Consider the following 115,343-nt stretch of genomic DNA (forward strand, 5'->3'; position numbering starts at 1 on the left):
AAATTCTTAACCAATCTAGGATACAAACCGGTAATCAGCCTTGAAACCGCTGATAAAAATGAAGATCATCTTGACAAATCTTTATTAGTAAAATTTGCCATTGCTGCCTTTGCTTTTGGTAACGGAATGTTCCTTGCCTTTCCGGAATATATTGGAGGGGAAGATTATTGGATGGAACATTACAGAGGTTTATTCAGAACTTTGATATTCCTGCTGGCAACACCTGTTGTATTTTATTCAGCTTCAGACTATTATAAATCCGCATGGTACGGTTTAAAAAATAAGATTGTCAATATAGACGTTCCGATTGTCTTAGGAATTTTTGTTCTGTACGGAAGAAGTATCTATGAAGTGGTAACAGATTATGGTCCAGGATATTTTGACACTCTTTGTGGACTTTTATTCTTTATGCTTCTCGGGAAAATTTTCCAGAAAAGGACGTACAGTGCACTATCCTATGACAGAGATTACAAATCCTTCTACCCGATTGCTGTAACCAAGGTAGATTTCGAAGGTAAACAGGATAATATTTTACTATCTGAAATAAAAGTGGGTGATAGAATTCTGGTTAGGAATCAGGAAATCATTCCGGTAGATGCTATTCTGATCAACGGAGAAGGTAATATCGACAACAGTTTCATTACCGGAGAAAGTGAAAGTATCAGCAAACAGCCTGGGGATAAGATTTTTGCCGGAGGTAAGCAGATAGGATCATCTTTAGAGCTCGAAGTGATTAAAAACGTAGATCAAAGTTATTTAACTCAGCTTTGGAATAAAGAGGCATTTAAAAAACACGAAACAGGTCTCGATACTCTTACGAATAACGTCAGCAAATATTTCACATTCATTATTTTAGGTATCGCTTTAGTCGCAGGAACTTATTGGTATTTTATTGATTTAAAAATTATGTTTCAGGTTATTTCTGCGATTCTGATTATTGCATGTCCTTGTGCACTTGCCTTGTCTGCTCCGTTCACTTTCGGTCACATTATGAGAATTTTAGGCCGAAATAAGTTTTACGTAAAAGATACTTTAACGATTGAAAAAATCGCGAAACTTGATACGATTGTTTTGGACAAAACAGGAACCATTACACACAGAAAGAAATCAAACATCAAATACGAAGGATCTGAGATCAACGAATTTGATTCACTGAACATTAAAACGTTATTAAAGAACTCCAATCACCCACTTTCAAAATCATTGTACGAATTCATTGAGGTGAACGATGAGTATTTCCCGGTAGAAAATTTCGTTGAAATCTCTGGAAAAGGATATGAAGCCTGTGTAAGAGGAAATCTGTATAAAATTGGTTCTGCCCGCTACAACAACCAGGAGCCTAAAAACCTTGAAACAGCAGTTTACATCAGCAAAAATGGAGAATATTTAGGTAAATTCATCTTCAAAAATGAATATCGTCCGAAGCTGAAAGAACTTTTCACAAAACTTACCAATTACAAAATATTCATCCTGAGTGGAGACAACTCCTCAGAAGAAAACCAGCTTAAAGAGCTTATTCCGAATTACAAAGGAATGGCCTTTAATCAAAGCCCGGAAGACAAACTAAATTACATCAAATCCCTTCAGGATCAGCACTTAAAAGTGGCAATGCTTGGAGACGGGCTTAATGATGCAGGAGCCTTAAAACAAAGTAATGTAGGAATCGCCATTGCTGATGATACGAACAGTTTTACCCCGTCTTCCGATGTCATTATGAATGGAGATAAAGTAGTTACTCTGGACAATTACCTGAACGTTTGTAAGGGTTCTATCACCATTGTGAAAATGACATTTATAATCAGTTTTCTATACAATATTGTTGGTTTAAGTTACGCTGTTACAGGGCATATGCATCCGCTTTTCGCTGCAATCATCATGCCAATCAGTTCGATTACAGTGGTTACCTTTACTACACTTTCAACCTGGATTTTAGGTCGTAAATATTTCAAAAAGCAGGCGTAAAAGCCCTTATTTAGACTGATTTTAAATTAGCTGAAATCGGCATTTCGTGATGAATGTCATTATTTTTCACTAAATTTGAACCCCGAAAATAGGTTAATTTTGTTGTCCAATGGATATTCTATATTTAATGATCCTCTGCAGTGTTTCTTTGGCTGCGATTTTCTTGGTCGTATTTATAGTGTATGCCCGAAAAGGACAGTTTGAAGATGATGAATCTCCGGCTGTCAGAATCCTTTTTGATGACGAAAAAGTCGAAGAAAAAGATGAAACCGGCAACAAAAATAAAGACGATAAAGAAATAGGAGAAAATAATAAAAATTGAGAAAAATAGTGAATAGTTGATATGGAAACACAGAAGTTTAGTTATGACAATAGTATTGTCCGTGCGTTCCTTTATGCGACCTTAGTTTTCGGTCTCATTGGATTTACGTTCGGGCTTACGGCGGCATTAATGCTTTTCTACCCTGAATTACCTGAATTCTTTTTCGGGACGGATGACACAACCATTAAAAGTTTGGCATCTGGTAATATTGAAGGGTTAATAAACACTCATGGTGCATTTGGTTTTGGTAGAATCAGAATGCTGCACACCAATACCGTAATCTTTGCATTCGTTTGTAACATTGTTTACACGGGTATTTATTACTCATTACAGAGATTATTAAAAACAAGAATGTACAGTGACACATTGTCTTGGTTACATTTCTGGACCTGGCAGTTTATGATCGTTGCTACGTTCGTTACATTCTTTATGGGGATTAATACCTCTAAAGAATATGCTGAACACGAGTGGCCGATCGACATATTGATCGCATTCTCATGGATCATTTTTGGTATCAATATGTTCCTGACTATTTCTAAGAGAAGAGTGAGACACCTTTATGTAGCCATCTGGTTCTACATCGGTACCTGGATTGCAGTAGCAATGCTTCACATCTTCAACAACCTTGAAGTACCTTTATCTTTCACAGGCTGGAAATCTTATTCAGCATATGCGGGGGTAAAAGATGCTATTGTACAGTGGTGGTATGGACACAATGCGGTTGCATTCGTATTGACGACTCCGGTTCTTGGTTTAATGTATTACTTCCTTCCGAAGGCTGCAGACAGACCGGTATTCTCTTATAAACTGTCTATTATTCACTTCTGGTCATTAATTTTCGTATATATCTGGGCTGGTCCTCACCACCTTCAGTATACAGCTCTTCCGGCTTGGGCTCAGGCGGTAGGAACAGGTTTCTCTATCATGCTTATTGCACCATCCTGGGGAGGTATGTTAAATGGTCTTCTTACGCTGAGAGGAGCTTGGGATAAAGTAAGAGAAAATCCTATCCTTAAGTTCTTCGTAGTAGCTGTTACCTGTTATGGTATGGCAACGTTTGAAGGACCGCTTTTGGCAACTAAAAACATCAACAAAATTGGTCACTTTACAGACTGGGTTATCGGTCACGTTCACTTAGGAGCTCTTGGATGGAATGGTTTCATGGCATTCGGGGTTATCTATTACCTGGTACCAATCATGTGGAGAACAAAACTTTGGTCTGTAAAATTAGCTAACTGGCATTTCTGGTTAGGTACTTTAGGAATTATCTTCTATGCAGTTCCAATGTATATTTCAGGATTTACACAAGGATTAATGTGGAAGCAGTTCAACCCGGATGGAACCTTATTATGGAAAAACTGGCTGGATACGGTAACGGCAATTATTCCTTACTTCAAAATGAGATTTGTAGGAGGTCTATTCTATATCTCAGGATCTATCCTGATGATTGTAAACGTAATTGCTACAGTAAGAAAAGGATCATTCCAAAAAGAAGTTCCTGCTGAAGCTCCAGCGTTGGCAAACATCAGCAAAAACAGAAAAGAAGGAGAAGGTACTCACCTTTGGCTGGAAAGAACTCCGGTATTATTAGGTATCCTGTCTTTCATCACGATATCAATCGGTAGTTCAATTGAAATTATTCCAACACTATCTCTTAAGAAAAGTGTACCTACGATTTCTGCGGTAAAACCTTATTCACCGCTGGAACTTGAAGGTAGAGATATTTATATCCGTGAAGGATGTAACGCTTGTCACTCTCAGATGATCAGACCGTTCAGAGATGAGATTACAAGATTCAACGGTAAAAACGGACAGTACTCCAAAGCTGGAGAATTCGTATACGACAGACCATTCCTATGGGGTTCTAAGAGAACAGGACCGGATTTACATAGAGAAGGTGGTAAAAACCCAAGTTCTTGGCACTACAAGCACATGTATAACCCAAGATCTACTTCTGCTGGTTCTATCATGCCTCGTTACCCTTGGTTAATTGCTACTGACTTAGACAGAACTAAGATGGTAGACAAGATGAAGCTGATGAAGAATGTATTCGATGTACCTTATACTAAGGCTGAAATTGATTCTGCAGACACATGGGCAAACAACCAATCAGCAAAAATTGTGAAAGATATCTTCTCTGAAGCTAATGACCTTAAGCAGGCTTATGCTAAGAGACCTCAGGGAGAACTAGAGAAAAAAGAAATTGTAGCTCTTATTTCTTATCTTCAGAGATTAGGTACAGATATCAAAACAACTGAAATCAAAACAGCAAGTAATAACTAAAAAACATTAAAAAGTTCATACTATGATTCCTCAGAACTTTAAAGATATATTATCCAATACTGAAAATGCTGGCTTCTACCAGACACTGGCTCTGATTTTCTTTATGCTGTTCTTCATAGCTTTAGTAATCTATGTTTTTAGCAGACCTAAAAAATATTACAAAGAAGAAGAAGAGGCACCTCTTGGGGATGATGAAGATGACGATTTTAATTTAAAAAATTAAACTATTTTTTATGAAACAAAGAACACCTGTTGTTATAAACATCTTAATAATAATCGGACTTTTAATAGTTTTTTATTATTTATTTGTACAGAGCTACGCGTTCCTTTCTTCACCTTACTTCTGGGGAACTGTTGTGATCGCTGGTATCCTGGCTTACATTCATGGAGCTATCGGAGACCTAATTGAGAACAACAAATTCAAGAAATTATCTCCTGAGGAAAAGGCTGCTTATTTAGCTGAAAAGAAAGTTCCTTATTTCAAAAGATTGTACCAAAGTGCTTTCAAAAAGCAATCGGCTTCTGAAGAAAAGGATATCCTTATCGACCACGGTTTCGACGGAATCATGGAGCTGGATAACCAATTACCGAAATGGTGGGTAGGTTTATTCTATTTTGGGACCGCTTTTTGTATTGTATATATTGCAGCTTACTCTTTCACAGACTTCGCTCACCCGTTAAGCGAATATGAAAAAGAATATAAAGAGCAGTTGGCAAGTATTGAAGAATATCAGAAATCTCAGCCTCCTGTAACCATTGAAACAGCTAAGTATTCAGCTGATAACATTGCAGAAGGTAAAGAATTATTCAAAACAAACTGTGCATCTTGTCACAAAGAAGACGGTAGTGGAGGTATCGGACCTAACCTTACTGATAACTACTGGATCAACCAGCCTGAGAAAACGTTATTCAAAAACGTATTCCACATGGACTGGAATGGTTCTCCTACTAACCCTGCCATGAGAGCCTTCGGTAAAAACGGAGAAGTTTCAGGAGCAGAAATTGAGAAGATTGCAGCGTATGTATATCACATCAACCAGGAACAACCACCAGTGACTCCGGCTCAGGGAGGAGCAGCTCCTCAGGGAACCGAAGCACATTGGGAAAAAGAATAATTTAAAAAATTAGAAAACATATGAAAAAAACATAATTTGTTATTAGATTAAAATAGTAACGAATTATGTTTTTTCTTTTTTAAAACCTATTACATATGTCAGACATAGAAGATATAGAAGTACGCGGCGGACAGGGACAGGTTCTGGACCCTGAGACTTACAGAGATTCTATAGGGACAATGGAGCAATCCGGAAAAAGAAAATGGGTCTTTCCAAGAAAACCTAAAGGAAAGTACACCAACTATAGAAACATTGTAAGCTATTTACTATTAATTATTTATTTTACATTACCATTCATCAAAATCAATGGAAACCCATTGCTGATGTTTAATGTAATAGACAGGGAGTTTTTCATTTTTGGACAGCCTTTCTATCCACAGGACTTTTTTATCCTTACTTTAGGTGCTATTGCCTCTTTAATCTTTATTATTGTTTTTACGATTGCGTTCGGAAGAATTTTCTGCGGGTGGATCTGCCCTCAGACAATTTTTATGGAATCGATATTCCGTAAAATCGAATATCTGATTGAAGGTGACCGAAATAAGCAGATGAAGCTGGACAGACAGGAGTGGAACAGCGAGAAGATCTGGAAAAGAAGTTTGAAATGGAGTATTTATGTCATCATTTCACTCATTATCACCCACTTTATGTTCATGTATATCGTAGGATATGAGGAAGTATTTAAAATTGTTGGAGAAGGGCCATTTGCACATCCTACTAATTTTATTGTAATGATTCTTCTTACCGCAGCATTTTACTTTGTATTTGCGTGGTTCAGAGAGCAGGTTTGTACATTGGTTTGTCCTTACGGAAGACTTCAGGGCGTATTGATCGATAAAGATACTATCAATGTTTTCTATGACTTCAAAAGAGGAGAAAACAGAGCAAAATGGAGAAAGGGCGAAGATCGTAAAGCTGCAGGAAAAGGAGATTGTATCGACTGCCACCAGTGTGTAGTGGTATGCCCTACCGGAATTGACATCAGAGACGGACAACAGTTAGAATGTATCAACTGTACCGCATGTATTGATGCCTGTGATGAAGTAATGGAAAAAGTAGGACTTCCAAAAGGATTGATCCGATATGCTTCTGAAAACGAAATTGAAAAAGAAACTCAGTTCAAGTTTACAGGAAGAATGAAAGGGTTTTCTATATTCCTGTTATTTCTTGTAGGATTCCTGGGATATCTTTTGTACAGCCGTGGCGAGATGGAGGCTAAATTCATCAAACCTGCGGGAAGTACATTCTTTGTGAGAGACGGTAAAATTACCAACACTTATAATTATACCTTCCTTAATAAAACGAATGAGAAAAAAATCGTTACCATCAAAGTAATAGATCCTGCACATGGTGAAATTACGTATAGTGCATCAAGTAAGATTCAGGTAGACAGAGATAAAATTTCCAAAGGAACGATCAACATCAGCTTCCCGGAAAATGATATGAAACTCTCTAAACAAAATATTACTATCGGTGTTTACGATATGAAAGGTAAATTGATAGACTCTTATCAGACTTATTTTGAAGGACCATTTAAACTGCAATTTTAATTAGAAAAAGATGAAGAACTTTAGTTGGGGACATGGTGTTGTAATTGCACTATTAGCATTCATAGTTTTTATATTATCCATGATGTTTCTTTTCCCGAACGGGCAGAAGAATTCTGAAATGGTAACCGATAATTATTACGAAGAAGAGTTGAAGTACCAGGATGTGATTGATGCTAAGAAAAAGGCAGATGATCTTCAGGAAAAACCTGTATACAGCCAGGATACTCAAGGAATTAAAATTACTTTTCCTAAAGAATATAATAACTCAAATACTACGGTAAAATTTGTTTTAAACAGAACCGACGACCAGAATTTAGACATTAAAAAATCTGTACAGCTTGATGCCAGCCAGTCTTTCACAATTCCTGCACAGGTATTGAAAGTAGGAAACTACACATTAAGATTAAGTTGGACAAAAGATAAAACAGACTACCGAATGGATTATGATGTGATATGGAAATAGGACTTATTGTATCGGCTATTGCTTTAGGCTTTGCTTCCGGTTTTCACTGTATCGGAATGTGCGGACCTATTGCTTTATCGATGGGATTAACCAAAAAACAATCAGCTAATTTCTATCTTCAGAACCTTACTTATCAATTCGGAAGAATTTTCACCTACTCCTTATTGGGTGCACTTCTCGGAATTATCGGTCAAGGATTTGAAATGGCTGGCTTTCAGAAATACCTCACTATTACGGCAGGAGTTCTTCTGATCATTATGGCTGTATTTTCATTTGGTGGAAAAGATTTTGCTTCAAAAATTCCTTTCCTATCCAAGTTTCTGTACAGCGTAAAAATGAATTTGGGAAAATTACTTCAGAAAGCAGATTACCGTTCAAGATTTACGACTGGTGTACTAAATGGCTTCTTACCGTGTGGAATGGTGTATATGGCACTTACCGCCAGCCTCGCAGGAGGAGGGATATGGCAGGGAGCTTTTTATATGGCTTTATTTGGTTTGGGAACCCTTCCGTTCATGTTCGCTATAGTTCTGGCTGGAAATCTCATGAATCAGGCCTTCAGAGTAAAAGTTTTAAAAGCAGTTCCTGTGATTATGATTATTTTGGGAGGATTATTCATTCTGAGAGGTCTTGAACTCGGAATTCCCTATGTTTCTCCGAAAGCAGAAGCCATGACAATTATTAAAGATCCGAACGGAGCCGTTAACTGCCATTAATTTGTATTTAAATCTACCATGAAGAAAAACATCATCTTATTTCTGATCAGTCTTTTTATATTGCAATCCTGCAGTATCAATTCTGAAATTGTCTATCATAAAGATGCTGCCTCCTCTTCTGTCACCGATATTGATACAAGGGAGTTTATGGCTGAAATGATGGCGATGACACCGGATTCATTAAAGCAGAAGGAATTTGGGGAAATGGACAGACTTCCGACTACCTGGACAAGTATGTATGATCTTGCCAAAAAGGAAGGAAAATTAAAAACTGAAAATCCGGACTCTATCAGAATCATGAAAAAAGTTTTCATGAAATCCACAAAGGAGGACAACAAGCTGGCAGGATTTTCTTTTAAAATGGAACATTTTACTCCAGAAGATTATTTGGTTTTAAAAAGTTTTACAAAGACCGAAAAAATCCCTTTAGATCAAAATATATACAATAGCTGGGATGGAAAAACCCTCACCATCGATACAGAAAATTTTAATCTTAGAAGTATTGAAGAGGCTGTCAAAACCAAAAGCTCAAAGGAAGAAGCTGAGAAAGTAGCCGGGATGATGGTAATGTTTTTCAAAAAGATCGGTACAACCTTAAAATTTGAAAATAAAATACAATCAATCTCAGGTAAACATGATTGGGTAAAACAGATTGATGATCATTCCATAAGAATAGATTATGATCTGAAAGCTATTTACGATAATGTTACAAAACTAAAAAACGCTGATAAGAAGATTATCATCGTTACTGAATAAAACAAAGACCACCGGATTATGGTGGTCTTTTTATTGTTACTAAAAATAGATTAATTTAGTTGATCATATCAAATCTTGCATATTCCGCAACTTTCTTAGGAAGCTTGATTCCTTCCGGTGTCTGGTTATTCTCCAGCAATGCAGCCATAATTCTAGGTAAAGCCATTGCAGATCCATTCAGGGTGTGAACCAGCTGAGATTTACCATCTCCTTTGTAACGGCATTTCAGTCTGTTTGCCTGGAATGTTTCAAAATTCGAAACAGAGCTTACTTCCAGCCACATTTCCTGAGCAGCACTCCAAACTTCAAAGTCATAGGTCATGGCAGATGCAAAACCTGTATCACCACCGCAAAGTCTTAATACTCTGAACGGAAGCTCAAGATCGGTAAGAATTTCTTTGATATGCTCTACCATTTCTTCCAAAACAGCATAAGAATTTTCCGGTTTTTCAATTCTTACGATTTCTACTTTTTCAAACTGGTGGAGACGGTTCAATCCTCTTACGTGAGCTCCGTAGCTTCCTGCTTCTCTTCTGTAGCACTGAGAGAATGCCGTATTTTTGATCGGAAGATCTTTTTCCTCAAGCAATACATCACGGTAAAGGTTTGTTACAGGAACTTCTGCAGTAGGAATAAGATATAATCTATCTTCGTTGATATAATACATCTGTCCTTCTTTATCCGGCAGCTGTCCGGTACCGAAACCTGAGGCTTCATTGACAACATGAGGAGGGTTCACTTCCGTATATCCCTTTTCCACGTTTTTATCTAAGAAATACTGAACCAGAGCTCTCTGCAATCTCGCTCCTTTTCCTAAATAAACCGGAAAACCTGCTCCGGCAATTTTTACCCCTAATTCAAAATCAATCAGGTTGTATTTTTTTGCCAGCTCCCAATGAGGGATTGCTCCTTCACCAAGACCTTCTACAGGATGAGACTGGAAAATGATTTCGTTATCATCCGCAGAAGCACCACTCTTTACCAGTTCATTGGGAATGTTGGGTAGTTGATAAAGAATATTCAGTAAATCGTTTTCTTTAACTTCTAGCTGGGATTTCAATTCTGAGCTCGACTCTTTGTATTGTGCTGTTTTAGACTTTGCAGATTCCGCTTCTTCTTTTTTCCCTTCTTTCATCAAAAGTCCGATTTCTTTCGAAATTTTATTGATTTCGGAAAGCTGGGAATCTAGCTCAAACTGGATTCTTTTTCTTTCTTCGTCGGCAGCGATAGCCTCGTCTACCAACTCAAGATTTTTGAATTGTCTTTTCTTAAGACCTTCTAAAACGCGTTCTTTGTTGTCGCGCAAAAAATTGACTTGTAACATTTTATTTAGATGTTAAATATTAGATGTTAAGCTCATAATAAGCTAACAATTGTACAAATTTAAAAATTATTTTGTGATCGTAACGGTATTTATTGAAGTAGGTGCATCAGCCTCTTTTGAAAACACTTCTTTTCCGTCATACAATACCTTTGAAACCTGAAATACAGTAGGTGTATTACGATATTGAATTTCCAATGTCCCGGTAACATTATCATTGACATTGGTACTTTTTGTAAAGGTAATTAACATTTTGGAATGGTAAGAAGTTCCTGTTCCCGGATTATCAGGACTGATAGAATCCAATCTTCTTCTTTTAGCACCCGCCAGATAATCCATGTAAAATAAGGAATCCGTTGTCATTTTCAATGGAATACTTACCGGGGCAATATCTTTGGTTCCAAAAATATCATTTATCGAAAATCCAGTATAAGATCCGGCTTTTTTACTGTTCAGAAGGTCCTGACCGGCACTGTTTTTCATATAAATATTCAGCGCCTGATCTATTCTCTGCAAAGAATCATCATCATTTTTACAACTGATGAGTGCAAAAACCGCTATAAAAATGCTCCAAAAATATTTCATCATAAATACAAAGGTAAAATATTAATCTTTAGACTCCTTCTTTATTTTTCAAAATATTTCTGATACCACAGTTCAAAGGTAACCAGCTGCCATATTTTTACCCAATCATATTCATGTTCCTGATAATTCCACCATTCATCAATCACTGTAGCATTGAAGAAATTTCGCTTTTTTAAGCTTTCCAGATTTTCGGTAATAAAGTCTCTTACTTTTTGCTCATTTTTAATGAAATAATTCACCGGAAATGAAAACCCTTTCTTGGGCATATTCAGAACTTCCTGAGGAAGATATTTTTTAGCTGCATTACGTAATAAAGGTTTATTCTGAATTCCATTAAATCTGATATTTTCCGGAAGTGATGATACATAATCTATCAGGTTATTGCTCAGATAAGGATAACGGAATTCTACGCTATACTTCATCGCACTCAGATCATCCCGGAAAACATGGTGGGAAGAGAGTGAATATTTCATGTCGTATTCAAAATACCCGGCATAATTTTTTCCTTCTGAAAGATGATATTCTGAAAGGTGTAAATCTATTTTACTATAAATAGCTGGGGTTATAAGACTTTTAACTTCCATCGGTCTCATACTGATCTGGCTTTGTCTGAAAAAATCAAACATATGATCCTGGGAAAAGTAGTTTTTCACCCGTTGTGAAAATTTATCCTTTGTAAAGATCAAAGGGCCTATAAAATTAAAATTCCTCATCAGAAGCCATCTGTTCAGTTTCAGCGTATGAGAATAGCCTGCAAAGAGCTCATCCGCTCCATTTCCACTTAATACGACTTTAAAATTCTGATTATGTGCATATTTTGCAGCATTAATCAAGACTTCAAAACTGCTGTAAGGTTCTTCAAAATGCTGAATATTTTCTTTAAGGTCTTCCAGTGCCTCTTCATCATTTACTTTTTTTATCTCATGCGAAATTCCAAAATGTCTGGCGGCCAGAGATGCATTATGTACTTCTTCTTCCGAAAACGGATAACTTATTGTGTATGTATTAACATGAGCGCTGAAAGATTTTGATTTTGAAGCAATTAACGTTGAATCAATTCCACCACTCATCATCACTGCTACAGGAACATCCGCATATAATTGTTCTGAAATACTTTCAGAAAGAAGTTCGTCAATCCTTTTTACCGCTTCTTCATCGGAAATATTTTTTTCAGAGTGAGAAGGCAGCCTCCAGAATTTTTCTGTAGTGATTTTCTGATTTTTTAAATCAATAGTCATAAAAGATGCAGGTTCCAGAGAGAAAATATTCTGAAAACAGGTTTGTGGAGCCAATGTTGTTTGAAAAAGAAAATTGGTGTAGACTCCGTTCCAGTTGATTTCAGCCTTTACCAGTTGGTTTTTCAACAATGCTTTTATTTCTGATCCCCAAACCATTCCTTCCTTACTGTGATGATAAAAAAGAGGCTTCATTCCTACTCGGTCTCTTGCCAGAATAAGTTTTTGAGAGATAAGGTCCACAATACAAACCGCAAACATCCCATCCAGCTTTGCAAAGGTGGAACTTCCCCACTCCTGGTAAGCTTTGAGAATAACTTCAGTGTCTGAAGTACTGCAGAAAGAATGACCTAAAGACTCAAGTTCTTTCCTTAATTTTTTAAAATTATAAATCTCTCCGTTAAATGTAATAATAATCTGCTCATTCTTTGAAAGCATAGGCTGATGCCCTTTTTCAGACAGATCAATAATGGATAATCTACGGAAACCTAACGCAATATTAGAATTTTTCTCTTTTAGAACCGGAAACTGTTCTTTAATTTTTTGCGTGGAATCGTTTCCCGAAAAAGAGGCTCCCTCTCCGTTACTATACATCCAGAACCCTTCATCATCCGGCCCGCGGTGTCTGATCGCCTGATTCATTTCCAGAATATTTGTAGAGGAAATACTTTTATGAAATGAATAATAACCGGTGATTCCGCACATAGAAAAGGAATAATAGATATGTAAAAATAGGAAAAATGACTTTATTTAAGGGGAGCTATCAAGTAATTATTTCTTTAAAAATTTTTGCTTTAAAAGCTGTACTTCTTCTTTTGAAACCATATAGTCTCTAAAAATAAAGGGAGTAGAAGCATAAAATTTCCTGAACAACAGAAAAGCTGAAACAAAATAGGACGATGTTGTAGCAACACAAGCGCCTATAATTCCCCATTTTGGTATCGCAATGAAAGAAAATACGACGGTAACCACAAGACCTACAATTGATTTGACATTAAGAATTTTCAGTTCTCTCATTCCTGAAAAGTAATGTCCCACCATATCACTTACTGCAATGGCAAAAATTCCCGGCGATAAAAGAAGCATTATTTCCTTGGTATCTTTAAATTCTTTCCCGAAAATCAACTCGTAAACCTGAGAGGGTATGATCATGATTCCCAGCACAAAACCAATCATCAGAAAAAAAGTCAGCTTTAAAGATTCTTTGGTTTTCTTTATAGATTCTTCCCTACTTTTACTGTTCACTACATCTGAATATAAAATAACAGCAATACTGCGGGTAATGGTCCAGATCGCTTCTGAAAAAGTAACCCCGATGGAAAATATCCCTACACTCGCTAGACCTTCAAAATATTCTAAGAAATAAAACGAAAGCCTGTAATTCAAAAACTGAACAAACGCACTCAATTGAGTTTTCCAGCCATATTCAAACATATTTCTACCCACCTCTTTACAGAATGATATTTCAGAAATATTGCATTTTTTGATAATCTGAAAAAAACTAGTGAGGAAAAGAAGCGCCAGGCAGCCAATCTGTGCAAGAAAATACACAGTAACATCTTTCTTTCCAAACCCATATACCAATATTCCTATAAAGATAATATGGACCAACTGTTGTAAAACAGTATACACATTAAACTTTCTAATATTTTGCGTTCCAATAAACAAGCTGATATTGGTAGATAAGAGTGAAGAAAAAACAGATATTCCGATCAGATACAATAGATATTCGCCCTGAATAGAAGCTACACTGAATAAAAAAGGGATTAAAAGTCCAGTCAGGAGAGACCACAGATAGGCATACAATAAAACCTTTTCTATTCTGAATCTTGATGCGAAATAAGAAGCACTGCTTCCGGAAAAAATGCTGCTGAAAAAGCTTACTGCCGCTGCATTGGCCACCACAATAGAAATGGTCCCCTTACCCTCACTTCCCCACATATTCGTAGAATAGATCACCAGACCGAAACTGAGGATCAGAATCAGAAAACGTGAGACAAAGGTTTTAATGATAGTAAGCTGCATGATGATTATTGATCAATAGATTTTTTTACAAAATCAACGAAGGAATCTTTTATGAGTTCCCAATTATATTTTTCTTTAAATTCTTTTCGTGCATTGAGAGTATGTGATCGATACAGCTCCGGATTCCTGATATAATTGATGATAATATCCGAGATTGCTTCTGCATCATGAGGATCAACAAGACTTCCAAACGAAAGCTCTCCCATATGCTCCCTGATCCCTTTCAAATCTGAATAAATCACAGGCTTTCCTGCTCCCATAAAGTAAAACAGCTTTATCGGCAGAGAATGATTATTTTCAAAGTTAATTTCCCGAAGATCAAAACATAGATCCGCATCTTCAAATGCTTCTGTAAATGTTTCAAATCTTGTTGGTTTTCTGATCTCAATATCATCAAAAGAATATATCTTTAATAATGATGAAAAGTAGAGCTCATCGCTTTCCTGTACAGTTGAACCAATAATAAGAATCCTGATATGAAGTGCAGGCATTTTCTGACGAAGTCTATCTATTGCCTTGAAGAAATTTTCAATTCCTTTATCTTTAGAAATCTGTCCGGTATAGCAAAGTTTGATGACGTTCGGATTGAGTTGCTTTATGCTTTCCTTGATATAAAGAGAATCCGGATAATAAGGAACAATGATCTGTTTTTTAAATCCAAAAAAATAAACTAAAGGAAATTTTTTAGTGGTTTCACCAAAAATGAAATGAGTACTTAAAAATCCGGCATACAGCTGAATGAGTGAAAACTTTATGGCCTGAAAAATGGTAACCGGAAACCTGTACTTTTGAAGCATTGACATGGAAGGATACCATTCTGTAATATCATAGATACAGCTTATCCTGTGTTCTTTTACAAACTTCTTTACTGCCACAACAGCCAATGGTTCAGAACAGATGATACACTCAGGATGAAAAGAATTGCAAACTTTCCGGAAAGTTTCCATTTTCGTTTCTATACTTTCTTCCAGAATGGCAAAAGATTCTATTTCAATCCCATCAATACAACCTTTATACTCTGCATATAAACTGCATATTTTCACTTCATACCCATTATCTCTAAGAGCTTTTGCCTGATGATAAAAAATGCGGTCATCATTATAGCTGTGGGAAGTCGTTAAAAAAAGTACTTTAGGCATTAGTCACTGCTCGAATATATACAAATATACATTAAAACAAAAAAGTGGAAATATATTTTCCACTTTATGATTATTCTTTTGTATCAGCTTAACAGCTATTATTTTATAGAAGCCGCCCAGCTCTTCTCCAAAGGAAGAAGGAAGTGGCTTAAAAAGTCCAGATACGTATTTTTAGAGAAGTCAAAAACCTGAATATCTTCTGCAAGTTCTCCGTTTCTCAGCTTCGTTTTAAAGTCCATTAATTTTAACGTTTTCACTTCACCATTCTCCACAAAACTTGCTTTCATCCTATCGAAAAGGCCTAGCTGATATTCTTCGTCAATTTCTCTCATTACCTTTCCTAATGCATCAATGCTGCATCCTGAAGCCATTTCTTTTTCTTCATCCACACATACGATGATAAACTGATTCTTTTCAATTTTAAAAGAAGAAGAAAGTGGTTTTCCATGAGCAGCCCACGTTGCAAGGAAATCAAATAGTTTTTCAGTAATAGCTTTTGCTTCTTTTGTTTCAAAAGGTCTTGAAGCCGGGTATATAATGACTCTGTAGTCGTTGGTTTCTACAATATTAGATTCTTCGATTTTCATAATGTAAATATTTATTTTTCAAGAACATATCAAAAAAATAAATTCTGATCACTAACCAGAATATTAATTTAACGCTGATTGAATATCCTTATCATCTTAAATACAAAATTACGCAATTTTCTCGAGTTTAAGATCATTGTATTTTTTGCTCAGCACATAGAGCATCGTTAGGAAAAGTGGGAAGATAAAAGGGAAGAAGAACCTTAAAGCAGCCGACTGCGGAAAGAAAAAGAATTTGATATAGACATTCACCACAAAAAGAACTGCAATCGTTCTCACCCAGGAGTCTTTGGAACGCCAGAAGATCACTCCGATCATAATAGCCAACGATAAAGTTACTTTTTTAAAATAAATGATTTTAATATAAATAATACTCAGATAGTCTTTTAAACTGACATCAATAGGATGTGTAGAAATAATAGGTCTTCTGTCAATAAAAGTATCATAAAACAGATCTTTCCATCCGGGATAATGATAAAACTTAATGATGGCGAGATACATGGCAAGAAGTACGATTCCCTGTGCAATAAAAGAAATATCAATTTTCTTTTCCCGGAAATAATGGAAAAAGAAAACAGCCATAATATAAGTCAGGGTGAATGTAATATAATCTGGCCGAATAAAAGTAATACCGAATAAAAGTACAAACATTGCCCATTTGTTCCATTTTTTGAGTAACCCGATCATAAAAATCAGCATAAACTGAAAAATAAACATATCCGGTGTAGAAACCCTCGACATGTAAGTCATTGGTGGCAAAAGCATGGCGGCAATCGTTAATAGTATCGCAAGCCAGTATTTCTTTGGAAACAGGAGTTTCAGAATATAAAATAATAATATTCCTGAAAAAAAGTAAGAAATAAGACTGGTAAACAATACGGCCATTGGCGACGATAATCCAAGCTTATAAAAAAGGGTGATCATAAGAATATACCCTACTTTGATCTGAAAATAGGGTAATTGTTCTGTAAAAGATTGGGTGTTTTTTACGAAATACTGCCTGGGAATGTCCCATTGCTTTATTCCGATAATGTCTGTATAATGTTCTGCAGGAGCCTCTTTCTTGATTTCCTCATAGGTCAGGATTCGGACTTTATCCGGTGAGTCCGGAAATTCGGAAGTATACATACATCCCATATAGCCCGGCATATCCCAGTCATATACTCTGTTCTGATAATTCCAGAATGTAAGAAGAGCAAGTATCGAAATGATAAACAAAAAGGAGAGTCTCCATTTCAGCTTCATAAACCTGTATAAGATGTCAATTATAAGTCTTCTGCTTCAGCAAGAAGTTCAACGATATCTTTTACGGCAACCTCTGTATTTTTGTTAAAGTGTTTTACACCATCCGTCATCATGGTATTGCAGAAAGGGCATCCTGTAGCAATTACCTTAGGCTCAAAAGATAAAGCTTCTTCTGTTCTTTCAATATTGATGTCTTTCTTTCCTTTTTCAGGTTCTTTAAACATCTGTGCGCCTCCTGCTCCACAACAAAGACCATTGGTTTTGCAACGCTTCATTTCTACAAGTTCAGCATCCAGCTTTTCAAGAAGCATTCTTGGCGCTTCATATTCGTCGTTGGCACGTCCCAGATAACATGGATCATGGAAGGTAATTTTTTTCCCTCTGAATGCACCTCCTTCAATCTTCAGTCTTCCTTCTTCCATTAAGGTTTTAAGGAACTGGGTATGGTGTACTACTTCAAAGTGCCCGCCAAGGCTTGGATATTCATTTTTCAGAGTATTGAAACAGTGTGGACAAGCTGTTACGATTTTCTTTACTTCGTAAGCATTTAACACTTCGATATTGGTAAGCGCCATCATCTGGAAAACGAATTCGTTTCCTGCTCTTTTCGCAGGATCTCCTGTACAACTTTCTTCCTGTCCAAGAACAGCAAATTCAACTCCTATTTTATTTAATATCTTGCAAAATGCTTTTGTAATTTTTTTAGCACGGTCATCAAAACTTCCCGCACATCCAACCCAGAATAAAACTTCTGGTGCTTTTCCTTCGGCAGCATATTCTGCCATTGTTTTTATAGTGAAATCCATTCTAAATCAAATTTATCAATATACAAATGTAACAGTTTACCAATGATTGTTACATCGTTACATTATTTACATTGTTACATTAATTTTCGTTTGCCCAGTTCAGACGGTCAGCCTGATTGTACTGCCAAGGGGCAGCATTGTTTTCCACGTTTGTCATCATCAGATTCAGTTCCTGTGGAGCAGCTGACTGTTCCATCACCAGGAATCTTCTCATTTCAAAAATAATGGAAAGCGGGTCAAGCAATACCGGACAAGCTTCTGTACATGCATTACATGTGGTACAAGCCCAAAGTTCTTCTTTCGTGATATAATCGTTCAACAGTTTTTTACCGTCATCTACGAATTTTCCGTTTTTATCAATGTTTCTTCCCACTTCTTCCAATCGGTCTCTGGTCTTCATCAGGATCAATCTCGGAGAAAGTTTTTTACCGGTAATATTAGCCGGGCAAACGGAAGTACAACGTCCACATTCTGTACACGAATAGGCATTCAGCAATTGTACCTGGTTCAGATCAAAAATATCTTCTGCCCCAAATTTGGAAGGTACATCAGCTTCTGCGCCTTCAGCCGGAGCAGCATATGGATCTGCATTAGGATCCATCATTAATTTGATCTCCTTTGTTACAGACTCAAGGTTATTGAACTTTCCTTTTTTATCAAGGTTTGCATACCATGTACTTGGAAACGCCAGGATAATATGCAAATGTTTTGAGTAATAAAGATAGTTCATAAAGAAAAGAATACCTACAAAGTGGAACCACCATGCTCCTTTCTCTGTGAACATCAAAAACCCGCTGTCAAAGTTGAAGATTTCCAAGAACGGCACAAATGTCATCTCACTGATCGGGAAGCTTCCATGTACTGGTAAAACTCCTCTTGACTGCAAAATAAAATCTGAGGCATTCATTTTAAAGAAAGCCATCATCAGGGCAAATTCGATGATAAGAATCCAGTTGGCATCTTCTTTCGGCCATCCGAAAAGCTCCTTCATTGTTAATCTTTTAACCCCGTAAAAGTTTCTTCTAATGAAAAATATAACCACACCTATTACAACCAGAAGTGCAAGCACTTCTAATGTAGCTGTAAAGAAGCTATAGAATCCGTGTCCCAAAACCGAGGCCAGAAAACGGTGAGTACCAAACAGTCCATCAACAATTATTTCAATGAGTTCTATATTAATGATGATAAAACCAACATAGACAAAAATGTGTAAAATTCCTGCGATAGGACGTTTTACCATCTTACTCTGTCCCATAGCCACATTGGCCATGATACTCCAGCGTTCAGATTTTCTGTCACTTCTATTGATTTCACGACCCAGCCTGATATTTCTGTAGATCTTCTGCAGGCTTTTGGCAAACAGCCCGAACCCGGCTACTAATAAAATCAGGAAAATAATGTTATCGATGTACTGCATAAGGCGTATTAGTCTTTGTTATTTTTACCGAAAACCGAGAAGTTGATATATCTCTTCGGATTCGCTTTCATATCTTCGATTAATGTATTCAGATTGGAAGAAGCTGAATTCAGGTTGTTGTACAGTTGATCGTCCTTCATCAGTTTACCTAAACTTCCTTCTCCTTTATCAATACCTCCAATCACCTGATTCAATTTTCCTACTGTAGCATCTAAACTTGCAATGGTAGCATTCAACTGTTTAGTGTCGATACTTTCTGCAAGATGTCCGTATTTATCCAATGTAACTTTTCCACTTTGCATAGTAAGGCTTGCATCATCCAGCACCTTTTGCAGTTTTGGATCATTGTGTCCTACAAGCGTATTTACACTTCCTGCTGTGGATTGTAATGCTCCTACTGTTTTATTAAGGTTGGCTAGTAAAGCTTTAATTTCGGCTCTGTTCTGAGCATCAAAAACCTGATTGGCATTCGCCATTAAAGAGTCTACTCTATGTAAAACCACCTGTAGCTGATCTTTTACCGGACCTACCTGCGAAGAAAGACTTCCCAGCGTTCCCAGCTTGAAAGCACCTTTTAAAGTGTCACCGTCTTTTGCAGTCGGCCCACCATACATAAGGTTTACTCTCATTTCTTTACCAGACATTAATCCCGGCTCAAAGATCTCCAATGATGAGTTTTTTGAAAATTCGAATTTATTGTCGACGGTAACTTTTACGACAAAATTAATTTTTCCATCTTTTGAGGTGATAGGAATAATTTTATCTACCTGCCCTACTTTCAGACCATTAATAGAAACTGCCGCAGACTGCGCCAGACCTTCTACATTGTCATATTTTGCGTAAAATATATTGTCGGTAGTAAAAAGGCTTTTCCCTTTCATAAACTGAAACAACACCACAAAGCCTACGATAGCTAGAAGTGCAATCACACCAGCTTTTAATTCTTTACTGAACTTCACTTGCTAATTTTTTTCTAATAAGCAAATATAATACATTTTAAATAAATCTTTTCCTTTATTATTCTGCCATAAATACAAAAAAAGCGACAAAAAATTTTGCCGCTTTTTATATCATTGAAATGAATTTCTTATTGTTGCTGATTCCCCAGCTTGTTCCAGATCTCGATTCTGTAATCTTCGATATCTGCATTATCCTGAAGACTCTTCATCCAGGCCTGTCCGAACATTCCAGCACTTCTCTGAGTAAGAGATTCTGTAAATTGCTTTAGATCTCCAGGCTGCTTGTTTACAGTTTCTGATTTTTTGATCAGAACATAAACTCCTGTTCCACCTTCAACCGGGTTAGAAAGTTTACCTTTTGCAACACCGAACGCTGCACCGGCAACTTTAGGTTCCATAGCCCCTGCTACAGAAGGATTCAACAGATTCACCTGAGCTGATTGTTTTGGAGCTGCAAATAATTTGGCAATCTGATCTAAGCTTGAAGCTTTTGCTGCTGCAATTTTATCAGAGATTTGTTTTGCTGCCAGTTTATTTTTAACGATAACTTCAATCTGATCTCTTACAGATTCAGGATCTGCAAGACCTGCTTCCTGTTTTCCGTTCAGATATACTACAATTTTATCACCTGTTCCGTCTACTGTAAATAATTCAGTATCTCCTTTTTCTCTTTTCTTATCAAAAGCCCAGGTAAGGATATCAGCATCTTTTTCAGTACCTAAGCCCTGAAGCTGACCTTCAAATCTTTTTGCTGCTTTTGGATTGGAGAATTGGTAGTTTCCTTTTTTAGCAATGTTCACAAAATCGTTGAAAGATTTTCCTTGAACCTGCTGAATGAATTTTCTTGAGTTTTTATCTGTTTCAGCTTCAGTAGCATCTGAAGGTTTGATTGCTTTCACAAGGTTAGCAACTTTATACCCCATTGATCCTGATTTCTTATCTTCAATATTGATGATATGGTAACCGAATTGTGTTTCTACTACCCCTGTAGCTCCTTTAGGATTGTTTGCAAGATAAGCAAGGAATTCAGGAACGAAAGGTGTTTCCGGTGTTGTCCATCCAAGGCTACCTCCCTGAGCTGCAGAATTCGGATCGCTTGAAAGCTTAAGGAATTCTGTAAATTTAGCAGGAGTTGCTTTTACGATTGCACCAATTGAGTCTGCCAATTTCTTAGCCTGCTCTTTGGTTCTCGTTACCCCTTCACCTGCAGGGCTTCCTTTGAATGCAATTAGGATATGTCTGGATAAAGTAGAATCTGAAGGTCTTTTTCCTACCAATTTAGAGACTACGTATACATCTTGTTCTTTATAAGGACCAAAAGTCTGACCTACCGCTGCTGCTGTGATCTGATCTTTGATTGTTGGAGGCAATTGTGCAGGATTCAGATACTGAGGATTGAATGGTGCATCAGAATTTGCTGCAACAAACATAGAATCGTTTTTAGTATTCTGGAAGTTTTCAGTTCCTCCACTTGCATCCGTACCTCCTGAATATAATTTTGTAATTTCTTTCAGGGCTGCTGCATCATCTGCTGCACTAGGTTTAGATGGGAAAAATACAATACCGATATTTCTGCTTGGCTCAGCTTTGAACATTACAGGGTGCTTCTTGATGTAATCAGCAAGATCCTGTGTGGTAACATTGATCTTTGTTTTTTGAAGATAAGCTGCGTAATCTACTTTTACAAAGTCGATATCTGCAAGCTGATCTCTTTGCTTCATCAATTCTTCAGCTTCTTTCTTACCTGTAGTAATCCCTGCTGAAAGATTAGTAAACACCTGTCTTGCCATTAGTCTGTACTCGATTGTCTTTCTCGTTTTCAACCATTGTGCATATCCCTGAGGATTGGTGTTTTGTAATGTTTCAATTTCTTTTTTAAGCTCTTGAGTTTTAAAGTTACCTTTCTCATCAAAGAACTGTTGATTCTGAGCAAACATCTGATCGTACTGGATTTGATTCCAGAAATAATCATCAGTCATTTCAAAGCCCAGTTTCTCAAACTGTTGTTTGATAAGTTTAGATTGTACAAGTAACTGCCACGCCTGCTCTTCAAGACCGTTTTTCGGACGACCTTGCTGTTCAGCCTGCTGCTGCAACACGAAAAGCTGATCATTGAACTCTTCGCGGGTGATTTTCTCACCGTTTACTTTTCCTAAAACGTCAGGATTCTTACCAAAAACCTTGTCGATACTATCGGGGTTTACCAGGAACGCCAAAAGCGCTAAGGCTATTACTCCCATTAAAAGCCAAGGCTTACTCCTAATCTGTCCTAAAATTGCCATTTTATAAATTATAGTTTTTTATCAGTTTGCGAAAATACACATTTTTAAGAAATTACAGAAACAGAACTGCTTTATTTTGATTTTTAATGCAAAGTTTATCTAAAAAAGGAAATTTTGACCGTATTTTTAAGTAAAAAACAAATGGCATAAGTATTGTGCATTTTTAAAACATTATAATATGCCGCACGTTTTCAGAGTATATTATATAAAAATCCCTTTAACGATAAAAAACGAAAATGACAATTTGTCATTCGATTGACTATGACAGAATTTGAAGATATTAGTTTAGAAGAAATGATCAGTGACGGATTTGATATCGTAACTGAAGAAATCAATCTTTCCGATTTCGCAGAGACTGATAAAAATTCCGAACAGAAAATATTCCCTATACTTCCCGTAAGAAATATGGTCATGTTCCCTAATGTGGTAATTCCTATTACTGCGGGGAGAAAAACCTCTATACAGCTTCTTGAAGAGGCACAGAAAAACGGGGATTTTATTGGAATTGTAAGCCAGAAAAATTCGGATCTGGAACAACCTTCCGAAAAAGATATATATACTACCGGAACACTGGCAAAGATTATTAAGATCATTAAGCTTCCCGAAGGCAATATTACTGCTATTACCAAAGGGTTTCACAGATTTAAGATTAAAAAAATCGTTGATAATCAACCATATTTTAAAGCTGAAATATCAAAATTAAAAGATACCCAGCCTAAAGACCGGGAAGAGTATGAAGCATTGCTGGAAAACATCAAGGATCTTGCCTTAAAGATCATTGAACTGGATCCTAATATTCCTAATGCCGCCAACTTTGCGATTAAAAATATTAACAATAATGATGATCTTCTGAATTTCATCTGCACCAATGCTAATTTCTCTTCGATTGCAAAACAAAAACTGCTTGAAGAGAAAAGTCTTATGACAAGAGCCAACCAGTGCTACGAGTTGATGCATGAGGATTTCAGAAAACTGGAACTGAGAAATCAGATTCATCAGAAAACTTCAAAAGATTTAGATAAGCAACAGAGAGAATATTTCCTGAATCAGCAAATCAGAACAATCCAGGAAGAACTGGGCGGTGGACCTGAAAGTGATGTGGAAGACCTTATTGCTAAAGCTAAAACAAAAAAATGGAGTCAGGAGGTAGAAGACCATTTCCAGAAGGAAATCGGCAGACTGCAGCGTCAGAATCCTAATTCTCCGGACTATAACGTACAGAGAAACTATCTGGATTTCTTTACAGATCTACCTTGGGAAACTTATACAAAAGATATTTTTGATATTGCAAAAGCTGAAAAAGTACTTGACAAAGCGCACTTCGGACTGGAAGATATTAAGAAAAGAATCCTGGAGCACATGGCTGTTTTAAAATTAAAAAACAACATGAAGTCTCCTATCCTATTATTGGTAGGGCCTCCGGGGGTGGGTAAAACTTCTTTAGGAAAATCTATTGCGGATGCTTTAGGGAGAAAATATGTAAGACTATCATTGGGAGGACTTCATGACGAAAGTGAAATCCGCGGACATAGAAAAACGTATATCGGTGCTATGGCGGGAAGAATTTTACAGTCCATCAAAAAATCCGGTACTTCAAATCCGGTAATTGTTCTTGATGAGATTGATAAAATCGGACAGGGACTTCATGGGGACCCGAGCTCAGCACTCCTAGAAGTTCTTGACCCAGAGCAAAATAAGTCTTTCTATGATAATTTCCTGGAGATGGGTTATGACCTTTCAAAAGTAATGTTCATTGCTACTGCCAACTCACTTTCAACCATACAGACTCCTCTTTTAGACAGAACCGAAATTATTCAGATTGCCGGCTATACTTTGGAGGAAAAGATTGAGATTGCCAAAAGACATTTGATCAAAAAACAACAGGAAGAAAATGGTCTGGATGCAAAATCATTCAAACTTGGAAATGCAGAACTCAAACATATTATAGAAGCTCATACTTCAGAAAGCGGAGTGAGAACTCTGGAAAAAAGAATTGCAGCCATTGGAAGATGGGTAGCGCTACAGACTGCTTTGATAAAAGATTATGATCCAAAAATCTCAGTGGAAAAAGTAGATGAAATTCTTGGGGTTCCAAGACCTAAAAGCTTATCTGAAATCACTGGAGTTCCGGGTGTGGTAACTGGTCTTGCATGGACAAGTGTAGGTGGAGATATCCTTTATATTGAAAGTATTTTAAGCAATGGTAAAGGGGCATTAACGATGACTGGAAACCTGGGAACGGTAATGAAGGAATCTGCTACTATTGCTTTGGAATATATTAAAGCTAAGCATGATGAACTGGGTATTCCTCAGGAAGACATTGAAAAGAAAAACATCCACGTACATGTTCCTGAAGGAGCAACGCCTAAAGATGGACCGTCTGCTGGTATTGCTATGCTGACATCCATGGTTTCTTCATTTAAAAACAAGAAAGTAAAACCCCACCTGGCAATGACCGGGGAGATTACATTAAGAGGGAAAGTACTACCTGTAGGAGGAATCAAAGAAAAGCTTCTTGCAGCAACAAGAGCAGGAATCAAAGATGTTATTCTTTGTGAGGCCAACAGAAAAGATGTGGAGGAAATCAAAAAAGATTATCTGAAAAATCTGAGAGTACACTACGTCAACAGAATGGAGGAAGTCATTGACATCGCCATTGAAGAATAAAATAACTTACAACATATTAACTTCTCAATAAAGAAACACGCTCAGATATCCGGAGCGTGTTTCTTTTTATAAAAAAGCGTACAATTTTATCGGCTGGAATAAAATTTGCAACAACAGAAGAAAATCCCGGAGAGTTGAATAAAAAATTTTTCAATTCGGAAAGGTTTTCTTATTTTTATTCCACACCGCATATTTTTAGATTATGAATTTTCTTAGACTTCCTTTCCTTGTCAAGCTTACCCTCGTGGTGGTTTCCATCATTGGACTTGGCTATCTTCTGGCATTGGGACAGAGTATTTTAGCTCCGTTTTTCCTGGCATTCCTGATGGCAATGCTGTTTTTACCTGCAGCCACTTTTATGGAAAGAAAGTTAAGATTTCCAAGATCTATGTCTACCATGACTTCAGTATTTATTATGCTGATGATTTTAGGTGGTATCATTTATTTCTTTACCAATCAGCTGTCTGACTTCAGTAAGGATCTTCCACACCTCAAGGAACAGTTTACGACTGTTTTTAACAGCCTTCAGCATTGGGTTTCCAAAACATTTAATGTGAAAGTGGATGAACAGGTGGATTATATTAACCAGGGATTAACTAAACTGCTATCTTCTTCGGGAGTCATTTTAGGATTTACTTTTGGAATATTTTCAACCGGATTCGGATTTATTATATTTTTCACCCTGTTTTTCATCTTTATTTTAAATTACAGAAGACTTTTAAACAATTTTATCGTTACAGTTTTCAATGAAAGACATAAAGCAAGTGTACAGGAAGCTGTAAACGAAATTAGAATCATGACCAAGAAGTATATCTTCGGGCTTTTCCTTCAGGTGATTATTGTATCTGTTCTTACTTCCACGCTCCTTACCATTCTGGGAGTGAAATATGCTATCCTTTTAGGAGTTCTCACAGGATTATTAAACGTTATTCCGTATCTGGGAATTTTTATTTCTCTTCTCATTTCCTGTTTTATAGCGTTTGCTACTTCTACGCCTTCAACCTGTATTTATGTTGCCTTAGGGTATATTGCCATTCATGCTGTAGATGGAAATATTGTCCTACCATTTGTGGTGGGCTCTAAAGTAAAGATCAACGCTCTATTTTCTTTTATTGGAATCCTTTTAGGAGAACATCTTTGGGGAATTGCAGGAATGTTCCTGTGCATTCCAGCGATTGCGATTATAAAAATTATCTGTGAAAGAGTAGACGATCTAAAACCTTGGGGAAGATTGCTAGGAGAAGAGCCCAAACCTCATAAGAAGAAAAAAAGCTACAAAATTTCCAAGAATATCACTTTGAAGGAAATGGACTAGAATATGAGTAATGAGTAATAAGCAATGGGTACTCATTGGTATACTCGTAACTTTAAATAAAAAGACTGCCTTTTTCGAGACAGTCTTTTTTATATTATTTATGGAAGAGCGCACAAAGGGCTCATTCCATTTGGACACGTTTCCGTACAAAGAATATAAGATTGGCTGTCAGGACAATATCCATAAGAAGGTCCACTAGGATCTCCACCCGGGCCGCCTAAACAAGGATCACCTGGTGGAATTTTACAAGGACATCCTATAGGTCCTATATCACATTTTCCAACACCTCCGCCTCCTTGGATTTCTCTCAAATCCGTACGGTTTAATTTTTTAAGATTTTTCAACATAATAGTATTAGTTTAGTTTGAATATCAAATATAAACAATGAAATTGTCCAAAACACAACATTAACCTATCATTAACATTAATTATACATTTTTTATAAAAATACAATCAAAGAATCCTATTTTTATTTTACATTTGGTATAAAATCACCAAACATGAAAACAGTAAAATTCATTTTATGTTTACTTTTCGGGCTTATGTTTATTAATGCCGGATTAAACAAGTTTTTTAATTATATGCCCATGGAGAAACCTACTCCAGAACAAATGAAACTTTTCGCTGCTTTTGGAGAAATCAGCTGGCTGATGCCATTAGTGGGCATTGTAGAAGTTATTGGCGGGTTATTATTTATTTTCCCAAAAACAAGAGCATTAGGTGCCATTGTTATTTTACCTGTCATGGTAGGAATTGTCACGCATGTTTTCACAATGGATAAATCTCCTATGGGAATGGGTATTGCCGGAGTAATGTTTCTGATCAATCTTTGGGTGATTATTGACAACAAGGAAAAATATAAACATTTAGTTTCATAAGGCGGCAGATGATAGGTTGCAGGTTGCAGCACCTACAACCTATTACCTGCTACCTGTCACCTATACGAAAGCACTGAAACCTGTTATCGATCGTCCTACGATGAGCGAGTTGATTTCTTTTGTTCCTTCGTAAGAATAAATGGCTTCTGCATCGGCAACAAACCGGGCCACATCGTACTCAAGCAGAATTCCGTTTCCTCCCATTACTTCTCTTGCTCTGGAAACAATGTCTCTTGTTCTGAGAGTACAGAAAACTTTGGCTAAAGAAGCATGTTCATCTTTTAAAATTCCTTCATCCTGCATTTCAGACAGTCTGAAAACCATCGTCTGCATGGCAGTGAGATTAGACAACATTTCCACCAGATGTCCCTGAATCATTTGGAATGAGGCAATAGGTCTTCCAAACTGTTCTCTTTTTCGGGTATAATCCAAAGCACTTTCGTAAGCTCCGCGTGCACAACCTGTGGCCATCCATGCTACTCCAGCTCTTGTCATTCTCAGTACTTTTCCTGTATCTTTAAAGGAATTGGCATTCTGCAGACGGTTTTCTTCGGTAACGAGACAGTCTTTTAAGGTAATCAATCCGTTCTGAACAATTCTTAACGCCATTTTTCCTTTGATCTTTTCTACGGAATATCCCGGATTATCTTTTTCTACAATAAACCCTTTCACTTCTCCGCTATCAAGATCTCTTGCCCAGATAATGATCAGATCAGCGAAAGTAGCATTTCCAATCCATTTTTTCTGACCATTAAGAATCCAGCCTTCAGGTGTTTTTTTACAGGTTACCGTAAGTCCGCCTGCTGCTCCTGACCCAACTTCCGGCTCCGTAAGCCCGAAAGCCCCTATTTTTTCAAATTTCTGCATCTGCGGAAGCCATTTTTGCTTCTGCTCTTCAGATCCGCAAATATAGATAGAGCCCATTGCCAGTCCGGATTGTACTCCGAAAAAAGTGGCAATAGAAGCATCTACTCTTGCCATCTCCATGGCAATAACACCTTCCATCAGGAAAGGCATTCCCGGACAGCCATAGCCTTCATAAGTAACCCCGCAGATATCCAGTTTTTGAAATTTTGGGATCAGCTCAAAAGGAAATTCATCTCTGAGCCAGTAATGATTGACCAGAGGCTTGACTTCTTTTTCCATGAACGCTCTTACTTTAAGCTGAATTTCACGCTGTTCAGGAGTAAGAGTATGGTAGATATCATAAAAGTCTCCATCAATGGGAGGAAGTTCTTTCTTTTTCTTTTCGGGATCGAGCATTTTCATAAGCCCGGAAAGCTGTTTATCATCCAGTTTTGAGAAATTATGCATCAGTTTTGGCAAATCCACTTTTTGAGAAATGGCGCTCAGCTGATCAAAATCTATAGATGTGAATAATCCTATTGCGTTTCTGATTTTGGAAAAAGTATTTGACATAGTGATAGATTGTAGTTTTGGTTTGTAAAAGATAAGCAAAAACTGCTCCGAAAGCAATGGCTGAAGCTCAAGTTTATTTTACAAAATACTATATTTCAATTCATTAAAACCGAAAATTTTATTTACAAGGTTTTTACTTTTGATTTTCAAGTGTTACAAAAGATCCTGACTGAACTTTGACTCAAGCAAAACAACAAAAATCAGCGCTATGAAAACCACTTACATTAAATTATCTCTGTCAGCTATACTTTTATTAGGAAGTTATTCATGTAAAAAAGGAGAAGTAGCTTCAACAGACCTTGAAGCATATGCTACAACAGATTCTGCTACTGCTATTGTTTCCGACAGTATTTCATCCGTTGCAGAAATGAAAGTAAAAGACAAACTGTTCATCAAAACAGCTGATGTGAACATGGAAGTAAAAGATGTGTATAATGCAACGATTGCTATTGAAAAATCGGTTCAGGAGCTTGGAGGATTTGTTACCAATAGTAATCTTCAAAGTAACGTTGTTTCTGAAAACACCTACAACACATCCAATGAAAAGGCGATGATGGTTAAAAAATACCAGACAGAGAACAGAATGCAGGTACGTATTCCAACGGAAAAACTGGGAGAATTATTGACAGCGATCAATACCAATAAATTATTTCTTAATTCAAGATCCATCAATGCTGAGGATGTTACGGCCAACATCAAGTATTCTGAACTGGAAGGAAAGAGAAATCAAAAAACTTCTGAGAACATCAGTAAGCTGAAAACAAATAAAGATAAAGTAACGCTGGATGATGAGAATATGTCTGAAGGAAATCTTCAAAAGCTTTCCAGCATGAACATGACGGATGATCTGAAATACAGCACGATTGACATTTACATCAAAGAGCCTCAGTTGCGTATTGCAGAAATTGCTGTCACCAACACTACAAGTATTGATAATAAGTATAAATACAATTTCATCTATGATGCTAAAGATGGCTTTGTATACGGTTTTTATCTGATTCAGAGAATTATTGTGGGGCTTATCAATGTATGGCCACTCCTAGTAATTGCTGCTGCAATCCTCTATTTTTTAAGAAAAAGAAAAATTTCAAAACCTGAATATCCAAAAAACCCGGAATAAAAAACCATCCTAACCAATTGGTTATCATCATAATTTTAGATTTTACAGCCTCCTGTTTTCAGGAGGTTTTTATTTTTTTTGAAAAAAACTGTAACGATTGTAATGCCTGCTTTACCTACTGTTTAAAAGAACAGAAAATCAAAAAAATTAATACAATGAGAAATTTAATAAAACTTGGATTCGCAGCATTACTGTCATTGAATTTCATAACAGCCAACGCACAAAGTAAAAACAAAGACAACAGCCTGCTTTGGGAAATATCCGGCAACGGACTTTCGAAGCCTTCTTATATTACCGGAACTTTTCATATCTTATGCAGTAAAGATTTTGAGATCAAATCTAAGGTATTGAAAGCGCTTGAGAAATCTGACAACTTTGTTATGGAAATCAATTATACAGATCCCGCTGAAATGATGTCATTACAGAAAATGTTTAAAGCAGATAAAAAAATATCGGATCAGCTTTCTCCCGAAGAAGCTAAAGAGCTGAATACTGTTCTTGCCAATTACGGAACGGATCTGAAAAGTATAGATTCTTCAAGCCCTCAGGCATTGTATGCTCTTCTTTCTACCAAAGCAATCCCCTGCCCTCAGACGGAAGTAAAGCTTTACGAAATGGAACTTCTTCAGAAAGCAATAAAAGATAAAAAAAGCATCAAAGGACTTGAAAAAGTGGAAGATCAGATGAAATCAATCAATGAAGCGTATGATCTGAAAAGCACTATTGCTCAACTGAAAATGGACAAGGAATATCAAATATTATTCAGAAAGATGATTGAAGCTTTTAAAAATGAAAATGTACAATCTCTTTACAGTCTTTTTAAGGATGAAAGATTCATGAATGCCCGACAGGAAAAAGCCATGCTGACCAACAGAAATCAAAATTGGGTAAAAGTAATGCCGGACATGATGAAAAAAGAAAGTTCTTTCTTTGCCGTTGGAGGCTCTCATCTTATGGGTGAAAACGGAATTATTCCTCTTCTACAGGCAAAAGGCTACAAGGTAAAACCTGTATCAAGCTTATAATTATAACCAAACCATGAAACGATTGTGAGCAATCCAACTGAAACCGCTTTTTTAAAGCTCGTCAACCAGCACAAGGGCATTTTATATAAAGCTTCAAGGATCTATGCAGATTCCGTAGAAGACCGGGAAGACCTGCAGCAGGAAATCCTAATCCAGCTTTGGAAGTCCTACCAGAATTTCAAAGGCAATAGTGAGTTTTCTACATGGATGTACCGGGTTGCCATCAATACTGCAATTACCTATTTAAAAAAGGAAAAGCAAAGATCTAATAATCACACAGATGCTCCTTCGCACTTTGAAGTTCAGCAGGAAGATTATAATCCCACCAAAGACAGGCAGCTGGAAATTTTCTACAGGGCCGTTCAGGAACTGAACTCTCTGGAAAAAGCCGTCATATTTTATTTCATGGAAGGGATGTCTCACAAAGAAATAGGGAATAATTTAGGACTTAGTGAAGGCAACGCGCGAGTAAAACTCAATAGAACAAAAGAAAAAATACAGCAAATCATAAAAAAATCAGGTTATGAATTTTGATCAATTAAAAGAACAGTGGAATAAAGAAGACAGCGATGTCCATATTCCTGATACCATAAAGCAATTAAAGGAAAGCAAACACCCTATAGAAAAAATCCAGAAAAACATGAAGAAAGAATTTCCTATGCAGATTCTGGCCATCATTCTGATCGCTTTTTTCCCTTTACAGTTTAAATTCCCTCATTCACAGTACATTATTTATTATGTATCCTATACGATGATGGTGGTTATCTCTTCATACTATCTGCTAGGATTTTATAAATTCTACAAGCAGACAGAACTTTATACCGGAAACACTAAAAACAGTCTTTGGAAAATATATCATGAACTTCGTCTGAATATGGAAAGATATCAGTCTTTCGGATTTTTATTACTTCCACATTTACTTATTACTATTGGACTGGTTATCTACAATACGATGAAAGAGCAGGGAAAGTCTTTACCAGAACTTTCTGCTTCTCATCAACAGGGATTAATCATTGCAGTACTGATAGGAACGTTAGGGTTTATAACCAGCATTGTTCTATGGACAAAATACATCTATGGAGGAAGCGCAAAACAATTGGAAAACATTCTGAACGAAATGGATGAATAGTATTGAAAACTCCTACCACAAAACACATTTTACAAAACCTCCGACCTGTTCTGGGGTTTTGTTTTTTAAAAAAATGTTATTTATCGTCTTCAAATTTATCAGAGGTTTTATTTTTCCGTAAATTTGCAAATCAGAAATAAATCATTATGGATTATGACCTATTCTCATCCGATATATGATCTTCTGATTGATAAAAATTCTGTAATATGCTATCAAAAATAAATCCAACACAAACTAGCAGCTGGAAAGCACTTGACGAACACTTCGGTGGAAATGACTTTGATCTTAGAACTCTTTTCCAGTATAACCCGAACCGTTTTAATGAGTTTTCTCTACAAAAGGACAATTATCTTTTTGATTATTCTAAAAATTTAATCGATTCAAGAACAAAGAATCTTTTACTACAACTTGCTGAAGAAAGCCAGTTAAAAGATGCTATTTCCAAAATGTTCTCAGGAGATAAAATCAATGAAACAGAAGGGAGAGCTGTTCTTCATACCGCCTTAAGAGATTTCTCCGACCGTGAAATTATCGTAGATGGAGAAAATATCAAACCACAGATCAAGAGAGTTCTTGAGCATATGAAATCTTTTTCTGAGAAGATTATTTCAGGAGAACATAAAGGTTTCAGCAGAAAAGAGATTACAGATGTAGTCAACATCGGAATCGGAGGATCAGATTTAGGTCCTGTTATGGTTTGTTCAGCTTTAAAGCATTTTAAAACAAGATTAAACGCTCACTTTGTTTCCAACGTGGACGGAAATCATATCGCAGAAGTAGTAAAAGATTTAAATCCTGAAACTACTTTATTCATCATTGCTTCCAAGACATTTACGACTCAGGAAACAATGACGAATGCCAATTCAGCTAAAGACTGGTTTCTGAAAGCAGGAAAACAGGAAGATGTAGCAAAACATTTCGTTGCTTTATCTACTAATATTGAAGAAGTTAAGAAGTTTGGAATCGCAGAAGAAAATATTTTTGAATTCTGGGACTGGGTAGGCGGAAGATATTCTCTTTGGAGTGCTATCGGATTAAGTATTGTACTTTCTGTAGGATATGAAAACTTTGAGCAGCTTTTAAGAGGTGCTTTTGATACAGACCAACACTTCCAGACAGCAGAATTCTCGGAAAATGTTCCCGTATTAATGGGACTTTTAGGAATCTGGTACCGTAATTTTTATGCAGCAACCACTTATGCCATCTTACCTTATTCTCAATATCTGGACAGATTTGCAGCGTATCTTCAGCAGGGAGATATGGAAAGTAATGGAAAGTGTGTAGACAGAAATGGTGAATTCGTAGAATATGAAACGGGACCGATCATCTGGGGAGAACCTGGAACCAATGGACAACATGCATTCTATCAGTTAATCCATCAGGGAACAGAATTGATTCCGGCAGATTTTATTGCCTATGCAAAAAGCCCGAACCATGTTTCTGATCACCAAGATAAATTATTAGCGAACTTTTTTGCTCAGACTGAGGCACTTGCCTTCGGAAAACTGGAAGAAGAAGTGGAAGAAGAGCTTAGAAATTCCGGAAAATCTGATGAAGAAATAGACAGACTGATCAATTTCAAAGTCTTCCATGGAAACACCCCAACTAACTCCATATTATTCAAGGAATTAACTCCTTTCTCATTAGGTCAATTGATCGCCCTTTACGAACACAAAATTTTCGTTCAGGGTGTCATCTGGAATATTTTCAGCTTTGACCAGTTTGGGGTAGAATTAGGAAAAGTATTAGCCAATAAAATCCTTCCTGAGCTTGAAAATAATGAAGCAATAAGCTCTCATGACAGCTCTACCAACGGATTGATCAATTACTATAAAGAAAATAAATAGTAAGTAAAAAGAAAGTAAAAGTAAATCTATAAAGTAAAAAAGTAAAAATGGCAGAAATTCTTGACGGACTTAAAGTATCCAAGGAAATTAAAGCGGAGATCAAGGTAGAAGTAGAAAAGATTCTCGCAAGCAAAAGAAGAGCTCCGCATTTGGTAGCTATTCTTGTAGGAAATAACGGAGCTAGCAAGGCCTATGTAAACTCTAAAGTGAAAGACTGTGAGGAAGTAGGATTTCAATCCAGCTTAATCAAGTTTCCAAGCACTGTTTCTGAATCTGAACTATTGGAAAAAATTGACGAGCTTAATAAGTCTAAAGCGGTAGACGGATTTATCGTTCAGCTGCCTTTACCAGATCAGATTGATCAGGAAAAGATCATCAATGCTATTGACCCTAGAAAAGATGTGGATGGTTTCCACCCGGAAAACTTCGGTAAAATGGCTCTTGAAATGGATACTTTCTTACCGGCAACTCCTTTCGGGATCTTAACTTTATTGGAAAGATATAATATTGAAACGAAAGGAAAAGACTGTGTCATTATCGGAAGAAGTAAAATTGTAGGAAGACCAATGAGTATTTTGATGGGAAGAAAAGATTTCCCTGGAAACTCTACTGTTACCCTTACACACTCATACACGAAAGACATCGAAGAATATACAAGAAAAGCAGACATCGTCATTACCGCTTTGGGAGATCCACATTTCTTAAAAGGAGATATGATCAAGGAAGGAGCAGTAATTGTTGACGTGGGTATTACAAGAGTAGATAATGACTCTCCAAAAGGATATTACCTTGCAGGTGATGTAGATTTTGACAGCTGTGCTGCCAAAGCAAGCTGGATCACTCCCGTACCTGGAGGAGTAGGCCCAATGACAAGAGCGATGCTGATGAAAAACACCATCATTGCTTACAAAACTTCGGTCTATAACGACTAATTTTAAAATGAATAAAGAAGAAGATATTTTATTAAAAGAAGGTAAAATGCTCCCTGTGATGGAGCATTTTTACACTTTACAGGGAGAAGGGGCACATACCGGAAAAGCCGCATACTTTATCAGGCTGGGAGGTTGTGATGTAGGATGTCACTGGTGTGATGTAAAAGAAAGCTGGGATCCGGAACTCCACCCTTTGATGAATGCAGAAGAAATTGCAGAAACAGCTGCCAGACACTGTAAAACAATTGTATTGACCGGCGGTGAACCTTTAATGTGGAATTTAGATATCCTGACCTCCAAACTGAAAGAATTGGGATGTACAGTGCACATCGAAACGTCAGGAGCGTATCCTGTGAGCGGGCAGCTGGATTGGATTACTCTCTCCCCTAAGAAAACAGGACTTCCTAAGGAGGAGATCTATCAAAAGGCCAATGAGCTTAAAGTGATTATTTTCAACCAGCATGATTTTACTTTTGCTCAGGAACAAGCTGCAAAAGTTTCTGAAAACTGTAAGCTTTATCTTCAGAGTGAATGGAGCAAAAGAAACGACATGTATCCCAAGATCACAGATTTCATTCTGGAAAACCCTGAATGGCAGGCTTCTGTTCAGACGCACAAATATCTGAATATCCCGTAAAAAAGTGTAAATTAGCCGGGCTTATTCGCTATAATACCGATAGATGCAGAGAATTCGATACTCTAGATACCTGAAATCAATCATTATGTTGCTTGACCTCATGGTTATTGCATCTATCTTCATATTCTTTTTTATAAGCAGAAATGAAAGTTTAAAATACAATAAAGAAACCTGGTATCAGAATAGTTTTTCTCTGGTTCTGTTGTTTTTGTTCTGGGTACTATTAAGTGGTAGGACAAAAATATACAATATTCCGAGAAACCTTACTTATACCTTGTTTCTTGAACGCCTTCTGATCCATTTCCTGTTTTTTATACTGGGAGTGCTGCTTATAGGAAAGGTAAGTAAGAATGTATTTTTCAATTCGGATATTTACTGGCTTTCCCTTTACCTTTTTATTGCCATCTTTCTTGCAAAATCATTAGTATATTTTGCAATCAAATATTTACGGTCTCTTGGTGCCAATTACAGGAATGTCATGTTTTTAGGAGACAACCATTCCACAGAAATTTTGAAGAATATCTTTACAGACCGTAAAGATTATGGATACAGAATATTTGAATACGAACATACCGGGGTGAAGATCAGTGAACTGGTAGATTTCTGGAAAAAGAACGGAATCCACACCTTATTTTTATCGATGGAAAACTCCTATGACGAAGCAATGGAAAATGAAATTTTCAGACTGGCCGAAGATCATAAGATTCACATTTCGCTGATTCCAAGTATCACCCAAAGTGATTTTTTCCTTTATGACCTTGGCTATATACAGACCCAGCCCGTCCTTAATCAGGCCAGATATCCATTAGATTATTTTTCTAATTTCCTGATGAAAAGGACATTTGATATTTTCTTTTCTGTTATTATATTCGTCTTCATCTGCTTGTGGGTATTTCCAATCATTGCTATTTTAATCAAAACAACTTCCAAAGGTCCAGTATTTTTCATTCAGAAGAGATACGGTTTTCATGAAGAGGTTTTTAATTGTATTAAATTCAGAACAATGGTTGTCAATGATGAATCTACCACCAAAACCACCTCTGTCAATGATTCCAGAATTACCAGAGTGGGTAAGTTTTTAAGAAAAACCAGTCTTGATGAACTTCCTCAATTCATCAATGTGCTGAGAGGAGAAATGTCTGTGGTAGGCCCGCGTCCTCACATGCTGGCTGTCGACAATTATTACAAACCTAAAATCGGCAGATACAGTCTGAGAAGTATGGTAAGTCCTGGTATTACCGGACTAGCACAAGTAAATGGACTGCGTGGTGACTTCGGAGATGTGGAAGTAGAAATGAAAAAAAGAGTTCTGGCAGATGCTTTCTATGTAAGAAACTGGAGTTTCGTACTTGATCTGGTTATTATTTTAAAAACCGTTTTATTGGTGATTGGAGGAGATAAAAATGCAAAATGAAGAACGGAATAACAAAAATATTGAAATAATTTTAACACAAAACCAAGCTTTGGTCTTATTCTTGACCCTAGCCCAATTAAATAAAAAAGTCTAATTTAGCAGTATGTTAAAAAAGTTTTTCACAGCGATAGGGGAATACATTATCCTCTTGGGAAAATCCCTGCAGAAACCTCAGAAAATGAGAGTATTCTGGAAGCTGTTCATGAGAGAAATTAATGATTTGGGAGTAAATTCTTTCGGGCTTGTCGTCTTCACATCAATCTTTGTGGGGGCTGTAGTTGCTATTCAGATGTTCAACAACTTTGACGCCTCTTCCTTTCCTATTCCTCCATCATTTGTAGGATACGCTACAAAAGCAGTATTGGTATTGGAATTTGCACCTACCATCATCAGCCTTATTCTGGCCGGTAAAGTAGGATCATATATTGCTTCCAGTATTGGAACGATGAGGGTTTCAGAGCAAATTGATGCATTGGATATTATGGGAGTAAATTCACCCAACTTCCTCATATTTCCGAAAATTATCGCTTGTATGATTTTTAATCCTCTGCTTATTGCCATCAGTATTGTATTTGGTATTCTCGGAGGATATATTGCAGGAATTTTAACAGGCAACTGGACAGAAAACGACTATATTGTTGGTATTCAAATGTATATGCCTAATTTATTCATTTATTATGCATTTACCAAAACCACTGTTTTCGCTTTTATCATTGCAACAGTACCTTCCTACTTCGGATATAATGTAAAAGGAGGATCTTTGGAAGTAGGTAGAGCCAGTACACAGGCCGTAGTATGGACAATGGTGTTCATTATTATCTCTGAATTAATTTTAACCCAATTAATATTAAGCTAATGATTGAGGTAAAAGATCTTAAGAAAAGTTTTGATGATGTTGAAGTGCTTAAGGGAATTTCAACTTCATTTGATAAAGGAAAAGTAAACTTAATCATTGGGCAGAGTGGTTCCGGGAAAACCGTTTTTCTAAAAAGTTTATTGAATGTTTATATGCCTTCATCAGGAGAAATCCTGTTTGATGGGAAAGATATTAATACGATGACCAGAGATGAAAAACAACATCTCCGTTCAGAAATCGGAACCGTATTCCAGGGAAGTGCATTATTTGATTCTTTAACTGTTGAAGAAAACATTATGTTTCCTCTTGACATGTTTACCAATCTTACCTACAGAGAAAAAAAGAAAAGGGTTTTTGAAGTAATAGGGAGAGTACACCTTGATAAAGCTGAAAAGAAATATCCTTCTGAAATTTCAGGGGGAATGCAGAAAAGGGTTGCTATTGCGAGAGCAATTGTAAACAATCCCAAATATTTGTTCTGTGATGAACCCAATTCGGGACTTGATCCCTATACTTCAAAAGTAATAGATGATCTTCTTTACGAGATCACAAAGGAATACAACACCACAACCATTGTCAATACCCACGATATGAACTCTGTAATGACGATTGGCGAGAAAATTGTATACCTAAGACTTGGAATCAAAGAATGGGAAGGCAACAAAGACATTCTGATTACTGCAGGCAATAAAAATCTGATTGACTTCGTTTATTCTTCAGAACTGTTTAAAGAGCTGAGAGAATATTTACTAGAGAATAATAAAACGATTGAAACGACAAATACAAAAATAGACGATAATGAAAAAGGTACTTAGTATAGCGTTATTAGGGTTTTCAATGTGGGCATCTGCACAGATTTCACTGGCAGGTAAAGCCAACTTAATTTTTCCGACAGGCTCTCCTTCATGGTCCAATATTAAAGGAACAGTGAATGATGCGATTGAGGGAACAGGTAAAAATAATGTAGGTTTCAATGTTGGGCTTTCATTAAAAGTAGGTCTTCCTACTTCCTTGTTTGTGATGCCGGAAATCTATTACACTCACTTCAAAAATGAGTTTACTACAGAGAACACTACTTTTGATGTAAAAAGCAACCGTATCGATGTTCCGGTTCTTTTAGGATATAATCTTTTAGGGAATATGCTGGGCGTTTTTGTAGGACCTGTAGGAAGTTTTAACTTAAATAAAGACAATACTTACAATGATTTCAAAGAAAATGCTAAAAATGACTTTACAGTAGGATACCAGTTCGGTGCGCAGCTTGAAATCAAAAAGCTTATTGTAAATGCCAGATATGAGGGCGCTTTCAGCAAAGACGAAAGAAATTTCATCAACAAAGTTTCCGGTTCGGAAATCAGATATGATAACAGACCTAATTTGTTTATGGTAGGTTTAGGATATAAATTCTAATGAATTATTGAAAATAACAACTTTAAACCCTCAAATTTAAATTTGAGGGTTTTTATTTTGTGCTTCAAGTTCAGCCTGGCGTTTTGCAATTTCTGCAGCTTGTTTTTCAAGCTCTTCTTTGTCTTTCTGCAGCTGTTTGAATTCTTTTTTCTTCTGTTCCGCTTTTATAGCGCTTCCTTTACTTACATAGCCTACCATTCCTCCAATGATAAGCCCGATCCCGATTCCCGCCATGATTCCCATAATGTGAGAAATTTTTATTTGCTCTACGGCAAAATCGGTTGTTAAATAGAAAAGTAATGCAGAAACAGCTAAAAGGATAAGTCCGGTAATTGATAAACTCTTCATAATATTGTGTTTAGGTGGTTACATAAAAAAGCCTTACCAAATTTACTAAAAATTTAATAAGGCCTTACTCAAGATTAAAATTCTAATTATAATTTTCCTCCCGCAGCCTTATAATATTCTAAAGCTTTCGGAAGATCTTTGTTGATATCTGAAATTCTTGTTTCCGGATTCGGGTGGGTAGATAAGAACTCAGGCTGTCTTGCTCCTGTAGATGCGGCTTCCATTCTGTTCCAGAAAGGAATGGCTGCTCTTGGATCATATCCTGCCATAGACATCAGGTAAAGCCCCATTTCATCTGCCTCAGATTCCTGACCTCTTCCGTATTTCAATAAAGCAACCTGTGAACCGATAGGGTAAACCTTCTGGAAAACACTTGCCCATTGTGAATTTGAGATTGTTCCTCCCAGGATTGCCCCTCCATACTGAGCAACCATTGCCTGAGAAATTCTTTCGTTTCCATGGCCTGCCAGCGCGTGAGAAACTTCATGTCCCATTACAACTGCAAGTCCGTTATCGTCTTTTGTTACCGGTAATATTCCCGTATAGACTGCAACTTTTCCACCAGGCATACACCAGGCGTTCAGCTCATTGCTCTGCAAAAGATTAAATTCCCAGCTGTAGCTTGCAAGATCTGCTGATCTTCCAATACTCTGATAATATCTTTCTGCCGCATTTTTAATTCTGTTTCCTACATTTACCACTCTCTTTGCATCTGCCGTACCGGTAATCACTTTACCTTTAGACAATGTCGTTCTATATTCCTGTGAAGACATTGTTAAAATTTCCGAATTGTTGGCCAGCTGTAAAGAAGACCTTCCCGTAATCGGGTTTGTAGTACAGGCAACAGCCGACAGAGCAATAGCTCCCATTCCTAATAGATGTGTAACTTTCATAGTTTGAGTGTTAATAATTCAACCTTAACAATTTTTATTCCAAAATATTTCAGAAACAATATATTTGCATACATTTTGCTGTTTAAATTTAATAATTATATCATTATGAAAAAGTATATTTCTTTACTGATGATTTTTGGATTCCTGTTCTTATTTCAGAGCTGTGCTTCACAAGGTTCATTAGATCCGAAAACAGTGGACACTTTGGTGAATTCCCAGGAATTTACGTTCTATGCACAAAGAGCCAATCCTACGAATTATGATGTTATTAATGTCATGAATTCAATGCCTAATGCCACAGCAACAAGAATGTTGAATCTGAATGGAGATTATACCATTGATGTCAGTAAAAATACACTGGATGTAGTGTTGCCTTATTTTGGAAGGATGTTCAATCCAACTTTTGGAAGTGCCAGTGATAACAGCTACCGATTTACTTCAAAAGATTTTACGGTAACTAAAACTCAGAATAAAAATGGAACCTGGACTTTTAAGTTCAAACCTAAAGATGTAAGAAACGTAGACGAAGTTAATATTGAAGTATTTAAAAACGGAAAAGCTTTCGTTTCTATGAGAAGTAGTGACAGACAGCCCATTACTTATGATGGATACATTTCTAAAACTGAGGTAAAACAGGACAAAGAGAAACTTTAATCCCTGTTTTCGTTCAATAAAAATTTTTCAACAAATAATTTTGCTTCAGTACTTGGATTGGAAACCATGGCTGAAGCATTTTTTTTGTGCATATGATAAGCTTCCTCCACAGCATTACTTTTTTTCATCAGGGATAAAATATATTCCTGAACCCAATATTCAAATCGTTTTTCAGCCTGCTGAACACGGATTTCTTCAAAACGGCCGCTTTTCTTTTTCAGATCAATAAATTCGAATATTGTATCATAGACTTCCTGTAATCCTTGATTATGAAGTGCAGAGCCTAGTAAAACAGGAATCTTCCATCCTTTTTCTTTAGGTGGAATAAAGTCCAAAGCTCTTTTTAATTCAAGCCTTGTATTTTTCGCTTTCTGAAGATTGTCCTGATCTACTTTATTGATAAAAATAAGATCTACCATTTCCATGATCCCTCGTTTTATTCCCTGAAGTTCATCTCCTCCCCCAATGATTTTAAGGAATAAGAAAACATCGGTAATATCGGCCACCAGAACTTCTGATTGCCCTACTCCTACAGTTTCAATTAAAATATAGTCATAGCCTGCAGCTTCGCAGATCATCATGGTTTCAAAAGTAGTATTGGCTACTCCTCCCAGAAATCCTGAACTAGGAGAAGGACGAATGAATGCATTTTCTTCTTTGGCCAATTCTTCCATTCTGGTTTTATCCCCCAGAATACTTCCTTTGTTGATGGCCGAACTGGGATCAATAGCCAAAACGGCAACCTTTTTTCCTTGAGCAATCACCAAACGTCCAAAGTTTTCTATAAAAGTAGATTTTCCTGCTCCGGGAACACCCGTTACTCCTACCCTCACAGAGTTTCCGGTAAGAGGCATAATTTTCTTCAAAAGCTCTTCTGCCTGGGCTCTGTGCTCTGCTTTCTTACTTTCAACCAATGTAATAGCTTTTGCAATCAGGCGTTTGTTTCCTGACTGTATTCCCTCTATTAGCTCTTCTGTAGAAAATTTCATTAATTCAAAATTAATAATTAAAATGTGAATGGTCAATACCTGGATCATAATGATCACACAAAAGACACAAATTGGCTTTATTTGGAATTATCAATTTTTTATGAATTTAGTTTTTATTTCTTCTAAATTAAAACTAGAATATCCTGTATCAACGGCTTCAGGAATTTATTACATTTGTTTTATATCAAAAGAAGAAACATGAAAAAACTCATCGCTGCGGCTTCGTTTACGGCTATTTTGCTTGTATCCTGTACGCCGAAAGCTTCTACGTCCGCTACTACTGCAGGAACCTCTACCTCTACTGCAGAACAGATTGCTCAGGGGAAAACTATTTTTGAAAACTCTTGCGGAAGATGTCATAAATTGCCAGATCCTGCTTCACACAACCCTGTGCAATGGGTAGGAATCATGAATTCTATGGCTCCAAAGGCAAAATTGACGGATGAACAGCATCAATGGGTTTATGATTATATTGTTTCTGTAAAGAAGTAATCATCAAAAAAATATTAGGATATGAAAAAATTCATTTTAACAGGTATTGCAGCATCGGCATTTCTGGTATCCTGCGGACCGAAAAGTGTGGCTGTTACCGGGCCAAAGTACACCTCATCTGAGCAGTTGGCGCAAGGAAAAACCATTTTTGAAAATTCCTGTGCAAAATGCCATAAGCTTCCGGAGCCAACCAAGCATGACAACCAGGGATGGATCAATACTTTAAGCAGAATGGCTCCGAAGGCCAAGCTTACTGATGACCAACATCAAATGGTGTATGATTATCTGATCTCCGTGAATAAAAAATAAGACTACCTCAAAATTGTCATTCTGAACGAAATGTAATGGAGAATCTCACGCTTATGGTTATCAATAAGATTCTTCATTCGTCAGAATGACAGAAGTCAAATGATTTGACTTTTGAAGTAGTCGTACTGTTTTTATTATAAATCAAAAAAAAGATTATTCGGCCTTTTTTACGGTTCTTGTCCTGGTTACTTTTCCTTTAACCAGTTTTTCTCTGTCTTCAATAATTTCGAGTGCTGCACGGTTGTAAGCAAATTTTTTAGCTTCTTTAAGTGTTGCCAAAGCCTGTTTGTAATCAAAGCTTCTCTCCTGAAGAAGAGAAAGACAGGTCAGGATTTCTGATTTATCAATTCCTTTTAGTTTCAAAGCAAATTCAATCAGTTTTTCTGCTTCTCTATAATCTTCATTACTCAAAAGACATTCAATATAATATTTGGGAGTATTAATATTCCCAATATTACTCTGCATGGCTTCATCAAAGTATTTTTTGGCAGTTTCATAATCCTTTAATTCTTCTGAATATATTCTTCCCATGAGACAAAGACTGTCCGCATCTTCCGGTTCGTAGGATAAAGCATAATTCAGCGCATCCATACATTCAGAAAGATTGAATGGGAAGTAGTCTAATGCTTCAAAATAATATTTACTTTTAGTTAACGTCATTTCTGTAGTTTTTTAATTCATTTTTCAAGGCATTTCTTCGTTTCTTAAATGTCTTGTCTTCGTAATTCTTTTTAAAATCTGTCCCTGAGAATGTACGAACCGGATTTCCGCGCTCTACCTGCATCTGCATCGACCAGGTTTCTTTCAGTTTTCTTTCCAGTTGTTGTATATAAACTGCCATCACCTTTTCTTTGAGTCTGATCACAGACCGTTTTTTATTCTCCAGCTGTGAACGGGAATCCTGTACAAAAACAGTTTCGTTGGTAGAAATATGGGTGGCACGTACAGCGGTATTCACCTTGTTTACGTTTTGTCCTCCACTTCCCTGGCTTCTTACAGTCTGAAACCGGATATCTTTTTCATGGAAATCAGTCATTTTTACATTTTCCAGTTCAAAAATTCCGATAAACCAATTGCTTCTTTTATGGAGCTTCCTGAATGTACTTTTCCCTATCCAGCAAACACTTCCCAGCCAGCTTTTTAAAAACAAGCTTAGGTCTTTTCCTTTCAAAAGCAGGGTTACTGATTTTAATGTCAGGTTTTCATCTCCATTTTCACGATGAATGATTTCGTATTCTATTGTATTGTGTTTTGCCTCTTCAAGAAAGGCCTTCAGAACCCTGGCTACTACCCACTGGCATTCTAAAGGGCCTCTTCCCGAAGTGATCTGTATTAATTTTTCCATTTTTTATGTTGGCATTTTGCTTAATAAAGGGTTTCCAACCGGATTTATTCCCTTTTGTAATAGTTCTTTTGCGGCCATCACTGCCCAGCATTTGTCACTGGAGTGAATATTTCTGTAAAAAGAAAGTAAAATATCAGGCCTCACAACGGTAAAACCATTGGTTTCTACTGTCTCTAGATCATCTCTTTCAAAGAAGTCTATGGTAATTCTGTAAAGTTTTTCATTTTTCAGTTCAACTGTTTTTTCATACCTGCGAAAGTTTTCGTCACTCGGCAGATGGTCATATCGTGTCCAGACTTTCTGGAATCCTTCCTGCTGAAGAATGATAACTACTTCTGCTACATTTTCTTTTTTTACAAAAACATCAATATCCTTGTGGTCATGGGCATGCTTGTATTCTGTATGTCCTGTTTCTGACATAAAATGCCATGCCCAACCCCCTGATATAATGACTTTATCTTTTAATTTATCTAAAATTCCGAGTCCTGACTGAATTCTGAATTCCGGCCAGACTTCACCGTATCGTTTTATGTTATGTGGTGCTCCCATTTTTTGTTTTTCAATATTTTCTGATTAAACCTTACAGGTTTTTGAAACCTGTAAGGTTATAAAGTATGAGGCGCATTATTTGTCCATTCTCACAATTCTCGGCTGGAATGTTCCCAGAATATCTACCAGCTCACACTGTGCATTCATCACTTCATTGATGTCTTTGTAGGCCATTGGTGCTTCTTCTGCATTTCCGCCCATCAATGTGACATTTTTAAGTTTCAGCTCTTTTTTGATATCATGCTGAGTGAAAAGGCTTCTGCATTCTCCTCGTGAGTGAGCTCTTCCTGCACCGTGTGATGCTGAATTCAGGGATTCAGGATTTCCCTTACCGCGAACGATGAACCCTTTTGCGGTCATAGATCCCGGAATTATTCCCAATTCATTCTCATTGGCAGGTGTTGCACCTTTTCGATGAACGATTACTTCTTTACCGTTATGGATTTCTTTCCAGGCAAAGTTGTGATGATTTTCAATTCTGGCTTTCACTCTTCCACCAACTGCTTTTACAAGCCTTCTGTGAATATCATCATGACAGGCTGAAGCATAATCTCCGGCAAGGTTCATTGCCGTCCAGTATTCCAATCCAAGATGGGTACTCAAATCCAGCCATGCAAAGTTTTGTGCTTCTTTTGGTAACGGACATTGTTCTGTCGCCATTCTTGAATAATATTGTGCTATTTCTGCCCCCAGGCCTCTTGAGCCACTGTGAGAAAGTATTCCCAGATATTTTCCTTTTGGGAGACCAATTTGTTCGTCCTCTTCAGTGATTTCCACTTCCCCGAATTCTACGAAGTGATTTCCTCCGCCTGAGGATCCCATCTGTTTGATGGCTTTTCCCTTTAATCTTCTTAAGATCGGGATCATATCGAATGTATCTCTGTCGAAAATCTCATGATCTATGTGAGATTTATGCGTTTCATACATTCCGAATTTTGTATGCTCAGCAAGCGCTTTTTCATATTTATCTCTTGCTCCTTCAAGATATGAAACCGGTGTATCCAAAATACTAAGGCTCATTCTGCAACCAATATCCATCCCTACTCCGTAAGGAATTATTGCATTTTCCACTGCCAGAACTCCTCCTATGGGAAGTCCGTACCCGCTGTGGGCATCCGGCATTAATGCTCCCTGAGTAGAAACAGGCAGTTTCAAAGCTGTGTACAACTGATTTTTTGCCTCTTCTGAGATATTGTTACCAAAAATCTGAAACGAAGCACGTTGTGAATTCAGCATTCTTTTTTCAGTTTTTTTGGATGAAAGCAAAGTTTCTGCAATTTGTCCGAAAGTCAGATCTTTTTCAAATTCTTCCGGATTCAGCAGGATCTCCTTTAAAATAGCTTTTACATGATGAATATTCTTCGTTGCAAAATTTCTTTTCATGACTTCCAATGCTACGTTGACGCTTTGGTTATTTGGATAGCCCAGTTTTAATATATCTTTTCCTTTTAGTTTTAAATTTCCCATTGTTTTTGTTTTAAATAACAGTTGGACCTATAAGTCCTGTAAGCTTTCTGCAATCTCTGTTGCAGACATTGTGCAGGTAACATATTTCCTGCTTTTGATAAGTTCTCTTTGATACCTTTCTTTCCATGGATTCGACTTACATAAAATAGTCTTGTGAATAATCCCTATTACCTTATGCTGTCCCAAATAGGAATCCAGCGCCGCATATTCTTTTTCCAGCTCCAGATCCAAGGGTTTGTAATGAGTAATCATGTTGGGTTTTACTCTCAGAGTAAATCTCCATGGTTCAGTAAATTTGTAGTAGGTTCCGAATATTTTACGGACAGGACAATAGTCATCCTTCTTTTCAAAGTATTGTCTTTCTCTGTCGGTAAGTTCCCATTTTGGATAATTCCAGGAAAATGAAGTAATATACCTGAGCTTCTGTTCTCTTTCTACATATATCTTTCTTCCTAATTTTCTTTTCTTTTTTAGAAATTTTCGGTTATCAGAATACATATAGGTATTTATCTTCTTTAAAATTCCTTCGAAAAAATCTCCGTCCTTGGATTGTTTTACATCATCCCTTACGACAAAGAATCTTACAAATCCTTTTTGATAAGGTTTATCTAATGGTATCAACGGAAGATTTCTTCTTATTTTCCAGAGCTCTCTACTACGTTTGTATTTTGTTCTTATCTGCTTTTCTACATCTTTTCTAATTGTTCTTTTTCTGCTTCTTACGCTTCTCAGGCGGAAATGCAGAAGGTTATCATTTTCCATTGTGAACAGAAGCCTGATGTGAGATTATAGAAACTTAATTATTTTTTATCTCACACAACTTTTAATCAACTAAAATACTAGTTGAATGGATTAATAATAGACTTAATAGTTCTGAGGAATGACCTCCTCCTATTTTGCCCTTAATGACACTAAAAAAAGATTTCGGGGAAACTTGAAGTTTGAAATATTGCGCAATAAAAAACCCGAAATCTCTACGACTTCGGGTTCTGATATTTCATTGTACTGTTATTCTAAGAATGTACCAAACCGCGAAGCCTTACCACCATAAGTGGCAATCCAACTGTAGAATTCTGATTAGCTCTGAACATTGCTTCGTTGTTTTTTATTGGTTAAACTTGATTTTCACGTGCAAATATATACATTTTTCTGAAAATCATAATATTTTTTTTCACTTCAGGTGAATAATACTGAGAAAAATGGCATCAATTACCTTTGTCATCCGTTTTGTATCCAGTGTTTTCAAAGTATCCGTAGTTTGGTGATAATTTTTATTTCTGAAGAAAGAAGTATCGGTGATCATGAGGGCAGGGATATCAAAATTCCAATAGTTCAAATGGTCGGAATAGTCTATTCCTGCAATGAATTTGGGAGCAGAGAACGTCTCTGTTTTGATCTGCTTTGAGCCTTTAAAATTTTTAATAAAGCTTTTTACAAATGGGCCTGCTCCAGTCATCTTTTTAGCCAACATAATAAAATTTCCTTGATCACCATATATCCAGGAAAGAATACCTATAGGAAAACCCTGAGAACCTTTTTCGTCTCGGAAATAACCTATCATTTCTACACTGGCCATTCCATAGACATCAATTTTGTTGTCTTTTAAGTATTTTGCATGAATATAGCTTCCCATATTTTCGGTTCTGAAATAAGGCGGCTCTTCCAGCGTGTAAGCAACCAAATCTACTCTGTACTTCAGCTTCTGTCCTTTCAACATTCTAGCGAGCTCCAATAGGCAGTAACTCCGGTGGCATTATCGTCTGCTCCCTGCTGATCTCCACAAACGTCGTAATGTGCTCCAATAATGATCCGTTTGGTATTTTCTGTTCCAAAAGAAGTAATAACGTTTTTGTAAATTTTCCCGTCTACTTTATATTCCTGAAAAGCGGTACTGTCTCCATAAGGAGCAAACGTCTGATGAATATAATCTGCGATATGACTCAGCTGGTCAATATTTTTATGATTTCTAAATTGCGCTGTTTGGGTAAGTGCTGTCAAATGTTCCTTAACCAAAGCAGTATCTGCAACGGTTTTTGAGCTTTGTATGGATTTATTTTTTCCTGAAGCTAAAAGGAAAGCACCGGCGATAATAAATAAGCCTACGAGAAGAAACAGCTTTTTCCTCGTAGGCTTTATTATATTTTTCAGATTCATAGGTTATGTTTTAATTTCAGTACAGAAATTAAGTTTTTCTATTTATTTTTCTAAAAATCTTTCTAAAATTTCCACTGCACATTTCGGAAGATTGGTGCCGGGCCCGAAAATAAAGTCAGCACCATTGGCATAAAGGAATTCATAATCCTGTTGCGGAATCACTCCTCCTACAACGATGGTAATATCGTCTGCTCCCAGTTTAGATAATTCTTCCACTACCTGCGGAACTAATGTTTTGTGTCCTGCAGCCAATGAAGAAACTCCCAAAATGTGAATATCATTTTCTACCGCTTGCTTAGCCACTTCTTCCGGCGTCTGAAACAATGGAGCAACGTCTACGTCAAATCCCATATCGGCAAATGCTGTAGCTACTACTTTCGCGCCTCTATCGTGTCCATCCTGCCCCATTTTAGCGACCATTAGCCTTGGGCGGCGTCCTTCTTCTTCTTCAAATTTCTGAGTCAGATTAAGGGCTTTTTCAAAGTATTCGTTTTTACCGGCATTCATTGCGTATACACCAGAGATTGTTTTAATATTTGCTTTATATCTTCCAAAAGTTTCTTCCATGGCATCACTCATTTCGCCGAGGGTTACTCTTCTTCTTGCGGCTTCGATACATAGAGCCAGAAGGTTTCCTTTTCCTGTTTTCGCACTTTCGCGGATGTCATTCAGGATTTGCCCAACAGCTTCTGTATTTCTTTCTGCTTTGATCGTATTTAACCTTTCAATTTGTTTTCTGCGAACTTCAGTATTGTCAATATCTAAAATTTCTATCTGATCCTGCTTCAATGAGGATTTGAATGAATTGACTCCGATAATGAATTCCTCACCACTATCGATCTTAGCCTGTTTTTTTGCTGCGGCTTCTTCAATTCTCATTTTTGGAATTCCGGCTTCAATGGCTTTGGTCATTCCTCCTTCCTGCTCTACCTCATCAATATACCTCATTGCTTCCTCAATCATTTGCTGAGTAAGGCTTTCTACAAGGTTACTTCCTCCCATCGGATCTACGACATCACATATTCCGCTTTCCTGCTGAAGAATGATCTGTGTATTTCTTGCAATTTTTGCCGAATAATCTGTAGGAAGGGCGATAGCTTCATCCAGTGCATTGGTATGGAGAGACTGCGTTCCTCCTAATGCTGAAGACAACGCTTCAATCGCTGTCCTTGTAATATTATTGAAAGGCTCCTGCTCCGTTAAAGACCATCCTGAAGTTTGTGAATGGGTTCTTAATGCCAGAGATTTTGGATTCTGTGGATTAAACTGTTTCAAAAGGGTTGCCCAGATATATCTTGCGGCACGCATTTTCGCAATTTCCATGAAATGATTCATTCCGATTGCCCAGAAGAAGGATAACCGTGGGGCGAAATCGTCTACGTTCATTCCTGCTTTTATTCCTGTTCTTACATATTCAAGACCATCTGCCAATGTATAAGCCATTTCAAGTACAGGCGTTGCACCAGCTTCCTGCATATGGTATCCGGAAATGGAAATGGAATTGAATTTGGGAATATTTTGCGAAGTATATTCAAAAATATCTGCGATAATCTTCATGGAAGGTGCTGGCGGATAGATATAAGTATTTCTTACCATGAATTCTTTCAAAATATCATTCTGAATAGTTCCGGAAAGTAACTCCTGTTTTACTCCCTGCTCTTCTGCCGCTACGATGTAGAATGACAAAATAGGAAGTACAGCTCCGTTCATGGTCATTGAAACTGAAATCTGATCTAATGGAATTTCATTGAAAAGGATTTTCATATCCTCCACAGAGTCGATGGCAACTCCTGCTTTTCCTACATCTCCCACCACTCTTGAATGGTCAGAATCATATCCCCTGTGCGTTGCAAGGTCAAATGCTACGGAAAGTCCTTTCTGACCTGCCGCAAGGTTTCTTCTGTAGAAAGCATTGGATTCTTCAGCGGTGGAAAATCCGGCATACTGACGAATTGTCCATGGCTTCTGAACATACATGGTGGAATACGGCCCTCTCAGATAGGGAGCAATTCCTGGAGAAGTCTGCGTTAATGATTCATCTTTTACATCTTTTTTTTCATAGGATGATTTGAGTTCAAGGCCGTCTTTTTCAAAATTGTAAATCTCTTTTTCCTGAGGTAATACACTAAAATCCGGTTTTTTCACAGAAATTGTCTTTCGCATTCCAATTATTTTTGTCCCCGTAAAGTTAATTTTTTTGAACGAAACATGAAACTTCTGTTAATATTCTGTTTTTCTTTCATTTAGCAAAAGAAAAAGGCCAAACAAATGTCCGGCCTTTCTTATAGGTATAAATTTAAGTTATTTCTTTATCCCCATCTCAAATAAAGCAAATGATATAAGATCTGCATTTTCACTGATCACCTGATCCGTTGATCTTCCAGCTCCGTGACCTGCATTCTTTTCAATTCTTAAAAGAATTGGGTTTTTACATGCTTGTTTTTCCTGAAGTTCTGCTCCAAATTTGAATGAATGTGCCGGAACTACTCTGTCATCATGATCACTGGTAATGATCATTGTAGATGGATAGCAAGTTCCTGCTTTTACATTATGTACAGGAGAATATGATTTCAGATATTCGAACATTTCCTTACTGTCTTCTGCAGTACCGTAATCGTAAGACCACCCTGCTCCTGCTGTAAATTTATTATACCTCAACATATCCAACACTCCTACTCCCGGGAAGGCTACTCTCGCAAGGTCCGGCCTCATTGTCATTGTTGCTCCTACTAATAATCCTCCGTTTGATCTTCCGGAAAGGGCCATGTATTCTTTTGAAGTATAACCTTTACTTTGAAGGTATTCTCCGGCAGCGATAAAGTCTTCAAAAACATTTTTCTTCTGCTGTTTTGTTCCTGCATCATGCCATTTCTTACCATATTCTCCTCCTCCACGGATGTTTGGAACAGCGTATATACCACCATTTTCCATCCAGATAGCGTTGACTACAGAGAATGACGGCTGAAGGCTGATGTTGAAACCTCCATAAGAGTAAAGAATAGTAGGATTTTTACCGTCCAGTTTAGTTCCTTTCTTATAATTAATCATCATAGGAACCTTTGTACCATCTTTTGAAGTATAGAATACCTGTTCCGAAACATAATCATCCGGATTAAACTTCACTTTAGGTTTTTGATAGACTTCAGACTTTCCGGAATCTACATTGAATTTATAAGTCGTTCCCGGTGTAATATAATTGCTGAAAGAGAAGTAAACATCTTTCTCTTTTTCTTTTCCTCCGAATCCTGAGATATTTCCTTTACCCGGAAGAGTAATTTCTCTCACCAATTTTCCGGTTTTATCAAACTGTTTTACCTGGTCTATCGCATCAATCATGTAGGTTGCAAAGAAATATCCTCCCCCTGAAGAGATTCCCAATACGTTTTCAGTTTGTGGAATTACGTCTTTCCATGTTGCAGGAGCCGGATTAGCAATGGTAGTTTTTACAAGACGCATATTCGGAGCATCTTTATCTGTAAAAATGAAAAGATCATCACCTTGTGTATCTACGATGCTGGCATTAATGTCAAACCCGTTCATAATCTGCACAAAATCTCCGCCTTTTTGAAGGTCTTTTATGTACAGTTCATTACCATTCGTGGCATTAGCAGCAGAAATGATAAGATATCTCTGATCTTCAGAAACTCCGGCACTAAGATATCTTCTTGGGGTCTTATCTCCTCCGAAAATCAATTTATCTTCAGACTGTTTTGTTCCCAGTTTATGAAAGTATACTTTGTGCTTATCCGTCATCCCGGAAAGTACTGTTCCTTCTTTAGGTTTGTCATAGCTTGAATAATAGAAGCCTTCGTCTCCCTGCCATGAAATTCCACTGAATTTTACATCCAGTAAAGTTTCATCAATCTGTTTTTTAGTCACAGCATCGATGATGATGATCTTATTCCAATCGCTTCCTCCTTCGGAAATAGAATAAGCTGCAAGGTTTCCTTTCTTATTGAATGAAAGATTGGAAAGAGATGTCGTTCCTTTTTCTGAAAATTTATTAGGATCTAAAAATACTTCTGTAGCATTGGTCTTGTTGTTGGTTCTGTACAAAACAGATTGCGCCTGCAGACCATCGTTTTTATAATAATAGGTATAATCTCCTTCTTTGAAAGGTGCAGAAATTTTTTCATAGTTCCAGATTTCCTTCAACTGATTTTTAATTTTATCCCTGAACGGAATCTTAGAAAGGTAATTCTGGCTGTAAGCAACTTCTTCATCCACCCATTTTTTTGTAGGTTCAGAGTCATTCTCCAGATCTCTGAAAGGATCAGAAACGGCAGTTCCAAAATAGGTATCTGTCTGGTTTCCTTTTAATGCTTTAGGATAATTCATTTTCTGAGAATAAAAAGATGCTGAAAACAATACTCCAGCGGTTAACAATATAGGCTTAAAATTCATACTGATCGGTTTTTCTCAAAAATACGCAAAGTATGTGAAATAAAAAAAGTCCCGTTGTATTGGGACTTTTCTATTCTTTATGATGGTACTTTTAGACTATTCATTAGCTCCGAAACTTTCAAAATAGAAATCGGTAAGATTGGAAACAATTTCATCCGGACTTCCGTTCCAATAATATATTTTGTCTCCTACTTTCATTTCGTAAAGATTAAAACTCTGATCAGCTGTTACTGTTTTATCAGCATTCTTGAAATCCTGAGCTGCTTGAACCAGATATTTTTTCAGTTCTTCTGCTTTTATTTTACTCAGATCGCCTTTTGGTCCGGAAGTTAATTTCGAGGGAACCAGAAAGCTTACGGAATAACTTATTTCTGCAATTTTTTCGTCCTTAACATATTCATTCGGGACAACTTTTACATTTTTAACAGTCAGTTTTCCTGTTTTAAAATTCCCAAACATCGCGATAAAATACTCTTCCGCCTCTTTTTTGCATGTTGAAGCCGTAGCTTTTGGGAAAGCAGCCAGAAAATTCTCAACGCTGCCATTTATCATTTCTTTTGAAGTTTCCTTAAAATCTACCTGATACGCATTCTGACCTTCTACAGTAGGTCTTAGATAATCGTTAAGTTTGTTCAAAGCTGTTTCATCATTATTCACAAAAGTTCCGAAAAAGAGTTCAAAGGCTTCTTTGGGTTTCTTCACTTCTGTCTGAGCCATCAGCTGCTGTCCCATCACGGAAAGCAATAGCAGGAAAATAATTTTGTAGTTTTTCATAGTTTAAATTGTATTTAGTATGTAAAAAAGCCTCTGAAAAATCAGAGGCTGTGTTTTATTTTATTTCGATTTTTAGTAATTTTCTTCTTCCCCTTTCATCTTTTCTGCATTTTCTGCCATGATTACGGCATCAATCATTTCAGAAATATCGCCATTCATGTAAGCATCAAGGTTGTACATAGACTTGTTGATTCTATGGTCTGTAACTCTACCTTGCGGATAATTGTACGTTTTAATTTTTGCAGAACGGTCACCGGTAGAAACCATGGATTTACGCTGTGCTGCAATATCTCCCTGTACTTTCTGTAATTCGATATCGTATAATTTTGTTCTCAGCATTTCCATCGCCAGCTCACGGTTAGCCAGCTGAGAACGAGCCTGCTGACAAACCACAACAAGTCCTGAAGGCTTGTGGGTAAGCTGAACTTTCGTTTCAACCTTGTTTACATTCTGACCTCCAGCACCTCCTGAACGGGAAGTCTGCATTTCAATATCTGCAGGATTCAGTTCAAAATCTACTTCTTCAGCTTCCGGAAGAACTGCAACCGTAATGGCAGAAGTGTGTACTCTTCCCTGAGATTCTGTCTCAGGTACACGTTGTACACGATGAACTCCGGATTCAAACTTCATGATTCCGTAAACACCTTCTCCTTCCACTTTCATGATCAATTCCTTGTATCCTTTCGCTGCTTCGTTAGAATCTGTAACTTCATGTCTCCATCCTTTTGTTTTGAAATACATGGTATACATTCTGTAGATATCTTCCACAAAAATAGCGGCTTCATCACCTCCGGTTCCGGCACGTAGTTCCACGATAACGTTTTTGTCATCTGCAGGATCTTTAGGAATCAGCAATACTTTCAGCTCTTCTTCCAATCCGGGAAGTTTAGCCTGAGCTTCCAGTTTTTCTTCTTTAGCCAGATCTACCAGATCTCTGTCTGAACCATCTGCAATGATTTCTTCAGATTCTGCGATACTATCCAGAGCCCCTTTGTACTGATCGTAAACTCTTACAATTTTTCCCAAATCACTATATTCTTTGTTCAAAGAAGAATATCTTTTTTGGTCTGAAATGACATCAGGCTGTATAATAAGGTCTGCAACCTCATTATATCTTTGTTTTATAGCTTCTAATTTTGGAATTAATGATTTAGACATTGTAGAAATTTTGTGGGTGCAAAGATAAGGATTATTAATTCAAAATTAAAATTCCAAATCATCATAAATTTTTGAGAGCATTAGGGATAAAGGATGCAAAACCACAAAAAGGTAGATTTGCCAATCTGTTTATTCCCTTTCTGAATCATCAAAACTAAGTTTGATATCCTTTAGAAAGTCTTCTGTCTATCAGATATAAAATAATTCCTACAGCGATAATTCCCAATCCTATCAAGCTTTCCTTAGGATTATGAATGAATGTAAAATAGAGGATATAGATACTGAACAAAAGAAAAACTGCCGGAAAAATATGGAAAGCATTCGACTTAAAGATTTTTCTGTCTTTTTTCTTCAGAAAGAAAACCGTCGAAATCGCAAGACTGGCAAAAAGCTGTAGTATAAAAGCTGTATAAACAAAAATTTCTTTAAAGCTTCCCGTTAAAATAATAATAGCAGCAATCACAGCATGGGCAAAGATAGCTCTTACCGGAATTCCTTTTGCATTTCCAGATGACAATGGTTTCCAGATGTGGGTATGTTTTGCAAAAGCCTGTGTCAGTCTTGAGCCAACCCACAAGTATCCGCTTATGGTTGCAATCAGCTGCAGGGCTATAAAAATATTAACAATTTTTCCAAAAGCCGGACCCAACATATTGACTGCTGCTTCGCCCATCACATCTTCTTTTCCTGCCAGCTGATTTACAGGAGCGTGTTTCAGCATAATATAATTCACCAGAATATAGCTTACCGTCACAAAAACAGTTCCTATAATCAATGATTTAGGAAGGTTTTTCTGTACATCCTTTATTTCTCCCGCAATATAGGAAGCTGAATTCCAGCCTGTGTATGAATAGGTCACAAATACCAGAGAGGTTGCAAAGGCAGGAAGCATGATCTCATTCTGCCAGCTGTCACTGAAATTAAGGCTGTTGCCGATCTGGGGTGAATTTGAAATTCCTACTCCAAGAATAACCAGTACAATAATAAAAGCGATTTTAATGAATGTAAAAAAGTTGTGAAACCTGCTGGATGTTTTCAGGCTGAATGATAATGCAATTGCCACCAGGAATATCGCGGCTATGGCAAATCCGTTTCCGAAGCTATAATCAAATACAGAAAGGTATTTTGACATAGCCAAAGCAGCCAGCGCTACGGGAGAGGAAAATCCTATGATGAGCGAAATCCAGCTTATGAGATATCCGAAAATCGGATGATAGGTTTCTTTAAGATAAATAAAATCGCCTCCGTTTCCTTTAAAATGGGAGCCCAATTCTGCGTAGCAAAAAGCTCCGAACAATGCGAGAACTCCTCCGATGCTCCATAGCAGGAAAATACTGTAGGTGTTGGTAATATCGGAAAGCTGAAATCCCAAGGTGGTAAAAATCCCTGTTCCGATCATATTGGAAACGACGATGGCTGCGGCTGTTTTCCAGCCAATCTGATGTGAGGAAGTACTCATTTAATGATTAAAAATTAAAATTAAGCCTTCCGAAGAAATAATTCCCCAGCGTTCCCATCTGTACAGGCGCATATTTGAATACTCCATAATATGAATTTTTATAAATCTGGCGGTCCGGAAAGACATCAAATATATTGTTGGCTCCTACTGTAAAATTGATACTTTTAGTAATATCATACCCAACGCTGATGTCTGTCACTACTTTTGGTGAGAATTCCTGCACGTCTCCAAACGGATAACCATCTCTTATTACCTTACCAAAATAGGTATTTCTTACGAGAAAACTGAATTTTCCTATTCCATAATTTAATCCTAATGAAGCTTTTGTTTTTGGAGACAGGGTTTCAATGATATTGATCTGATCGGGACCAAAAAACTGATCCTGAGGCGTTCCTAAGTTTTCAGGAAAATGAAAATCTGTGATTTTTGTTTCCGTATAGTTTCCGGCAAGATTCAAATTTAATTTTCCATTCCCAAGAATCCAGTCATAGGAAACCACTACATCTACTCCTTTCGTTTCTGTATCAATGGCATTGGCGAAGAATCTTCCGCTTTCTACCTTAAACTGATCCAGTCTTTTATCTGTTATATTGCTGGTGATCACAACTCTATCCTTTACTTTGATCCAGTATCCATCTATAGTAATTGTCAAGTTGTTTAAAGGTTTCAGCGTAAATCCAGCACTTGCATTGACAGAAGTTTCCTGTTTGAGTTTATCAAATCCAAGAATTTTAGCGGCTTCGCTATCGTTGCTGAATATTCCTTTGGTAACAATCTTAGAACCCGAAGTAGAAATATCCGCATAGGAATTATTAAAATACTGTTGTTGCAATGATGGTGCTCTGAATCCTGTCCCAACAGCGGCTCTTACCGCATAGTTTTTTACAAACTCATATCGTACAGCGAGTTTTCCATTCAAGGTATTTCCGAAATCTGAATAATTTTCAAATCTGGCAGCAGCGTCAATGTTGAGTTTTTTATCCAAATCATAGGAAACATCTGCATATACTGCCGTGGAATGTCTGTCTTTCTTCAAGGCATTGTTGGGAGAGAATCCGATGAAGGATTGAGATCCGCCTGCACCAAGCACTGTTGATCCTTCAGTGGCTACATTTCCATTGATGTCATATTGGGTATAGGATGCTTCGTCACCCGCTTTAATCTGGTATTGTTCAAATCTGAATTCTCCCCCAAATGCGATATTGAAACGGTTTATATTTTTAGAAACATCAAGATTAATGGTATTCTGCAGAAAACTATGGGCGCCTGCATAAAAACTTGTGGGTGATTTTGCACCCAGAGAAGCATTATTCGTATTGTTTACATTATAATTGAAAGTATTGCTTCCAAAGGTGTTACTAAGGTCAAATAGCCAGTCGTTAACATTATATTTCGCACCTACAGCATAAGAAACGTCATATACCTGAGAGGCCAGAGTAGCCTGAAATCCGTTCGGATAAATGGATGAAACTACATTAGACTTTTCGCTCGGCAGTCTTCTGAAACCAAACCCTTCTCCTTCTTTAATACTGAAACCTCCGAAAGAATAGAGTTTAAAATGATCATTAAAAGGATATTCTGAGTTGAAAAACAGCTGTCCCTGTCTGATCTGGGCATCTCCGATCTGAAAATTAAAATCATCACGTGTTAATCCTCTTTTTGCAATTTCTGCATCATCTGCAGCTCTGGCAGCTTTTACGGCTTCAGCATCACCAGCAAATTCATAGGCAAAATTATCCCCGAAAATATCCAGGTCGTGATTTTGCGTTCTAGTGGTTTTTCCTCTGTGACTTAGCTGTAATGAAAGATTAATATAGCCTTCTTTCTTTCCTAATGAGGTTCCATAGTTAACTCCTGCCTGGTAAGTATCACCATCATTTCTTCCGGTTAATCCATAGGTAAGGCTTGCTGAAGCTCCTGTATTTTTCTTAAGAATTATGTTGATCACTCCTGCAATGGCATCAGAACCATATTGCGCAGCTGCTCCGTCTCTTAATACTTCTATTCTATCAATTGCAATTACGGGAATGGTACTCAAATCTGTTCCTACAGAACCATTTCCCACGGTATTCTGATAATTTACCAAAGAAGTAGAATGTCTTCTCTTTCCGTTAAGTAACACCAAAACCTGATCGGGTCCCATACCTCTTAAAGTAACAGGGTCAATATGTTCGGTACCATCAGAAGCAGACTGTCTCACTGCATTAAACGATGGAATCACATAATTCAGGAGATCCTGAGCAGTCATTTGGGGAGAACTTCTCTGGATTTTGTCGATATTAATTACATCTACAGGAACCGGTGTCTCCAGCTTTGTTCTTTTGACATTACGGTTTCCGACGATGATGATATCTTCGATCTGATTTCCTTTTTCCTCACTTTCCTGAGCCGCGACCAGAATTGCTCCAAGCAATAATACAGCTGTGCTTAATTTTTTCATTTTTATTCTTGCCAATTAATAATACGAATCTGACGGATCTTTCCGCAGATACACAAGACTTCAAGAAATGGAATTTATATAGAATATTGACTTCACTTATCTCCCCCAAAGGGTTGGAATTAGCACCTTTACACTTCTGGAACCGTGTAGGTTGCTAAGGTTTCACCGGGCCAAATCCCTCCACCTTTCTTGATAAATCTACTGCAAAAGTAGACTATTTTTTTGAACTTACAAAAAAAGGCAAATCTGCTGATCCGCAAATTTGCCTTTATTATTTTATAATTTATTTTATTCAATAATCATCTTTTGAATGGCTATTCCTGTATCTGATTTCAACTGCACAAGATAAGTGCCTGCTGGATAATCAACCTTCGCATCGTAAGTTCCGCTCTCTTTATCCAGTTTGAAAGTATCCAGTTTTTTACCGGTCATATCAAAAATTGAAATTTCACCTTTTTTTGCTTTATTGAAAACGAGGTGAGCGATTCCGTTGCGAACCGGATTATCCGCAATCTGAAGAGATAATTTGTTGACCGCATTGGCATCTACAGTAGACAACGCACCTGCATAATTTCCAAAGATTCTGAATTCTCCGGGCTGTAAAGTGATCGGAGCCGTTGTGGAAACTATATTTGAAATACTGTTATCCATTAAATTCTGCCATTGACCAGTGTAAGGGAAATAAGGCACTACATTCTGTGCGGAAGTCGTGTAATTGGCCAATACGACAACATTCTTTATTCCTGTTGTAATAGCTGCATCATACACATAAATTCTTGTGATAAGACCAGTAGGATCATTCGTAAGGTTATTGGATTCTATACTGTAAGTTTTAGATTTAAAAACCTGATGACTGTTTCTGATGTTGATGATTTTAGCCCACGTATCATACACTGCTTTTCGGTTCGCATTGGTATCATACCCTAAAGTGAATGCTACAGGTTTTTCATCGGTTCTACATCCGCTGTCGATGGTACCATTCGCACATCTGTTGATGCTGAATTCATAACCTAATTCTCCAAACTGCCAGATCATTTTCGGACCAGGGATAGTAAAGAACGTGGCCCCGAAAGTTTTCATTCTTTCAAGAGCGGTATTCAGGTCTTTCACATTGTAACCTCCGTTTATAGCACCATAGGCAAGGTTTTTAAACATCAGCCTCTCTTCATCATGGCTTTCTCCATAACCTACGGCACTCATATTGGTGAAGCCGTGAAGACTGTGATTCATACGGTCGTAGTTGCTGTTTTCCTGATAGCCCATCGTATTCTGATTGTAAGGATCTGTCTGTTTATTCCAAAGCATAATGCCTTTTCCTTCTGCTATTCTGTAATTTGCCCATTGCTGTTCTTCTGCATCAGTTCCCAGGTGTTCGAAGATCATATAAGAATTGGGATCAATGGCCCATTGTTTATCAGCATAATTTTTCATGATATCCACTCTGTCCTGCTGGTAGGCATTGGTACAGGCTTCATCATTTCCAGAACAGCTTTGCGTAAATCCTTTGGTTAAATCCCAACGGAATCCGTCTATGTGATATTCCGTAAGCCATTGCTGAAGACATCTTTCAACGTAATATTGCGTTGAAAGACTTGTATGGTTAAAATCATTGAAGACATTGTATGAATGTTTCGGTACCTGGTTAAAGTAAGGATTGTTCGGTGCAACATCACCATAGCCGTCACCATCAGGATCAATATTCCAAAGTCTAACTAAAGGAGAACGTCCTGTAGCATGATTAAACGCTACATCCAGAATGACTGCAATTCCGTTCTGATGACATAAATCTACAAATTCTTTGAATTTTTCCGGAGTTCCATAGGCTTTGTCTAATGCATAATGGAAAGAAGTATTGTATCCCCAGGAAAGATTTCCGTCAAATTCCATGATGGGAAGCAGTTCTATAGCATTGATCTTTAAATTCTTTAAATACGAGATTTTATCAATCAATGACTGCCAGTTTTTTTCTTGAGTAAAGTCTCTCAATAATAATTCATAGACTATAAGATCCTGTTTCGCAGGTCTTTGAAAATTGGCAACCTGCCAATTATAAGCGGTCTGGCCTGTTTTAAATGTTGACACTTCAAAACCCTGCCCGGCAGGAAATGCTGGTAAGTTCGGGTAGGTAGAAGCCGAAATCCACGGGTCATCGTAAGAAGATAAAATTTGTGGGGAATAAGGGTCTGCTACTTTTCTCAAATCATTTGTTCTGTATTGGAAGGTATAAAGTTGCTGAGGAGTGATTCCATTGAGTTCAATCCAGTACAGATCGGGATTTGTGGTGTCTTTTTTCATTAAATAGGTATCATTCACCGTCCAGTTATTGAAGCTTCCTATGACGTGTACAAAATTTTTTCCCGGAGCATATAAAGCCAATCCCACCTTGGTTGGATCTGTCGGATGATAATTGATTCCCTGTCTGATCCAGTTGGGTATTGCCTGGGAAACAACATTTCTCGGAACCTGTACAATGAATGCTGCCGTTTTGGAATTGGTTCCCTGTGTCGCCACAAGTTCCATATTTGCATCCTGAGTAACCGTATAACTGTAAGAATAAGATTGTGAAGGCGTTGTTGTTGAATTGACAACAGTTCCGTTAGCTTTTAACTGAAATGTAACATTGGTACTTGCCGTCGCCGTAATAGTAATGGAATTTCCCGTAGGAACTGAAGTGAGGCTGTTCACTAATGGATTTGTAAGCGTCAAGTTTAAAGTACCTACGTTTACAAAAATATCTGGTGAAGTCTGATGCGATCCCGTCTTATCCTTTAATAAAAACCCAAATCTTCCGATTCCTGTTCTTCCATAAAAAGAAGTTGGTGTAAAAGTGAGTGAATAACTATCTGTAGCAGCATTATAATTCAGCTTATTCAGATCATTGGAATTGTTCCAGCTGCCATTGGTAGGGCAATCCTGACTATTCTGATAATTGGTATCAAACGACCAGGTCCACATATAAATGGCATTATTGGAAACTCCCCAGGCAGACTCGTCAATCTGATCACCTGGAACTGTAAGCGTAATGGCATCTGTTTCATTGAATGGATTGGGAGAAATTGTATAATTGATCTGACCTAAAACACCTATTGTAATCAGCAGAAAAACAACGGAATAAAATTTTCTCATATCTTATTTTTTATCGAATATAGTGTTATTTTTTATTCATAACCATCATTTTGAATCAGTTTTCGGAAAATATTTAATTTTTTTCGGAAAAAATCGAATAAAAAAAGACTCATGAAATTTCATGAGCCTTCCAATAAAAGTAATTGTAATGAACTAATTCTTTTTGGCAAAAATCTTCGGTATTGAATTTCGCTTACTCTTTTATAATATTTTTAGAAATGGATTGTCTATTCTTTAATTTCAATTCTACAATATACAATCCTGAAGGAAGTTCAGTCATGTTGATCTGATGATCCGAGAACTGCACATTCATTCTTTGTCCTACAGCGTTCACAACATTTACTTTTTCAATCCCTGAATCAGCTTTAACCATAAGAATTCCTTTTGTAGGATTAGGATAAATTCCAATTACAGATTGATTCAGTTTGGTTTCTGAAGTACTCAAAGAAGAGGTAGGCTTGATGCATCTTACTGATGATCCCTGTCCTCTCATAGCTCCGGCCGACGGATTCGCAATTGTCGATCCGATATACAGATATTTCGCTCCTAAACTTGATGTATCTGAACTCCAGAAATACCCTCTTTGCCCTACAAAAGTAAAGTTCCCGTCACTGGAGCTTCTGTATCCTCCTGCCGGTAATTTGAGATTGCTGCTGTAAGCTGTTGCCGGATTACCAATACTTTCTGCTCCTATTAAAGTTGTCCAGTCTGCCTGAGAAGGCATTTTCCAGTCTGGTCCTATTGCTTTACAAGGATCTATACCTACTGAAGCATTGACATCTGCAAGTGATGCCCCATTCCATGTATCTCCACTTGCAAAATTTGCCCACCATGCCGGAGATCCTGCAACATAAGCTCCAGCAGTGGTACTTGCTCCTTCCGGAGTATTAGGAGATGGTGCTGGTACCATCTGGGAATTTCTAAGCTGGTGTCCATCATCCCATCTTCCCCATTGGAAAAGGTCTCCATAAGAATTCGCATCCGCTACTGATGTAGCCACCTGTAAGCTTCCAAGGTTCTGCTGAAGCCAGATTTTTCCGTCTGCTCCTCTTACCGTAGTATAAGCAACCTGTTGTCCGCGATACATAAAACTTACACAACCAATATCACCAACACTGGCTCCAGGATCTGTATTGCTGCATGTTTGCGGATTAAGGTTCAGGGAAATTCTTTTCACCCTTGTTGTATTGTCGGAATAAGCCAAAACAAGATAATTTTGTGCCTTATCTATTGCTAAATCATTGTATTTTGCCTCTCCAGCTGAAATAAAATCACCTCCAAAAGGAACCCAGTTTTGCGAATCGTCTAATTGATAAACGGTATTTCTCAGGAAATTATCATTTTCAAAACGGCTGGCTACCACATATGGCTTTCCTGATTCTGTTACGGCTAAAGCAACATGCTGTACTCTTCCCTCTGAGAAGTTGGCATTTCCAACCTGTACCCAGGAGCTTCCGTCAAACTTTCTGACATTCAACTTCCTTCCTCCTCCAGAGTTAGAAACATAAGCAACATAGATTCTGTTTGCTCCATCTAAAGCAATATCAGCATTATACTGCTCTCCTGATGAAGAATCATCTGCTGCTGTTCCGCCTACCAGTGTCCAGTTTTGTGCTGAGCTGGCATCTGTACTGTTCTGATATACTTTTATCCCTCCGGAAACATTGCAGGTATACACCATATTATTGGTTCCTATTACCATTTCTGCAAATTCAGCACCTCCTGAAAAACCTGCATTTCCTACCTGTTCCCATGCACCTCCGGAATATTTTTTTACTGTTCCAGAACCGTAAGATCCATAAGTGAATATAATATTATCAGAAGATACCGCAGAAGCCTGATAATTTACCGAGCTGTCTGTAGCATTAGGAAGCTGAGACCATAAAGAGCCTGTAAATAAACGTACTTCCATCCCGGAGCCTGGATAACCAAGCTGATTGGTATAATAAATACTGTTTCCGTTTGGACTTATAGACAATGAGTTATAAGTGGCTGTTCCTGTAGTTACGCCTGGAACACCGCCTAAGTAAGACCATGAGCTTCCGCTAAATTTCTGAACAGAACCTTTAGCTATAGAAACATCATAATAGGACACATAATAATTTCCTGAATTGTCAATAACAAGATTATTGAAACCACTTCCTCCTGCAGATACATCCTGAATGCCTCCTACACTTTCCCATTGCTGGGCATACATATAACTTCCAGCAACGGCTAGCAATGCTAATCCTGTTCTGATTTTCCGTATTGCAAAATATAAATTTTTAAACATATGAATATTATTTTTAATTATTCTAAATTTAATTTAATTTTGCGCAAAAGTACCTCACATTATCAACCCCGAGTTATCATTTTCGAACTTTTGGTTATCCTGCGAAGGACTTTTATCTTAAGAAGTTGTACCATGGCTGTAAAAATGTGTTGTATGAGGAGTCAATCAAAAAGTGAACATTTGTTCATATCCGAGGACATCAAAATCATCATGCAGGAAGACCTTTGTTCTGATCAATCCTTCAAATCTTATATGCTGGAGGGAAAGTCAAGTTTTAATTTGATTTTCATGTTAAGTGACGGCATTAATTTAGAAGGTCATGATTGCGACACTCAGTTTTTATTCAGGAAAAATCAATATATACTTCATTATTCTTCCAAAGAAGGTGTTGCTGAATTATGGACAGAAAATCAGGAAATTCTGAGGTATCTTCACATTCAGATTAATTACCAATATATCTTTAACCTCATCAATCCAAAACTAAATCGTGAGAATGCTGAGATTCTGGAAAACATGATTCATAATAATTTTATATTCATTCATAAAGAAACGCCGCCGGATATGACGGTTGAGATGCATATGATTGTTAAAGAAATTCTTGGTTATAGCAAACGGGGAATTATGCAGAAGTTATTCATAGAAGCAAAGATTATTAAACTTCTTATCCTGATCTTTGAGCAATTTAATGAGAAAAATATTCTCGAGGATACTCCAAAAACTCCTGAAATGATTAGGAAATTCATTGATGAAAATTATCATAGAAATATAAAAGCAGAAGAGATTGGAAAATATATAGGAATGAATCAAAATGTCATCAGGAAAGAATTCAAAGCCCGATATCATACAACGATTGCTCATTATATTTCGGAGCTCAGAATGTTGAAAGCCAGGAAACTGATCACAAATAAAGAGATTATGATTAAAGAGATTGCTATTGAATGCGGCTATGAGTACCTCCAGAACTTTACCCGTGCTTTCAAAAAGAAATTTGGGGTATCTCCTGAAAGTCTGAGGACTAATAAATAGAAAAACCGCTTAATTGCTTAAGCGGTCTATATATGTTGTTTTGCTTTGATATTACTTTTTCAGAATTCAGGTGAAAAAGCAATGACAATCAATTAATGATGATGTCCGTGATCGTGAAGGAAAGGTCCGTTTCCTTTCGGCTCGTTATAGATAACTTCTACACCTTCCTGCTCAGTAATAAGCTTTCTTCTGATATCTTCAGGGTCGAAAGGCTTTACTTTTCCGAAATACTCTTTCAAACCTTCAGTTAGCCACATTGGGATTACTAATCCGAAGAACATAAAAATACACCAGAATCCTACTAAGAACATAGTAATGAAGAATATAGTCCAAAGGAACTGGTAGAACGGCCAAAATGCTGATAATATCGTTATCATTCTCTTAAAGATTTTAGGCAAAAATAGAACTTTTTTCCCTTTTACACAAAAGATCAGCGTTCTATTTTGTTATTTATTTTAATTTTAAACTAATTAGTGAGCCAGATTTGCGAAGAAATCATTGCCTTTATCATCGGAAATGATGAATGCCGGGAAGTCTTTTACCTCAATTTTTCTTACTGCTTCCATTCCTAATTCCGGGAAGTCTACTACATCTACAGACACAATATTATCTTTTGCAAGGATAGCAGCCGGTCCTCCGATAGATCCAAGATAGAAACCTCCGTATTTATGACATGCATTGGTAACATCTTTACTTCTATTTCCTTTTGCCAGCATGATCATGCTTCCACCGTGGCTCTGGAACTCATCTACATAAACGTCCATTCTTCCGGCAGTGGTAGGTCCGAAACTTCCTGAAGCCATTCCTTCCGGAGTTTTCGCTGGTCCCGCGTAATAGATTGGGTGGTTTTTGAAATATTCAGGCATTGGTTTTCCGCTGTCAATAATTTCTTTGATTTTTGCGTGAGCGATATCTCTTGCTACAATAAGAGTACCGTTCAGTTTTAATCGGGTTTTGATCGGGTATTTGGAAAGCTCGGCAAGAATTTCCGGCATTGGTTTGTTAAGGTTAATCTCAACAGCTTCTTCCAAATGTGGAGGCGTATCAGGTAAGAATCTTTTCGGATTCTGCTCTAATTGCTCCAGGAAGATCCCTTCTTTTGTAATTTTTCCTTTGATATTTCTGTCTGCGGAACAAGAAACTCCCATTCCAACAGGACAAGATGCCGCGTGTCTCGGAAGTCTGATTACTCTTACGTCATGTGTAAGGTATTTTCCTCCAAACTGAGCTCCGATGGCACTTTCCTGACAGATTTTCTGAACTTTAGCTTCCCATTCAAGGTCTCTGAATGCCTGTCCGGCCTCATTTCCTTCTGTCGGAAGATTGTCGTAATATTTTGCAGATGCTTTTTTCACTGCTGCAAGGTTGGCTTCTGCTGAAGTTCCTCCGATTACCAATGCTAAGTGGTAAGGCGGGCAGGCAGCCGTTCCAAGATCCGAAATCTTTTCTTTAATGAATTCTTCAAGAGATTTTTCGTTCAATAAGGATTTCGTCTTTTGATATAAGAATGTTTTGTTGGCAGAACCCCCTCCTTTTGTTAGGAACAGGAATTCGTAATAATCTCCTTTTTTAGCATAGATATCAATCTGTGCAGGAAGGTTAGACCCGGAATTCTTCTCATCAAACATCGTTAAAGGAACGACCTGAGAATATCTTAAGTTTCTTTTCTGATAGGTATTGAAGATTCCCTTACTTAGATATTCACCATCATCTACTCCCGTGTACACATTTTCTCCTTTTTTCCCCATTACGATAGCCGTTCCTGTATCCTGGCACGAAGGAAGAGCTCCCTCCACAGCTACTGCAGCGTTTTGTAAAAGGTTATAAGCAACGAATCTGTCATTATCTGTAGCTTCAGGATCATCAATGATTCTTCTAAGGCTTTCTAAGTGTGAAGAACGAAGCATGAAAGAAACATCTGCCATCGCTTCTTCAGCTAACAGTTCCAATCCTTTAGGATCTACTGTTAAAATTTCTCTATCACCCAGTTTTTCAACCTTTACATAGTCTGATGTAAGTTTTTTGTACACCGTATCATCTTTCTGAATAGGATACGGATCCTGATATCTAAAATCCATTCAATTTTTGTTTCTACAAAAATACGCCTCCTTTAAAAAAATATGAGTAAAATCAGTCATTTAAATTGATATTTATAATGATTATAAATTGGAGGTTTCTGAGTTTATAAGTACCTTTATAGAAGCTAAATAAACAAAGCCAAAATATTATTTATTTCATTAAACATGATACTACCAACAATTTTTTTGGCGTAAAAAATAAAAGATCATACAAATTTCAACACTATGAATTACAGAATAGAAAAAGACACCATGGGAGAAGTGCAGGTACCTGCAGATAAACTTTGGGGTGCACAGACGGAACGTTCCAGAAATAATTTCAAAATAGGACCTGAGGGTTCAATGCCGCATGAAATCATTGAAGCTTTTGCTTATCTGAAGAAGGCTGCCGCTTATGCCAATACTGATCTGGGAGTACTTCCTGTGGAAAAAAGAGATATGATCGCGAAAGTATGTGATGAAATTCTGGAGGGAAAATTGAATGACCAGTTTCCTCTGGTGATCTGGCAGACGGGTTCCGGAACCCAGTCGAACATGAATGTCAATGAAGTAATTTCAAACAGAGCACACGTCAATAATGGCGGAACATTGGGTGAAAAATCTGAAATCCACCCGAATGATGATGTGAATAAATCCCAGTCTTCGAATGATACCTATCCCACTGCTATGCACATTGCTGCGTATACCAAAGTGGTGGAAGTAACCATTCCGGCTGTTGAGAAACTAAAAAATACGTTGTCTGAGAAATCAAAAGCCTTTAAAGATGTGGTAAAAATTGGTAGAACCCACCTGATGGATGCCACTCCGCTTACTCTTGGACAGGAATTTTCAGGATATGTGGCTCAATTGGAATTCGGATTGAGAGCTTTAAAAAATACCCTACCTCATCTTTCTGAACTGGCATTGGGAGGAACTGCTGTAGGAACAGGATTGAATACGCCTAAAGGCTATGATGTAAAAGTAGCAGAATATATTGCTCAGTTTACAAAACACCCTTTTTTTACTGCTGAAAATAAATTTGAGGCCCTTGCTGCTCATGATGCGATTGTAGAATCTCACGGAGCTTTAAAGCAACTGGCAGTTTCTTTATATAAAATTGCTCAGGATGTAAGATTACTGGCATCAGGACCACGTTCCGGAATCGGGGAAATTCATATTCCTGAAAATGAACCGGGATCATCTATTATGCCCGGGAAAGTAAATCCTACCCAGAATGAAGCAATGACGATGGTTTGCGCACAGGTCTTAGGAAATGACACTACAATTTCATTTGCAGGAACTCAGGGGAATTATGAGCTGAATGTTTTCAAACCGGTAATGGCCTACAATTTCCTACAGTCTGCCCAACTGATTGCCGATGCATGTATTTCATTCAACGATCATTGTGCGGTAGGTATTGAGCCGAATCATGAGAGAATTAAAGAACTGGTAGACAAATCTTTAATGCTTGTTACGGCTTTAAATACTCATATCGGATATGAAAATGCTGCTAAAATTGCTAAGACGGCCCATAAAAACGGAACAACGTTGAAAGAAGAAGCCATTAATCTTGGTTTGCTAACTGCTGAACAGTTTGACGAGTGGGTAAAACCTGAAGATATGGTAGGAAGTTTAAAATAATGATTCTATAACTGATACAATGTAAAAACTCCGGGAACTGTTCCCGGAGTTTTTCATTTTACTGTCAAAATATATTTAATCTAATCCAATGGCCAAGCCAAATATCAATGCTTTATCATTTTTGAAATAACTGTCTTTAAAGAAGTTACTGAAATCTTTTTTAACAAACACGCTGAAACTGTTGTACGAAAATGTAATCTGTGCTCCATATACAAAAGGATTCACCTGATAGTTTCCGCGGTCTCTGGTTTCACCGTCATTTCCTTTTACAATATTGTTGGTAGACATTTTTACCCCTCCATAAACATTGGCTCCAATTTTAAAACCCGTATAATAACTTCTGTACTGGATATCCATTCCGGCATTTTTAAGTTTTGAGAAATTATACTGCATCCCAAGGGGAACCATGATATATCCGGTTCTCAATTTGCTTTTATCAAGGTTTCCGTTGTATTGCACCAAAGCGACTCCCTGATCTGCACTTCTTGTAAACAGCATATTATTATCTGCTCTTACTGTTCTCCAGGAAAATCCTAACCCGGAAATTACCGCCCACGGGCTTGTTCTGCTAAGCTGATAGTTCAGTTTCAGACCAAACTCCAGGTTATTGGCATATCCTATGTTTTTATCCAGGACATTATCCTGAGCACTGTTTGTAAGTGTCATGATTCCATAAGAGAAATATCCTGTAAAGCTTCTGCTGGGACGGAATTTTTTCAATAATTTTTCTTTAAGCTCTTCTTTAGAGGTAACATCGGTATTCAGAAGGGAATATCTTACCTGCTTTTGAATAACGTCATCCAGATCAAAGCCAAGTTCCTCAATTCTTTTATCCATTTTCTCAGAATAACGGTCTGCAATCTGAGCTTTTTCTCTGTCGAAATCCGCTTTATCAAGATTTCTTGCCTGCAAAACGACCAATTCTTCTTCCATCAGCTTTTTTTCTTCCTGAATGATGGTATTGATCTTTGCAGCATATTCTTCTACTTTTTCTTTTACAACAGGGCTTACCTCTGTATCTTTTTTAGAAGACAGGTTAATATTGAATGTCTTTTGTGCATAGAATGATGCTGAAAAAGAGCACAGCAATCCCATTACGATTAATTTCTTGATCATATTATTAATTTTTAAATTTTTACGGATATGTTATCTGGCATTCAAATCAATAGTAGCCACATTACTTCCATCCTTTGTTTTTTCGATAACATCTTTATGCTCTACTGAGAAAAGAAGTGTGGATGGGTCTACATATTTTTTCTTTTTAACCGGAGTTTTTATAGAATCGGCTTTTGCCATGAGTTTAGGATTAGAAATCTGATTGATATCCAGTTTCTTCAAAGGAAGATTTTCTTTAGGAATAAGCTTATTCTGGTCCATTGCCATAGGAGAAATAGCTTCTTCCTTATCCTGAGAAAGAGTTTTTTTCACCTCCTTTTTATCATTATTTTCAACTGCCAGCGGAACATGATTCTGAACCGGATCTTTTACAATTTCTTCTGTAGTATTTTTTCCGGTTTGTTTCACAATTTCCTGCTGAGTTTCGGAAGGTTGATTAAGAAAAAAAAGAACGCTTCCCAAGCTGAATGTCAAAATCAAACATGCCGCTACTAAAAACCAGTTCATTTTTGATTTGGAACGGTGGCTATTGTTATTCTGAAGCTCAATTTCGGACCACAGATTGCGTGATGGAGTGATTTCTCTCTCCTCAATCTGTTTTTTGATCTGAAATTCAATAGTATCTTTAGACGTTTTCATTTTTCACTTTTTTTTGTTGTTGAAAGTAGATCTTTCTTAATTTTTCTTTTGCTCTGAACAGCTGTGTTTTGCTGACAGCAACTGAAATCTGCAAAGTATCAGCAATTTCCTGGTGAGAATATTCTTCCAGCACATACAGGTTAAAAACCATTCTGTAGGCATCGGGAAGCTGATCCAAAAGCTCTTGTGCATTAAAATCACAATCAATCTCTGCTTCATGGATATCTTCATGAAAAGATTGATTAATCTCGTCCAGATAGAAAATAGTTTTATGACTTTTGATAAAATTCAGGCATTCATTTACAACAATTCTTCTTGCCCAGCTTTCCAGATTCGACTCTCCTCTGAAGCTTTCAATGTGCTTAAAAATTTTACAGAATGCTTTAATGAGACAATCTTCGGCCTGATACAAATCGCTCACATAGCTTTTGCTTACACTCAGGAATCTCTTTACATTCTGTTCATAGAAAATCTTCTGTGCAGCCGGATCCTGTTTCTTCAGGAGGTTTAACAAATCATTCTTTTTATTTCCGAACAAAAGTTTCATGCTTATGCTGTTTCTATACTAAAGACAATCAAAACAAAAAAAGGTTACAACTTGAAAAAAAATATTTTATTATTTACTACAATAAGTTGATTTTTTTTGTCCAGAGTTACAAATTCCCTCCTTTTTTTATTTCGAGAAACAAAAGAAAAACCTTTAAATAAAAAACTGAATGGCAATATTTTAATTAAAAGTACTCTGTATTTATTTTTTTCCTATATTAGAGATATAATTAATTTAAAACTAAATCCATGAAAAATCTAAAAAAATTAGATAGAGAAAATTTAAAAGTAGTATTAGGCGCGGGCTTTACATGCCTTGGTAACCTTTACTTAATAGAAGCAAACGGCTATTATGCATGCTGTACAAAACCCGATGTAGATCCTTGCAACTCTTCTGCATTTTGTCTGACTCCTGTTGGTATGTGTGATACTGGTGGTCCAGCTTAATTCTAAGCTCAATTAAAACAGTACCATGAAACAACTAAAAAAAGTTAAAAAGGCTGCCTTGAATGGGACAGCCTTTCATTTTATCCTGTGAATTCATCAAGCAAATTTCTGGTAGGAACAAAGAAAAGCGTTCCTGTAACTGCCGTGCTGAAATCTAAAATTCTGTCATAATTTCCCGGAGGATCACCTATAAACATATTCGTCAACATTTTCTTTGTGGTGGAGAATGTACTTGAATAGGCAATAAAGTAAGTTCCAAACTCATTGGTAGAAGGATTCCCAAAAGGCATATTATCTCTTACGATTTTCAATTCTTCACCGTTTTCGCCCTCGATATTAGCTAAGGCAATGTGTGAATTTGATGGTTTTACATCATCAGACATTTCAATATCATTCTCTTTTGATCTTCCGATCACTTTTTCCTGCTCTTCCGTGGATAAGCCTTTCCAGGCATCCATGTTATGAAGATATTTTTGAACAAAAAGATAGCTTCCTCCTTTATACTGAAGGTCTTCATCTCCTATTTTTCCAAAATAATCACGGTCGTCTCCATGCGGATTTTCCGTTCCGTCTACAAAACCAAGAATGGAACGTGCATCCCAGTATTTGAATCCATGAACCTCCAGAATACTTTCGCCCACTGAGCTCAATAACCTGGAAATTTCGACAGCCATATCAAAAATAAGGCTTTTATTGTCTGCTCTCAGATGAAAATGAAGATCTCCGGGAGTAGAAACTGCGGTATGTTTCGTTCCTTTTATTTCTTCAAAATTGACTAATTCTTTGGGCATTGGTGTCTGAAGTTCCAGTTTTCTCCATGCATCTGCACCAATTCCCATGACACAGCTTGCTCTGCTGTCCGGGAAACGGTTAAACACTGAATTATTAAGATTTAAAACCAAAGCACATAGTTCCTGAAAAACTTCTTTCAGCTCAGGGCTGTCATTAAGTTTCCAGACCATGAAAATAGTATTGCTGTTGGGATAATCTGTTACATTCTGTGATTCTATTGTATTCATACCTCTATTTTTGTGGTATTAAATATCCGAAACTGAAACCTGATCTGCAAAATATTGTTCCAGATCTTTCAATGTTTCCGGATTAGTCTGAATATCTTTTACCAAAAGACCTTTGTTCACCACTACAATTCTGTTGCAGACTTCTGTGGTATGGGAAAGATCATGGCTGGAAATAAGGAAAGTAACGCCATCCTGTTTTGATAATTCCTTGATCAGGTTTTTAAGCTTAATCTGGGTAGACGGATCAAGGTTAGCAAAAGGCTCATCAAGAATAATTATTTCAGGATTCCCGATAATTGCTCCTACGATTCCCACTTTTTTCTGATTTCCCTTTGAAAGATCACGGACATATTTCCCGGATTTCAGGATTTCACCATTGAAAAAATCATGAAAGGGTTTCAGGAATTCATCTACAGATGCTTTATTCTGACCTCTCAGCTCCCCGAGAAAATAAAAATATTCCTCCGGAGTAAGATATCCAATGAGAAACGTATCATCTACAAATGCTGATACTTTATTTTTCCAGGCTTCGGATTCATTGACTTTAATACCATCAATGCTTACAAATCCTGTCGTAGCCTGAATCAGATCCAGCATCAGGCTGAAAAGAGTTGTTTTTCCTGCTCCGTTATTTCCTACAAGACCAAATGTTTCCCCTTTAGGAATTTCAAGATTTTCGATATTAAGAACCGTTGCTTTTCCGTATGTTTTTGATAGATTATGTATATTGATCATGGCTTAATTTATATTTTTAAATGCATCCAAAGTGCTGTATTTCTCTCTTTTATATTGTTTTACAATGATATCGAAGATTTTCTCTCTCAGAAAAAAGCCGATAATTCCTATAATTGCAATACTTATCACTCCGCCAGTAATTCCCCATAGATATTTTGTCAGGGCAAATACTCCCATTGGGAGAAGCATTTTAGGAATCAGCAGAAGCATTGTCACTAAACTGAAACTTCCTTTTTGCCCCATTCTTTTCTCTTTTGAATTCAGGTCGATCTGATTTTTATTGAAAGCTCCGGACCACAGCGTAAATTGAGAGTTAACACCTATATTATATAATCCTGCCGCGAAGAATGTAGCATAGATCTCCCAGCCAAAGTACGCATAACAGAGAGCAATGACTACAGAAGCAGCTGTTATAATATTCATCAGCCACCATTTTGCTTTCAGATATTCTTTGTAAGGAACATTCAGAGTCATCATCAATGGAAAATAGGAACTGTCAAAAGCGGGTACGCGCTGCCCGAACAGAAACTGAAAACCACCTGTTACAAAAAGTCCCATAACCATCATCATTGCCGGAGTTTTATAGAGTGAAGAACTAAACATCAGCAATCCATAGAACAAGAACATAAAGCTTCCAAACAAAATTCCTTTGGTTACTTTATTGCGCCTCAGCATTCTGATATCATTATTGATAAATACTCCGATAACACCATATTTATTCAGGAAGGCAATATTTTCTGTTTTCCCGACTGTTTTCTTGGCTTCAAGCCCCTGATCAAGGTAAAATTCATTGCGAAGGTAGCGGAAACATACCCACCAAAGTATAACAAACAATAGAACAGGAATCAGTGCAAAGTAAGGTTTTTCATACAAGCTGAAGAAAACCAACTCAGAATAGGACAAAACCGGAACAATATTATAATACCCCAGCGCTCCTATACCCAGAAAACATACTCCTATGATGACTGCCAGCGTTTCTTTCCCATTGAAAAAGATATTGATAAAATTATTCATGTAAAGTAATGAAACCGCCCCTATAAGCCATAATAAGACTCCTGGAATGCTGTATCCATTGAATAATGCAATCAGTGAAAATGTAATAAAGAATAAGGAACTCAGCCAACTGAATGCTGAAAGAAACGTCTTAGCCAGCATATAATTGACCAATGTATTCTTCCTGATATTCATGGTAAGAAACGGCTTAATATTCTGTGTAGGGATTTCCTGCCAGAGATATTTAAGAATAAGATCAATAATCCAGGCAATGATCATGAATTTTGAAACTACCTTTAAAGGATCCTGGTGCATTTCCTCCTGAATGTAGAAAAAGGCAATAAATGCTCCACCCACAAGACATCCGATAAAGTAAAGAATTCCTATTAAACGGAGAATTTTCATGGTCAGATTGATCCCTAAAGATGTACCACGAAAAAAGCTTTTGATTTCAAGCCTAAGGAACTTTAGAAACATATTTTAGTTTTTATACATTAGTAAATATAATGTAAAATATGTTACAAATTTTTAAGAAAAAAGTGGATTTATTTAATTATCCTATAAGCTCTTTTGCCTGTGCTAAAGCTGCTTCCGTAATTTTACTTCCAGAAAGTAACTGGGCAATTTCGTTCAGTTTTTCTTCACTGCTTAATGGAATAATAGTAGATTGTGTTCTGCCGGAAATATCTTGTTTTACTACTTTATAATTATCGTTTCCTTTAGCAGCAACCTGTGCAAGGTGGGAAATAACAATCAATTGCATGTCTTCAGACATTTCTCTCATCAGGTTACCGATTTCTTCAGCTACTTTTCCTGAAACACCAGTGTCAATTTCGTCCAGAATAAGGGTTGGCAACTCATCACTTTCTGCAATAATTTTCTTTACAGCAAGCATTACTCTTGATCTTTCTCCTCCGGAAATAGCCGTTTGAATTGGTTTTAAAGGGAAGCCGGAGTTGGCCTGAAACAATAATTGAATACTTTCCTTTCCAAACTGATTAAATTCGTCAGCATCCTGCAATTCTATATCCACCTTTGCTTTTTCCAGTCCTAATTTCTTGAGAAGACTTTCTGCTTTTTTGATGAAAACAGGAACATTCTTATGTCTGTTCTTTGAAAGTTTTGAAGCAAGGCTCAGAAGTGTTTTTTCTTTTTGAGAGATCGTTTCTTCAGTTTCTTCAATCTGTAATTCTAAATCTGAGGCTCCTTTCTGATCTCCAGCCAGCTGATTTCTGATCTCAATCAGTTCATTAAGCTCTGAAACATTATGTTTAAGAAATAACGCATTGATTTTATTGTTAAGATCGGTAAGATATATCAGGTTTTCAGGATTGATTTCAACTCTTTCCGCTTCATGCTCCAACTCAGAGATAATGTCTTTAAGTTCTACAAAAGAGGTTTCCAATCTTGAATCAAGTTCAGCAAAACTGGTAGAAATTTCGGAAATTTTTGAAAGTTTACTGGTCGCTTCATTAAAGAATGACAGAATCCCTATTTCCTCCTGATGAAACCTTGACAGAATCTGGCCTACATTTTCAGAGATCATTCCTGCATTTTCCTGGATAGAAAGCTGGTTTTGAATATCCTCATAATCAACATCGTCAAGCTTGAGCTCTTCCAATTCGTTGAGTAAAAATTCTTTATAATCGCTTTCTTTATTGAATTCCGAAAGTTGGGTTTTCAGTTTTTTCAATAACAACTTCAGCGTTTGAAATTCAGAAAACTCCTGTTGATACTCTTCAATGATTTTTTTATTCTCAGAAAGCCCGTCGATAATTTTAAACTGATATTCTGAGGTAAAAAGATTGGATGTTTCAAATTGAGAATGGATATCAATCAGTTGTGAGGAAAACTCTCTAAGAATATCTAACGTTACCGGCACATCGTTGATAAATGCACGGGATTTCCCTGAGGGAAGTATTTCTCTTCGGATAATAGTCTGAAGTTCGTAGTCCAGATCATTCTCTATAAAGAATTTCTTAAACTGATTATTGAGAGAAAACTCGGTTTCCACCACACTTTTCTCTTCAGCTTTGGCGATTGATTTTACATCTGCTCTTTCACCTAAAATAAGTCGAAGAGCACCTAGAATAATAGATTTCCCCGCCCCCGTTTCACCGGTAATAACCTGTAAACCATTTTTCAATGATACTTCAAGGGTATCAATCAGGGCAAAGTTTTTAATGTAAATTCTCGAAAGCATTGATAATCCGGGTTATAATCCAATTTGAGTTTGAACTGTAAAAATAAGTTTTTTTAATGAGTTAAGAAATCGTTTTTTGACTGTTCACTCATCCATAATGCTAACTGTTTTTAAACCTGCTCACAAATCCTAGACTTTCCATTTATTCCACTTATTCTCTATATTCTTTGGTGAAAGGATGATCATTGTCTGTTTAAGATCATTAAGAATCAATCCTCCATTATTTCCGGAATTGAAAATATTGAAAATTTCATCGCTTTTGGTATCCATGAACTGGTTAAAGAAAAACGCCTGCTGGAAATTATTTTCGTACATTTTTAGTTGCATCAGGGCATCAAAAATGACTTTTTTCCCGGCAGTCTGATCCTGGTTGAAAAGATTATCTAATCCAGCTCTGTGGTAAGTATAAATGGTAGAACGTAACTGATTCCAGTTGGGGTTCATAATTTCGTTAATCAAAATAGAACGGCTTCTCGGCTCGTTGATGGTATTCCAGCCCTCATAGTTTCTGTTTTGGGAATTCTGTGCAATCTGCTGTGCTTTTGCGTACCATTGTGATCCTCCCATAGACTGGAAACTATCCGAATCAAGACCTAAAATAACATAAATATAGAAACTGATCACATCGGTAAGATTCTTCCCGGAAAATTGTCTTTCATTAAAAATAAGACTCTCATTTTCAACATATTCAAAAGCAAATCTCTGATCCTGAAGATTAATTAAAGGAGATTCATAAGTTGTATTGTACACAGGTCTTACTGCCTGAATCACAATAGATCCTTTGAATTTGTTAACATCTCTTTCTGCAATAACAATAGAAAAAGCACATTTTATTTTTTCAAAATTCTGAAGTCTTTTACCTGTCCAGCTGGTATTATTGATAAAGTCCCGGAGACTTTTCTCCAACGCTTTGTATGCCTGCTGGTTACTTCCACCCAGCTGTTGGGAGTTTACTTGCACTGTTGCCAACAGCTCCTGAGAAAAACTTTGGGTATATAGAAATAACAGAAAAAATAAACTTATAATTTTTTTCATTGTCTATTAAAAATTGAGAACGGAAATTTATTAAAATTATTTTAAAAGTTGAGCCTCAACAAAATTGAGAATATCTTTTGCTACTTCATCCTTGGATTTCAGATTGAATTCCTTCTTTTCTGTTTTAGTAAATATCTTGATTTTGTTGGTATCATTTTTAAAACCGGCTCCTTCATCGCGCAAGGAATTGAGAACGATCATATCCAGATTTTTCTTTTCCAGTTTTCCTTTGGCATTTTCTTCTTCATTTTGCGTTTCCAATGCAAATCCTACCAAAAACTGATGGGTTTTCTTTTCCCCCATTGTTTTAAGGATATCGGGATTCTTAACCAATTCTATCGTGAGGTTTTCATCATTCTTTTTGATTTTTTCCTTCGCCACTTCTTTTGGAGCATAGTCTGCCACGGCTGCACTGGCAATTCCAATATCAACACTTTCATAAAATTCAAATACTTTAGCCAGCATTTCTTTGGCTGAAGTCACTTTATAAAGTTCAATATTCGGATCATTGATGATTTGAAAACTCGGTCCTGAAATCAGAATTACTTTAGCTCCTCTTTTTGAAGCTTCTTCTGCGAGAGAGAATCCCATTTTTCCTGATGAATGATTCCCGATAAATCTTACCGGATCTATTGCTTCATAGGTAGGTCCTGCAGTAATTAAAACCGTTTTTCCTTCAAGGCTTCGGGATTGGATATCCGAACTTAAATAATGTTCTACCGTATTAAAGATAGTTGCCGGTTCTGCCATTCTTCCCTGCCCGATCAGCCCACTGGCCAGCTCTCCGTTTTCCGCAGGAATGATAATATGTCCAAAGCTTTCTGCCAGCTCCAGATTTTTTTTTGTAGAAGGGTGTGCATACATATCAAGGTCCATTGCAGGAGCTATGAATACAGGACATTTTGCAGACATATAGGTGGCAATAACAAGATTATCACACATTCCGTGAACCATTTTTGACAGTGTATTGGCCGTACATGGAGTAACGATCATAACATCCGCCCAAAGAGCCATTTCCACATGACTGTTCCATGTTCCGTTATCACTATAAAAATCCGAATACACGGGTTTTTTGGATAATGTAGACAGGCTTAGTTTTGTTACAAAGTTTTCTGCATCAGGAGTCATAATAACCTGTACTTCGGCACCTTTCTTCACAAAATCTCTGATCAGAAAGTGAATTTTGTAACCCGCAATTCCTCCAGAGACAGCGATAAGTATCTTTTTACCGGAAACACTCATTTAGTTCTAATTTTTTGGAATACTAAAGTACTTATTTTTTCCCACACAATGAGGCTTTAAAACAACAAAGGTCATAAAAGAAGTAAATTCCTTTATGACCTTGATTTATTAAAATACAGAAGATTATTTTCTTTCTTCTGTTTTTCTGAAATAAACATCATCGTTTAACCATTCTTCAATAGCAATTGAAGTTGGCTTTGGAAGCTTTTCGTAATGTTTAGAGATCTCAATTTGCTCTCTGTTTTCGAAAACCTCTTCTAATGTAGAATTGTGAACGGCAAATTCATCCAATTTGTTGTGAAGTTCCGTACGGATCTCCGCATTGATCTGCTCTGCTCTCTTTCCCATGATAACAATAGCTTCATAGATTGAACCTACTTTATCTTCAATCTTATCTTTGTCGTAAGTAATAGTATTTACTTCTGCTTTTGTATCTTTTACACTCATTTTGAGAAAATTATTTTTATTTTAAGATGGCAAATTTACGAATTATCTTTGAATTTTGAAAGTCGCTGCAGGAGGAGGTGTCTTAAGTGCTGCACTGTCCCTCTGTAACTGCATTGCTTTCTTTTCATTGCTGATTTGATCCTTGATTTGCTGTTCTGTTTTATCTTTATCTGCCAGTTTTTCAGCTTCTTTTTTCTGTTTTGCTGTTAAAGCCGCAATTCTGGCCTCAGTTTGTTTTTTAACAACTACGAAGTTCTGTTTTTCTTTTTCCAGTTTTTCTCTAAGATCTACTGCTGTTTTAGAATATTCTGTGTTGGGAAGTTCTTTCTCTACCAGCTTTGTATAAGTAAGAGCACTTTCAATACGTTCATCTTTGAGACCATATACAGACTTCATCGCCAATTCATAACGTGACTTCATGATATAGTCATAAATCTTTGAACGAAGTTTTGTACTTGGAAAATCTTCCAAAACATTTTCAAATGCTACATTGGCTGCTTTATACTCACCCATTTTGTAGTATTGTCTTGCATTTTCATAAGCTTTAAATTCCAGCTTATAAGACAATTCATCAATTAATTGGCTGATATTCTTAGATCTTTCAGAGTTGGGATAATTGTTCAGGAATTCCTGAAGTTCATTAATGGCCAATTCTGTACTCGACTGATCCAGGTTGTAATCCATAGAACCTTCATAGTAGCATAATGCAGACATATAGGCTGCTTCTTCTGCTCGCGGGTCTTTTGGAAAACTTACTGCAAAATTCTTAAACTGGTGTCCTGCCAGCTTATAACTTTTGTCGTAATAATTGGCATAAGCTGTATTGAAACCTACGTTAGGAAAATCATCTGTTCCCGCCACAAGATTGGCAAGTCTGTCGTAAAGAGCCAATGCATTTTTCCATTTTTTCTTGGCAAAATTTTCATTAGCTGCCTTTAAGATAAATTCTTTATCAGCACTTCTCATTGCTCTCTCCTGCTGACTTACACAAGATGTAATCACCGCTACAGCAAAAAGACCTAAAATATATTTTTTCATATATAAAATTCAACAGTTTTCGGATTATACAGCCGATTTACTAATTTGCAAAAATATAACTTTTTTGCCAATAGATTTTTTTTTATGAATATTTAACGTAATTTTAGTCTGCAGCGTATCCCAAAATCGCAAAAACACTTAATAAAAGATTCATTCTCACCTTTTTCTCTGCTTCTTTTGCATAGGTTTCCTCATTTTTGCTCGGAACATAGAGCTCATAGAAATTTTTATTCCTGATGACAAATAAAGTGGATCCGATGATCATGGTAAGAATGTCTTCAGGTTTGGGTGTAAAAGTAAAAACTCCTGATGCGACACCTTTTTTAATGACTTCATCCAGTTTTTTCACAAATAGCTGATAGAAATCCAGCAGTTCATCTTTCAGATTCTCTGTATGACGAAGCTCCTGGGTCACGAAACCATGAAAATAATTATACTTGAAAAGCTGAGAAACAATATATTTAATCATTTCCCGTAATTGCATTTCAGGCTTACCATCCTTGATCGTATCTGCAAATTCTGAAAAATTCTCTCTTGTTTTCAGTACTCTGTACTGATAGAGATAGGACATCATTTTCTCTTTAGAACCGAAGTAATAAGAGATCATGGCGACGTTGATATTTGCTTTGGAACAAATATCTCTTACAGAAGTTCCCTCATATCCTTTCTTGGCGATGAGCTCTTCTGCAATATCCAATATGTGAATCTGTTTTTCTGTAAATTTTTTTTTCATGAAGTGTACTTTGAGTAAAGTTAAGAAATTTTTAACACATTTATAAACGATCGTTTAATAATTTTAAATTAATTCTGAAAATACTTACTTTTGAATATGGATTTTTTTGATTTTCATCATCATAAGAAATATATAAGAAACGGAATTTACAATATGAACATTGAACAAATCCCGCCTGATTTCCCTTATTCTATTGGAATTCATCCCCAAGATATTGATGTTAACAATCTCGAACAGCAGTTTTCATGGATGAAAAGTATGATGTTTCAAAATTGTTTTGCCATTGGTGAATGTGGTTTAGATTCTTTAGTTTCTATAGATCAGAAAATTCAGGAAGACGTTTTTTTAAGACAGATCATGGTCGCTAATGAAGTCAAAAAGCCCATGATTATTCATTGTGTAAGAAAATTTTATGAGGTCATTTCTTTTAAAAAGAAAGCCGAACAGCCCATGATCATTCATGGTTTTAATAAAAAACATCAAATTGCCGAAGACCTTCTTGCCAATAATTTTTACCTGAGTTTTGGAAAAGCTGTTTTGTATAATTTATCTTTGCAGGATATTTTGAAAAACACTCCATTAGACAAACTCTTTTTAGAAACTGACAATGAAGATTTTAGCATCGAAGAATTGTATGATAAAGTTTCGGAAATAAAAGGTATTTCTTTGGAACAGCTCAATGAACAAATTTTAGAAAATTTACACTCAATAAAAAATGGATAAGTACTGGTTGGAAAGAACGGAGCTTCTGGTAAAAGAAGAAGGCTTGGAAAAATTGAACAAAGCTACTGTTTTGGTTGTTGGCTTAGGCGGCGTAGGTTCTTTTGCAGCTGAATTTCTTGCAAGAGCCGGAGTTGGCAATATGACGATTGTAGATGGTGATACCGTAGACATTACCAATATCAACAGACAGCTGCCGGCTTTACATTCCACCATTGGAAAGCATAAAGTAGAAGTGGTAGCTGAAAGACTTTTAGATATTAATCCCGATCTTAATTTAACCAAAATCAATGAGTTTCTAAATCCTGAAAGAATGGATGAAGTTCTGGATTCTGCAAAATTTGATTATGTTTTAGACTGTATTGACAGTGTAACGCCAAAACTTTGTCTGATTATCGCTGCCAAAAGAAGAAGAATAAAAATTGTAAGTTCAATGGGTGCCGGTGGAAAAACTGATCCAAGCAAGGTAATGGTAAGGGATATCAGCAAAACTGAACACTGCCACCTCGCAAGACAGGTAAGAAAAAGGCTGAAAAAAGTAAAAATTGACAAAGGAGTCCGTTGTGTTTTTGCCAATGACATCCAGGATGAGGAAAGTCTGAAAATGACTGACGGGACCAATTATAAAAGATCTTTTTACGGAACAATAAGTTATATGCCTGCCATTTTCGGGTTGTATACCGCTTCAGAAGTGATTAATCATTTATTAAATCAGGATTAAAATATTTTCTCATGTATTTCACAGATTTTTAAAACGATTTTCATGTCTTAATCTGTGAAATATGCGGGAGAAAAATAAAAAAATATATTTACATTTCGTAAATGACAAATTCCAAATATCCCAGAGCGGAAAAGCTCAAAAAAAACACAGAGATCAGTTTGCTTTTTGAGAAAGGTAAATGGAGAACAAGCGGAAACCTTAGAATTATTATTCTAAAGGATAAGCCCAACCTTTCTGTAGAAACTGCAAGATTTGGAGTTTCTGTTTCTAAGAGATATTTTAAAAGAGCAGTACACAGGAATCGTATCAAAAGGTTACTGAGAGAATGCTATCGTCTGAATAAAGATCTTTTCAGGCAAGCCTTTGGAGAAAAAACTATGGCAATGCTGTTTTGGGTTTCTTCTGAGATGCCTCCTAAATTTCAGGATGTGGAAGCACAGTTTATCAAACTCTGTGAAGCGCAGAAAAAATAATTTTTTCTTTAAAATAAAAAGATCTGTGAGACATTTTCTTGCAGATTTTTTTATTTCCCACAGATCACACAAATTTTCAGATAAGTATGTATAAAATATTTTTACGCTACAATAAACCACGAATTGCAAAGCTCGAGACTCGTATCACGTATCACTCGACCCCAAACTCAGACATTAGCAATACTCCAAATATCATATAGTTTTTGTATTTTTAGAGAAAACAATAAATCTGAAAATTAATATGTTAGATAACGTTCCCTATTTTTCTTATATCATCAGTGCATTTATTGGGATTGGATTGGCAGCTGCTACAGGCTTCCGGGTATTTCTTCCTATGTTTATTGTAAGCCTTGCCTCCTATTTCAACTGGATTCCCATGAATGAGCATTTTGAATGGCTTGCTGGTCTTCCTACACTTATTACAACAGGAATAGCCACTATCATTGAAATATTGGCTTATTACATCCCTTTTGTTGACCATTTACTGGATACTGTTTCTATTCCCATGGCAACAGTAGCTGGTTCCATATTATTTGCGAGTCAGTTTGCTGATCTTGGAACTTTCCCACAATGGGCTTTGGCATTAATTGCCGGTGGAGGTACAGCAGCTACCATCAGCTCTGGATTTGCAGGAATAAGGGCTGCTTCTACTGCGACTACCGGAGGTTTAGGAAACTCTATGGTAGGAACAACAGAGACAGCTGGTGCAGGTATCATGTCTGTTCTCGCAATGGCAGCTCCGGTAATAGCGGCCATATTTGCTCTAATCACATTAATTGTTGTTATTATATTTGGGCGGAAGGCCTGGAAAAAATTAAAAAGCACTAAAAGCAATTCTCAGAAGTTATAAAATGAAAAAGGTACTGATGAGAACAGTACCTTTTCATTTTAATTTTTACTTCTGAAGTCTTTAATATCTTTAATCTTGGATTCAAAATAGTCTTTCTTCTCAGGACTCTTTTTGATCAATATTTCAAATGCTTTTATGGCCTTTGTATAGAGTTTCTGTTCAAAATAAAGATTCGCCAATGTCTCTGTCATCAAATGTGAGATATCGTCATTCTTTTCTTTTACAACATAGGTACTTTCTTCTTTTAACTGACTGATTCTAGGATTGTTTTCAATAAAGGTTTCAATAGCCTTTTCTTTAATTTCTGACTTTTCCTTTACAATTTCTTCTGTTCTGCCAATCTTAAGCCAGCTCTGCCACGTATTGATAAAACCTGGAACATTGCTGTCTATTGATGATGGAGTAGTATTTTTCATAGTAACCTCCTGTACTTTTTCTACTACAGGTTCTTCTTTCTTTTCTTCAACCTTAAGGGTAGAAATATCGGTTCCAAAGAATGAAACATTCATTACGGGAACATCTTCTTTTAAAGTTTCTGTTACCGTTTTTTCTTCTTCAGTTGATTCACTTGGGGCAGCATTATCATCTTCAGTTTCTGAAGTCTCCACTACTGGCAAAACTTCTTCCTTAACAGCTTCTGTAGATTGTGTCTCTTCAGTAATACCTTCAGACTCAGTAACAGGAGCTGCTTCCACTACCAGAGATTGTATTTCGGGAGCTGATGCTTGTTCAGGTTTACTGATTAAAGAATCTGGCATATTGGATTCCACACTCATCGGTTTCCATGCAGACTGTACTTCAGAGGTTTCTTCTATCTTTTCTTCAGCCAACTCAGAATTAGTCTCTTCTACAGGTAATTGATTTTCAATAACTCCTTCCTGTACAGGTTCTTCTTTTATTTCTTCAGGCTTATTGTCACTGGTTGACCAGAAATGAAAGTTTTGAGTATCAGCGAAGCTAATTTCATGATCCTCAACTGTTTCAGGCTCTACTTCTTCCTCTTGCTGAGCAAGTTTAGTTTCCTTCATTTTTTTCTCAACCTCTTCAATCAGGCGTCTCATTTCCTCCTCATGTTTATTGATGTTCGGTTGGGAAATTTCAACAGTCTCCATTATTTCTTCGCTGTTAGCCTGGATTTTAACGTCTGGCATAAATGAATCTGTTCCATGGAAACTTACTTCCGCATCAGATATTTCCACTGAAGGCAATCCTTCATTACCATTTTCTTCTTTTACACCAGAAATCGGATCTTCGTCGATAATGGTTTCCGGTGTAAAGTCTTCTCCGGCTTCTGCTTCAGCTTGTATTTTTTCCTGGTAAGCAGATTCTTCCTCAGAAACCAATTCAGTTTTATGGCCGGATTCCTCTTTTACAGGCTCTTCTTCTGCTGCTGCCTCACTATTTATTTCTGATAATAAAGGTGCTACTTCATGAAAACTGGTATTTCCTTCTTCTTCAATATTGTCTTCCTCTTTTTCTGAAGAAATCTGATCTTCGCGAATGATAGTTTCTGCTGTAAGCGCCTCTCCATCATTCTCCTTAGTTTCAACTTGTCCGGATTCTACTTTCTCCTGAACCGGTTCTTCAACTGTAGACTCAGTCTTCTGGGTTACCAGAGTTCCAGATTCAAGGGTAGATTCAATATCTATGGTTTCAGAATTTTGCTCATCCAGGAAGTTTTCTTCTCCTTCAAATAAAATTCTGTTTCGTTCACCGTTTACATAAATGTGTTTAACTTCCTGTGCGGTTGGTAAGACACAAGTACTTTTCTCCTCTTCCAAAGGTTTTTCCAAAGAAACTTCTTCTTCTCTTCTGATGGGGAAGGATTGGATCTTTGGAGTAAATTGGGCAGGTTTTTCAATTGTTTTAGAAGGTTTCTTTTCTTCCACAATTTCGGGTTTCACCTCCTGTCTGATCTTTCCGTTGATCAGCTGATATAAAATCTTTTTATCAGTAGTATATGCAGCCGTTACAGAAAGTTCCTTCTGATAGTTTTCTTTTTCATACAGATGCACTCCATACAGATGAAGCGCCCTGATATTCTGAATATAAGGAAAAGTGTGAATCTCTTCTTTCAAAAGACCAAGGTCTTCTAACTGAATATTTTTCGGATTTTTTATTAATTCTAAAACTCTCGGATTCATCTTACCAATTCGCTACAATGTCGTTAAATATTTTATTAATAATTCTATCTGTTACCAGCTTTACCTGCTGGTCTTCGATCTGACTTAGGGATACATCACTGTTGAAAGCGGCTTCATCAGAATATGTTCTGTCAAAACTTGCATCCGGATGAATTTTATTTTCATAATGTACCTTTACTGTAATCGTAAGTTTATTCTGTGCCTGCTGAATCACTCCTCCAGAAGGGTTGGTCTGGGTATTGGAGCTGATGGTGGTAGGGGTAATGGAATAGTCTGTAATTTCTCCTTCAATCAGGATATCCGGATTTTCTTTTGTTCCTTTCAAAGTGGTTCTCTGAAGGAATCTGTTTTGAATCGCTGTAGAAAACTGTTGTGATAATGCAGGGTTTACAAGAGGAGCATTATTGGGAAATTCATTAATCTGAACTGTTTTCTCATCTGTAAGAGACGATCCTGTAAAGCTGTAGCATGAATTTAAAACTCCAAGCAATGCAAAAAGCACTCCCGTTAACAGTGATTGTTTCAAGCTGATATTGTTAATTTTAAAGTTCATTTTTAGATCCAATTTCAATAATTTCATCATACTCAATTTGTTGAATAGCATCTTCATAAGCAAAATAATTTGCTGTGTATAAGAATGGTAAGGTAAGAAAAATTCCTATCCCGCAAGCAACAATACCAATCTGGGACAAAATACTTACTACCAATGAGAAAAGAAAAATTGACAATAGATTTCCCTTGCTCATAATTTTAGAAATATTCCAGGCTTCTTTTACTTCTTTGATTCCTTTAAGACTGATTAACGGAATAATATAAAAGCCTTTTAGAACAAAGTAATATATAGCTGCTATTATTAAAAATATATAAGGAAACATAAAAAGTCCTACCATCGGATTGGGCTCATCCCTTCCGGAAATTGCTCCTGATATACCCAGCACAGCAAATAACGGGATATAAAGCAATAAAACACCACCAAAAACAATTAACTGCAACATAAAATAAGGCATGAAATCTTTGAAATCAAAAATATCTCCGGGACTTGCCGGCTGGTTTCTGTTCAGCCTCTGAAGGTATTTGTATAAATTACCCATTGCTAATAATCCACAGAATGGAATAATAGACATGATAAAGCATACTAAAAATGCTATAAAAATATTCCCGAAATCTTTCTTTAAAAGTTCGAAACCTTTGTTTATATATTCTCCGAGTTTAAAATTGATCGGCTTGGGTGTTAAATTGACTTTCATTATTTATGTTTTGCTAATCTTCCAGGTTATATTGTTTTATTTTTCTGTATAAAGTTCTTTGGGAGATTCCCAACTCATCTGCAGCTCTGTTCCTACGTCCTTTATGCTTCTCCAAGGCCTTGATAATCAAATCTTTTTCATTGTTCTGAAGAGAAAGAGATTCTGGTCTGTTTTCCTCAATTTCGATATCTTCAATATCTTCATAACTATCATCAGGACTAGAAATAATTGTTGGAGTCTGAACTGCCGGAGTATCGTTATTATTATCAAAATATAACAAAGATCCGGAATTCACCTGCGGCTGACTTTCAGGGGTATAAATCCTGTTGATCAGGTTTTTCTCATGGTTGCTCAGATCTGCTGTTCCTCTGTTCTTGATCAGTTCCGAAGTTAAGGATTTTAAATCATTAATATCATTCCTCATATCGAACAGAATTTTATACATGATCTCTCTTTCACTTCCGAAATCATTTTGTTTTGGAGTGCTTTGCGTATTGACCACCATTGGAAGATGGGTTTCCATAGGAATATACTCGGCAAGCTTCTCAGCAGTGATATTTCTGTTTCTTTCCACAACGGTCATCTGCTCTACTAAATTTCGTAGCTGGCGGACATTTCCCGGGAAAGAATAACTTTCTATATAATGAACAGCACTCTGCTCCAGCTCCAGTTCCGGCATTCTGTATTTTTCTGCAAAGTCAATTGCAAATTTCCTGAACAGCAAATGAATGTCTCCTTTTCTTTCTCTCAAAGGTGGCATATCAATCTGAACAGTATTCAAACGATAATACAAATCCTCACGGAATCTTCCATCGTGGATAGCTTTCATCATATTAACGTTGGTAGCTGCGACAATTCTCACATTGGTTTTCTGCACTTGTGAAGAACCTACTTTCATAAATTCACCACTTTCCAGCACTCTTAAAAGACGAACCTGAGTTTGTAGAGGAAGTTCTCCTACCTCATCCAAAAAGATGGTTCCGCCGTCTGCTACTTCAAAATATCCTTTTCTTGTAGCTGTAGCTCCTGTAAAAGCTCCTTTTTCGTGTCCGAATAATTCTGAATCTATGGTTCCTTCCGGAATGGCTCCACAGTTTACAACGATATAAGGCTGATGTTTTCTTCTGGATTCTGAATGAATGATTTTCGGAATAAATTCTTTCCCTACCCCACTTTCTCCAATCACAAGTACAGAGATATCTGTAGGTGCAACCTGGATAGATTTTTCGAGGGCACGGTTAAGTGCAGGAAAGTTTCCGATAATTCCGAAACGGTTTTTTATGTTTTGTAGCTCGTTGCTCATAAGTAAATTTTTGATTATTGACTGAATGTTAATCTTCTACAGCTCTTCAATCTGTTGTCTGTAGACTTTGTTAAAGTGATGAGTGTAGACATCTTTCATGGTCTTCCCTTCATCATACGTTTGTAAGGCTAACATTTTTAAATCCAAATAATCTTTGTTTCTGATCTTAGAAACTTTACTTTTAAAGTATATATTCTCAGCAAAGTCGTACTCTTTGCTTTGTTTTTCAAAATTTTCCAGGGCTCTGTCGTATCTTCCCAGCTCGAAATAGGTAACTCCCAGCTGATAATGATCGAACATTCCCTTCACATAACCTCTGGTAGCCAGAAGCCTTTCTATAATCCCTGCTGCTTTTTCTTTCTGTCCTAAAGCACTGTAGGACAAAGCTCTTACTACGTCCAGGTTATAGTCTCCGTTCTGAGATCTTCCTAAATCTCCGGGCTCATATTTTTTTAACCCTTCTAAATCCTGAATTGCCCCTTTATAGTCTCTCAAAAACTGAAACTTTGTCCAGCCTCTGTAACCAAGGTGCATTTTAGGGTCTAAAGCAACTGCTTTATCTATTAGAATCTTCCAGGTTATGAAGTCCCCGTTTTTAAGATATGGAACTGCTTTTTCCATATAAGCATAGGAAAAATCGGGACACAATTCAATGTCTTTATCGAAAGCTTCCTGAGATTCTGCTAGACCTTGTAAATCTGAAGCCCAGTTGTATAACTCACACGCCTTTTTACAGTTCTCACCCTCTACTGCATTACAGTTGACCTGTGCAATAGTATTGGTGTAAACGATAAGTAACAAAAAGCTAAGGTAATACCTCTGAAACTTTTCCATTTTTAATTTTATAGGTTGAATAATGATAGTAAACTACTTTTAAACCTTCTATCTCTTTCAGACCTGGGCTCATATACCATAATCTGAACAGTACTGTCTTTCCTTCACAATTTACTAAAAATCTTACGGTAATATACCCGTTGATCTTTTTTTAAGAATATATATTTTCTTTTTTTAAGTTTTTCAGTGATGGTAACTTAATTTTATTCTACTGTCCTCCCTAAAAGCGTGCCTTGCGTATTATCATACACAAAAACGTTCACAATGTCACCTATTTTCTGTCCTTCCAGTTTATCGAAGACACATACCGCATTCTGAGAGTTTCTTCCTTTCCACTGATTTTTGTTCTTCTTGGAAATTCCTTCGATAAGGATCTGGTGCTCTCTTCCTACATAAGATTTCATTCTTTGTTTTGAAAGCTCACCCTGAAGGGCAATAACCTCAGCAAGACGTCTTTGTTTTACATCAGCCGGAATATTATCTTCCATTTTCTTGTGCGCCGGTGTTCCCGGTCTTTCTGAGTAGGCAAACATATAACCGTAGTCATATTCTACTTCTCTCATAAGACTTAAAGTATCCTGGTGATCCTCTTCTGTTTCATTACAGAATCCAACGATCATATCCTGAGAGAATGCGACTTCCGGAACAATTTCTTTTGCTTTTCTGATCAGATCAAGATATTCTTCACGGGTATGCTGTCTGTTCATCGCTTCCAGCATATTATTGCTTCCGCTTTGTACAGGAAGGTGAACATATTTACAGATGTTGTGATGCTTTGCCATCATTTTGAATACATCCAGACTCATATCCTGAGGATTTGAAGTAGAGAATCTGATTCTCAGCTCCGGAACGGCTTTAGCCACTAAATCAAGAAGCTGAGCAAAATTAACGGCTGTTGCTTTCTGCATTTCAGAAGCTTTGGCAAAGTCTTTTTTAGGACCGCCTCCATACCAAAGGTAAGAGTCTACGTTTTGGCCTAAAAGGGTGATTTCTTTATATCCGTTATTGGCAAGATCTTTACATTCTTCAATAATAGAGTGCGGATCACGGCTTCTTTCTCTTCCTCTGGTAAAAGGAACCACACAGAATGTACACATATTATCACAACCTCTTGTAATGGTAACAAATGCGGTAACACCGTTTCCACCTAAACGAACAGGATTGATATCGGCATAAGTCTCTTCTTTGGAAAGAATAACGTTGATGGCATCTCTTCCATCATCAGTTTCTTTTAAAAGGTTCGGTAAGTCTCTGTACGCATCCGGACCTACAACAAGGTCAACCAACTGCTCCTCTTCCAAGAACTTGGTTTTCAATCTTTCTGCCATACATCCTAGTACACCAACCGTCATATTCGGTCTTTCTTTTTTCAGATTTTTAAACTGAGAAAGACGCATTCTTACAGTCTGTTCTGCTTTTTCACGGATGGAACATGTATTTAAAAGAATCAGGTCTGCTTCTTCAACTTTCATCGTTGTATTATAGCCCTGTTCATTAAGAATGGATGCAACAATCTCAGAGTCAGAGAAGTTCATCTGACAACCATAGCTTTCTAAAAACAGTTTTTTAGAGTTCTCCGGTTTTTCTGCAATAGCAAAAGCTTCGCCCTGTTTTGTTTCGTCTATATATTTTTCCTGCACGATAATCAATTTAAGGTCCGTAATTTAAAATTACGAACGAATAAGTTTGCAAAGATACAAAATATTGTGACAGAATGTCAGGAGATTATCTGTATCTGTTATCATGGAAATTTTGATCCATTATTTTATCCTGATCTTCCAACTCTCTCTGTAGATCAAATTGTTGAAAAATTGGTTGAGTAATTTTAGCTCTAATTGGAATATTATTAAATGTAGCAGGATTCCATTTTCCTTTTATTCTAGACAGACTATTGATGATATCTTTCTTTTCATAGTCAAAAAAATCACCTTCAATCTTGAAATCCTCCATTTCGCCATTCTCATTGACAACAAATGTCAACAAAGCTCTTTTGTCTTCGTTTTTCTTTACGAATCTTTCAAAAATAGACTTAACCTCAAATCCAAAAGCTTTTATTCCTTTTTTAAAAGTTGGGCCTTTCTTTTCATTTTTGCTTGGATCATCTTTGGAATTAACTAAATAAAAAGGATTTATTTCAAATTTGGCAATGGCTCCAATAAACTTTCCGTTTACTTTTGCCGGCATCCATTTTTTGAGATGGGGAATAATTTTACGGCTGAAATCAAATGCGCATTTATTTTTTTGAATTTCTAAAGTATCAAAATCTTTAACATAATTGATCGTTGAGTTTTCATGCACAAGAATCTGTACATTATACCGTTCTTCGCTTTTTTCGCAAGGCAACAACTTTTTCTCTTTAACAACCATTACCATCTCCTTAGTTAATTGATTTACACCTCCAACGTAAAAATCTTGGCCATAAGGATATTTATCCAAAACTTCATTTTGAGCAAAAATTAATTTTGTTGCAAAGAAAGTAATAAACAACAAAATTTTTTTAATCATGGTCATGTTTCATCTTATTTCTTTTTTCAGATCTTAATTGATCTCTTCACTAAATATCTCCCTGTGTTTAAATTTTGAAAAGAAAACCTTTGCATCTAATCAATATCCACAGACATTGAAGAGAAGTTCATTTTAACCTTGATCTGTGAAGCTACAGGCTGCCCGCCACAAGAGGCCGGAGTCCAGTTTTTCTTGATTCTTCTTACTACATATTGCATATCGTCAAAAAAAACTTCACTGTTCTGTACTTTAGGCATTCCTTTCACATCTACTACTTTTCCTTTAGCATCAAGCACTAAGGTAAATGTAAAATCTCCAGTCAAAGCATAGAAATCTGAATTCAGATATGCATACATATATTTGTTGAGAATTTCTTTATAGGCCGCGACACCTCCTTCGAAAGCAGCAGGTTTAAAATCATTACATTTTACAGCCACCTGCATAAAAGGTTCTTTGATATCTATTTTCAGAACATTTTTATTGCTTTCCCTGATAAAAGAATCATCACGGTCTTCCTGATCCTGCGCCAATGAAAAATTCATTACACATAAGGCTAAAAATAAAAATATCGTTCTCATAATTTTGTATACTAAATAATAGACAAAGGTAAATATTTAGCTTATTTATAAACAATAAAAACTTCACGCAAAGCATGAAGTTTCAGAATTTAAATATTGCGAATTCAATACGAGTTTTGAATTCATTATTTTTTAATCTTACAGTAACCCTTTAATGTGTTTATAATTACTTTTTACGGTTTCAAAAACCTCATCCATTTTACCTCCAAGCATCAGCTGGGCCATAGACTTTGTCATTCCCATAATCTGATCAAATTCAATCTTAGGAGGAAGGGCCAGTGCATTAGGATTGGTGAAAATATTCAGAAGATAAGGTCCGTTGTGATCCAGACATTCTTTGATGGCACTTTCTACTTCTTCGGGAAGATGAACATTTTTTCCCGGATAGCCCATCGCATGTGCTAACATGGCAAAATCCGGGTTAATCATATCGGTTTCATTATCTGGCATCCCGCCAACTTCCATTTCCAGTTTTACCATTCCCAACGTTCTGTTGTTGAAAACAATTAGTTTCACAGGGAGTTTATACTGAAAAATAGTAGCCATATCCCCTAAAAGCATGGATAGTCCACCGTCTCCACATAGAGCAATTACCTGTTTCTCAGGATGCGCTAAAGCTGCTCCGATAGCCATTGGCATTGCGTTAGCCATTGATCCATGATTGAATGAACCCAGCATTTTCCTTTCGCCTGTTCCTGTAATAAATCTTGCTCCCCATACACAGCACATTCCGGTGTCTACCGTAAAAATAGCATCATGCTTAGCAAGTTTGTCTAAAGTATGGGCCACATATTCCGGCTGAATAGCATTCTCTTTTCCAGAATCTTTCACATACTCCAACTGGCTTTCTTTCACTTTATCATAAAATGCCAGCTGCTCGTTCAGGAAATTAACATCAGTTTTTTCGTCAAGTAACGGCAATAATGCTTTGATGGTTTCTTTGACATCCCCGGCAAGTCCTAGCTCGAGTTTTGCTCTTCTTCCCAATCTTTCAGGACTTTCATCAATCTGGACGATTTTATTTTTTACAGGCATGAATTTCTGATAAGGAAAATCCGTCCCCAGAAGAATGACGAGATCAGCTTCATGCATGGCGTGATAGGCTGAAGGAAATCCTAACAGACCTGTAAGTCCCACTTCATTTGGATTATTGGGCTGAATAGCCATTTTCCCCCTAAATGAATATCCTACGGGCGCTTTTAACAGATTGGACAAAGCAACCACTTCATCACGGGCTTCAGCAGCGCCTATTCCGCAATAGATTGTTACTTTTTTACTATTATTTATCAGTGTTGACAAGCTTTTCAACTCCTCATCCGAAGGTCTTATGACAGGATTTGTTTTAAAGATTTGAGTGGAAGTAGAGCCTTCTTCGGCATCTAATTCAGAAACATCTCCCGGAAGACCTATCACCGCAACTCCTTTTTTGGAAATTGCATGTTGGATAGCAGTCTGTACAGTTCTCTGTACCTGCTCTGGCCGGGTAATCATTTGATTATAGTAACTACAGTCGTCAAACAGTTTTATCGTATTGGTTTCCTGAAAGTAATCCATGCCCATTTCATCACTGGGAATGGTGGAAGCAATGACCAGCATTGGAACATGAGAGCGATGAGCTTCATAAACTCCATTGATCAGATGAACGTGTCCGGGACCACAGCTTCCGGCACATACAGCTAACCCATCAAGCTCCGCCTCTGCAGCGGCAGCATAAGCTCCTACTTCTTCATGTCTTACATGAATCCATTGGATACTGCTTTTTTTGACTGCAATATTCAGATGATTAAGACTGTCGCCTGTTACAGCATAAATTCTTTTCACATTGGCATTTTCGAGCATTTCAACAATCTGCTCTGCGATGTTTTTTGCCATAATTACTCTGTTTTGGTGATTGTTTTTAGATGAAAATAGTATTTGAGAAGAAGAAAATCTTCCTATCTCTATCAAATTTAACGAATAAAGTTGAGACTCTATCCCTAACGCAATGTTAAAAACTTGTAATTTAATTTTGATTTTTTTCTATTCAAACCTCACGGGTTTTCAAAACCCGTGAGGTTTAATATTCCGCTGTAAAACAAAACAGCCACCTAAAAGGCGGCTGTTTATATTATATGTGGATTTTACATCACTATTTCAATCTGATTTCTCAACAGATCTTCAAACTCATCTCTTTTACGGATCAAATGAGCTTTTCCGTCTAAGAACAATACTTCAGCCGGTTTTAATCTTGAGTTGAAGTTTGAACTCATTTCAAAACCATACGCTCCTGCATTGTGGAAAGCAAGGATATCTCCTTCTCTTACTTCATTCAGTTTTCTGTCCCATGCAAAAGTATCGGTTTCGCAAATATTTCCTACAACAGTATAAATTCTCTCTGCTCCTTTTGGGTTAGAAAGGTTCTCAATCATGTGATAAGAATCATAGAACATCGGACGGATCAAATGATTAAATCCGGAGTTCACTCCAACAAAAACAGTAGCCGTTGTCTGTTTAATTACATTAGCTTTCACCAATAAATATCCGCTTTTCCCAACTAAGAATTTCCCAGGCTCAAACCATAATTCGAATTTTTTTCCTGTAGATTTTGAAAATTCAGAAATTACTTTCTCTACTTTTTTACCTAATGTTCTCACATCAGTTTCTTCTTCACTGTCCTGATAAGGGATCTTGAAACCACTTCCCATATCCAGATATTTCAGATTCGGGAAATGCTCAGAAAGCTCCAGCATAATCTCCAATGCCTGAAGAAATACGTCCGGATCTTTAATTTCGCTTCCCGTATGCATGTGAAGTCCTTCAACATTCAGGTTGGTACTTTTCATCACTCTTTCAATGTGACGAACCTGGTGAATGGAAATCCCGAATTTACTATCGATATGCCCCGTTGAGATTTTATAATTACCCCCAGCAAAAATATGTGGGTTGATTCTTACTAAAATAGGATAAGTGTTCCCGTATTTATTCCCGAATTGCTCAAGAATAGAAATGTTATCAATGTTAATATGAACTCCAAAAGTCATTGCTTCTTCTATTTCGGCCAGGTCAACACAATTGGGAGTAAACAATATCTTTTCTTTCGAAAATCCTGCCTTCAACCCTAGTTTAACCTCGTTAATAGATACACAATCCAAAGATGCACCCAGGTTCTTGACATATTTAAGAATATTGATATTCGTTAAAGCCTTCGCTGCGTAGAAGAACTTCGTATGTTTTAAAAATGAAGAGGTAAGTTTTTCATATTGAATTTTGATGGACTCCGCATCATAAACGTACACTGGTGTGCCAAACTCATTGGCAATCTTTAATAATTCTTTTGAATTCATAATTTCATTTTAACATAAAAAAAGGCAGATTCTTCAGAAAAGAGCCTGCCACATTGATTATTTTTTATGCAAGACAACTCTTTTAAATATTCCAAACCTTAGAGAACTTTACAGCTCCCTTTTTTCCAGTTTTATTTTGTTTAAAATTTTGCATTGCTTGTATTTATTTTTTGCAAAAATACTATTTATTTTTTACTTTTTGAAAATTGATTGTACAACCATTGTCTTCAGAAGACAACTTGTAACGTATAGACACTCTTTTACTTCGGTAACGGTAATGTCTCAAAATCCCCACGAAGAAGAGCCAACTGCAGTTCATTATTCAGATCTGTGGAAGATAACGGAAGATCAATTTTCAACTTAGCCAGCTTACTCAGTGTCTGAATCTGCGTAAACAGCTCATAGAATCCAAAGGAAACCAATTTCCCGTTTTCTATGATTAAAAATAACTTTTCTCCTAATTTTCTTCCTGGTCCAAGCCAAAGTTCATTTCTTTTTCTGAATTCAATTTTTTGTTTCAAGACAGAAAAATCTTTAAATTCTTCCTGAGAACCAATAAACTGAAGAGCTTTTGTTCCCTGGGTAAATGACCTGAATTTCAAGACTGGCTTCTCTGTTTTATTGAGCTTATTTTTCTCAACCACATATTTATTATTCCTGAAATATAGTCCGAAAGGTAAAACTTCTTTCTTTTTAATATTCTTGGAATTCAGTATCAGTTTGGCAATAATATCTGTTCCGGTAAGTTCAAAATTAATCTGCTCAACATCTTTCTGAATCTGTTCCCATTTTTTTGATTTGGAATTGAAAACCTTTTTGGAAAATTTGTTGATATCCTGAACATAATCAGAAAACATAATACGTCCACCTTCATCCTGAAAATAGACAAAACCTTTATCATTAGGAAGATCTTGAGTCAGCTCTTTGATCTTATTGATATACGTTTTGGCGTTAGACTCATCATGCTGCTTCTGAATGATCTCATTTTCGGTATCCTTTGAAATCAGAAGCTTGAAAAGTTCTAAGGTAGCTCTTGCATCACCTTCCGCCCTGTGATGGTTATTCAATGGAATACCTAATGATTTCACCAGTTTTCCCAAGGAATAACTTACCTCATCAGGAATCAGTTTTTTTGTTAACGGAATTGTATCTAAAGTATTGATTTTAAAATCATAACCAAGCCTTTTGAATGACTGGCGAAGCATCCTATAATCAAAATCAATATTATGCCCCACCAAAGTTGTATTTTGAGTAATTTCTATCACTCTTTTGGCAATTTCATGAAATTTCGGAGCAGTTTTGACCATTTTCGGGGTAATACTGGTCAGTTTTTGTACAAAAGGAGTGATATCACCTTCAGGGTTTACCAGAGATATAAACTGGTCTATAATTTTCTGACCGTCATATCTGTAAATGGCGATATCTATAATGCATTCATTTCTATAACCTGCACCATTACTTTCTATATCTATAATTGAATACATGAATGTTTTAACTGCTGTTTTTCTGGTTTAATATTTAAAACCGACGCTTTATTCCCCAATAAAATACGGTCTTATTTTTCTTTATTAAGTAAAGATAACCTGCTAAAATAACAAAAAATATATCAAAATACAGCAGATTGTCTTTCAAAATTATCTTCTTCTGCCTCCCAGACCGAACATTCCGAGAATAGCTTTTGCTCCTTCTCTCATTAATGTAGAGGTAAAAGTACGGCCAGCTTTACTTTGCAATACCTGTTCAAACATTCCAGGTTCTTCTTTTACCGGCTTTGCCTTTTGGTTAGGTGACGGGTTTTGTGCAGCCTGTTCCATCCTATTGGTAAGCATTTCATAAGCAGATTCTCTGTCAATTGCCTGCTCATATTTTGCAACAAGTGCTGATCTTGAAGTCAGATCAGAGATTTCCGCGTCATTCAAAACATCCATCCTTGATTCCGGAGAGATCAGATAAGTATGTACTAATGGGGTAGGAATTCCTTTTTCATCAAGTGCTGTAACAAATGCTTCTCCGATTCCCAAATTCTGGATCAGGCTGGAAGCATTATAATATTCTGTGGTAGGATAGTTTTCAACGGCTTTGGTAATTTCTTTTTTATCTTTTGCCGTAAAACCTCTTAGAGCATGTTGTATTTTTAATCCTAGTTGGGAAAGTACATTTTCAGGGACATCACCAGGAATCTGGGTAATAAAATAGATCCCCACTCCTTTGGAACGGATCAGTTTTACCATCGTTTCAATTTGTGAAAGAAGGGCCTTGGAAGCTTCATCAAAAATCAGGTGGGCTTCATCAATGAATAATACCAATTTTGGTTTCCCGCTATCTCCTTCTTCCGGAAATGTCATATAAATTTCTGCAAAAAGAGAAAGCATAAAAGTGGAGAAAAGCTGTGGTTTGTTCTGGATATCTGCTACTCTTAAGATATTAACCACTCCTTTTCCGTCTCTTGTTTCCAGCAAGTCATGAACATCAAAGCTTAGCTCACCAAAGAATCCTGCCGCTCCTTGTTGTTCCAGAGCTACAATAGATCTTAAAATAGCTCCCAAAGATGCTGATGCAATAGATCCATAATTAGCTGCAAGTTCAGCTTTTCCCTGTGCATTATCCGTCACGTACTGCAGTACTTTCTTCAAATCGTTAAGATCAATCAATGGAAGTCCTTTATCATCACAGTATTTGAAAACTATAGACATGATACTTTGCTGGGTATCATTCAATTCAAGAATTTTGCTTAATAAAACAGGCCCAAATTCTGTAACCGTAGCTCTCAATTTTACACCTTTTCCTCCGGAAATACTCATGAGTTCTACTGGAAAACCTTGTGGATTATAAGGAAGCTGTGTTTTGCCATACCTTTCTTCAATGATAGGATTCATCTGACCTGCTTCTGCAATCCCGGAAAAGTCTCCCTTAATATCCAGAACCAAAGACGGAATTCCTGCGTGAGAAAGCTGTTCTGCAAACACCTGTAACGTTTTTGTCTTACCGGTTCCGGTAGCACCGGCAATAAGACCGTGACGATTTATGGTTTTCAGAGGAATGGTTACATTGACTTCTGTCACCACTTCGCCATCCAACATTCCTTTTCCTAATATTATATGCTCTCCTTTTGGAGTATATCTAGCGTTAAGTTCTTCAATAAATTGTGTTTTGTCTGCCATTTGATCGCTTTTTTAACTTATAAATATAAAATTTTTTGTAAAATATGTAAAGATATTTTCTGAAGAACTTCTCTCCGCTTCTTTCGAAAATAAATTTGTCCTTCAATAATCAAATTTTAAACCACGATCATTATTTTTTTTCTGCCAGGAAGGATATAGGAACTAAACATGATATAAAACAGCATTTACCATTATCTTTATGTAAGGCATTCTTTTTGCTGAAAAAACAACATATACTAAACGTACGTTTAACAAAGTATTGAAAGAAACTATCAATGGGATTTAACATTTCATTTAGAATTGATCTAATACTTCGTATCTTTAACTCATTAAAAAAAGACCCCAATGAAAATTGAACAAATATATACGGGCTGTCTGGCTCAGGGTGCCTATTATATTGTATCAGAGAATGAAGCTGCCATTATTGATCCGCTAAGAGAAGTAAAACCTTATCTGGATCGTCTGGAAAAAGACAATGTCACTTTAAAATATATTTTTGAAACTCACTTCCATGCAGATTTTGTATCAGGACATTTGGATTTAAGCAACAAAACAGGTGCTCCTATTGTATATGGACCTACCGCTGCTCCGGAATTTGACGCTATTATTGCTGAAGACAATCAGATTTTTGAGATCGGAAAAGTGAAAATAAAGGTCATGCACACTCCTGGGCATACGATGGAAAGCAGTACTTACCTTTTAATCGATGAAAATGGTGTTGAAACTGCAATCTTTACTGGTGATACGCTGTTTTTAGGAGATGTTGGAAGACCGGATCTTGCCCAGAAGGCAACTAATCTTACTCAGGAGGATCTTGCTGGAATTTTGTATGACAGCCTTCAGAGCAAAATCATGCCATTGGATGACAGCATCACTGTATATCCAGCTCACGGAGCCGGATCTGCTTGTGGAAAGAATATGCAGAAAGAGACAGTTGATATCTTAGGAAACCAAAAGAAAACCAATTACGCTCTTAATCAACCGGATAAAGAGTCTTTCATCAGAGAAGTTCTGGATGGCTTAACAGCTCCTCCAAAATATTTCGGGATGAATGTCGCTTTAAATAAAGGTGGCTATGAAAGTCTGGACGTTGTGATGAACAAAGGATTGCAGCCTGTAACACCTGAAGATTTCGAAGCTCTGGCAGAAGAAACAGGAGCATTAATTTTAGATACAAGAGGAGCTGCGGATTTCCATAAAGGATTTGTTCCCAACTCTATCAATATAGGACTGAAAGGTGATTTTGCCCCATGGGTAGGAACGCTTATTGTAGATGTAAAACACCCTTTATTATTAATTACTGATGAAGGAACTGAAGAGGAAGTAATCACAAGACTGAGCCGAGTAGGTTTTGACAATGTAATTGGTTACCTGAAAGGCAGTTTTGAAGCATGGAAAAATGCAGGTAAGGAAACGGATGAGATCAAAAGAATTACTCCGGCTGAATTTGCAGAACAATTTACAGCAGACGCTACAGTAATTGATGTAAGAAAACTTACGGAGTATTCCGCAGAACACATTGACAATGCTTATAACAAGCCACTAGACATTATCAGTGACTGGGCTCGTACCATTGATGATTCTGAACATTTCTTCCTGCACTGCGCAGGTGGGTACAGAAGCATGATTGCCGCAAGCATCCTTAACTCGCACGGAATCAGAAACTTTACCGAAATCGAAGGTGGTTTTAACGGAATCAAAAAAACGGAAAAACTTCCAACCACAGATTTTGTATGCCAATCTAAGACCCTGTAAGACATGAAAATTCAGTTTTTCGGATTATTTTTAGCATTAACATTTACGCTAAATGCCTGCAAGACAAACTCTACAGCAACTGTTTCTACGGCTAACATCAAAGAAATGGTTAACAGCTCTGATGTAACATTGGTGGATGTCAGAATTCCGGAGCAATATGCCGCAGGAACAGCAAAGAATGCCATCAACATTCCTTTGGCAGAGATTCAAAACAATATAGAAACTCTAAAAGGTAAAAAAGTTGTTGTGTTTTGCAATAAAGGAATCCAGGCTGATCAGGCGATGGAAATTCTTAAGAAAAATGGTGTGGAAGCTTATGATGGTACAACCTGGAAAAATGTAAAAGCGATCCAGGATGAAACAAACAAAAATGCAAACTAATAAAACCAAAACTATGTCACAAAAATTTCAGGAAATCATAGATTCCGAAAGACCCGTACTTATCGATTTTTTCGCAACATGGTGTCAGCCTTGTAAAGTACAGTCTTCGGTATTAAATACAGTAAAAGAAAATATTGGTGAAGGAGCAAGAATTATAAAAGTAGATGTAGATCAATATCCTGCACTGGCAGCTCAGTATGGCGTACGTGGAGTCCCTACACTGGCCATTTTCAAAAAAGGAGAAATGCTTTGGAAGGAAAGTGGTGTTCATGATGTGAACACATTAACGAACCTTCTGCAACAATATGTTTAAATAAAAACAAAAAAATAATAAAGGCTGAAGTTCACATGAATTTCAGCCTTTATTATTTTTTATAGTTGAATGGAGAAACTATCCCGGTCATTTAAAAACTGGAAATGCTTTCTAAAATCGTTCAATTCTTCCATATATAATTCTGCAGATACAAGATTTCCCTGTTTCTGAGAAATTTCTTTTCCATCTCCAAAGAAGCAGTGAGAGCTTTCCTGATACAACAGATCATTTCCATCGGTCCCGATTCTGTTTAAACCAAATACAAAAGATAAGTTTTCAATAGCTCTGGCTTTCAACAGATGTTCCCATGCTCCTACCCTTTTCTCGGGCCAGTTGGCAACATATAATATGGCATCATAATCATCGTTATTCCTTGCAAAGACAGGAAAACGTAGATCGTAACACACCTGAAGCAGGAAACGTATTCCTTTATATTCAACAATTACTCTTTCCTTTCCTGGCGTGTATACTTTATCTTCTCCGGAAAAAGAAAACAAATGTCTCTTATCATAAAAAGTGATTTCGCCATCCGGTTTTACAAAGAACATTCTGTTGTAAAAATTGCCGTCCTGTTCTACCGGAGCACTTCCGCAAAACGCAGCATTTTTCTCTTTTGAGATTTTTTTCAAAAACTGTAGTGATTCATTATTTCTGTCCGAAACTTCAGAAGCATCCATACAGAAACCTGTTGAAAACATTTCAGGAAGCAGAAACAGATCTGCCTCCACATTGAGCAATTCGCTTTCTATACGCGCAAAATTCTCAGTTTTTTTTTTCCATATGATATCTAAATTAAGTCCTACAACTTTCATCTTTTATTCTTTTAAATTATTTCATATATGAAATATAAAAATACATCTTTTAACTTTATGAAAGTAGAATTAAATGGTTGAAGAATGCTTTAGTATTTAAAATAGAATTTATTTCTTAATAATTTATTAAAGTCAAGCATTTTTACAATATTGCCATTCTTTCGGTTTCATTTTTGATAGAAATATTTTTTATTATTATCCTTAAAATTAAAAATTTATGAAGAAATTGTTTTTTATGGTGGCGATCTTCTTTTTTGGTGCTATGGCTAATGCTCAGGCGTGGACAGGAAAGGGGGATCAGAAAATACAACTGGGGCTGAGTGCCTGGGGCTATGGAACCGGAATTACAGGAACGTATGACTATGGCCTCAACAAACTGATTTCAGTAGGAGCCGGGATCAATGGCTATTTTGATAATTATAAAAACAACGATAAAGATAATCGTGTTTTTGTGTTTGGAAGACTGAACTTTCATTTACAGGAAGCTCTAAATTTGCCTTCCAAATGGGACATCTATCCTGGAGTAGACCTTGGAGTTCTTGGAAGAGACTTTGGAGTGGGAGCTCACATCGGAGCCCGTTATTTCTTCACAGAAAAAATTGGAGTCTTTGCAGAGGTTGGTAATAATGGCAGCCTTGGTGTTTCTTTCAATTTATAATCTTATCATTAAATCAATCTTTAAATATGACAAAGCTTCTTGTTTCGGGGAGCTTTTTTATTTGGCATAGTTTTGATAATTGTTACCTTTGCAAATTAAAATCTAAAATTTATTAATGGAAATAGCAATTAAACTTTTTCAGTTCATTCTGAGCATCTCTATACTTGTGCTTCTTCATGAGCTTGGGCATTTCTTACCGGCAATATGGTTCAAGACCAGAGCAGAGAAGTTTTTCCTGTTTTTTGATCCTTACTTCTCCATATTCTCCATGAAGAAAATCAACGGAAAATGGCAGTATAAATTTTTATCAAAAAACTTACCGGATTCTGAAGTAATAGAAGTGAACGGAAAGAAGGAAGAAGTTCCTATCGATATATCAAAACTTCCGGACAACGACTGGAGAAAACACCCTGAACAAACAAAATACGGAATCGGCTGGCTTCCTTTTGGAGGATACGTGAAGATTGCAGGAATGGTGGACGAAAGTATGGATACTGCCCAGATGAAAAAACCGGCAGAACCTTGGGAGTTCAGATCAAAACCAGCCTGGCAGAGACTTATCATTATGCTGGGGGGAGTTACCGTTAACTTTTTTCTTGCGTGGTTAATCTACAGCTGTTTATCATTCTTCAACGGAGAAACTTATACAGATATCACAAAATTTAAAAATGGTATTGAAGCCACTTCTGCAGGAAAGAAAATGGGTTTCCAGAATGGTGACAAAATCATTAGTGTAGACGGAAAACCGGCAGAAAGACTTGAAAATACTTCCATCAATATCCTTTTGGGAGATCATGTTACCGTAAACAGAAACGGACAGGAAGTTACTTTCCCTGTCAATGCAGACGGTGTAGCAGACGTTCTTAAGCAGAGAGAAGCAAAACTATACATCACACCAAGAGTTTCTATGGTTGTTGACTCATTGGCTACTCCTTCTTCCCACGCATCAGGTCTTGCAAAAGGCGACAAAATTGTAGGAATCAATGGTAAGAAAGCAGCATTCTTTGATGAAGTAAGTGCTCTTTTAAGTGAAAATAAAGGTAAAACAATTTCTGTAGATGTTGAAAGAAACGGTGCTTTACAGACATTACCTGCAGTTTCCGTAGATAAAAACGGAAAACTGGGGATTGCAATTGATACCAAAAGCATTGCAAAAGATATTGTAACGAATAAAAAATATTCTTTCGGAGAAGCTATTCCAAGAGGATTTACAAGAACTATTGAAGCATTAACCACACAGGTAAAGCAGTTCAAAATTATGTTCAACTCTAAAGTTCAGGGGTATAAAAATGTTGGAGGTCCTATTGCGATCGTAAAAAACATGCCTGTGGATAAAGATGCGGACGGAAGCGTTAAGATCAACTGGGTTGCTTTCTGGAGCTTTACAGCAATGTTCTCCGTATGGCTGGCATTCCTGAACCTTATTCCGATTCCGGGACTTGATGGTGGACACGTTTTATTTACTTTATATGAAATTATTGTAGGAAAACCTGTTCCGCAGAAAGTTTTGGAAAACGCACAGATGATTGGAGTTATCTTCCTGTTAGGATTGATGTTACTGATCTTTGGAAGTGACATCTTCAAAGTATTTATGGGTAAATTATAATTTTTTTAAAATTTTTCTTAAAAATATTTGTAGGGTATAAATATTCGTCCTATATTTGCACCACTTAAAACAAAGGACATTCCTCCTTAGCTCAGTTGGTTAGAGCATCTGACTGTTAATCAGAGGGTCGCTGGTTCGAGCCCAGCAGGAGGAGCAAAAAGACTTGCAGAAATGTAAGTCTTTTTTTGTGTCTTACTATGAACTCTTTCATGGCAAGGACTCCAAATCTGAGAAATAACACATTTGTAGTTTAAATATAACGCAAAGGATTAGTAGCTGGTACTTCATTTTTCAGGAAGCAAAGGCGGGAGTCAACTTTGTTGATTCTTTCTAAGCATTCGAATATCCACTCAGCTTCATCAGCGACTCCGTCGCCTTCTTATCTCCCTCAACAATAAGAGAATATCCTCTTTGCGTTTTGTAGAACCAATGAGTCCGACATAAAAAAAACAAATATTTACAATTTTCCTTCACTTTCCCAGAAATATCTGTTTTATTGGATTTTATAAGCCTTTAAAGCATTTTACCTGTAACTATTTCGTCAATAATTCGACTATTCTTTTTTAGAGTAATCCGGATTGAGAAAATTTTTTACAAATAAACATTTCTATAAAAAGGCAAAAAAATTAACAAAACCAACAGATAGTATTGCATAAATACCCAATTGTACCATGAAGAAAACTATTATTTCGTTATTAACAGCATTTTCTATTATAGGGATTTCGGCGCAGGAAAAGTCTTATTTTTTATCAAGTCCTTCATTGAGTCCTGATGGAAAAACAGCTTACTTCGCTTATGACGGTGACATCTGGAAAGCAGATTCCAATGGAGGAAATGCTTCAAGAATTAACGCCCTGGATGGAGAAGAGATCAATCCCCGCCTTTCTCCGGATGGAAAATGGCTTGCATTCAGTTCTAATCAATATGGAAATTATGATGTGTATGTAATGCCCGCAGGAGGAGGAACCATCAAGCAGTTAACCTTCCATACCGGAAGGGATGAAATGGAAAGCTGGGCGTGGGACAGCAAAACGATTTATTTTACTTCCAACAGAAATAATAATTTCGGAAGTTTTAAAACTACAATTGAAGGAAAAACTCCGGAAAAACTTTTCAATAATTACTTTAACTACACCAATGGACTAGTGGAAACCCCTGCAGGAGAATATCTTTTCACAAGCTCATCTGAAAGTGCCCATCAGGTACAGAGAAAACGTTATAAGGGAGAAAATAATCCTGATATTCTTGGATACAATCCAAAAAGCAATTCTTTCAAACAGTACACGAACTATGAAGGAAAAGATTTCAACCCAAGTGTAGATAAAAAAGGTATTATCTATTTTATTTCTGATGAGAATAATGGAGAATATAATCTTTATAAAATCGAAAATGGTAAAAAAACTGCTTTAACGCAATTTGATACTTCTATAAAAAAACCGTTTGTCTCAGCAGACGGATCTAAAGTTATTTTTGAAAAGGATTATCAGCTTTATACTTATGAGGTAGCTTCAAAAAAAACAACTCCCCTCAACATTAGCCTGAATACTAATAAAACCCTGGAAAAAGCTCAGAATTTCAATGTGGAAAATAATATTTCCTATTATGATGTATCTCCGGACGGTAAAAAAATGGCGTTCATAAGCCGTGGTATTATATTCGTTTCTGATATTGAAGGGAAATTTGCCCAGCAGATTTCTGATGGTAAAGAACGTGCTATGGAAGTAAAATGGCTGAAAGACAACCGTACTTTACTTTACAATCAGACTTATAATGGATATCAAAACTGGTTTACGATTCAGGCAGACGGAAAAGGACAGCCAAAGCAATTAACGGAAGATTTACGCAATAACAGAAGTATCACCCTTAATAACGACCTTTCAAAAGCCGTTTACTTAAGCGGGAGAGATGAAGTAAGATTATTGGATTTAAAAAGTTTTACATCTACAACTATTGTAAAAGACGAGATTTGGGCATTCCAAAACTCAAGGCCTTCTTTCTCCCCTAATAACGAATATGTATTATTCTCGGCAAAAAGAAACTTCGAGCTCGATATTTTCATCTATCACATCAAAAAAGGACAGACTTTAAACCTTACCAATACAGGCGTTTCTGAAGAAGATCCCGTGTGGTCTCCGAACGGAAAATATATTTATTTCGCCAGCGACAGGACCAATCCGTCTTATCCTTTAGGCATGCAGAAATCCAACATTTACCGTATGGCTTTAGATTGGTTTGACGAGCCTTTTAAGTCTGAAAAATTCGACAGTCTTTTCACTGAAGAAAAGAAGGAAACAAAATCTTCGGATAAAGAAAATGATAAAGATAAGAAGGACAAAAAAGGAGAAGACAAGAACAAAGAAGATAAAGAGAAAAAGGAAGAAAAAGAACCGGTCATCAAAGAGCTGAAAATAAATCCCGAAGATACCCTGGACAGAATTGAGCTGGTAACCGACCGATATGGATATCAGGATGATCCGGCCGTTTTCGCTGATGATAAAAAAGAAATTCTATTATTTAATTCTAATCAGGATAACGGAAAAAGACAACTGTACAAAAAGGTGTTTACCGATTTTGAGCCTGCCAAATCTGAAAAAGTGTTTGATAAAGCAGCTTATTATTTAACCAAAAATGAGAAAAACCTATTTGCTCTGATTGAAGGTAATATTTACAAAACAACTGTTGCCGCATTAAAACCTGAAAAAATCAATATCCAGTATAGTTTCGATAAAGATCTGGCCTCAGAATTTATGCAGATGTATGCTGAAGCCTGGACAGGTGTGGAAGAAAACTTCTATGACGAAAAATTCCATGGTATCGACTGGAAAGCCAAAAAGGAGCAATATGCAAAATACCTTCCGTATATAAATAACAGAAATGATCTGCGAATTTTACTGAATGATCTTCTGGGAGAGCTTAATTCTTCACACACCGGATTTTCTTCTACCGGAAAAGAGGAAACCGTATTCCTGAATTATTTCACCAACGAAACCGGAATTATCTTCAAAAAAGATCAGCCTTACACGGTAGAAAGCATTGTGAGAAAATCTCCCGCTTACCGTTCAGGGGTTGATATCAAACCTGGAGACCAACTGACTTCTGTAAATGGAAAAAAGATTGATGTAAACGAAAATATCGAAACGTATTTCACAAGCCCTAAAAAACAGGATGAACTTGTTCTTACCTTTAATCGTGATGGTAAAACGGTAACCACCAAAGTACATCCGATTTCTAACGGGGAATTAAAAGGATTACTTTACGATGATTGGATCTATAACAATCATCAGCGTGTAGACAAGCTTAGTAACAACCGTATTGCCTACTCTTGCATGAAAAACATGTCTACGGATGAGCTGGACCGATTCCTTCTGGATATGGTAGAACAGGAGAACAGAAAGGACGCGGTTATTCTCGATTTACGCTACAACACTGGCGGAAATGTTCATGACAAAGTATTGAATTTCCTTTCTCAAAGACCGTATCTGCAATGGAAATACCGTGAAGGAAAAATAACAACACAACCGAACTTTGCTCCTTCCGGAAAGCCTATTGTTCTTTTGATTAATGAAGCTTCATTAAGTGATGCAGAAATGACAGCAGCCGGGTTCAAAGCTCTAAAGCTGGGTAAAATTATCGGTCAGGATACTTATCGATGGATTATTTTCACTTCAGCAAAAGGGTTGGTAGACGGATCTTCTTACAGACTTCCTTCATGGGGAACTTACACATTAGACGGACAGAACCTGGAAAAGACAGGTGTAAAACCTGATATTTATGTAAAAAACACCTTTATGGACCGTCTTCAGAACAAGGACCCACAACTGGAAAGAGCTGTTCAGGAAATCCTTAAAGATTTAAAAAAATAAAACTCCGGAACTATAAAATAAAAAAGACCTGCAAAAGTGCAGGTCTTTTTAGTTGGTATGATCTTAACTTTTATGATAACAAGAGTTTTATTCCTCTGAAATTCTTTCCAGCTCAAAAAGCTTTATAGGCTCACTCATTAATTCATCCATCTGACCTGCAAAGTTCTTGAAATGTTCAGTTTGGGTATGAAATTCAAAAGCCTTTTCGTCTTCAAACGCTTCCCACATATAGAAAGTTCCGGCAGATTTTTTATCCTCAAAAAGAATATAATACATACAGCCGATTTCCTTACGGCTTGGTTCTATCAGTTGTAGTAAAGCATTTCTCAAATGATCTATTTTCTCCGGTTTAGACTTCAGTACCGCCACAGATTTAAACGTTTTGTTCATTGTTTTATATTTTATGTGATTTATATTTAAAAATTTTGGCTTATAATTTAACCCTGTATATAAAATACGGAGGTTTTCCGGCATCCGGTTGACCAGAAAACGCTGTTGTTGTATGAAGTTGGTTGACTGAAATATACAGGTAGCCATCATCAGAAACTGCAATATTATCAGGCCACTGTAATTTTGAATCTTTAATGAATTCCGTAAGATTTCCATTTTTATCCAGCTTACTGATACCATGACCTCCAAGATCAGTAATGTAATGATTCCCTTGTTGATCTGTAGCCACACCATCACTCACAGGTTTTTCTCCCAGTTTCTTAATGGATTTTCCTATTGCATGGTCATCTTTATTTTCTCTAAAAAGTTGGGCAGGAACTTCATACCATGATGTTCCATTCATAGAACCAAAGAATAACGTTTCCCTGTCATCTGACAGCGTAATAGGATTAATGCCTACACGGGATGGTTTGCCTCCAAAATCAATGACCTTTCCATCAATAATCATATCAACATCTTCCGACTGTAAAGCCTGATGACCACCAAACCTCCTTGCTTTTTTTGTTTTGAGATTCAATGCAATAATTCCCGGATTGGCAATATCAGCAAGGTAAGCCCAGCCATTTTTTTCATCAATGGCAACATCCTGAATAAAACTGCCTTTCGGAGCAATATCAGCTGGTAATTCTATCTTTTCAGCGACTTTATTTTTTTTCAGGTCGAAGCACCAAAGACGGGTTTTCCCAAGCTCAAGCCCCATATCAATCATCCAAAGCCGATTTCCTTTATCTATAGTGACTCCCAGCGGGGTATCAAATTTATGACTATCAGCCGGCTGTCCGTTTTTCTGTAAATCCGTAGACGGAAAAGGTACTGCTTTCCCATTGCGGATTTCCACCAATTGCTGTTTGGGATCGGATAAAGGGTGCATCGTCGCAAATACCCTTCCGTTATGACTCACGGCTACATTTCCTGGTCTAGAATCAGTAAACTGCGCTACGACTTCAAGGTTTTTCCCATGTGCTGAAAGATAAGATGCAGATCCATCTATCCAGTCTTTACGCACAGGAGTAAAAAAGTCCAGATCTTCGGTTCCATCTTCAAGGCAGAAGAACTCATGCGTAATACCTGCAGGAATCACCAGCACGCCACCAGCCTTTATAATATGTTCTTTCCCATTCATGAGTACTTTTACACTTCCCTTATTGATATAAGTCATCTGCTCGTTCGGATGACTATGGGGAGCTACATGAGCATCTTTATCCATTTTCCAAAAGGCAAAAGTACTTTCTGAGCCGGATATCCATTTACGCTGTAATCCTTTTCCCACCTGTTCCCAAATTCCTTTACTAAAGTCTGTTTGAATGACCTTCTGCTGAGCCTTAGCTGAGTTGAAGAAAAATAGTGCTGAAATTGAAGAAATCAAAAAAAATCTATTGGTTTTCATCTGTATATATGATTAGTATGTTATAATTTCTAATAATGAAATTTGATCTTTTAGCGGGTAACTTTTTTATGCTGGTAGACAATTCCAATATATGAACAAGGCAAAATTATACTGATAATTAGCAAATTACCGGTACAAAACTTCTCTATTTTTGTATAATTTTGCCAATATAAAGCAACCCTCATGAACAGAGACGTATTATATGAGCCATACAGTATTCATTTTGAAACATTAGAAACATTCCCGGATAAAGAGAGCAGAAAAAACTTCTTTGAACTTGTCTTTATTTTATCAGGCACAGGGCAGCATTGCATTAATAAGCACAGCTTTTCCTATTCGGATAATCACATGTTTCTCCTGACCCCACAGGATTGCAGCCAGTTTTGGATTGATACTAAAACCCGTTTTTTCTTTCTGAGGTTCAGTAATATTTATTTAAAAAGTGATAAAATTTCGAAAGAGAATATCAAGCGTTTGGAATTTATTCTTGAAAATGCCAACCACAAGCCCGGATGTATCCTAAAAAATCAGACAGATAAAACACTTGTAAGACCAATCGTAGAAGCTTTGATAAGAGAAGCCGTCAATAAAGACCTGTATCACAGCGATATAACCGCACAACTCATTAATACACTCATTGTTATTGTTGCCCGCAATATTGCCAAATATCTTCCTCAGAAGATAGATGAAACCTCAGAATCAAGAATTATTAGTATTCTGAATTATATACAGGCAAATATCTATGAACCTGAAAAAATACGAACTGAAACCATCTGCAAAGAGTTCGGGTTTTCTGAAAATTATCTCGGTAAATACTTTAAAAAACATAGCGGTGAAACCCTTCAGTCTTATCTGAATAATTATAAAACCACCTTAATAGAGCACCGTTTAAAACACAGCAACAACAGAATTTCAGAGATTGCCGACGAATTGGGATTCACTGATGAGAGCCATCTTAATAAATTTTTTAAAACGCAGCGGGGCAAAAGTCCCAAAGCTTATCGGCTGGAATTTATAAAATCATGAATAACCTCCTGCTCATCCCAGAAAAATATTTAAAATTTAATTTATTGAAAAATAAACCAATAGCTTTTTTCATTCAATATTCAGGAACAAAAACTTGCTTGGTACGGATATTCCTATTATATTTGCACCACTTAAAACAAAGGACATTCCTCCTTAGCTCAGTTGGTTAGAGCATCTGACTGTTAATCAGAGGGTCGCTGGTTCGAGCCCAGCAGGAGGAGCAAAAAAGACTTACATTTCTGTAAGTCTTTTTTTATGATATAAATTCTTCATAACGGCTGCAAAATATTTCTAAAAAGCAGGAACGTTACCTTTCTTTTAATCTCCTGATTATTATATTTTAAGCATTAAAATTTCCCGATTATTTTTTAATCCATACATATATTATTTTCGCTATTTTTGTCGTTTTATAGGATAGAATAAAAATATTTTATTTTTTTACCTTTTTTTTAAATAAACTGCATGCTTTTTGTTTATGATAATTGCCTGAAGAAACGAATGATGTTAAACAATAACTCCCAAAAACACTATCTTTTATTTTTCTTTCTGATTCTCGCCGGTTCCGTATGCGCTCAAAACAAAGCGAGCGGCAAGGTGGTTGACGAAAAGAGCAGTAAAGAACTCAATAAAGTTGATATCTTTATCAACGACAGTAAAACACCTGCCCTGACGACAACTTCAGGCAGTTTTATTATTCAGTCTGATAGCATCATCCATCAGCTAAGATTTTCCAGAAAAAATTATACTACAGAAACCCTTAATATCACTCCCGAAAATGCTGACAATATTTTCGTACAGCTTTCGCAGGCTAAAGTAAGCGACATTCAGGAAATTGTTCTTCAAAGCGGAAAAACAAAATATAAAAGCAAGAAAGAAAATCCGGCTTATGCAATTATGCAGAAAGTATGGGCACAAAAAAGAAATAACGGACTGGAAAAATTCGACACCTATTCTTATAAAGAGTATGAAAAAACGCAGTTTGACCTAAATAATCTTGATAGTGCCTTCATGAAGAAAAAGATTTTCAATAAACTGGATTTCATTTTCGATTATGCAGATTCCACAGCAAGCGGGAGACTTGGACTTCCTATTTTCCTGAACGAAGCCGTTTACGAAAATTATGGTAAAAATAAACCGGAAAAAAACAGCAAAAGAACATTAGTAGCCCAGAAAACTTCAGGTTTTCAGGATAACCAGGTGATTACGGTTTCTGCTAAAAACTTATACCGTGATATTAATATCTACGACAATACTCTGAATTATTTCGATATCGGATTCCAGAGCCCTGTCGGAAGTGATGGTTTCAGTACTTACGATTATAGCCTTATGGATACCATTACGATTCGTGGTGAGAAAGCATTTCAGATAAGGTATCAGCCTAAGAGAAAAGACATTCTTGCATTCCAGGGAAACCTTTATATTGACACCGATACTTATGCTGTTTTAGGAGCAACATTAAAGTCAACACAGAAGATCAACGTCAACTTTGTCAACAGTGTGTATACTCAGGTAGAATACGACAATCCTGATGACGCTACATTTCTTCCTAAAAAACTGATCACTGAATTTGAAATGAGTCCTTTCTCAAAAAAGAAAGGTGCAAAAAGTATCATCGCCAAAAGATCGGTAGATTATTCTGATTATCAGTTCAACAAGCCTCTTGATCCTAAAGTATTCAAACGTACTGAAGAAGAATACGAAGACAAGTTCACCAATAAAGACGATGCATATTGGACTAAAGCAAGACCTGACACTTTATCTAAAGCAGAACAAGGCGTTTATAACATGCTTGACCAGCTTCAGCAGACGCCGAAATTCAACCGAATGGTAAAACTGTTTGAAACCCTCGGTTCACGTTATTATAATGCCTTTAAAGGAATAGATATTGGTCCTATTTTCTCAATTTACGGAAGAAATGAAGTAGAAGGGGACAGAATAAGATTAGGAGCAAGAACCTATTTCGGATTGAATGATACCTGGAGAGCCCAGTTTTATACAGCTTATGGTTTCAAAGATCAACAGTTTAAATATGGCGTAGAAGCAAGATATATGTTCAATAAGCTTAACCGCTTTATGATTGGAGCAGGAACCAGCAGAGATATTGTTCAGCTTGGGGGACAGCTTACATCAGGGGATGGTGTTACGCCGCAATCTTCATCTACCAGTACCTTTTTTGCAAGAGGAGAAAACATTTCTTTAAGTTCTGTAAACAAAACAAGCGTTTTTGCAGCTATTGAACCATGGAAGAACTTCCAGATCCGAGTAGATGGAGTGATGCAGAGTATTAAGTCTGCTATTCCTGAGAAATTCAATCTGATGTATTACAAAGATGGACAGTTGAGACAAACAGTTAATGATTCTCACGTTACCATCAGTTTAATTGCCAAACCTGGTGCAAAATTCTCACAAACCGGTATTGACCGTTACCAGGCCAGAAACTTAGCTCCAACTATCGTTTTAAGATATACACGAGGTATTGAAGGATTATTTAATGCTGATTTCAATTATGACAAACTCCAGTTCATGCTCTACAAGCCATTTTTAATTGGAAGTATGGGAAAACTGGTGGTTAATTTCGAAGCTGGAAAGAACTTCAATACAGTTCCTTTGGCATTACAGAATATTATTCCGGCAAACCTTTCCTATGGTCTGGTTCCAAATACTTTCTCTCAGCTTAACTATTATGAGTTTGTGACGGATGCGTATACAACTCTTCAATTAGAGCATCATTTTAACGGTAAGATCCTTTCATACATTCCTTTGATTAAAAAACTGAAACTGAGAGAAGTTGCATTTATCAGAGGTGCCTATGGTACATTAAGTGATGCCTCCAAAGCGATCAATGTAGAAGGTTTTAAATATTCTGCACCAAGCGAACATATCTATTATGAATATGGATTCGGGATTGAAAATATAGGAATTGGAAATCTTAGAATCTTCAGAGTAGACTTCAACTGGAGAGGAAATTATCTTGACAGACCTGATATTTCTAAATTCGGGGTTAAAGCAGGGTTCCAGGTAGGATTTTAAACAGATTATAATATAAAACACGTTCGGCGGCTTCTTTGAAGCCGCCGAACTTTTTTGTAAAGCTTTAATTAAAAACATTCGCAAGGTTCTTCTACATCAAGAAGGCAACGCATTTTCTGTTCCTTTGTCAGTCCGCACCATGTACTACATGAAGTAATTGGCTTTGGCGGACACCATACTGTACCCGCTCCTCCGTTGATTTCTTTCAGATTCTTCTTGGTTAATTTTCTTAAATTTTTCATGATTGTTTAGTTTTATTTGCTGCCTACTCTCTTTGCTTTTCGGCTTCCGCATTAATTTTTTATTGGGTTACGGACAAATATATCAATATCTCACAATTTAGAGATACTATGTAACGCTTTTTACTTTTAAAAAAGCTGAACATTATTAAAGGTTCAGCTCTAATTATTGTCTTAAAAAAGATTAGGGGTTATAATTTCTGCTACTACTCAAAACATTCTGTACATGGCTGAGAAAGCATGCAGTGTGATTTCTGCCATGGAGTCCATCGGCACCATTCTTCACAAGACTGAAACATGGAAGGACATTCTCCTGCTACACCTCCGGTTACTTCCTTTAATTTTTCCCTAGTTAATTTTCCTACATTTTTCATAGATACTTTGTTTTAATATTGGCCTACTCTTTTGCTTTTCGGCTATCGCAACTGATTCAAATCTGAACAGTTAACAAATATAAAATATTTCACGAATAAATGAATACATCAAAAAGGCCAATAAAAAAACCTCAGTAAAAACTGAGGTTTTAATTTTATAAAACGCTTAAATTATGCGTTTGGCTCTACAGATACGAAAGATCTGTTGTTTGCTTTCTTTCTGAAAACTACTTTACCATCTACTAATGCAAACAAAGTGTGATCTTTACCGATTCCCACGTTATCACCTGGGTGGTGCTGAGTACCTCTTTGTCTAACAATAATATTTCCGGCAATAGCTTCTTGTCCTCCGAAAATCTTCACACCTAATCTTTTAGAGTGAGACTCTCTACCGTTCTTGGAACTACCGACTCCTTTCTTGTG

102 protein-coding genes, 2 tRNA genes, 1 pseudogene and 1 riboswitch (2 of these 106 cut by a window edge) are annotated in these 115,343 nt (G+C 36.8%); of the genes and pseudogenes, 43 read left to right on the top strand and 62 right to left on the bottom strand.

From position 1 onward, the window contains the following. From A1704_RS21245 to A1704_RS21285, 9 genes are all read left to right on the top strand, one after another. A protein-coding gene (locus A1704_RS21245) for a heavy metal translocating P-type ATPase (protein WP_062676008.1) crosses the window boundary here: on the top strand, nucleotides 1-1,962 show its 3' portion. Its footprint begins 417 nt before the window's first position; the window shows 1,962 of its 2,379 coding nt (coding positions 418-2,379); its start codon lies off the left edge, out of view; it ends in the stop codon at nucleotides 1,960-1,962. Nucleotides 1,963-2,071: 109 nt separating this feature from the next. After that, nucleotides 2,072-2,284 (top strand): cbb3-type cytochrome oxidase assembly protein CcoS, encoded by a 213-nt coding sequence (gene ccoS / locus A1704_RS21250; protein ID WP_062676009.1) that lies wholly within the window; start codon nucleotides 2,072-2,074, stop codon nucleotides 2,282-2,284. 21 nt (nucleotides 2,285-2,305) lie between these two features. After that, nucleotides 2,306-4,567 (top strand): cytochrome-c oxidase, cbb3-type subunit I, encoded by a 2,262-nt coding sequence (gene ccoN, locus A1704_RS21255; RefSeq protein WP_062676010.1) that lies wholly within the window; start codon nucleotides 2,306-2,308, stop codon nucleotides 4,565-4,567. A gap of 22 nt (nucleotides 4,568-4,589) precedes the next feature. Then, nucleotides 4,590-4,790, top strand: a complete 201-nt coding sequence (locus tag A1704_RS21260; protein ID WP_002983870.1) for a cbb3-type cytochrome oxidase subunit 3 — start codon at nucleotides 4,590-4,592, stop codon at nucleotides 4,788-4,790. A gap of 10 nt (nucleotides 4,791-4,800) precedes the next feature. After that, nucleotides 4,801-5,682: a cbb3-type cytochrome c oxidase N-terminal domain-containing protein gene (locus tag A1704_RS21265; protein ID WP_062676011.1), complete on the top strand. Its 882-nt coding sequence runs from the start codon at nucleotides 4,801-4,803 to the stop codon at nucleotides 5,680-5,682. A gap of 95 nt (nucleotides 5,683-5,777) precedes the next feature. Next, entirely contained in the window at nucleotides 5,778-7,232 is a 1,455-nt protein-coding gene (gene ccoG, locus A1704_RS21270; protein WP_062676012.1) for a cytochrome c oxidase accessory protein CcoG, read from the top strand. A 10-nt stretch (nucleotides 7,233-7,242) separates the two neighbouring features. Further along, nucleotides 7,243-7,695, top strand: a complete 453-nt coding sequence (locus tag A1704_RS21275) for a FixH family protein (protein ID WP_034692611.1) — start codon at nucleotides 7,243-7,245, stop codon at nucleotides 7,693-7,695. Continuing rightward, the gene (locus tag A1704_RS21280; protein WP_062676013.1) at nucleotides 7,686-8,411 is read left to right on the top strand and encodes a sulfite exporter TauE/SafE family protein; all 726 of its coding nucleotides are present in this window, start codon (nucleotides 7,686-7,688) and stop codon (nucleotides 8,409-8,411) included. The genes A1704_RS21275 and A1704_RS21280 overlap by 10 nt, the downstream gene beginning before the upstream one ends. A gap of 18 nt (nucleotides 8,412-8,429) precedes the next feature. Then, nucleotides 8,430-9,167, top strand: coding sequence for a hypothetical protein (locus tag A1704_RS21285; RefSeq protein ID WP_062676014.1), 738 nt, complete (start codon nucleotides 8,430-8,432; stop codon nucleotides 9,165-9,167). 55 nt (nucleotides 9,168-9,222) lie between these two features. On the opposite strand, the gene serS is transcribed toward A1704_RS21285, so the two are convergent. From serS to A1704_RS21340, 11 genes are all read right to left on the bottom strand, one after another. Then, entirely contained in the window at nucleotides 9,223-10,491 is a 1,269-nt protein-coding gene (gene serS, locus A1704_RS21290; protein WP_062676015.1) for a serine--tRNA ligase, read from the bottom strand. A gap of 66 nt (nucleotides 10,492-10,557) precedes the next feature. Beyond that, nucleotides 10,558-11,076 (bottom strand): hypothetical protein, encoded by a 519-nt coding sequence (locus A1704_RS21295; protein ID WP_062676016.1) that lies wholly within the window; start codon nucleotides 11,074-11,076, stop codon nucleotides 10,558-10,560. A 38-nt stretch (nucleotides 11,077-11,114) separates the two neighbouring features. After that, on the bottom strand, nucleotides 11,115-13,013 hold the full coding sequence (gene asnB / locus A1704_RS21300; protein WP_062676017.1) for an asparagine synthase (glutamine-hydrolyzing): 1,899 nt from the start codon (nucleotides 13,011-13,013) through the stop codon (nucleotides 11,115-11,117). Between the two features lie 66 nt (nucleotides 13,014-13,079). Beyond that, nucleotides 13,080-14,333, bottom strand: coding sequence for an MATE family efflux transporter (locus tag A1704_RS21305; RefSeq protein WP_062676018.1), 1,254 nt, complete (start codon nucleotides 14,331-14,333; stop codon nucleotides 13,080-13,082). A gap of 5 nt (nucleotides 14,334-14,338) precedes the next feature. Next, entirely contained in the window at nucleotides 14,339-15,472 is a 1,134-nt protein-coding gene (locus A1704_RS21310) for a glycosyltransferase (protein ID WP_062676019.1), read from the bottom strand. Between the two features lie 98 nt (nucleotides 15,473-15,570). Next, entirely contained in the window at nucleotides 15,571-16,059 is a 489-nt protein-coding gene (locus A1704_RS21315) for a hypothetical protein (protein ID WP_062676020.1), read from the bottom strand. Nucleotides 16,060-16,167: 108 nt separating this feature from the next. Continuing rightward, nucleotides 16,168-17,304, bottom strand: a complete 1,137-nt coding sequence (locus A1704_RS21320) for a hypothetical protein (protein ID WP_062676021.1) — start codon at nucleotides 17,302-17,304, stop codon at nucleotides 16,168-16,170. Between the two features lie 20 nt (nucleotides 17,305-17,324). Beyond that, nucleotides 17,325-18,110, bottom strand: a complete 786-nt coding sequence (locus A1704_RS21325) for a (Fe-S)-binding protein (RefSeq protein ID WP_062676022.1) — start codon at nucleotides 18,108-18,110, stop codon at nucleotides 17,325-17,327. 79 nt (nucleotides 18,111-18,189) lie between these two features. After that, nucleotides 18,190-19,527: a (Fe-S)-binding protein gene (locus A1704_RS21330; RefSeq protein ID WP_062676023.1), complete on the bottom strand. Its 1,338-nt coding sequence runs from the start codon at nucleotides 19,525-19,527 to the stop codon at nucleotides 18,190-18,192. An 8-nt stretch (nucleotides 19,528-19,535) separates the two neighbouring features. Continuing rightward, nucleotides 19,536-20,486, bottom strand: coding sequence for an MlaD family protein (locus tag A1704_RS21335; RefSeq protein ID WP_062676024.1), 951 nt, complete (start codon nucleotides 20,484-20,486; stop codon nucleotides 19,536-19,538). A gap of 128 nt (nucleotides 20,487-20,614) precedes the next feature. After that, the gene (locus A1704_RS21340) at nucleotides 20,615-22,768 is read right to left on the bottom strand and encodes a SurA N-terminal domain-containing protein (RefSeq protein ID WP_062676025.1); all 2,154 of its coding nucleotides are present in this window, start codon (nucleotides 22,766-22,768) and stop codon (nucleotides 20,615-20,617) included. Nucleotides 22,769-23,029: 261 nt separating this feature from the next. On the opposite strand from A1704_RS21340, the gene lon reads away from it, so the two are divergent. Beyond that, the gene (gene lon / locus A1704_RS21345) at nucleotides 23,030-25,435 is read left to right on the top strand and encodes an endopeptidase La (protein WP_062676026.1); all 2,406 of its coding nucleotides are present in this window, start codon (nucleotides 23,030-23,032) and stop codon (nucleotides 25,433-25,435) included. A gap of 202 nt (nucleotides 25,436-25,637) precedes the next feature. Beyond that, nucleotides 25,638-26,750 (top strand): AI-2E family transporter, encoded by a 1,113-nt coding sequence (locus A1704_RS21350; protein WP_062676027.1) that lies wholly within the window; start codon nucleotides 25,638-25,640, stop codon nucleotides 26,748-26,750. Nucleotides 26,751-26,848: 98 nt separating this feature from the next. Here A1704_RS21350 and A1704_RS21355 read toward each other — a convergent pair whose 3' ends face one another. Continuing rightward, on the bottom strand, nucleotides 26,849-27,097 hold the full coding sequence (locus tag A1704_RS21355) for a bacteriocin-like protein (RefSeq protein ID WP_062676028.1): 249 nt from the start codon (nucleotides 27,095-27,097) through the stop codon (nucleotides 26,849-26,851). A gap of 153 nt (nucleotides 27,098-27,250) precedes the next feature. Here A1704_RS21355 and A1704_RS21360 point away from each other — a divergent pair, with 153 nt between their 5' ends. Further along, on the top strand, nucleotides 27,251-27,628 hold the full coding sequence (locus A1704_RS21360; RefSeq protein WP_062676029.1) for a DoxX family protein: 378 nt from the start codon (nucleotides 27,251-27,253) through the stop codon (nucleotides 27,626-27,628). A 60-nt stretch (nucleotides 27,629-27,688) separates the two neighbouring features. On the opposite strand, the gene A1704_RS21365 is transcribed toward A1704_RS21360, so the two are convergent. Beyond that, nucleotides 27,689-29,047, bottom strand: coding sequence for an acyl-CoA dehydrogenase family protein (locus A1704_RS21365; protein ID WP_062676030.1), 1,359 nt, complete (start codon nucleotides 29,045-29,047; stop codon nucleotides 27,689-27,691). A gap of 208 nt (nucleotides 29,048-29,255) precedes the next feature. Between A1704_RS21365 and A1704_RS21370 the strand changes: the two genes are divergently transcribed. From A1704_RS21370 to A1704_RS21420, 11 genes are all read left to right on the top strand, one after another. Continuing rightward, complete coding sequence (locus A1704_RS21370) at nucleotides 29,256-30,167, top strand: DUF4349 domain-containing protein (protein ID WP_062676031.1); 912 nt, start codon at nucleotides 29,256-29,258, stop codon at nucleotides 30,165-30,167. A 155-nt stretch (nucleotides 30,168-30,322) separates the two neighbouring features. Further along, entirely contained in the window at nucleotides 30,323-31,192 is an 870-nt protein-coding gene (locus A1704_RS21375; RefSeq protein ID WP_065119713.1) for a TraB/GumN family protein, read from the top strand. Nucleotides 31,193-31,291: 99 nt separating this feature from the next. Then, entirely contained in the window at nucleotides 31,292-31,726 is a 435-nt protein-coding gene (locus A1704_RS21380; protein WP_394361698.1) for an RNA polymerase sigma factor, read from the top strand. After that, nucleotides 31,716-32,321, top strand: a complete 606-nt coding sequence (locus tag A1704_RS21385; protein ID WP_062676034.1) for a hypothetical protein — start codon at nucleotides 31,716-31,718, stop codon at nucleotides 32,319-32,321. Before A1704_RS21380 ends, A1704_RS21385 begins: the two co-directional genes overlap by 11 nt. 206 nt (nucleotides 32,322-32,527) lie before the next feature. After that, entirely contained in the window at nucleotides 32,528-34,168 is a 1,641-nt protein-coding gene (gene pgi, locus A1704_RS21390; protein ID WP_062676035.1) for a glucose-6-phosphate isomerase, read from the top strand. Nucleotides 34,169-34,215: 47 nt separating this feature from the next. Next, a complete protein-coding gene (locus A1704_RS21395; protein WP_034692667.1) occupies nucleotides 34,216-35,100 on the top strand; it encodes a bifunctional 5,10-methylenetetrahydrofolate dehydrogenase/5,10-methenyltetrahydrofolate cyclohydrolase in 885 nt (294 codons plus the stop codon). A 7-nt stretch (nucleotides 35,101-35,107) separates the two neighbouring features. Further along, a complete protein-coding gene (locus tag A1704_RS21400; protein WP_062676036.1) occupies nucleotides 35,108-35,737 on the top strand; it encodes a 7-carboxy-7-deazaguanine synthase QueE in 630 nt (209 codons plus the stop codon). A 43-nt stretch (nucleotides 35,738-35,780) separates the two neighbouring features. Continuing rightward, nucleotides 35,781-37,151, top strand: coding sequence for an exopolysaccharide biosynthesis polyprenyl glycosylphosphotransferase (locus tag A1704_RS21405; protein ID WP_062676037.1), 1,371 nt, complete (start codon nucleotides 35,781-35,783; stop codon nucleotides 37,149-37,151). A gap of 103 nt (nucleotides 37,152-37,254) precedes the next feature. After that, nucleotides 37,255-38,007 (top strand): MlaE family ABC transporter permease, encoded by a 753-nt coding sequence (locus tag A1704_RS21410; RefSeq protein ID WP_062676038.1) that lies wholly within the window; start codon nucleotides 37,255-37,257, stop codon nucleotides 38,005-38,007. Next, entirely contained in the window at nucleotides 38,007-38,822 is an 816-nt protein-coding gene (locus A1704_RS21415; RefSeq protein WP_062676039.1) for an ABC transporter ATP-binding protein, read from the top strand. The genes A1704_RS21410 and A1704_RS21415 overlap by 1 nt, the downstream gene beginning before the upstream one ends. Continuing rightward, a complete protein-coding gene (locus A1704_RS21420; protein ID WP_062676040.1) occupies nucleotides 38,806-39,417 on the top strand; it encodes an outer membrane beta-barrel protein in 612 nt (203 codons plus the stop codon). The genes A1704_RS21415 and A1704_RS21420 overlap by 17 nt, the downstream gene beginning before the upstream one ends. A gap of 36 nt (nucleotides 39,418-39,453) precedes the next feature. Here the strand turns inward: A1704_RS21420 and A1704_RS21425 are convergent, their stop codons facing one another. Beyond that, a complete protein-coding gene (locus A1704_RS21425) occupies nucleotides 39,454-39,765 on the bottom strand; it encodes a hypothetical protein (protein ID WP_062676041.1) in 312 nt (103 codons plus the stop codon). 86 nt (nucleotides 39,766-39,851) lie between these two features. Continuing rightward, a complete protein-coding gene (locus tag A1704_RS21430) occupies nucleotides 39,852-40,658 on the bottom strand; it encodes a M48 family metallopeptidase (protein ID WP_062676042.1) in 807 nt (268 codons plus the stop codon). Nucleotides 40,659-40,763: 105 nt separating this feature from the next. Here A1704_RS21430 and A1704_RS21435 point away from each other — a divergent pair, with 105 nt between their 5' ends. After that, on the top strand, nucleotides 40,764-41,312 hold the full coding sequence (locus A1704_RS21435) for a DUF4251 domain-containing protein (protein ID WP_062676043.1): 549 nt from the start codon (nucleotides 40,764-40,766) through the stop codon (nucleotides 41,310-41,312). Here A1704_RS21435 and meaB read toward each other — a convergent pair. Beyond that, nucleotides 41,309-42,301: a methylmalonyl Co-A mutase-associated GTPase MeaB gene (gene meaB, locus A1704_RS21440; RefSeq protein WP_062676124.1), complete on the bottom strand. Its 993-nt coding sequence runs from the start codon at nucleotides 42,299-42,301 to the stop codon at nucleotides 41,309-41,311. The two genes, A1704_RS21435 and meaB, sit on opposite strands and share 4 nt — an antisense overlap. Before the next feature lie 198 nt (nucleotides 42,302-42,499). On the opposite strand from meaB, the gene A1704_RS21445 reads away from it, so the two are divergent. Next, nucleotides 42,500-42,793: a c-type cytochrome gene (locus tag A1704_RS21445; protein ID WP_062676044.1), complete on the top strand. Its 294-nt coding sequence runs from the start codon at nucleotides 42,500-42,502 to the stop codon at nucleotides 42,791-42,793. Nucleotides 42,794-42,814: 21 nt separating this feature from the next. Then, on the top strand, nucleotides 42,815-43,102 hold the full coding sequence (locus A1704_RS21450; protein ID WP_034692685.1) for a c-type cytochrome: 288 nt from the start codon (nucleotides 42,815-42,817) through the stop codon (nucleotides 43,100-43,102). A 153-nt stretch (nucleotides 43,103-43,255) separates the two neighbouring features. On the opposite strand, the gene A1704_RS21455 is transcribed toward A1704_RS21450, so the two are convergent. The 14 genes and pseudogenes from A1704_RS21455 to A1704_RS21520 all read right to left on the bottom strand — a co-directional run bounded on the left by A1704_RS21455 (nucleotide 43,256) and on the right by A1704_RS21520 (nucleotide 64,250). Next, nucleotides 43,256-43,762, bottom strand: a complete 507-nt coding sequence (locus A1704_RS21455; RefSeq protein ID WP_062676045.1) for a tetratricopeptide repeat protein — start codon at nucleotides 43,760-43,762, stop codon at nucleotides 43,256-43,258. Next, nucleotides 43,749-44,447, bottom strand: a complete 699-nt coding sequence (prfH, locus tag A1704_RS21460) for a peptide chain release factor H (RefSeq protein WP_062676046.1) — start codon at nucleotides 44,445-44,447, stop codon at nucleotides 43,749-43,751. The genes A1704_RS21455 and prfH overlap by 14 nt, the downstream gene beginning before the upstream one ends. A gap of 3 nt (nucleotides 44,448-44,450) precedes the next feature. Then, nucleotides 44,451-44,996: a hypothetical protein gene (locus tag A1704_RS21465; RefSeq protein ID WP_062676047.1), complete on the bottom strand. Its 546-nt coding sequence runs from the start codon at nucleotides 44,994-44,996 to the stop codon at nucleotides 44,451-44,453. 75 nt (nucleotides 44,997-45,071) lie between these two features. Further along, nucleotides 45,072-46,463: an RtcB family protein gene (locus A1704_RS21470; RefSeq protein ID WP_062676048.1), complete on the bottom strand. Its 1,392-nt coding sequence runs from the start codon at nucleotides 46,461-46,463 to the stop codon at nucleotides 45,072-45,074. A 27-nt stretch (nucleotides 46,464-46,490) separates the two neighbouring features. Then, nucleotides 46,491-47,225: a hypothetical protein gene (locus A1704_RS21475; RefSeq protein WP_062676049.1), complete on the bottom strand. Its 735-nt coding sequence runs from the start codon at nucleotides 47,223-47,225 to the stop codon at nucleotides 46,491-46,493. A 409-nt stretch (nucleotides 47,226-47,634) separates the two neighbouring features. Then, nucleotides 47,635-48,617: pseudogene (locus tag A1704_RS25100) on the bottom strand (M28 family peptidase). A 42-nt stretch (nucleotides 48,618-48,659) separates the two neighbouring features. Continuing rightward, nucleotides 48,660-50,780: a methylmalonyl-CoA mutase gene (gene scpA, locus A1704_RS21485; RefSeq protein ID WP_062676050.1), complete on the bottom strand. Its 2,121-nt coding sequence runs from the start codon at nucleotides 50,778-50,780 to the stop codon at nucleotides 48,660-48,662. 138 nt (nucleotides 50,781-50,918) lie between these two features. Continuing rightward, a complete protein-coding gene (locus tag A1704_RS21490; RefSeq protein WP_062676051.1) occupies nucleotides 50,919-53,021 on the bottom strand; it encodes a prolyl oligopeptidase family serine peptidase in 2,103 nt (700 codons plus the stop codon). Nucleotides 53,022-53,117: 96 nt separating this feature from the next. Further along, nucleotides 53,118-53,795, bottom strand: coding sequence for a hypothetical protein (locus A1704_RS21495; RefSeq protein WP_062676052.1), 678 nt, complete (start codon nucleotides 53,793-53,795; stop codon nucleotides 53,118-53,120). 72 nt (nucleotides 53,796-53,867) lie between these two features. Continuing rightward, nucleotides 53,868-54,953 (bottom strand): peptide chain release factor 1, encoded by a 1,086-nt coding sequence (gene prfA, locus A1704_RS21500; protein ID WP_062676053.1) that lies wholly within the window; start codon nucleotides 54,951-54,953, stop codon nucleotides 53,868-53,870. 154 nt (nucleotides 54,954-55,107) lie between these two features. Next, entirely contained in the window at nucleotides 55,108-56,412 is a 1,305-nt protein-coding gene (locus A1704_RS21505; RefSeq protein ID WP_062676054.1) for an APC family permease, read from the bottom strand. A 7-nt stretch (nucleotides 56,413-56,419) separates the two neighbouring features. Then, on the bottom strand, nucleotides 56,420-58,852 hold the full coding sequence (locus A1704_RS21510) for a TonB-dependent receptor plug domain-containing protein (protein WP_062676055.1): 2,433 nt from the start codon (nucleotides 58,850-58,852) through the stop codon (nucleotides 56,420-56,422). Between the two features lie 93 nt (nucleotides 58,853-58,945). Beyond that, nucleotides 58,946-59,051: riboswitch (SAM riboswitch) on the bottom strand. 89 nt (nucleotides 59,052-59,140) lie between these two features. Further along, the gene (locus tag A1704_RS21515) at nucleotides 59,141-61,978 is read right to left on the bottom strand and encodes an alpha-amylase family glycosyl hydrolase (RefSeq protein ID WP_062676056.1); all 2,838 of its coding nucleotides are present in this window, start codon (nucleotides 61,976-61,978) and stop codon (nucleotides 59,141-59,143) included. A gap of 193 nt (nucleotides 61,979-62,171) precedes the next feature. Further along, nucleotides 62,172-64,250 (bottom strand): T9SS type A sorting domain-containing protein, encoded by a 2,079-nt coding sequence (locus tag A1704_RS21520; RefSeq protein WP_062676057.1) that lies wholly within the window; start codon nucleotides 64,248-64,250, stop codon nucleotides 62,172-62,174. Between the two features lie 153 nt (nucleotides 64,251-64,403). On the opposite strand from A1704_RS21520, the gene A1704_RS21525 reads away from it, so the two are divergent. Continuing rightward, nucleotides 64,404-65,276 (top strand): helix-turn-helix domain-containing protein, encoded by an 873-nt coding sequence (locus A1704_RS21525; RefSeq protein WP_157885792.1) that lies wholly within the window; start codon nucleotides 64,404-64,406, stop codon nucleotides 65,274-65,276. Nucleotides 65,277-65,368: 92 nt separating this feature from the next. On the opposite strand, the gene A1704_RS21530 is transcribed toward A1704_RS21525, so the two are convergent. Further along, on the bottom strand, nucleotides 65,369-65,653 hold the full coding sequence (locus tag A1704_RS21530; RefSeq protein WP_171006268.1) for a hypothetical protein: 285 nt from the start codon (nucleotides 65,651-65,653) through the stop codon (nucleotides 65,369-65,371). Nucleotides 65,654-65,746: 93 nt separating this feature from the next. Continuing rightward, nucleotides 65,747-67,354 (bottom strand): fumarate hydratase, encoded by a 1,608-nt coding sequence (locus A1704_RS21535; RefSeq protein ID WP_062676059.1) that lies wholly within the window; start codon nucleotides 67,352-67,354, stop codon nucleotides 65,747-65,749. Nucleotides 67,355-67,579: 225 nt separating this feature from the next. Here A1704_RS21535 and fumC point away from each other — a divergent pair, with 225 nt between their 5' ends. Further along, a complete protein-coding gene (gene fumC, locus A1704_RS21540) occupies nucleotides 67,580-68,974 on the top strand; it encodes a class II fumarate hydratase (protein WP_062676060.1) in 1,395 nt (464 codons plus the stop codon). Nucleotides 68,975-69,049: 75 nt separating this feature from the next. On the opposite strand, the gene A1704_RS21545 is transcribed toward fumC, so the two are convergent. From A1704_RS21545 to A1704_RS21555, 3 genes are read right to left on the bottom strand one after another with little or no spacing between them, the layout of a single operon-like run. Beyond that, entirely contained in the window at nucleotides 69,050-70,090 is a 1,041-nt protein-coding gene (locus A1704_RS21545) for an outer membrane beta-barrel protein (protein ID WP_062676061.1), read from the bottom strand. A gap of 30 nt (nucleotides 70,091-70,120) precedes the next feature. After that, on the bottom strand, nucleotides 70,121-70,729 hold the full coding sequence (locus A1704_RS21550) for a hypothetical protein (protein ID WP_062676062.1): 609 nt from the start codon (nucleotides 70,727-70,729) through the stop codon (nucleotides 70,121-70,123). Continuing rightward, nucleotides 70,716-71,276, bottom strand: coding sequence for an RNA polymerase sigma factor (locus A1704_RS21555; RefSeq protein WP_062676063.1), 561 nt, complete (start codon nucleotides 71,274-71,276; stop codon nucleotides 70,716-70,718). The genes A1704_RS21550 and A1704_RS21555 overlap by 14 nt, the downstream gene beginning before the upstream one ends. A 248-nt stretch (nucleotides 71,277-71,524) precedes the next feature. Between A1704_RS21555 and A1704_RS21560 the strand changes: the two genes are divergently transcribed. Continuing rightward, complete coding sequence (locus A1704_RS21560) at nucleotides 71,525-71,722, top strand: bacteriocin-like protein (protein WP_062676064.1); 198 nt, start codon at nucleotides 71,525-71,527, stop codon at nucleotides 71,720-71,722. Between the two features lie 80 nt (nucleotides 71,723-71,802). Here the strand turns inward: A1704_RS21560 and A1704_RS21565 are convergent, their stop codons facing one another. The 9 genes from A1704_RS21565 to A1704_RS21605 all read right to left on the bottom strand — a co-directional run bounded on the left by A1704_RS21565 (nucleotide 71,803) and on the right by A1704_RS21605 (nucleotide 81,167). Continuing rightward, entirely contained in the window at nucleotides 71,803-72,741 is a 939-nt protein-coding gene (locus tag A1704_RS21565; RefSeq protein WP_062676065.1) for a Dyp-type peroxidase, read from the bottom strand. Between the two features lie 18 nt (nucleotides 72,742-72,759). Beyond that, nucleotides 72,760-73,476, bottom strand: a complete 717-nt coding sequence (locus A1704_RS21570; RefSeq protein WP_062676066.1) for an ABC transporter ATP-binding protein — start codon at nucleotides 73,474-73,476, stop codon at nucleotides 72,760-72,762. Nucleotides 73,477-73,479: 3 nt separating this feature from the next. Then, nucleotides 73,480-74,946, bottom strand: a complete 1,467-nt coding sequence (locus A1704_RS21575) for a DUF5687 family protein (protein ID WP_062676067.1) — start codon at nucleotides 74,944-74,946, stop codon at nucleotides 73,480-73,482. Between the two features lie 76 nt (nucleotides 74,947-75,022). Beyond that, nucleotides 75,023-76,672, bottom strand: a complete 1,650-nt coding sequence (locus tag A1704_RS21580) for a DNA repair protein RecN (RefSeq protein ID WP_062676068.1) — start codon at nucleotides 76,670-76,672, stop codon at nucleotides 75,023-75,025. Between the two features lie 129 nt (nucleotides 76,673-76,801). After that, nucleotides 76,802-77,707, bottom strand: a complete 906-nt coding sequence (porD, locus tag A1704_RS21585; protein WP_062676069.1) for a type IX secretion system protein PorD — start codon at nucleotides 77,705-77,707, stop codon at nucleotides 76,802-76,804. A gap of 36 nt (nucleotides 77,708-77,743) precedes the next feature. Then, a complete protein-coding gene (gene coaBC / locus A1704_RS21590) occupies nucleotides 77,744-78,949 on the bottom strand; it encodes a bifunctional phosphopantothenoylcysteine decarboxylase/phosphopantothenate--cysteine ligase CoaBC (protein WP_062676070.1) in 1,206 nt (401 codons plus the stop codon). A gap of 123 nt (nucleotides 78,950-79,072) precedes the next feature. Continuing rightward, nucleotides 79,073-79,396, bottom strand: a complete 324-nt coding sequence (locus A1704_RS21595; protein ID WP_002983982.1) for a DNA-directed RNA polymerase subunit omega — start codon at nucleotides 79,394-79,396, stop codon at nucleotides 79,073-79,075. Between the two features lie 42 nt (nucleotides 79,397-79,438). Beyond that, on the bottom strand, nucleotides 79,439-80,434 hold the full coding sequence (locus A1704_RS21600) for an outer membrane protein assembly factor BamD (RefSeq protein WP_062676071.1): 996 nt from the start codon (nucleotides 80,432-80,434) through the stop codon (nucleotides 79,439-79,441). Nucleotides 80,435-80,537: 103 nt separating this feature from the next. Then, nucleotides 80,538-81,167 carry a TetR/AcrR family transcriptional regulator gene (locus A1704_RS21605; protein WP_047428771.1) on the bottom strand — a complete coding sequence of 210 codons (630 nt, stop codon included), beginning with the start codon at nucleotides 81,165-81,167 and terminating at the stop codon, nucleotides 80,538-80,540. Between the two features lie 153 nt (nucleotides 81,168-81,320). Here A1704_RS21605 and A1704_RS21610 point away from each other — a divergent pair, with 153 nt between their 5' ends. The 4 genes from A1704_RS21610 (at nucleotide 81,321) to A1704_RS21625 (ending at nucleotide 83,931) form a co-directional block, all read left to right on the top strand. After that, nucleotides 81,321-81,890, top strand: coding sequence for a TatD family hydrolase (locus A1704_RS21610; RefSeq protein ID WP_238590668.1), 570 nt, complete (start codon nucleotides 81,321-81,323; stop codon nucleotides 81,888-81,890). Continuing rightward, a complete protein-coding gene (locus A1704_RS21615) occupies nucleotides 81,883-82,608 on the top strand; it encodes a tRNA threonylcarbamoyladenosine dehydratase (protein WP_062676073.1) in 726 nt (241 codons plus the stop codon). Before A1704_RS21610 ends, A1704_RS21615 begins: the two co-directional genes overlap by 8 nt. A 101-nt stretch (nucleotides 82,609-82,709) precedes the next feature. After that, nucleotides 82,710-83,081: a ribonuclease P protein component gene (gene rnpA, locus A1704_RS21620; protein WP_062676074.1), complete on the top strand. Its 372-nt coding sequence runs from the start codon at nucleotides 82,710-82,712 to the stop codon at nucleotides 83,079-83,081. A 241-nt stretch (nucleotides 83,082-83,322) separates the two neighbouring features. Further along, nucleotides 83,323-83,931, top strand: coding sequence for a DUF4126 domain-containing protein (locus tag A1704_RS21625; protein ID WP_062676075.1), 609 nt, complete (start codon nucleotides 83,323-83,325; stop codon nucleotides 83,929-83,931). Between the two features lie 38 nt (nucleotides 83,932-83,969). On the opposite strand, the gene A1704_RS21630 is transcribed toward A1704_RS21625, so the two are convergent. The 12 genes from A1704_RS21630 to A1704_RS21685 form a co-directional block, all read right to left on the bottom strand. After that, a complete protein-coding gene (locus A1704_RS21630) occupies nucleotides 83,970-86,075 on the bottom strand; it encodes a hypothetical protein (protein ID WP_062676076.1) in 2,106 nt (701 codons plus the stop codon). Between the two features lies 1 nt (nucleotide 86,076). Next, nucleotides 86,077-86,628 (bottom strand): LptE family protein, encoded by a 552-nt coding sequence (locus tag A1704_RS21635; protein ID WP_062676125.1) that lies wholly within the window; start codon nucleotides 86,626-86,628, stop codon nucleotides 86,077-86,079. Then, entirely contained in the window at nucleotides 86,618-87,322 is a 705-nt protein-coding gene (locus tag A1704_RS21640; RefSeq protein ID WP_062676077.1) for a hypothetical protein, read from the bottom strand. The genes A1704_RS21635 and A1704_RS21640 overlap by 11 nt, the downstream gene beginning before the upstream one ends. A gap of 13 nt (nucleotides 87,323-87,335) precedes the next feature. Beyond that, the gene (locus A1704_RS21645; RefSeq protein ID WP_062676078.1) at nucleotides 87,336-88,625 is read right to left on the bottom strand and encodes a sigma-54 interaction domain-containing protein; all 1,290 of its coding nucleotides are present in this window, start codon (nucleotides 88,623-88,625) and stop codon (nucleotides 87,336-87,338) included. Nucleotides 88,626-88,661: 36 nt separating this feature from the next. Continuing rightward, complete coding sequence (locus tag A1704_RS21650) at nucleotides 88,662-89,459, bottom strand: tetratricopeptide repeat protein (protein ID WP_062676079.1); 798 nt, start codon at nucleotides 89,457-89,459, stop codon at nucleotides 88,662-88,664. A 203-nt stretch (nucleotides 89,460-89,662) separates the two neighbouring features. Continuing rightward, on the bottom strand, nucleotides 89,663-91,099 hold the full coding sequence (gene miaB, locus A1704_RS21655; protein WP_062676080.1) for a tRNA (N6-isopentenyl adenosine(37)-C2)-methylthiotransferase MiaB: 1,437 nt from the start codon (nucleotides 91,097-91,099) through the stop codon (nucleotides 89,663-89,665). 85 nt (nucleotides 91,100-91,184) lie between these two features. Beyond that, a complete protein-coding gene (locus A1704_RS21660; protein ID WP_131797559.1) occupies nucleotides 91,185-91,964 on the bottom strand; it encodes a hypothetical protein in 780 nt (259 codons plus the stop codon). Nucleotides 91,965-92,059: 95 nt separating this feature from the next. Continuing rightward, nucleotides 92,060-92,542: a hypothetical protein gene (locus A1704_RS21665; RefSeq protein WP_238590669.1), complete on the bottom strand. Its 483-nt coding sequence runs from the start codon at nucleotides 92,540-92,542 to the stop codon at nucleotides 92,060-92,062. Between the two features lie 138 nt (nucleotides 92,543-92,680). Continuing rightward, nucleotides 92,681-94,414 carry a thiamine pyrophosphate-dependent enzyme gene (locus A1704_RS21670; RefSeq protein WP_062676083.1) on the bottom strand — a complete coding sequence of 578 codons (1,734 nt, stop codon included), beginning with the start codon at nucleotides 94,412-94,414 and terminating at the stop codon, nucleotides 92,681-92,683. Between the two features lie 248 nt (nucleotides 94,415-94,662). Next, nucleotides 94,663-95,865, bottom strand: a complete 1,203-nt coding sequence (gene lysA / locus A1704_RS21675) for a diaminopimelate decarboxylase (RefSeq protein ID WP_174525211.1) — start codon at nucleotides 95,863-95,865, stop codon at nucleotides 94,663-94,665. 260 nt (nucleotides 95,866-96,125) lie between these two features. Then, nucleotides 96,126-97,349, bottom strand: a complete 1,224-nt coding sequence (locus A1704_RS21680) for a 3'-5' exonuclease (RefSeq protein ID WP_062676085.1) — start codon at nucleotides 97,347-97,349, stop codon at nucleotides 96,126-96,128. A 150-nt stretch (nucleotides 97,350-97,499) separates the two neighbouring features. Then, nucleotides 97,500-99,026, bottom strand: a complete 1,527-nt coding sequence (locus A1704_RS21685) for a helicase HerA-like domain-containing protein (protein ID WP_062676086.1) — start codon at nucleotides 99,024-99,026, stop codon at nucleotides 97,500-97,502. Nucleotides 99,027-99,371: 345 nt separating this feature from the next. On the opposite strand from A1704_RS21685, the gene A1704_RS21690 reads away from it, so the two are divergent. Genes A1704_RS21690 through A1704_RS21700 form a run of 3 tightly spaced genes read left to right on the top strand, consistent with a single transcriptional unit; the run spans nucleotide 99,372 to nucleotide 101,475 of the window. After that, nucleotides 99,372-100,781 (top strand): MBL fold metallo-hydrolase, encoded by a 1,410-nt coding sequence (locus A1704_RS21690; RefSeq protein ID WP_062676087.1) that lies wholly within the window; start codon nucleotides 99,372-99,374, stop codon nucleotides 100,779-100,781. Nucleotides 100,782-100,784: 3 nt separating this feature from the next. Continuing rightward, the gene (locus A1704_RS21695) at nucleotides 100,785-101,162 is read left to right on the top strand and encodes a rhodanese-like domain-containing protein (RefSeq protein WP_062676088.1); all 378 of its coding nucleotides are present in this window, start codon (nucleotides 100,785-100,787) and stop codon (nucleotides 101,160-101,162) included. A 13-nt stretch (nucleotides 101,163-101,175) separates the two neighbouring features. Further along, nucleotides 101,176-101,475, top strand: a complete 300-nt coding sequence (locus tag A1704_RS21700; RefSeq protein ID WP_047424552.1) for a thioredoxin family protein — start codon at nucleotides 101,176-101,178, stop codon at nucleotides 101,473-101,475. Nucleotides 101,476-101,534: 59 nt separating this feature from the next. On the opposite strand, the gene A1704_RS21705 is transcribed toward A1704_RS21700, so the two are convergent. Beyond that, nucleotides 101,535-102,287 carry a nitrilase-related carbon-nitrogen hydrolase gene (locus A1704_RS21705; protein WP_062676089.1) on the bottom strand — a complete coding sequence of 251 codons (753 nt, stop codon included), beginning with the start codon at nucleotides 102,285-102,287 and terminating at the stop codon, nucleotides 101,535-101,537. A 217-nt stretch (nucleotides 102,288-102,504) separates the two neighbouring features. Here A1704_RS21705 and A1704_RS21710 point away from each other — a divergent pair, with 217 nt between their 5' ends. The 4 genes from A1704_RS21710 (at nucleotide 102,505) to A1704_RS21725 (ending at nucleotide 108,414) form a co-directional block, all read left to right on the top strand. Beyond that, on the top strand, nucleotides 102,505-102,945 hold the full coding sequence (locus tag A1704_RS21710; protein ID WP_047428734.1) for a DUF6646 family protein: 441 nt from the start codon (nucleotides 102,505-102,507) through the stop codon (nucleotides 102,943-102,945). A 115-nt stretch (nucleotides 102,946-103,060) separates the two neighbouring features. Beyond that, a complete protein-coding gene (rseP, locus tag A1704_RS21715; RefSeq protein WP_062676090.1) occupies nucleotides 103,061-104,551 on the top strand; it encodes an RIP metalloprotease RseP in 1,491 nt (496 codons plus the stop codon). Between the two features lie 80 nt (nucleotides 104,552-104,631). Continuing rightward, a tRNA-Asn gene (locus tag A1704_RS21720) sits at nucleotides 104,632-104,705 on the top strand. 517 nt (nucleotides 104,706-105,222) lie between these two features. Beyond that, on the top strand, nucleotides 105,223-108,414 hold the full coding sequence (locus A1704_RS21725; RefSeq protein WP_062676091.1) for a S41 family peptidase: 3,192 nt from the start codon (nucleotides 105,223-105,225) through the stop codon (nucleotides 108,412-108,414). A gap of 87 nt (nucleotides 108,415-108,501) precedes the next feature. On the opposite strand, the gene A1704_RS21730 is transcribed toward A1704_RS21725, so the two are convergent. Continuing rightward, on the bottom strand, nucleotides 108,502-108,804 hold the full coding sequence (locus A1704_RS21730; protein ID WP_062676126.1) for a putative quinol monooxygenase: 303 nt from the start codon (nucleotides 108,802-108,804) through the stop codon (nucleotides 108,502-108,504). A 40-nt stretch (nucleotides 108,805-108,844) separates the two neighbouring features. Continuing rightward, on the bottom strand, nucleotides 108,845-110,251 hold the full coding sequence (locus A1704_RS21735; protein ID WP_062676092.1) for an L-dopachrome tautomerase-related protein: 1,407 nt from the start codon (nucleotides 110,249-110,251) through the stop codon (nucleotides 108,845-108,847). Between the two features lie 183 nt (nucleotides 110,252-110,434). On the opposite strand from A1704_RS21735, the gene A1704_RS21740 reads away from it, so the two are divergent. The 3 genes from A1704_RS21740 (at nucleotide 110,435) to A1704_RS21750 (ending at nucleotide 114,307) form a co-directional block, all read left to right on the top strand. After that, nucleotides 110,435-111,277 (top strand): AraC family transcriptional regulator, encoded by an 843-nt coding sequence (locus A1704_RS21740; RefSeq protein ID WP_062676093.1) that lies wholly within the window; start codon nucleotides 110,435-110,437, stop codon nucleotides 111,275-111,277. A gap of 147 nt (nucleotides 111,278-111,424) precedes the next feature. Further along, nucleotides 111,425-111,498 (top strand) — tRNA-Asn (locus A1704_RS21745). A 277-nt stretch (nucleotides 111,499-111,775) separates the two neighbouring features. Beyond that, nucleotides 111,776-114,307: a DUF5686 family protein gene (locus tag A1704_RS21750; protein ID WP_238590670.1), complete on the top strand. Its 2,532-nt coding sequence runs from the start codon at nucleotides 111,776-111,778 to the stop codon at nucleotides 114,305-114,307. A gap of 68 nt (nucleotides 114,308-114,375) precedes the next feature. Here the strand turns inward: A1704_RS21750 and A1704_RS24580 are convergent, their stop codons facing one another. The 3 genes from A1704_RS24580 to rpmA form a co-directional block, all read right to left on the bottom strand. Then, entirely contained in the window at nucleotides 114,376-114,549 is a 174-nt protein-coding gene (locus A1704_RS24580) for a bacteriocin-like protein (protein ID WP_157885793.1), read from the bottom strand. A 203-nt stretch (nucleotides 114,550-114,752) separates the two neighbouring features. Further along, nucleotides 114,753-114,920 carry a hypothetical protein gene (locus A1704_RS24585; protein ID WP_157885794.1) on the bottom strand — a complete coding sequence of 56 codons (168 nt, stop codon included), beginning with the start codon at nucleotides 114,918-114,920 and terminating at the stop codon, nucleotides 114,753-114,755. A gap of 171 nt (nucleotides 114,921-115,091) precedes the next feature. Continuing rightward, nucleotides 115,092-115,343 carry the 3' portion of a 50S ribosomal protein L27 gene (gene rpmA / locus A1704_RS21755; RefSeq protein WP_002984034.1) on the bottom strand. It continues 6 nt past the right edge of the window, so the window shows 252 of its 258 coding nt (coding positions 7-258); its start codon lies beyond the right edge, outside the window — the gene reads right to left on this strand; its stop codon occupies nucleotides 115,092-115,094.

The sequence above is a fragment of the Chryseobacterium cucumeris genome (assembly GCF_001593385.1).
GTDB classification, from domain to species: Bacteria; Bacteroidota; Bacteroidia; order Flavobacteriales; family Weeksellaceae; genus Chryseobacterium; species Chryseobacterium cucumeris.

What these genes read in the sequence shown, in the direction of transcription:
- A1704_RS21530 (WP_171006268.1), bottom strand. Translation starts at nt 65,653, where the DNA reads ATGATAACGATATTATCAGCATTTTGGCCGTTCTACCAGTTCCTTTGG.
- A1704_RS21475 (WP_062676049.1), bottom strand. Translation starts at nt 47,225, where the DNA reads ATGGAAAATGATAACCTTCTGCATTTCCGCCTGAGAAGCGTAAGAAGC.
- rnpA (WP_062676074.1), top strand. Translation starts at nt 82,710, where the DNA reads ATGACAAATTCCAAATATCCCAGAGCGGAAAAGCTCAAAAAAAACACA.
- A1704_RS21630 (WP_062676076.1), bottom strand. Translation starts at nt 86,075, where the DNA reads ATGAATCCGAGAGTTTTAGAATTAATAAAAAATCCGAAAAATATTCAG.
- A1704_RS21550 (WP_062676062.1), bottom strand. Translation starts at nt 70,729, where the DNA reads ATGAAAACGTCTAAAGATACTATTGAATTTCAGATCAAAAAACAGATT.
- A1704_RS21280 (WP_062676013.1), top strand. Translation starts at nt 7,686, where the DNA reads ATGGAAATAGGACTTATTGTATCGGCTATTGCTTTAGGCTTTGCTTCC.
- A1704_RS21525 (WP_157885792.1), top strand. Translation starts at nt 64,404, where the DNA reads ATGAGGAGTCAATCAAAAAGTGAACATTTGTTCATATCCGAGGACATC.
- A1704_RS21695 (WP_062676088.1), top strand. Translation starts at nt 100,785, where the DNA reads ATGAAAATTCAGTTTTTCGGATTATTTTTAGCATTAACATTTACGCTA.
- A1704_RS21605 (WP_047428771.1), bottom strand. Translation starts at nt 81,167, where the DNA reads ATGAAAAAAAAATTTACAGAAAAACAGATTCACATATTGGATATTGCA.
- A1704_RS21545 (WP_062676061.1), bottom strand. Translation starts at nt 70,090, where the DNA reads ATGATCAAGAAATTAATCGTAATGGGATTGCTGTGCTCTTTTTCAGCA.
- A1704_RS21275 (WP_034692611.1), top strand. Translation starts at nt 7,243, where the DNA reads ATGAAGAACTTTAGTTGGGGACATGGTGTTGTAATTGCACTATTAGCA.
- A1704_RS21600 (WP_062676071.1), bottom strand. Translation starts at nt 80,434, where the DNA reads ATGAAAAAATATATTTTAGGTCTTTTTGCTGTAGCGGTGATTACATCT.
- A1704_RS21640 (WP_062676077.1), bottom strand. Translation starts at nt 87,322, where the DNA reads ATGAAAGTCAATTTAACACCCAAGCCGATCAATTTTAAACTCGGAGAA.
- A1704_RS21350 (WP_062676027.1), top strand. Translation starts at nt 25,638, where the DNA reads ATGAATTTTCTTAGACTTCCTTTCCTTGTCAAGCTTACCCTCGTGGTG.
- A1704_RS21455 (WP_062676045.1), bottom strand. Translation starts at nt 43,762, where the DNA reads ATGACGTTAACTAAAAGTAAATATTATTTTGAAGCATTAGACTACTTC.
- meaB (WP_062676124.1), bottom strand. Translation starts at nt 42,301, where the DNA reads ATGAAATTTTCTACAGAAGAGCTAATAGAGGGAATACAGTCAGGAAAC.
- A1704_RS21395 (WP_034692667.1), top strand. Translation starts at nt 34,216, where the DNA reads ATGGCAGAAATTCTTGACGGACTTAAAGTATCCAAGGAAATTAAAGCG.
- A1704_RS21725 (WP_062676091.1), top strand. Translation starts at nt 105,223, where the DNA reads ATGAAGAAAACTATTATTTCGTTATTAACAGCATTTTCTATTATAGGG.
- A1704_RS21615 (WP_062676073.1), top strand. Translation starts at nt 81,883, where the DNA reads ATGGATAAGTACTGGTTGGAAAGAACGGAGCTTCTGGTAAAAGAAGAA.
- pgi (WP_062676035.1), top strand. Translation starts at nt 32,528, where the DNA reads ATGCTATCAAAAATAAATCCAACACAAACTAGCAGCTGGAAAGCACTT.
- A1704_RS21520 (WP_062676057.1), bottom strand. Translation starts at nt 64,250, where the DNA reads ATGTTTAAAAATTTATATTTTGCAATACGGAAAATCAGAACAGGATTA.
- A1704_RS21710 (WP_047428734.1), top strand. Translation starts at nt 102,505, where the DNA reads ATGAAGAAATTGTTTTTTATGGTGGCGATCTTCTTTTTTGGTGCTATG.
- serS (WP_062676015.1), bottom strand. Translation starts at nt 10,491, where the DNA reads ATGTTACAAGTCAATTTTTTGCGCGACAACAAAGAACGCGTTTTAGAA.
- A1704_RS21470 (WP_062676048.1), bottom strand. Translation starts at nt 46,463, where the DNA reads ATGGGAAATTTAAAACTAAAAGGAAAAGATATATTAAAACTGGGCTAT.
- A1704_RS21700 (WP_047424552.1), top strand. Translation starts at nt 101,176, where the DNA reads ATGTCACAAAAATTTCAGGAAATCATAGATTCCGAAAGACCCGTACTT.
- A1704_RS21465 (WP_062676047.1), bottom strand. Translation starts at nt 44,996, where the DNA reads ATGGGAGCACCACATAACATAAAACGATACGGTGAAGTCTGGCCGGAA.
- ccoG (WP_062676012.1), top strand. Translation starts at nt 5,778, where the DNA reads ATGTCAGACATAGAAGATATAGAAGTACGCGGCGGACAGGGACAGGTT.
- A1704_RS21340 (WP_062676025.1), bottom strand. Translation starts at nt 22,768, where the DNA reads ATGGCAATTTTAGGACAGATTAGGAGTAAGCCTTGGCTTTTAATGGGA.
- A1704_RS21730 (WP_062676126.1), bottom strand. Translation starts at nt 108,804, where the DNA reads ATGAACAAAACGTTTAAATCTGTGGCGGTACTGAAGTCTAAACCGGAG.
- rseP (WP_062676090.1), top strand. Translation starts at nt 103,061, where the DNA reads ATGGAAATAGCAATTAAACTTTTTCAGTTCATTCTGAGCATCTCTATA.
- A1704_RS21415 (WP_062676039.1), top strand. Translation starts at nt 38,007, where the DNA reads ATGATTGAGGTAAAAGATCTTAAGAAAAGTTTTGATGATGTTGAAGTG.
- A1704_RS21625 (WP_062676075.1), top strand. Translation starts at nt 83,323, where the DNA reads ATGTTAGATAACGTTCCCTATTTTTCTTATATCATCAGTGCATTTATT.
- A1704_RS21580 (WP_062676068.1), bottom strand. Translation starts at nt 76,672, where the DNA reads ATGCTTTCGAGAATTTACATTAAAAACTTTGCCCTGATTGATACCCTT.
- A1704_RS21445 (WP_062676044.1), top strand. Translation starts at nt 42,500, where the DNA reads ATGAAAAAACTCATCGCTGCGGCTTCGTTTACGGCTATTTTGCTTGTA.
- A1704_RS21575 (WP_062676067.1), bottom strand. Translation starts at nt 74,946, where the DNA reads ATGTTTCTAAAGTTCCTTAGGCTTGAAATCAAAAGCTTTTTTCGTGGT.
- A1704_RS21315 (WP_062676020.1), bottom strand. Translation starts at nt 16,059, where the DNA reads ATGAAAATCGAAGAATCTAATATTGTAGAAACCAACGACTACAGAGTC.
- A1704_RS21305 (WP_062676018.1), bottom strand. Translation starts at nt 14,333, where the DNA reads ATGCAGCTTACTATCATTAAAACCTTTGTCTCACGTTTTCTGATTCTG.
- A1704_RS21495 (WP_062676052.1), bottom strand. Translation starts at nt 53,795, where the DNA reads ATGAAAAACTACAAAATTATTTTCCTGCTATTGCTTTCCGTGATGGGA.
- A1704_RS21370 (WP_062676031.1), top strand. Translation starts at nt 29,256, where the DNA reads ATGAAAACCACTTACATTAAATTATCTCTGTCAGCTATACTTTTATTA.
- A1704_RS21325 (WP_062676022.1), bottom strand. Translation starts at nt 18,110, where the DNA reads ATGGATTTCACTATAAAAACAATGGCAGAATATGCTGCCGAAGGAAAA.
- A1704_RS24585 (WP_157885794.1), bottom strand. Translation starts at nt 114,920, where the DNA reads ATGAAAAATGTAGGAAAATTAACTAGGGAAAAATTAAAGGAAGTAACC.
- ccoS (WP_062676009.1), top strand. Translation starts at nt 2,072, where the DNA reads ATGGATATTCTATATTTAATGATCCTCTGCAGTGTTTCTTTGGCTGCG.
- A1704_RS21635 (WP_062676125.1), bottom strand. Translation starts at nt 86,628, where the DNA reads ATGAACTTTAAAATTAACAATATCAGCTTGAAACAATCACTGTTAACG.
- A1704_RS21330 (WP_062676023.1), bottom strand. Translation starts at nt 19,527, where the DNA reads ATGCAGTACATCGATAACATTATTTTCCTGATTTTATTAGTAGCCGGG.
- A1704_RS21735 (WP_062676092.1), bottom strand. Translation starts at nt 110,251, where the DNA reads ATGAAAACCAATAGATTTTTTTTGATTTCTTCAATTTCAGCACTATTT.
- A1704_RS21595 (WP_002983982.1), bottom strand. Translation starts at nt 79,396, where the DNA reads ATGAGTGTAAAAGATACAAAAGCAGAAGTAAATACTATTACTTACGAC.
- A1704_RS21505 (WP_062676054.1), bottom strand. Translation starts at nt 56,412, where the DNA reads ATGAGTACTTCCTCACATCAGATTGGCTGGAAAACAGCCGCAGCCATC.
- A1704_RS21360 (WP_062676029.1), top strand. Translation starts at nt 27,251, where the DNA reads ATGAAAACAGTAAAATTCATTTTATGTTTACTTTTCGGGCTTATGTTT.
- A1704_RS21310 (WP_062676019.1), bottom strand. Translation starts at nt 15,472, where the DNA reads ATGCCTAAAGTACTTTTTTTAACGACTTCCCACAGCTATAATGATGAC.
- prfA (WP_062676053.1), bottom strand. Translation starts at nt 54,953, where the DNA reads ATGTCTAAATCATTAATTCCAAAATTAGAAGCTATAAAACAAAGATAT.
- A1704_RS21405 (WP_062676037.1), top strand. Translation starts at nt 35,781, where the DNA reads ATGCAGAGAATTCGATACTCTAGATACCTGAAATCAATCATTATGTTG.
- lon (WP_062676026.1), top strand. Translation starts at nt 23,030, where the DNA reads ATGACAGAATTTGAAGATATTAGTTTAGAAGAAATGATCAGTGACGGA.
- A1704_RS21260 (WP_002983870.1), top strand. Translation starts at nt 4,590, where the DNA reads ATGATTCCTCAGAACTTTAAAGATATATTATCCAATACTGAAAATGCT.
- A1704_RS21570 (WP_062676066.1), bottom strand. Translation starts at nt 73,476, where the DNA reads ATGATCAATATACATAATCTATCAAAAACATACGGAAAAGCAACGGTT.
- A1704_RS21535 (WP_062676059.1), bottom strand. Translation starts at nt 67,354, where the DNA reads ATGGATTTTAGATATCAGGATCCGTATCCTATTCAGAAAGATGATACG.
- ccoN (WP_062676010.1), top strand. Translation starts at nt 2,306, where the DNA reads ATGGAAACACAGAAGTTTAGTTATGACAATAGTATTGTCCGTGCGTTC.
- A1704_RS21565 (WP_062676065.1), bottom strand. Translation starts at nt 72,741, where the DNA reads ATGAATACAATAGAATCACAGAATGTAACAGATTATCCCAACAGCAAT.
- A1704_RS21295 (WP_062676016.1), bottom strand. Translation starts at nt 11,076, where the DNA reads ATGATGAAATATTTTTGGAGCATTTTTATAGCGGTTTTTGCACTCATC.
- A1704_RS21420 (WP_062676040.1), top strand. Translation starts at nt 38,806, where the DNA reads ATGAAAAAGGTACTTAGTATAGCGTTATTAGGGTTTTCAATGTGGGCA.
- A1704_RS21510 (WP_062676055.1), bottom strand. Translation starts at nt 58,852, where the DNA reads ATGAAAAAATTAAGCACAGCTGTATTATTGCTTGGAGCAATTCTGGTC.
- A1704_RS21515 (WP_062676056.1), bottom strand. Translation starts at nt 61,978, where the DNA reads ATGAGAAAATTTTATTCCGTTGTTTTTCTGCTGATTACAATAGGTGTT.
- A1704_RS21375 (WP_065119713.1), top strand. Translation starts at nt 30,323, where the DNA reads ATGAGAAATTTAATAAAACTTGGATTCGCAGCATTACTGTCATTGAAT.
- A1704_RS21365 (WP_062676030.1), bottom strand. Translation starts at nt 29,047, where the DNA reads ATGTCAAATACTTTTTCCAAAATCAGAAACGCAATAGGATTATTCACA.
- A1704_RS21610 (WP_238590668.1), top strand. Translation starts at nt 81,321, where the DNA reads ATGAACATTGAACAAATCCCGCCTGATTTCCCTTATTCTATTGGAATT.
- A1704_RS21555 (WP_062676063.1), bottom strand. Translation starts at nt 71,276, where the DNA reads ATGAAACTTTTGTTCGGAAATAAAAAGAATGATTTGTTAAACCTCCTG.
- A1704_RS21690 (WP_062676087.1), top strand. Translation starts at nt 99,372, where the DNA reads ATGAAAATTGAACAAATATATACGGGCTGTCTGGCTCAGGGTGCCTAT.
- A1704_RS21490 (WP_062676051.1), bottom strand. Translation starts at nt 53,021, where the DNA reads ATGAATTTTAAGCCTATATTGTTAACCGCTGGAGTATTGTTTTCAGCA.
- A1704_RS21660 (WP_131797559.1), bottom strand. Translation starts at nt 91,964, where the DNA reads ATGATTAAAAAAATTTTGTTGTTTATTACTTTCTTTGCAACAAAATTA.
- asnB (WP_062676017.1), bottom strand. Translation starts at nt 13,013, where the DNA reads ATGTGCGGAATCACCGGTTATTATTCATTTCATAAAAGTATTTCCTCT.
- A1704_RS21685 (WP_062676086.1), bottom strand. Translation starts at nt 99,026, where the DNA reads ATGGCAGACAAAACACAATTTATTGAAGAACTTAACGCTAGATATACT.
- A1704_RS21355 (WP_062676028.1), bottom strand. Translation starts at nt 27,097, where the DNA reads ATGTTGAAAAATCTTAAAAAATTAAACCGTACGGATTTGAGAGAAATC.
- porD (WP_062676069.1), bottom strand. Translation starts at nt 77,707, where the DNA reads ATGAAAAAAATTATAAGTTTATTTTTTCTGTTATTTCTATATACCCAA.
- A1704_RS21430 (WP_062676042.1), bottom strand. Translation starts at nt 40,658, where the DNA reads ATGAAAGTTACACATCTATTAGGAATGGGAGCTATTGCTCTGTCGGCT.
- A1704_RS21645 (WP_062676078.1), bottom strand. Translation starts at nt 88,625, where the DNA reads ATGAGCAACGAGCTACAAAACATAAAAAACCGTTTCGGAATTATCGGA.
- A1704_RS21680 (WP_062676085.1), bottom strand. Translation starts at nt 97,349, where the DNA reads ATGTATTCAATTATAGATATAGAAAGTAATGGTGCAGGTTATAGAAAT.
- lysA (WP_174525211.1), bottom strand. Translation starts at nt 95,865, where the DNA reads ATGAATTCAAAAGAATTATTAAAGATTGCCAATGAGTTTGGCACACCA.
- A1704_RS21750 (WP_238590670.1), top strand. Translation starts at nt 111,776, where the DNA reads ATGATGTTAAACAATAACTCCCAAAAACACTATCTTTTATTTTTCTTT.
- A1704_RS21425 (WP_062676041.1), bottom strand. Translation starts at nt 39,765, where the DNA reads ATGAAGAGTTTATCAATTACCGGACTTATCCTTTTAGCTGTTTCTGCA.
- A1704_RS21560 (WP_062676064.1), top strand. Translation starts at nt 71,525, where the DNA reads ATGAAAAATCTAAAAAAATTAGATAGAGAAAATTTAAAAGTAGTATTA.
- A1704_RS21285 (WP_062676014.1), top strand. Translation starts at nt 8,430, where the DNA reads ATGAAGAAAAACATCATCTTATTTCTGATCAGTCTTTTTATATTGCAA.
- A1704_RS21665 (WP_238590669.1), bottom strand. Translation starts at nt 92,542, where the DNA reads ATGAGAACGATATTTTTATTTTTAGCCTTATGTGTAATGAATTTTTCA.
- prfH (WP_062676046.1), bottom strand. Translation starts at nt 44,447, where the DNA reads ATGGAAAAATTAATACAGATCACTTCGGGAAGAGGCCCTTTAGAATGC.
- A1704_RS21435 (WP_062676043.1), top strand. Translation starts at nt 40,764, where the DNA reads ATGAAAAAGTATATTTCTTTACTGATGATTTTTGGATTCCTGTTCTTA.
- scpA (WP_062676050.1), bottom strand. Translation starts at nt 50,780, where the DNA reads ATGCGAAAGACAATTTCTGTGAAAAAACCGGATTTTAGTGTATTACCT.
- A1704_RS21450 (WP_034692685.1), top strand. Translation starts at nt 42,815, where the DNA reads ATGAAAAAATTCATTTTAACAGGTATTGCAGCATCGGCATTTCTGGTA.
- A1704_RS21400 (WP_062676036.1), top strand. Translation starts at nt 35,108, where the DNA reads ATGAATAAAGAAGAAGATATTTTATTAAAAGAAGGTAAAATGCTCCCT.
- A1704_RS21740 (WP_062676093.1), top strand. Translation starts at nt 110,435, where the DNA reads ATGAACAGAGACGTATTATATGAGCCATACAGTATTCATTTTGAAACA.
- A1704_RS21650 (WP_062676079.1), bottom strand. Translation starts at nt 89,459, where the DNA reads ATGGAAAAGTTTCAGAGGTATTACCTTAGCTTTTTGTTACTTATCGTT.
- A1704_RS24580 (WP_157885793.1), bottom strand. Translation starts at nt 114,549, where the DNA reads ATGAAAAATTTAAGAAAATTAACCAAGAAGAATCTGAAAGAAATCAAC.
- fumC (WP_062676060.1), top strand. Translation starts at nt 67,580, where the DNA reads ATGAATTACAGAATAGAAAAAGACACCATGGGAGAAGTGCAGGTACCT.
- A1704_RS21320 (WP_062676021.1), bottom strand. Translation starts at nt 17,304, where the DNA reads ATGAAGCTGAAATGGAGACTCTCCTTTTTGTTTATCATTTCGATACTT.
- A1704_RS21705 (WP_062676089.1), bottom strand. Translation starts at nt 102,287, where the DNA reads ATGAAAGTTGTAGGACTTAATTTAGATATCATATGGAAAAAAAAAACT.
- coaBC (WP_062676070.1), bottom strand. Translation starts at nt 78,949, where the DNA reads ATGAGTGTTTCCGGTAAAAAGATACTTATCGCTGTCTCTGGAGGAATT.
- A1704_RS21410 (WP_062676038.1), top strand. Translation starts at nt 37,255, where the DNA reads ATGTTAAAAAAGTTTTTCACAGCGATAGGGGAATACATTATCCTCTTG.
- A1704_RS21385 (WP_062676034.1), top strand. Translation starts at nt 31,716, where the DNA reads ATGAATTTTGATCAATTAAAAGAACAGTGGAATAAAGAAGACAGCGAT.
- A1704_RS21265 (WP_062676011.1), top strand. Translation starts at nt 4,801, where the DNA reads ATGAAACAAAGAACACCTGTTGTTATAAACATCTTAATAATAATCGGA.
- A1704_RS21670 (WP_062676083.1), bottom strand. Translation starts at nt 94,414, where the DNA reads ATGGCAAAAAACATCGCAGAGCAGATTGTTGAAATGCTCGAAAATGCC.